Origin of the sequence: Mesorhizobium sp. M0598, assembly GCF_040320865.1 — a bacterium.
Lineage (GTDB): Bacteria > Pseudomonadota > Alphaproteobacteria > Rhizobiales > Rhizobiaceae > Mesorhizobium.
In genome coordinates this window covers 1-114,733 of record NZ_JAMYQL010000019.1, presented here as the reverse complement: position 1 = coordinate 114,733, position 114,733 = coordinate 1, and the positions used below count along the sequence as shown (strand labels likewise).

Below are 114,733 nucleotides of genomic sequence, written 5' to 3'. Positions count from 1 at the left end.
GGTGCTGACGGTCATCACCGGCAATGGCGACGTGCACCTGAAGAACTGGTCTTTGATTTATCCCGGTAAAGGCGACAAGCCGGTGCTTGCACCAATCTACGACGTTCTGTCGACCGTGCCATATAGTCCCGCCGACGCCATGGCGCTTTCGCTTGGAGGGGAGCGCTCGTTCAAGGCGCTAGCAGCACCGCGATGGAAGGCATTTGCGAACCGCGCAAGGCTTCCGGAGCGGCAGTCCTGAAGGCAGTGGTCGAGACCGTCGAACTCGTCAACGAGCACTGGTGGCATCTGCCTGAGCGCGACGTTGTCGCGGCGAAAGTGCTCGGGTGGATCGACGAGCATGTGAAGGCGATGACGCCGATACTGAACTCCTGCGCCGATAAGTGAGCCGAGTCGCCTTGGGTTGGTGAAATGGCGGAATTATCGCCCGTGGCCCCGTATAGATGGCCGTGGATCGATGGTGTGCCAGCGGAGCGCGCAGATTCCGCGCAGTGTCGATGAGGACACGCGAGACCAAGCACGTCAGCTCGCCGGAACAGAAGGGTTCGCAGCATCCCGCAATTAACGCAAAGGGTCGAGATGCTGTTCGCCCATCTCAACACAACGATGCGGCTCGAATGAATGCGGTGACTGAGGATCGCGATCCGACGCTTTGTGTCGCCATTGTCGGGTCCGCTACATGGCTTGTTCCGACGATCCTTTCTTTGGCTTCAAGCTAAATACCTGAAAAGCAACCATAAAATTATTCTTCGGTTCGACCAGCCAAATTGGCACGAGTCTTGAAATCCTTGGGTGCGAGGCGGCGACAGCTGCCCGACCGGCATTCGTGTCGCGGCAGCCGCGATGAATGGAACGAAGGAAGGAAAGCTACATGTCAGGTTTGCGTCAGATCGCCTTTTACGGCAAGGGCGGCATCGGCAAGTCCACCACCTCCCAAAATACCCTCGCCGCCCTTGTCGACCTCGGGCAGAGAATCCTCATCGTCGGCTGCGACCCCAAAGCCGACTCCACCCGCCTGATCCTGAACGCGAAGGCGCAGGATACGGTCCTGCACCTCGCGGCTCAGGAAGGTTCGGTGGAAGACCTCGAACTCCAGGATGTGCTCAAGGTCGGCTACAAAGGCATCAAATGCGTGGAGTCGGGCGGCCCCGAGCCGGGTGTCGGCTGCGCCGGTCGCGGCGTGATCACCTCGATCAACTTCCTCGAGGAGAACGGCGCCTATGACGATGTCGACTATGTCTCCTACGACGTGCTCGGGGATGTAGTGTGCGGCGGTTTCGCGATGCCGATCCGCGAGAACAAGGCTCAGGAAATCTACATCGTCATGTCCGGCGAGATGATGGCGCTCTATGCCGCCAACAACATTGCCAAGGGTATCCTGAAATACGCTCATTCGGGTGGCGTGCGGCTCGGCGGCCTGATCTGCAACGAGCGCCAAACCGACCGCGAGCTCGACCTCGCCGAAGCGCTGGCTTCCAGGCTCAATTCCAAGCTCATCCACTTCGTGCCGCGCGACAACATCGTCCAGCACGCCGAGCTCAGGAAGATGTCTGTGATCCAGTATGCGCCGGACTCCAAGCAGGCCGGGGAATACAGGGCGCTGGCCGAGAAGATCCATAACAATTCGGGCCAGGGCACCATCCCCACCCCGATCACCATGGAGGAGCTCGAGGACATGCTGCTCGACTTCGGCATCATGAAGACGGACGAGCAGATGCTTGCCGAGCTTCAGGTCAAGGAAGCGGCGAAGGCGGCCGCACGGTAACGACCGCTACTGACTGGTGGCGCGGCCTGACGTGGCGCGCCTTTCAAAGAACGGCGCCTCGTTGGTGAGGCGTCACCCTGAACCTTGAAAGGGGTCTCATGAGCCTGGAATACGAGAATGACGGCGCCCTCCATGCGAAGCTTATCGAGGAGGTGCTGTCGCAATATCCTGACAAGGCGGCGAAGCGCCGCAAAAAGCACCTCAGCGTCGCAAAGAGCGGCGACGAGGCTGGCGAGGAAAGCGAGGTCCTTTCCGAATGCGAGGTCAAATCGAATATCAAGTCCATCCCCGGAGTGATGACGATTCGCGGCTGCGCCTATGCCGGCTCGAAAGGCGTGGTCTGGGGTCCAGTCAAGGATATGGTCCATATCTCGCACGGCCCGGTCGGCTGCGGGCAATATTCCTGGTCGCAACGCCGCAACTACTACGTCGGCACGACCGGCATCGACACGTTCGTCACGATGCAGTTCACCTCCGATTTCCAGGAGAAGGACATTGTTTTCGGCGGCGACAAGAAGCTGGAACGGATCATCGACGAGATCGAGGAACTGTTTCCGCTGAACAAGGGCATGAGCGTGCAATCCGAATGTCCGATCGGCCTGATTGGGGACGACACCGAAGCTGTGTCCCGCAACAAGGCCAAGGAGCACGAAAAGACGATCGTGCCGGTGCGCTGCGAGGGCTTCCGCGGCGTCTCGCAATCACTCGGCCACCACATCGCCAACGATGCGATCCGCGACTGGGTGTTCGAGAAGAAAGACGTCGAGTTCGAGGCCAGCCCGTACGATGTCAATGTGATCGGCGACTACAACATCGGCGGCGACGCCTGGGCTTCGCGCATCCTGCTCGAGGAGATGGGCCTGCGCGTGGTCGGCAACTGGTCGGGCGACGCTACGCTGGCCGAAATAGAGCGAGCGCCAAAGGCCAAGCTCAATCTCATCCATTGCTACAGGTCGATGAACTACATCTGCCGGCATATGGAGGAAAAGTATGGCATCGCCTGGATGGAGTACAATTTCTTCGGCCCCTCCCAGACGGAAGCCTCTCTGCGCAAGATAGCCAAGCATTTCGGACCGGAAATCGAGGCCAAGGCCGAGGCGGTCATCGCCAAATACCGGCCGTTGGTAGATGCCGTCATCGCCAAGTACCGGCCGCGCCTCGAAGGCAGGACGGTGATGCTCTATGTCGGCGGGCTGCGCCCCCGTCACGTCGTAACGGCATATGAGGATCTGGGCATGGTGATCGTCGGCACTGGCTATGAATTTGGCCATAACGACGACTATCAGCGTACGGGCCATTACGTGAAGAACGGCACGCTGATCTATGACGACGTGACTGGTTACGAGCTGGAGAAGTTCATCGAGGGGATCCGTCCTGATCTCGTTGGTTCCGGCATCAAAGAAAAGTACCCGGTCCAGAAGATGGGCATACCGTTCCGTCAGATGCATTCCTGGGATTATTCCGGCCCGTATCACGGCTACGACGGCTTCGCCATCTTCGCCCGTGACATGGATCTGGCCATCAACAACCCAGTCTGGAACCTCTACGACGCCCCCTGGAAGAAAAAAGCCGAGCCGTCGGCGGCGATCGCAGCCGAATGAAAACCTGGCCTCCCGGAAGCCGGGAGGCCGTTGAACGCCTGTGGCCCTTTTGTCCGCGGGAGACTTGAAACGTTTCGACGTCCCTGTGCCGCCGTATGGCGGGCCAGATGGAGAAGAGGTAACCACCGATGCCGCAGTCGGCTGAAAAAGTTCTCGACCACGCGCCCCTGTTCCGCGAGCCGGAATACAGGCAGATGCTCGCCGAGAAGAGGCTGAATTTCGAATGTCCTCACCCGGACCAGGTCGTTACCGACCAAGGCGAATTCACCAAGACGTGGGAATACCGCGAAAAGAACCTCGCTCGCGAAGCGCTTGTCGTGAACCCCGCCAAGGCCTGCCAGCCGCTCGGCGCGGTGTTCGCGGCCGCGGGCTTCGAGCGAACCATGTCCTTCGTCCACGGCAGCCAGGGCTGCGTGGCCTATTACCGCTCGCACTTATCGCGCCATTTCAAGGAGCCTGCTTCGGCAGTTTCCTCCTCGATGACCGAGGACGCGGCAGTGTTTGGTGGCCTGAAGAACATGGTCGACGGGCTCGCCAACACGTACCAACTTTACGACCCGAAGATGATCGCCGTCTCGACCACTTGCATGGCGGAGGTCATCGGCGACGACCTGCACAGCTTCATCGAGAACGCCAAGGACGAAGGCTCGGTCCCGCGCGACTTCGACGTGCCCTTCGCCCACACGCCGGCCTTTGTCGGCAGCCATGTCGACGGCTATGACGTTGCGGTCAAGGGCATTTTGGAGCATTTCTGGAAAGGCGAGGAGCGAACGGAAGCCGAGGGAACCATCAACATCATTCCGGGCTTCGACGGCTTCTGTGTCGGCAACAACCGGGAACTCAAGCGCCTGCTCGATCTGATAGGCGTGTCCTATACCTTTATCCAAGACGCCTCTGACCAGTTCGACACGCCGTCGGACGGCGAATATCGCATGTATGACGGCGGCACGAAGATCGAAGACGTGAGGAAGGCACTCAACGCCGAGGCGACACTTTCGCTACAGCATTACAACACCCGAAAAACACTGGAGTATTGCGAGGGGGTAGGGCAGGCGACTGCCTCGTTCCATTACCCGCTCGGAGTCCAGGCGACGGACGACTTCCTGATGAAGGTCTCCGCTATTTCCGGCAAGCAAATCCCCGAGGCAATCCGCCTGGAGCGCGGCCGACTTGTTGACGCCATGGCGGACAGCCAATCCTGGCTGCACGGGAAGAAATACGCCATCTACGGCGATCCGGACTTTGTTTACGCCATGGCCCGCTTCATCATGGAAACCGGCGGCGAGCCGACCCATTGCCTCGCCACCAACGGCACCTCGGCATGGGAAGCGGAGTTGAAGGAGCTGCTTGCATCATCGCCCTTCGGCGAGGATGCTCAAGTCTGGGCGGGCAAGGACCTCTGGGCGATGCGCTCGCTGCTCTTCACCGAGCCGGTGGACCTGCTGATCGGCAACTCCTATGGCAAGTATCTGGAGCGCGACACCGGCACGCCGCTGATCCGGCTGACATTTCCGATCTTCGACCGCCACCATCACCATCGGTTTGCGCTTATGGGCTACCAAGGCGGGTTGCGCGTCCTGACGACGATCCTCGACAAGATCTTCGACAAGCTCGATCGCGAGACAAGCGAGACGGGCGTGACGGACTATTCGTATGACCTCACCCGCTAAGCGTGGCGGCCGGCTCTTCGGTGAGGCCGGTCGTTTTCTCGAGGGACTTTGGAGACCGACGCAATGTCCTCGCTCAGAGCCAAAATCCAGGATGTCTTCAACGAGCCCGCCTGCGAGCAGAACCGCGGCAAGGATGCCAAGGCGCGCAAAAAGGGCTGTTCGAAGCCACTGACCCCCGGGGCGGCGGCCGGCGGCTGTGCCTTCGATGGCGCCAAGATCGTGCTGCAGCCGATCACCGACGTTGCGCATTTGATCCATGCGCCGCTCGCCTGCGAGGGCAATTCCTGGGACAACCGCGGTGCGGCTTCGTCCGGGCCAACGCTGTGGCGCACAAGCTTCACCACCGATCTCACCGAACTCGATATTGTGATGGGGCAGGGCGAGCGGAAGCTCTTCAAAGCGATCCGCGAGATCAAGGAAGCGTATGGGCCGCCGGCTATCTTCGTTTATCCGACCTGCGTGACGGCGCTGATCGGCGACGACATCGAGGCCGTCTGCAAGCGCGCTGCGGAAAAGTTCGGCCTACCGGTGGTGCCGGTCAATGCGCCGGGCTTCGTCGGCTCCAAAAATCTCGGCAACAAGCTTGCCGGCGAGGCGTTGCTCGAGCATGTCATCGGCACGGTGGAGCCCGACGATGCCGGCCCTTACGACATCAACATTCTTGGCGAATTCAACCTCTCGGGCGAATTTTGGCTGGTGAAGCCGCTGCTGGATCGGCTCGCCATCCGGGTGCGCGCCTGCGTTCCGGGTGACGCGCGTTACTTCGACATTGCCTGCGCGCACCGCGCCCGGGCGGCCATGATAGTGTGCTCGACCGCGCTCATCAATCTCGCCCGCAAGATGGAGCAGCGCTGGGACATCCCGTTTTTCGAGGCCTCCTTCTACGGCATCACCGACACCTCGGAAGCGCTCCGACAGATCTCTCAGCTGCTCGTGAAGAAGGGTGCCGATCCGGAGATCCTCGGCCGCACCGAGGCATTGATTGCCGAGGAGGAGGCGATCGCTTGGAAGAAGCTTGCGGCCTACCGGCCGAGACTCGAAGGCAAGCGCGTGCTGCTCAACACCGGCGGTGTGAAGTCCTGGTCGGTCGTCCATGCGCTGATGGAGATCGGCATCGAGATCGTCGGCACCTCTGTCAAGAAGTCGACCGTCGAAGACAAGGAGCGCATCAAGCACATCCTCAAGGACGACAACCACATATTCGAGCAGATGGCAGCGCGCGAGCTTTACGCCATGCTCTCAGAAGACAAGGCCGATATCATGCTGTCGGGCGGGCGCACGCAATTCATCGCGCTGAAGGCCAAGACACCCTGGCTCGATATCAACCAGGAGCGCCAACACCCTTACGCCGGCTATGACGGCATGGTGGAACTCGTACGCCAGATCGAACTCGCCATTCATAACCCGATCTGGCGCCAGGTGCGGGAGCCGGCACCATGGGATTGCCAGCCTGCGGTGAGGGAGGAACTGCCGAGCACGAAAAGCGAGACCGCGACCTTGCATGCTGTCCAGGAATTCGCCGGCACGACGGCCGACGATTTCGGCGAGTGTTGAGGAAAGCCGATGGTCCGCATCCTTCCCCAGACCAAAGCGGCGGCGGTCAATCCGCTGAAGTCATCGCAGCCGCTGGGTGCCGCCTTGGCCTTTCTTGGCGTCGACGGCGCGATGCCGTTGTTCCACGGCAGCCAGGGGTGCACCAGCTTCGCCCTCGTGCTCTTCGTGCGGCATTTCAAGGAAGCCATCCCCCTTCAGACAACGGCGATGGACGAGGTGGCGACGATCCTCGGCGGGGCAGACCATCTGGAAGAGGCGATCCTCAACCTCAAGGCCCGCACAAAGCCAACGCTGATCGGGGTTTGCACGACGGCGCTGGTGGAAACCCGGGGCGAAGACTGCGCAGGAGATATCGCCAATATCAGGCTGAAGCGCACGGAAGAACTCGCGGGTACGGAGGTGGTGCTAGCCAACACACCGGATTTCGATGGCGCGATCGAAGAGGGCTGGGCCAAGGCTGTCACCGCTATGATCGAAAGGATTACGCGGCCCGGCGAGCAGGCGCGGCAGTCGAAGAAGATCGTAATCCTGCCTGGCTGGAATCTCACTGTGGCAGATATCGAGCATTTGCGTGAGATGGTTGAAAGCTTTGGACTGAAGCCCGTGATTCTGCCGGACGTCTCCGGCTCGCTCGACGGTACGGTGCCCGACCGCTGGGTCACGACCACCTATGGCGGCACCAGCGTCGAGGATATCCGCGAGCTTGGCACGGCCGAGCAATGCATCGTCATCGGTGAGCATATGCGCCGCCCGGCCGAGCTGCTGCAGAGGTTGACCGGCGTGCCTTACGTGCTGTTCCGGTCGCTGACTGGATTGAAGGACGCCGACGGGTTCGTCTCGCTGCTGTCCGCGGTTTCGGGCGCGGCGGCGCCGGCTGGGGTGCGCCGTCGCCGGGCGCAGTTGCAGGACGCGTTGCTCGACGGACATTTCCACTTTGGAGGCAAGAAAATTGCGATCGCTGCTGAACCAGACCAACTCTACCAACTCGCGAGCTTCTTCATCGGAATGGGCTCCGAAATCGCGGCGGCGGTCACCACGACCGACATGTCGAAAATTTTGGAGGAAGTACCGGCGCAGTCGGTTCAGATCGGCGATCTCAGCGATTTGGAAGCTCTTGGCGCCGGCGCTGATCTTCTCGTCACCCATTCCCACGGCCGCCAGGCGGCGCAGCGCCTCGGCATTCCGCTCATGCGGGTCGGCTTCCCGATCTTCGACCGGCTCGGCAGCCAACACAAGCTCACAATCCTCTATCAGGGGACCCGCGACCTGATCTTCGAGGTTGCCAATATCTTTGAAGCCAACCGGCATGCGCCGACGCCTGAGGCGCTTGATCCACTCCGTAAGCGAGAAACGCCAGATGAGCTCCGTTCGTCGCCTCTCGCTCGTCACTGACGAGGTTCACGCTCCGACGCCGGAACGCCAAGCCGGCGCATTGCGCGTGGCGATCGCCACGCAGGACATGAAGAACCTCAACGCCCATTTCGGTTCGGCCAGGCGCTTTGCTGTCTACGACGTGACGCGCGAGGAGTGGAATCTCGTCGAGGCCGTGGCCTTCGATGACGTTTCCGACGAGAGCGGGAAGCATCGGACTGAGGGCGACGACCGCATCACCCCGAAGGTGGAGGCGCTGAAGGGCTGTCATCTCCTGTTTTGTCTGGCGATCGGCGGACCTTCGGCAGCCAAACTTGTTTCGGCAAAAATTCATCCGATCAAAATGCCGCACACCGAAACCATCCAAGAGGTGCTGTTGCGCACGCAGATGATGCTCAGGACGTGTCCTCCCCCTTGGCTGCGCAAGGTGCTGGCGCAGGCAGGTGTCGCCGAACAGAAACCGTCCTTCGAGGACGAGGACTGAAATGAGGAGTGGACGAAATGTCTGACGCTGTCGTTAGCCCTGCTGTCGCCGAACACGAGGCGGCCCTTGCCACCCCGTTCGTGAAATGCCTCGTGCGGCTGGTCCGGGCTCATGATTCCCACGGGTCTTGGGAAGGCAAATCGGACGCCGAGCTGCTGGGCGACTTCATCATCACCAGGGAACAGCGTCGTGCGATCCCGATCATCGGCGATCCCGATCCGGACGTGCTGTGGAGGCTCGAGATGTTTTACACCGCCGTCGGGCTTGCGATCGAGGAGCGCTCCGGCCTGATCGCGTCGCCGATGATGAAGATGACTCATGAGGGCTTTGGGCGCGTGCTTCTCACGGCCGGGCAGTTGGTCGTTCTGTCGAAGACCCTGCGCGACGTCCACCGGTTCGGCTTCGAGACGTTTTGGAAACTCGCCGCGGCCGGTACCAAACTGGCCGGCGATGCGACCGCAGCCATTGAGGCTCATCCCGAGGTGGCGCGGGCGTGATGGAACCGATTTTCGATGAAGGGGATCATGTCAGGCTCGAGGACATGCGATCGCCAGCCCTCTCAATCGAGGCGGTCGAGGCCGATGTGGTTCTTGGGGTAGCGCTGATGAAGCCACTGGTCCTGATCTGTTCGCAAGATGCGGAGTTGTATCTGTACTACAGCCACATTCTGGGGGTGGATGGCTTCAGGATTGAACTGGCCAGAAGCGTGGAGGAAGCGCTGGCATTAGCCAGTGAACCGGAGCCGCAGGCCGTGGTGCTGGACTGCCAGCCGGCAAGCTCGACAGGGTCCACCATCTGTGCCCAGCTCAAGGCGGAGTTCCGGAACAGAGGCCTGCTGGTTATTGCGCTGATCGCGCCCGGCGCCGAAAACCAGCACCTCGATCTCTTGAAGGCAGGTATTGACGAGAGCTTTGTGCGGCCCTTCGCGCCGGCGATGCTGCTCGACTGTCTACGGACGAAGCTGGCGCTGCCAAAGCCGGGTTCAAACGGGATCGAAAACGGCAGCTGGCTCCGCTGCGGTAGGCTAAAGATGAACGTCGATGCCCGCCGAGTCCGTGGCAACGGCCACGACATCCACCTTGGACCGATCCAGTTCAAGCTGCTGCGGCATTTGCTCGAGACCCCCGGCATGGTGTTCAGCCGAGTCGAGTTAAAGAACGCAGCTTGGGGGGAAAAGATCCATGTCGGTGAACGCACCGTGGATGTCCATATCAGCCGGATCAGAAAGGAGCTGGAGAGGACGTCGGCCGGGAGCGTCATTCGAACCATCAGGTCCGACGGCTACTCGCTGGAGGAGGCCGACGTTGAGCCTGAAGCTGACGGCGAATAGGCATCGGTGCGCTGCCACTCGCTCGAGTGGCCGGACGGCTGAACAGCGAACTAAAGTAGTGCCACCCCCATCTCCGTCGTGCTGAGGGCAAGTCTTGCGGCTTCGAAACGCGCCTACACATACGACATACTTAGAAAGAAGCAGTCAGATGCCTTCAAAAGCGTACTCAGTGTGACGGGAGTTGACCACTCCGATCAGGATGTCAGGACAGCTGCCAGCTTGTGTGCCGAAGTCGGCGCGTATCTTTCCGTACTGGTGATGTCGCCTCCGCCGCTCATTATGCCTTCTCCGCTGCTCGGCGATGGTATCCCCGAGTGGCCTGAACAACGCGCACAGGCCATCGCCAGACGGGACAAACGGTTTAGGCAGATCGAAAGTTTTTCACAGGACATGGCCAGACTGGAAACAACATCCAGGGAAATTCACAAACTGCTGAGAGCCATGCGGCTTTGCTATGACGTCGATACCCACTACTGCGATGAGGCCAGCGTCGGTGACGCGGTGCGACAGCGGGCGCTCTGCAATGACCTGACAATCGTCGGCCCCGCACTTCTCAACGACACTAGTGTCCGACATCTTGTTATCAACGGCACCTTGTTCGATACGGGAAGGCCGGTGCTTGTCGTACCGAAGGGCGCTGACCCGATTCTGTCGCCACGGCGCGTGCTGGTTGGATGGGATTCGCGAGCCGAGGCGTCCCGTGCGGTTCGGGGAGCGCTGGATCTGCTATCCGGTGCTGAGGAAGTTCGTGTCGCCCTTGTCGATCCTGAGGCGGCCTGCACCGGAAGCGGCGCCGAGCCGAGAGCCGACATCGCTGCCTATCTCACTCGGCATGGTGCTCGGGTGTCGGTCGACCGGCTGGCGAGCGCCGGCAAACCGGTGGCCACTGTGCTCGCGCAGCACGCAATCGATACGTCTGCCAACATGATAGTCATGGGCGCTTATGGCAGCCGACGGCTGCGCGACCGGCTCTTCGGTGGCGTCACAAGATGGACGGTGGGGAAGCCGCCATTGCCGCTGTTTTTGGCTCGCTGACGCGTTCCGAAGCAGCACCGATGCTGTTCGAAGCTCTACTCCCCTGGGTCACCTATCCTGATGCCAAGTCGGAGAAAAGTCGCCGCAACGCGAAGCTCCTCGAGCAACTTGCAAGCGCCGTCGCGAAGAACATTCCCCGGACGTCTCTAACGCGCGCTCGGGGTCTGCTCGCCGAGACAATCCGTAACGCGCAGACCAACGGCCGGGCAGAGGCCCAGGCGTCCTCAATGCGCTCAAAACACCGATACTCGGGTCCGCGTCAGGTCAAAGAGAGTCGTTTCAGCGCGGCAGGCCGAGTTCGGACCCGTAGCGGCATCGCATGGGCGCTATCCCGATCTCCTCAACTTTGGCCGGGAGCTGAACAACGCGATGACCGTGCCGTGGCCGAGGCCCTCAACTTCGAGTCGGGACGCTCGGGCTCTTGCCGGAGTCGGCGGGAATTGATGGCATCAATCACGTTGTCATCGCCTGGGATGGTAGCCGGGTTAGCAGCGAGGACGGCCGCGTTTTCAGTGTTTTCAGTCGGTCCTGCCCAACCCGCGTGGCGACCGAGCGGCCTTTGAGGCTGGTCAAATTCCGACAACGCTCACATTCGCACCAGGCGGTCCCTGTAGCGCCTGAGCACAGGGAACACAGAAAATTTCGGCACAAAGCAGGAACCCCGGAGAGCTCACCGGCCGCACATTCCGGCACTCATCCTGGCCTTTTTCGCCACGATCATCATCGTCGAGCTGACGATGGCGGTATTGGTGAGCTGCAGCTGGACCGGCTTCGTCGTGAAGAACTCCTATGTCGAAAGCCAGAATTCAATCGCAAAGCGACAAGAGGGCAGGGCACAGGCGACGCTCGGATGGAGCGGCCCCTTGCGATCGCAAATGGCGAGATCCGCTACCGCCTGAGGGACCGAAACGGCAAGACGCTCAAGCCGGTGACGTGAAGCGGCGAGCCTGGCGGTAGCTAACGCAGTCATGATGTCCATCGGCCTCGTCCCTCGGCCCGAATGCATGTTGAGTCGTCCGGGCCGCGCTTTTCTGCCGACGCGAAGCGGTGATTCGTGTCCAAAAACTGACAGCGGCAGAAAACATGTCGGGTTCAATACAACCGGCCATCTTGGCAGATCGAGGCTTTTGAACGCGAAATCATGCGCTTACTGCGCGTGGAGCGCACTGGCACGGCCTTTGCAAATTGAGTTGCGGCAACACGGAGTGAAGGCTGACTGCATGCAGACGAGCAAGACGAGCGAAGCTCTCCTTTCCTTGAACCTTCTGCCCCGTCTCTAAGGGGAAACAAGCTCGCGCGTGAAGCGCGCAACCTTTGGCAATAGCTTTGGAGAGCAACATGGTATTGCAGATGGAGTCCCCGGCTCCTTCGATTAAAGTGGAGAACTGGCTGCGTGGCGAGCCCCTCACGAACTTCCAGCCCGGCAAAGTTTATATCGTCGAATTTTGGGCAACCTGGTGCGGACCATGTGTGGCGGCGATGCCCCATCTCGTGCAGCTGCAGGAGAAATACAAGGACAGCGGACTTGAGGTCATCGGAGTGGCGGCGGATGAAGACGCTCCAACGGCCGTTGAGGCCCGAACCAAGTTGGACGCGTGGTTGACCGAAAAGTGCTCGAATCTGAACTATCGGATCGCGTTCGACTACACAGGCGAAATGAACAAGCTTTGGAGGGAACCCAGCTTTTCCGCCGGGATTCCGGCCTCGTTCGTGGTCGACCGAGACGGCCACATCGCCTTTATCGCTCATCCGATGCAACTTGATGAGATTTTGCCGAAAGTGCTTAACGGCAGCTGGCGCACCAGCGATGAAGCGAAAGCTGCCGATAAGGAGCGGATTGCCAGTCACCAACGCGAAGCGCGCGAACTAACGCTCACCAAGCCGATATACGCCAAACTTCGGCCGGCGATGGAGGCCGAGTGGACGGCGGCGCTCTCGGCTGTCGAAGAAGGCCTCGCCTTGATGCCCGACAATATCGAGTTCCGGCGCACTCATGCGAATCTACTGCTTCACAAGCTGCGCGACATGCGGGCCGGCTTGCCACTCATGCGCCAGTTGGTCGAGGACGCGATCGACAAAAAAGTTCGAGGCCGTGTCTTGGATGGTCATGGTCCTGAACCAACTCTTCGATCCCGAAATGGACAACTCCCATCTCCCCCATGCTGAGTGCTTTGTGATGAGCGACAAGCTCTCGGAACAGATCCTGACACTCAATCCTCCACAAGGCGACGCCCCCCTTAAATCGGATCTTTGCCTGGTTCCGCAAAACAAGGCTGCTGAAATCAAACCGCAGTCGCCTCATGAGCAAAGATCGCAAAGGGATGACCATTGGATTGAACCCTGGCCAATTCGCCCATTGTCTGCGGCGAGCCCGCAGTAAGTATGTTCATTTTGCAGCATAGGGCGCATCGCTTGCCGCAGGTTGGAGTTCAAAATCTTGTAATAACCTCCGGCCGAATCCCTGCGGACGCGATGTTCGACGCGAATTCGGCCAGTCGTGGAAGACGTCACGGTCCAGGACGTGTTCAAGGTCGGCCACAGGGACATCACTTGCGTGGAATCGGCCCGGCCAAGCCGGACGTCGGCTGCGCAAGTGTGCTCGAAGCAGGCGTCCCCGAAAACAGAAATCGTCCATCGAGGACGAGGACTGAAATTGAGGAGAAGGCGAAATGTCTGATGCCGCGGTTAGCCCTGCTGTAAACGAGGACGAGGCGGCCCTTGCCACCCCGTTTGTCAAATGCCTCGTGCGGCTGATCCGTGCTCACGAGTCCTACTGCTTATGGGAAGGCAAATCCGACGCCACGCTGCTGGCCGACTTCATCGTCACCAGAAAAAAGCGTTATGCGATCCGTGGCATGGGCTATCCCGATCCGGACGTGCTGTGGAGGCTCGATATGTTTTACACCGCCGTCGGGCTTGCGATTGCGGAGCGTTTCCGCCCGGTGACATCGCCAATTATGGAGATGAAAACCGTAAGGCCTTCGGGCCCGTGCTTTTCACGGTCGGGCAGCTCGTCGTTCTGTCCAGACGTCCATCGGTTCGGCTTCGAGACGTTCCGGCAACTCGCGGAGGCCGGTACGAAACTGGTCGACGATGCGACCTCAGCCACTGAAGCCTATCGCGACCTGGCGCGGGCATGATGAAACCGATTTTCGAGGAAGGGTTATGTCAAAGCTAGATGAGATGGGGAAGAAAGTCCGAAAGCTTCAGCTGCGCGCGGCAGTTGCCAAGATGAAATTGCGCGACCTTGCAGAGGATCTCCCGGCAAAATGGACGGAGATAGAGGAAGTTGCCGAGGAAACGTCCGCCGTTTTTGCCGAGTTGGATGGTGCCAAGAGAGAGCTCGCTGGAATGAAGAAGTTACGATGAGGAGCACATTCACCACCCGCGACGGCTCCGGATGGATGCCGGAATATCTCACCGCTATAGACGGCACGACCTGCATCGGCTGCGGTCGCTGTTTCAAAGTCTGCTCGCGCGAGGTCATGCATCTTTACGGCGTCGATGATGGGGGTGAAATCCTCGGCGTCTGCGACGGCGACGACGACGACTTCGATGGCGAGCTCAATCGCATGATCATGGTTGTCGATCATGCCGGCCGCTGCATTGGCTGCGGAGCCTGCGTCCGCGTCTGCCCGAAGAACTGCCAGACCCATGTTGCGGCCGACCAGGCCGCAGCATGACTTGATGGGACAAACCAGGAGAACGGCGTTGCCCTTTAGAATCTTTCATCGTGTCCTGTGGTTGGTCCTGTGCAGCAACGCTCTGACTGTCTACTTCGCTTCTCATTCCATCCGTCTAGTGGTCGTCACGACGCTGGCTTGTTCGCTGCTCCTTCAGTTGGCCTATTTCGCAAGCGTGCTCTTTCTGATCTGGCGGTCTGGCTGCACTAGCAGAGCTGGCCAAATGGCTGAGCATTTCGGTAGGGGCAAGAAAACTTGGATACCAGCCGCCAGACCATGATGAGGTTAGGAATGAATCTTCAGATGTGCCTCAACTCGTTCCGATGGGCGGCATATCGCTGCTCCGTTGAGGCGCGGTGACAAAGATCAGAACTCAGATTCACGCCACTTTGGATCAACCTGGGACATCGAGCTGACCGACCAAGAATAAGTGCGCTTGAAATCAGCTGAGGTGACTGCATCCTGGGCCGTCGAACGGCGGGAGATGTAGCGGTTTGGCTTCCGTAAGCATAGGAACCGTCGCAGCACGCCATCATGCGGGTGGCTTTGTCTCGATGACGAACGCGGCGCTGGAAAGAAAAATGGGAGCCTTCTGCAACGTCCGACGATGCAGCTGGCTCCAAATAAAAGCCCATGGGTGAGGGCGGAGCTGCTTCAGCTCAATCACTGTTGCTGGAGAGGACATGGTGGAAAAGTTCGAACGCTATCCGCTCACCTTTGGACCCACACCCATCGAGAAGCTCGACCGCCTCGGCAAGCATCTAGGAGGAAAGGTGGAAATCTACGCCAAACGCGAGGACTGCAACTCCGGTCTCGCGTTTGGCGGAAACAAGCTGCGCAAGCTCGAATACATCATCCCCGACGCGATAGCGTCAAATGCCGATACGCTTGTCTCCATCGGCGGAGTGCAGTTCAAACACACGCGACGGTCGCCGCGGTCGCCGCCAAGATCGGCATGAAATGCCTCCTGGTCCAGGAGAGCTGGGTACCACACGAGGATGCCGTCTATGACCGGGTCGGCAACATTCTCTCGAGCCGCATCATGGGAGCAGAGGTGCGCCTGGTCGACGAGGGCTTCGATATCAGCATTCGCCCCAGGTGGGAACAGGCTCTCGAGGAGGTCAAGTCAAGGGGCGGCAGACCCTATGCGATACCAGCCGGAGCTTCCGTTCACAAATATGGCGGCCTCGGCTATGTGGGCTTCGCGGAGGAGGTGCGCGCCCAGGAGAAGCAGCTTGGGTTTGCCTTCGACTACATCGTGGTTTGCACGGTTACAGGCTCGACACACGCCGGCATGCTCGTCGGATTCGCCAAGGACGGCCGCCAGCGCACCGTGATCGGTATCGATGCCTCCGCCACCCCCGCCCAAACCAAGGCACAGGTGCTAACCATTGCCCAAAATACTGCGAAGCTCGTCGATCTTCGCACGGAAATCGTCGAGGAGGACGTGGTGTTGTTGGAGGAGTACGCGTACCCGAGTTATGGCATTCCGTCCGAGGAAACGAAGGCGGCCATCCGCCTGTGCGCGCGGCTCGAGGGTATGATTACTGATCCCGTCTACGAAGGCAAATCGATGCAAGCGATGGTCGACCTTGTCCAGCGAGGCTTCTTTCCAGAGGGATCGAGGGTCCTTTACGCGCATCTCGGCGGGGCGCCGGCGATCAACGGCTACAGCTACACCTTTCGCAACGGCTGACGCTCGACAGATTGCAACGTCCCTACCGGGCTGGCGATTCGCTCCAAGTTCGGGTGAGTGGATTTTTCGTGGATCGACGGTGGAAAGGACTCCAGAAGCTGCCGTCGGATATACGTCAACTCACGCTCGATTCGATCGGCGAGGTGAAGCGGTCACTTGCTCAATCAGAGGCAATTTTATCCATGTCGTATGCGGTCAAGGAGATCTTCTACACGCTTCAAGGTGAAGGCCGTAATGCTGGTCGGGCTGCCGTATTCTGTCGTTTCGCTGGATGTAACCTATGGTCGGGGCGTGAAGCTGACCGCGCTAAGGCAATCTGCAAGTTTTGCGATACCGATTTTGTTGGTATGGATGGCGCCGGCGGTGGACGGTTTGCGACGCGTGGGAGCTTGCATCTGCCGTGGGGCAGGCCTGGCGTGGGGCAGGGGCAGGGGCAGGGGCAGGGGCAGGGGCAGGGGCAGGGGCAGGGGAGCGTCTTGTCGTCCTCACTGGAGGGGAACCGCTTCTGTAGATAGACGAAGACCTCATAAAAGCTCTACACGACTTGACATTCGAAATTGCTGTGGAGACCAACGGCACCATTGATCCGCCGACAGACATCGATTGGCTATGCGTCAGTCCGAAGGCCGGCGCACCGCTGGTGGTCGCGGCAGGTGACGAACTTAAGCTTGTCTATCCTCAGCTTGGTGCGGAGCCCGAGCTTTTTGAAGGCCTCACCTTTAAGCATCTTTTACTCCAACCGATGGACGGGCCTGAGCGCGAGGCTAATACGGCGGCCGCGGTCGCTTATTGCCTTGCCAACCCACGTTGGCGGCTCACTCTTCAAACCCACAAGTTTCTCGGGATCCCATGAAAATTACACTGGCTTTCACGTTCGAGGCAGCGCACCGTCTTCCCCGGGTGGCCGAATCCCATCGCTGCCATCGAATGCATGGCCACTCATACCGTGTGGAACTTCGTCTTGAGGGGCCGGTGAATCCGGGCACGGGCTTTGTTGTCGATTTTTTCGACGTGGAGGCTAGTTTCGGCCCCCTTTTGCAGCGCCTCGACCACACTGCCTGAATGAGATCGAGGGCCTCGAAAATCCCACGGCCGAAAATTTTGCAAGGTCTGGGACCGAATCAAGCCGATCCTGCCGCAAATTGCGTCGGTGACAGTCTACGAGACCCCCCAATGCTGGGCTGAATATGAAGGGTGAGACGATGCAACAGGATTCGGAGACTGCGCTCGTCCTCTTCTCCGGCGGCCAAGATTCAACCACCTGCTTGGCTTGGGCTCTCGATAGATTCGAGCGCGTCGAGACGATCGGCTTGACTACGGGCAGCGGCATCGGATCGAACTTGAGGTCCGGCCGCGAGTGCTCGCTCGAATGCGGAGGGAATTTCCGGGTTGGAGCAGTCGACTCGGCGAGGATCACCTCATCGACATAGCGGTGCTAGGACAGGTGAGCGGAACTGCGCTTACCCGCGGCGTCGAGATCGCGATGCAGGAGAACGGACTCCCCAATACGTTCGTACCTGGCCGCAACCTTCTCTTCTTAGCCTTCGCGCCCGCCGTTGCGTATCGTCGGAGCGCGAAGCATCTGGTCGCTGGCGTTTGCGAGACGGATTACTCCGGCTACCCCGATTGCCGAGACGACACCATCAAGGCGATGCAACTCGCCCTGAATCTTGGGATGGAGACACGCTTTGTCCTCCATACTCCGTTGATGTGGATCGACAAGGCGCAGACTTGGGCGATGGCCGAGCGCCTGGGGAATGAGGCACTTGTTCACCTGATCTGCGAGGAAACCCACACCTGCTACAACGGCGACCGCAAGCACCGCCATGCCTGGGGTTTCGGTTGCGCGAACTGCCCAGCGTGCGAACTACGTGCTCAGGGGTGGGAGCGTTTCTGCTCCTCGCCGGCGGGCGCGCGCGGCAACCTATCGGCGCTGGTGCCGCCGTGCGGGCGGGCACGTTCAATCTGACTGGACGGCTGACGATCGAGGCCACTGCTGCAGCGAAGGATTCGGTGCTGGCCGAAATGGTTCGGCTGAAGGGGGCAGCCGAAGGCGGACGGCTCGCTGTCGGCGGATCGCCGATCGTGCGCCCCGCTTTATTCTCCGGTCGTCCACCTTACGGCCATTCTTGGCTGGGTAGTCGTCTCCGGAGATTGGTGCCAAGCGATCACAATCGCGCCGACCAGCGCGCTGTAACCGGCCGGGGTCGCAGTTCAGGAAGGCGAATTTCCTGAAAAACGTTGACTGCACCTGAAAATGGATGCTCCCGCAGGGCGGTCATGAAAATCGTACTTCGAAAAAATGCACATTCTGATCCGAAGCCAGGCGCTCTCGACCAGCATGTGCCGGATGCGACCGTTGCCCGCTTTAGTGATACCGCGCCTGATCGTCTCTCTCCGGTCCATCACTCACTGGGCACGAGGCAAGATATTCGTCTTCACCACGTCGCCCCGGCCTCCGCGGGATCCGCGATGGCGCAACGACTTTGCCGTTGCGGCCGAGCGAACAGATGAGCCCCGCGTCTTCGGGCCTCCGATGTCAACGCCGTAGCGGTCTCGAGCAGCGCAATTGGACATCCCGGTCGGGTTTGTCGGGTCTGCGACACGCGCCTGTTTGGCCAATCTCGTATTTTGCCTCTGGCTAAATATGTGAAAAGCAATCACAAAATTCTTCTTCGGTTCGATCAGCCAAATTGGCGCGATTTTTGAAACCTTTTGTGCGAGGCGGCGAGAGCTGCCGACCGGCATTCATGTCGCGGGCAACTGCGACGCATTGAAAGTATTCCCAACTGAAACCCGAGCCGTGTTCCGATAATCCGGGCCTCGCCTCATAGCAGCAAATCACATTTCAATGAGCCTGAGGAGGAACTGATATGGTGACCCAAAATTCTACCCCTCCTCGCGGCCCTCAAGGAAGGTGGTGAGCATGTCGACTAGAAAACTTCTTGAAGCAGCCGCCGATGAAGTTTGGAAGCCATACATATCTCACCAGAGGTTCGATGGCGCAGATGCGGCCCAGATTTTCGCCGAGGATGGGCACCAGCCAAGAATCCATTCTAGCGACGCTCTTTGTTGCGGCACATTCGGCGAGTTGCTGCAAGGCCAGTTGCCGGTCGCCTCCGTTCCCTGCGACCCTCACTTTTTGGTCACGATGCCCATCGCGCTCTTTGCGCGAGCTCACTTCATGCCAATTGCAGGCTCACGATTGGTAACCGTTTATCCGTCACATAAAGTCAAAGCGAAACGACTGGCTGAGGATCTAGTGATCGCGCTCGGCGTCTCAGGAGGAATCCTCCTTTTGGAATCTGAGCTCCCCGAAGGCAAAGGACTCGCGAGTTCGTCTGCCGATCTTGTCGCGACTGCACGGTCAATCGCAGGGTGCTTCAAGCGTACAATCCGGACGTCGTTGATCGAGAAGCTAATGGCGGACATTGAGCCATCTGACGGGGTGATGTACCCCGGTGTGGTCGCATACCAACAGCGATCATGTAGCCTTCTCTCTTTCCTTGGCCAAATGCCCCCACTTGCAATCGTTGGTATCGACGAAGGAGGGACGGTCGAAACCCTCGATTATGACCAACGGCGAGGTGAAATCTCCGCCAGTCGAAGAGCAGAATATCAAGAACTCCTGGACCGCGCACAGATAGCAATTGCGCGAGGTGATACGGCTACGATTGGGAAAATAGCCACAGCGAGCGCTCTCCTGCATCAGGAGCAGACTCCAAAGAAGCATCTGAACTCGATGTTGCAAATATCCGAGGCCGCTGGCTCTCTCGGGGTCATAGTCGCGCACAGCGGCACAATGATCGGAATCCTGCTTGATCGAATGGCGGCTGAATTCCCACGGCAGCTTCGGTCCGTGCTCGCCGATGTATCGCCGTTCGACAACTCGCCAAAAATATACCGGACCATGTCTGGCCGCCGATGAGGTAACAATATGGACGCTGTTCGCAAACGCCTGCCATTCTCCGGGTATTCTGATGCCTATGCTCTGCCAACGATTCTTAGGTGTGAGACAAACCTTTATCTTGCGCAGTTTGCATTCATGAAGCTTCTCCCTGCGAAGTACATCATTGAGCAAGCGCTGGCTCGAGGGACTTTGAAGCACGGCATGAAAGTTCTCGAGACCTCAAGCGGAACCTTCGCACTGGGTTTGGCCGTAGTTTGCCGGGAACGTGGATTCCAGCTTGAAATCTTCACAGACCCAGTGATGGACAAAGGTCTGGAAAACAGGTTGAGCTCCCTGGGAGCCGAAGTCGTCATAGTAACTGAAAAGGCCAGGCAGGGTGGCTATCAAAGAAGCCGGCTGGACGCACTACACGCGAGGATGAGACATTTGGGTCACTCCTGTTTCTGGCCCCGACAATACCAAACACCCGACAACCCTGCAGCCTATAAGGTTTTTGCCGATCAAATATCGGGGATGCTGGGCGCCGACATTACTTTGGTCGGTTCTGTGGGGTCAGGAGGCTCTACTTGCGGAACGATAGAGCGCCTCCGCCAAAAAGCCCCAGGCGCTCGCCTGATCGGAGTGGACACGTTCAATAGCGTCATTTTCGGCCAACCGGATGGCGAACGGAAACTGCGGGGGCTGGGGAACAGTCTTGTGCCCAAGAACGTGAAGCATGAACTGTACGACGATGTGCATCTCATCTCGGCTCCGCTCGCATTTGCTGCAACGCATACCCTCCACGAGCGGCACGCCGTTTTCGCCGGTCCGACCTCCGGGGCGAGCTACATCGTGGGGCGTTGGCACGCTCGGCAGTATCCAAGAGAAATCGTGGTCGTCATATGTCCTGATGAAGGCCACCGCTACGCCGAAGCTGTTTATGACCACGAGTGGCTCAAGCAGAACGGATGTTTACATGAAGGTGTTCTTCCGGACGCTCCGTCCAGCGAAGAGCATCCCTCGACCGCTCTCCCGCCATGGAACCGATATCGTTGGAATCGGAAAAGCCGGGAAGCTCTTCTAAACGCGCCTGAGGACGAATCATGATGAACCGAGGTAGCTTCCTTTTCGTGGAAAGCAATACGACGGGCACCGGCGAACTATTGATGAAACGGGCCAGAGCTCTGGGCTTTGAACCGTATCTCGCTACGCGCAATCCTGCGCGTTATGCGTTTCTTAAAGACACCGTCGCTCACGTTATCGAAGCTGAAACGCGTAGTCCGGATGAACTCGTCGGGGTCGCCGCCAAATTGAGAAGGCTGGCAGGAATATATTCGTCGTCGGAATTTTTCGTGCAAGCAGCCTCAAGTGCTGCGATGGCGATCGGGCTACCAACGGCGAATCCTGAGGCCATAGCTACCTGCCGAAACAAATGGAAACAAGCGGCCGAGCTACAGCGGCAATCAATCGCGATCCCTGAAACTCGACTGGCTACTTCCGTCAGAGACGTGGAGAACATTCTTGCCCAAGCTACTCTGCCAGTGGTCGTGAAGCCGGTCTCCGGAAGCGGTAGTAGCGGCGTGAGATTATGCGATAGCGAGGCAGCCGCCATCAAGGCGTTTGAGAGTGCAACGGGCGCATTGCTCGATCAGGTAGGTCTGCGCAGCCCTGACGTGCTCATCCAACAATATATAGAGGGCAAGGAATACTCTGCAGAGATAATTGCGTACGATGGGACGCTGCATTGCCTTGGAATTCTTGCAAAGCACAAGGGCCCCACTCCCTGCTTCGTCGAGGTAGGGCACGACTTTCCAGCCCCGTTGCCGGAGTCATCCCTCCAGGAACTGGCCTCCTTTGCCGCGGGCGCGGTGTCGGCTCTGGGCCTCAATTTCGGACCGGCTCATGTGGAGTTCGTGATAACCGAGTTGGGCCCTGTGATCATCGAGGTCAACCCCAGGCTGGCCGGAGGGATGATTCCAGTCATGCTCTCCCACGCCCTGGGAACGTCGATCCTAGATATGGTGATCAAACTTTACGCTGGGGAGGCATTCACGCCTCTCCGGACGAGCTCAAGGGCGGGAGCCATTCGTTTCTGCCTTGCTGGTAAGGCTGGCAAGCTTAAACACCTGAGCTTCTCCAAAAGTCCAAACGAGACAGTACCTGAGGCGGGCCTTCTGAAATCTGATGGGGAAGAACTGCAAATAAGTGGGGATTTTAGAGACCGAGTAGCCTACGCCATAGGGGTTGCGGATGAACTCAATGCCGCCGCCATGGCAGCTGAACGGATGATCGATTCCATTGTGATCGATATTGAGGCAGCTGCTTACGAATCGGACAACGACAAAGTCGCTGGGTTAAGCCAGAGCAAGTGGAACCTGCATCCCGAAGCGATGAAGTTGCTCGCTCCGCCAATCGAACTCTCGCGTGACGGTCGCCTCCTGCGGTACCAGGTGTCCATAGACGAAGCACATCTGGTGATGCTCGCGGACCAGGGCTTGGTCAGCCAAGCAGTGGCTGCCGATCTCCTCAAGCACATCTTGGCCCTTCAGGAGGAGGGCTTTCAGTGTTTAGAAGGCCGCGACGCTCCGCGTGGTGTCTATCTGGCCTATGAGGAAGAACTTGCCGGGAGAGCTGGCCCCGAAAAGGCCGGATGGCTGCACCTTGCAAGATCCCGCAATGACTTGAACGCGACCATTTCTCTCCTGGTGCTTCGGGAAGCTGCCTATTCGATCTTGCAACAGATAGGAAGTGCACAAGACGCGCTGCTTCACCGGGTGGAGGAAGCATCGAAACTTGTGGCTCCGTTGTACAGTCAGTACCAGATCGCACTCCCCGGATCGCCAGGGCACTACCTGCTTGGCGTCTTCTTCGCTTTGTCGCGCGAGCGCGAGCGCCTCCATTGGCTCCTGGCGGACATTAGGAACTGCCCCATGGGGGCTGGTGCCGGCGGAGGCACCAGCATCCCCATAGATCCCACAAAGACAGCAAATCTTCTGGGATTCGAACTGCCGTCATTAAACTCGCTTGATGCTGTTGCAAGCCGTGACCATCACCTACAAGCGCTTTCTCTCTTCGCTGGTGTTTCAATTTTGCTCAGCCGTGTGGCCCAGGACCTGCAGGTTTGGACGACGCAGGAGTTCGCGCTCATCGATGTTCCTGACAATCTTGCCGGCGGTTCTTCGATGCTGCCGCAAAAAAAGAACCCGTTTCTGCTTGAACATATCAAAGGGTCGGCAAGCACCGTGATTGGCGCATATGTTTCTGCAGCAACGGCAACTTGCAAAGCGCCTTTCAGCAACTCGATCGAGGTAAGCAATTACGGCTGCTCTGCGCTGAGCCTTGCAGAAGAAGCGCTAAAGCGCGCGCTAACCCTCACATCGCTAATCGTGAAGTTCATGTCTTTCAACGCTTTGTCGATGCGTGAAAATCTGGAGGATGGTTCATCGATGACGACGGTCGCCGCAGAACGGATGGCGTCGCAAGGCGTTCCTTTTAGAGAAGCCCACACAAAGGTTGCAGAGATCGCCAGGCGGTTATCTCTGTATAGCAGCGCCGCTGAATGCCGCAGCGAATTGATCAGACATCTCGGTGAGGTATTGCCAGCGAGTCCTGAAAAGTGCAGGGACGCTCTGCAGTTCGGGGGCGGCCCCGGAAAAAGATCAATAGGCGACCAGATTTCTGTAGCGAAAACGCTCATTCGGAAAATGCATTTGGAATGCGCGGACATGCGGGGACGCTGGGTGCGCGCAGAAATGCGCCGTAAACAGAAGGTGAAAGAACTTATTGACAAGCACGGGACTGGCTAAAGGGGTGTATGTTGCGACGTCCTCTGCTGGATTGCATGCAGGCTAGTGCCCGGCAGTCGGGACTTGCCTCATTCGTCATGACCCGCCAATCACTCTGGAATTTAGCGCCCGGGTCCGCAGCCGATGCCGCTCGCTGCTTCGCGCGCGGTCTGCTGCTTTGCACTTGCATGTAGTGTGGCAACATTGGCAACCTTACCCTGTCGCTATTGCAGGTCGGCAAATCACCGGTTGGTTGATGCGGCATACTGACTGGCGCTCTCATGGGGGCGCCACCTTCACGAAAACAACCGGCGACTGGCTCGGGTGGCATAGCCGTACCAATCACCCCCTCGCGTCCCCCGCGGGGGCGGACATGCTCGCTACCAGCGGCAACGCTATCGGGCGATCGACTGCCATAAGCGGCCTTATTCACCCTGTCAGTCGTCGAGGCGACGTTTGGGGGGCTGGATGGCGGCATAGCGCCTATCCGCCTCGCAAGCATGGCATGCTCGACCGCATGACCCGCACCACTGCAATCGGCCCGGCGGTCTACACGCCTGATCCGATAGCCGCGCCCAGCACGATTGACACGATCGGCCTCCGCAACGCAGTAGCCCATCACATTCTCCGCCCGGAATCTGCCGGGCTGGTGCGAGCTGCTCCGGCTCGGCACGTTCTCTTTGGTCGACGTTAAGCGTCGCGCGGTTTTCGCGTGACTCCCTATCTGCAGGAATGCGTCTCCGAGTCGGCGGCTTGATCTCGCGCGATGCTGAGATCGGGAAACTATGCCCTGCGGCATCCCGATTCAGCCCAGCACCACGACCGGGACGCTCTCCCCGATCAGCCGCCAGGGAGCCGAGTAACTTTCGTGTCCAGGTCGATTGCGCAGTCCGCCTGGACCTTGTGCGCGAGATCCCGCAGCTGCCCTAACGGCGCCCATCCGCCTGAGGGCGAAGCGCCCCGGCCTCTTCGGCAAAGCGCTCCGCAGGAGCCACGCCGGTCGTGCCATGCACACGCTGATCGGCAATCTCGCGCGTCCACCGGTCCAGATCAGCCTCGAACGCCGCCCAGTTCTCGAACCGGCGGCCAGCAATCGCATGCGCTTGACGTAGCCGACCCCGCGTTCGTCCTTCCCCTTCGTACGCGCCCGGTAGGGCGCACAAGCCCGCGGCGTAAATCCCCAGTAGCGGGCAAAGGTGTGCAGCCTCACATTGAACCGCACCTCCCGCGTCGTCGCATCGTGATGTTCGACCAGCGCCTTCGGATTGTCGAACAGTACTTCCGTTGGAACCCCGCCGAAGCGAAGGAAGGCTCCTTCCATCCCCTCGAACCAGTCCGCCTGGCGCTCCCGAAGCGAGGGACGGATATGCAGCCGACGCGAGTAACCCAGCGTTGCTACAAACAGGTGCACCCGAACACGCTCGCGGCCGACCCACGCCCGCGTGTCGCCAAAGTCGATCTGCATCTGATGTCCCGGCGCCGTCTCAAACCGAACCGTCGCGCGCTTCTGCGCCCTCAACTCCCGACGCCAACCCTGCACCCGAAGCTCCACCGACCGAAGCCCTATAACGATCCCATGTTCGCTCTCCAGTTCCTGGCGCACCACATCGGCGTTGCCACCATGGCGGAAGAAGCGCTCCCGCAGCCAATCGTCCAGCCCGTCAAACGCGGTCCGCCGCACAGGCTTGCGAAACGGAAAAGTCCGGCCCTCGCGCAGATACCGACGCACCGTGTTGCGCGCGCATCCGAATTCCTTCGCAAGTCGCTTCGCTCCCCAGCCAAGCTCATGCAGCCGCAGCATCGCTGCCACCTCTTCAGGCTGAAGCATCTCCTCTCCCTGCATCGTTCTCGACAATGCAGGTATCGCCCAAATCCCAATCGTCATCCATGCCTCCTCTCATAACCGAGGGGGCAGTTCTTCATTCGTCAGGGGGTCAGTTTCTCAATTCGGCCGACAGTATGAAGCCGGCCACCATTCCAACCAAAGACCGGCCAGTTTTCGGCACTGAAGATTACCTCCTGGGTCAGCAACTTTGGCATCAATTGCGCCGCGATGAACGGGGACATTTTGATGCGGTAAAGAGAAGGCTGACCATGCGACGTTGAGACAAATGCTTCGGCTTGCCGGAAGCGCGGGACCAGTTCCCGCGAAATTGCGGTCGCGCTGGGAATAGCACGCAGTACGGTGCAGGATAATCTGCGGCGCGCAGCGACAATGGGTTGAACTGGCCCCTGCCAGGCGAACTGACCGATGACGCGCTTGAGACCAAACTCTTCACTCGCAATGGCGTCAAACAGCGCACGCGGCTGCGCACAGAGCCGAACTGGGCCCATCTTGCCGTCGAGCTCAAGAAGCCGGGCGTCACGCTCCTCATCTGATGGGAGGAGTGTCAATGCCGCTCGAATTTCCCAAAGTGCCGAGGTAAAATTCCCCAGTTTCGCCGCTCAGGCTGTCGCGGAAGGGTGTCCATTTTTCGGCGGCCGGCCGCGCGGTCGTGATGGTGCGTTGAGCGTTGGCGGCGTGATGGAGGCTTTTGATCGCAGGTGTTCGGGCATGAGCTCGGCGTGCTGGCGGAGCCGATAGCTCGATCCTTGGATCTGGACGACGACCGCATGATGAAGCAGGCGATCGAGAAGTGCGGTTGCGACGACAGGATCGCCGAAGACCTCGCCCAATTCGGCGAAGCCGCGGTTTGAGGTGAGAATCATGGCGCCCTTCTCATAGCGGGCGTTGACGAGCTGGAAGAACAGATTGCCGCCACCGTGGATGACGGGATAGCCGATCTCGTCGACAACGAGCAGAGCAGGCCGGCAGAAGAAGCGGATGCGTTTCCTGCAGGCGGCCTTCGCGTTCGGCCCTTGCCAGTGCGGCGATGAGTTCGGCGAGCGTGCAGAAATAGACGCTCTTTCCAGCCTTCACAGCCTCGACGGCAAGTGCGATGGCCAGATGGCTCTTGCCCGTGCCGGGCGGGCCGAGGAAGTAGACGACCTCGCAGCGGGCGACGAAGCCGAGTTGGGCGAGGGTGAAGATTCGATTGCGGTCGAGCGAGGGCTGGAAAGAGAAGTCGAAGCCGGCGAGCGTCTTGATCGTGGCCAGGCGTCCCATGCGCAGTGCCGTCTTGATCTGGCTGTTCTCGCGCAGGGTCAACTCTTCCGAGAGGAGGATGTCGATGGCTTCGAGGGCGGCGATCTCGCCCTGCTCGAGCCGGCGCACGACATGATCGAGTGCTTCGAGCGCCCGCGGCATCTTCAGGCCGACGAGGTCGTGGCGGATCCGGTCGATTGTGGATGGCGTGGTATCGAGCGCGTTCGTCATGGAGGCTGCTCCTTCGCCATCACCCGGGCGACGGCATCGTAGAAGGCCAACGGGCGCTGAGCGACCCTGTCGCCCGAGCCATGAAGGATGACCTCGTCGTTCCTCAGTCTTTGTCGGCGCTTGTGGATGTGGATGTTGCGATGACCCGGCTCGACATGACGCTGATGCCGGCCTTCGAGAATGGGATGGGCGGCAATCAGCGCGCCGTCCTCGAAGATGCGAACCTCTTCGGCCAGCGTGTGTACCTCGACGACACGGCGCCTGGTGGTGTCGGGCACGCTGTAGAAATTGCCGCCGACGCTGACCATGCCCTCCCGGCTGATGCGTCGCTCGAGCTTCAGGACCGATCGGAACGGAGCCAAAGGCAGCGGCCGCAGCGCTGCCCGCTCCTCGGCGAAAGCTTCGTTGACGACACGCCTTGTGGTGGCGTGAACTCTCGGGTTTGCGACCGTGTTCAGCCAGTGACGCAACTGCACGTTCAGGTCTTCGAGAGGAAGAAGTCCTCGCGAATGTAACGGAATGGTCGCTCCACCTTGCCTTTTGTTTTGGCGCGGTAAGGCCGACACGCCTTGGGATGGAAACCATAGTGGCGGGCAAGATCGACGAGGGCACGGTTGTAGACGATGCCGCCGGTGTCGCCTTCGCCGATCACAGCCGTCTTCATACGGTCGTAAAGCACTTCGCGAGGAGCGCCGCCCAGCGCCTCGAAAGCCCCAGCATGGCAGCGCAAGACAGTCGGCAGATCCTGGTGGACGACGAAGCGTGCCCAGATAAGGCGACTGAAGCCAAGCACCATGGAGAATAGCCAGACGATTCTCGGCGTGGTCGGCTCATCGGTAAAGACGACATTGAACTGGGCGAAGTCGACCTGCGCCTGCTCGCCGGGCGGGTCTCGAAGCGAACCTCGTATCCACGCTCCGCCGCGGCAGGACGGACCTCGCGCAGGAAGTCGGTGACGGCCGTGTAGCCACCGCCATAGCCGAGGTCCTTCAGTTCCCGGAAAGGCGGCCGATGAGTCCGGGCTATCGCGTGACCCGTTCGCGAAGGGCCGTAAAGCGATCGATCACCGCCGTCCGTAGGCCGGAGTCTTGAGCCCGCGCTCGATGTATTTGCGCACCGTCTTGCGGTCGATCCCGCTCTCCCTGGGATCGCCGACACCGACAGGCCCTGCCGATGCAAATCCAGTATCATCGTCATCTCCCCGATCTTGATCACCGAAATCCCTCTCCCGACCATCAGGAGAAGCATCAACGATTACGCGCCGCCGGTCTCCCGGGGCGCGCTCTGGAAGACCGGCGGCAGCTACGGCATGATGGCATCCCATTATGGCGTCGGCGTTCTTCCGGCACGGCCGCGACGGCCGAAGGACAAATCGAAAGTCGAGAACGGGCGTGCGTTTCGCCCAGTCATGCATTCTGGGGCGGCTGGGCAACCTGATCTTCTTCTCGCTTGCCGAGGCCAATGCCGCCATTCGCCAGGCACTCGATCGCATCAATGATCACGTCATGCGCCGGCTGGGCGTCAGTCGCCGGCGGGTCGCGCTGGACACTCCCACGCGAACCGCGCCGCCGCCTCGGTCAACTGAAGACACCTCTTGGCGACATCAACGGAAGAAAAATAGAGCGCCTGATGCACTTTTAGATGAACCTAATATTAAACAAGCAAATCGTCACTTCTCACGAATGTTTCCGGCGTAACGAGAAAATACATCATAGCTATATTGTTGTAAATCCTTTTGCCGACATAGTGAAATCCTATCTTCAAGTTTTTTAAGCGCGAACGCGTGTTCGTTGGAAGAATAAAGGCTGTGACTTTCTCAAGTTTTAAATTCTCGAAAGCAAAGTTGACCACTGCCCTCCCGGCCTCGACTGCGATCCCCTGCCCGGAGGCCGCAAGGTGGAGGCGGGTTACGAGTTCTACGTTATTTGGATCTTCGGGCAGACGCCGGCCGGTGCACCTCAATCCACAATAGCCAGCGAATTTTCTGGCTTGGCCTCCATCTTTGACGAACACCATCCATAAGCCGAAACGATTGCGCTGCCAATGATTGATGAACTGAAGCAGTTCAGCTTTCGACTGCTCTATCGTCGGATAGAATCCAATCACGGCGTTTACCACGAACGGATCGCTATGAAGTCCATGTACAAGAAGCTCGTCGCTATCCGACGGCGGCCTTAGGATTAGGCGTGGCGTTTCAAGCATCTGCATGAGAAGTTTCCTCTTCTGAGCCTGCACTTTCGATTGGGCGGCACATACAACAACGATGCTATGATCCCCTAGAATGCGCGTTCCTTGGGTTAAAGTTTCTTGAATTCTCTGCAATGATCTTGTTTCGGGAATGTTGAGATCCGTCGTGAGGAAATGGGAGGTTTGCGGTCGAAGTCAGTGGGGTTGTTTTGGGACGTCTGCGCCCCGTCTGTTATATCGCGAGTTGCGGGATGCGACTGAAGACAATGCGCAGGTCCGGCGGTATGTCGGCAGGTGCAAGGCGGATTTGGGTTTTCATCGCGACCACGCGCGGCGATCTTGATGAGGGGCGGTCGCAGCGGGTCGAATTGGGCTGCTGCAGAGCTCGAGCAATTCGTCATCGGGGCGCGCAGCACACAAGCCAGTAGGCGCCGGCATGTGAACAGCCGGCACTGGTTAGCCGTCGCTCTTGTGCAGTACAGCCCACGGTCCGAAAAGCGAAAACGTCCGGTTGCGATCGATGCGTCTTCACCCTAGCGGATGCCGGTTCCGAAATACCGCGTGTGGGCTACATTGAGGATTCGATTGATCAAGTTCGAGAAACTGTGTCCAGCGGTCGTCGCGGCCAGGACATAAACGCAGGACATGCTGACGCCGGCCATCGAGTTAATCTCCAGAACAAACGGTTGGCCGGAGCGATCGATCCGGAGGTCGACGCGAGCGTAATCCCGGCAGTGGCAGGCACGGAAGGTCGCAACAGAAATATTTCGCAGTACCGTCGCAAGTTTGCTCTCGACCTGCGCCGGGCAAATCCTCCGCGGCGATGCGGCCGCGATATGCTTCGCTTCCCAAGTCACCAGACGCGTTTCACGGTCGCCGAAGTCATACTCCACCAGAGGTAACACCTCAAGCTCTCCGTTACCGAGCAGCGCGACGGTGATTTCCCGCCCCTCAATGTATTCTTCTACGAGCGCATCCTGCGCATACTGCGTGACGACCGCATCTACGGCTTGCTCCAACTGAGCAGGCTCATGCACGAGCTGCAACCCGAAGCTGGTGGTTTCATGACGCGGTTTTACTACCACCGGGAATCTCAGGTCGCCAGTGCCTTCGGTGCCGCGACGCATCACGCGAAAATTGGGGGTAGGCACGCCGGCATCGCGCATGAGCCTCTTGGTGATGGCCTTGTCCAGCGCCAGCCCATGCCCGAGAGGGCTCGATCCGGTGTACGGCACGCCGGCCATCTCGAGCATGGCCGGAACGTGAGTGTAACGGCATTCGCCTTGAATTCCGAGTGCCATGTTGAAGACCATTCCCGAGGGCCGGGCTTGTGGATCGGGTGGCATGAACCGCTCGAGTGTAGCGAGCAGTCCCTTATCACCTTCGCACAGCAGCGTCTCGTGGCCGCCCTCTCGCAGCGCCTCCGCGACACTTTCAACCGCCTCGCGGCCATATTCCTCCCAACAAGGCTGACCGAACCGGTTGATCACGCCCGTACGATCATGGTCCCAAACGACGGCTACCCGCATGAGTTACTCCTTTGCATTTTCCCTGTGTTCGCCCCGTTGGCCGAAGACAACAGCTCGTCGAGAGTGCTCGCCCGGCATTAAGGCCGGCCAAGCAGCGAGCCGGTTTGTTCTAGGCGTATCATCCGGCTGTCCGGTGTTATCGGTTGCGAGCTTCGTCACGCTTCGCAATTGAGGTTGGCCTCGGCAAGTGGAGCTCTCGTTCGTGAAATTTAGTGGATGACGTGAGCGCGTTCGGCTCGCCAGCCACCATGCGATGCCTTAGGTCTTAACGCTCACATCCGCAGGACCACGCTTGGCTGCCAATGGGATTGGGCCGCCACCAAGCAGTGAGAGCCGAAAATCAATGGCCGCGCTAAGCCCTCGAAATCGCCCCCACCTGCACGAATGAACCGCGGCTTGCCAGATCTTCGCCGGTGATGAAACCGCCCCCAATCCATACCGGCTGAGATCGGCTTGGCAATTCTCCCGAGTTAGAAGTCCTCGATGCCGATAAGGGCTTACCGGCGAAGCGTGGCGGCGAACTCCGGATCGCGAAACATCCCGCAGATGTTCGGCGACTGATCCTTGTGCAAGAACAAGTCCCTGGTTGCCGGTGAGCGCAGATAATTCATCACCCTCTGGGTTTGTTGGTGATGCAATCGCGCAACCGGGCGGCCGCCTCCCACGGCGCCGGTAGCCGATCTCATTACTTTTGTATAGCGGAGCACGCCATAATTCCTCCACACGTGGTCGAACGTCGCGGGAGTGGATGGAACCGTGCAGGCGCGATGCCCGACCCGCTGCTCGCCGGCTTTGATCGAAGTGACCGCGGGCGCACGGGAATATGCCTGCGTTCAACTGTCCGCGGAACGGACAAGCAATACGATCTGCCCGTTCAGCCCCGATGCACTGGACTCTGAGACGCAAAGGTTCGAGGCCGCGGTAGCCGCGGCGATTGCATTTGCGCAGGAATGAAGGATGTTTCCGCCCGGCTTCGGTGCGGATCGGGAAAGCCGTCACCACCGCCTGATGGCGCTGCCCCACAGACGCGGCTAGGCCCTGGTGTACGGTGGTCAGCATTCCACGCCTTTCGGTCTCATGCTTCGGGCAAATCGTCCAACCAGCATGCACCCTCAAGGTGCGGCCGGGAAAAGATCCTTCCGATCTTTTCGGGAGTCTTGTTTTGATGGTATCGCATATACACCCGGTCGTCGGCTCCAAGGTCGATGATCTCGATCTTTCCTGTATAATGAGACATGATGTATTTGAATGTTTTTTCATTGCCGCTGAGACGTTGGTTGATGCCACGCGCAATCTCTATTCCGCGGCGCAGCGAAAGCTGGAAATGCGATGCCCCTCTCACCGGCCTGCTCTGAAAGAGGTAATAAGGGCGGACGCCCATTTGATGACACTTGGCAAAGGTCGCAGCCAAGATCTTGGGATCATCATTGACCTTCGCAAGGAGAACGGACTGGTTGAGGAACTGTACTTCCTGTGCACGCAAAAATCGAATGTTACACTCTGCATCAACCGAGATTTCGCCGATGTGATCGAAGTGTGTGACGATGACAGCGGTCTTCCCCGCTTTGTGGATCCGTTGGAACAAAGCCGGTAGAGCGGGATCCTCGAACCGCTTGGGCTCATAAGCCAATGTTTTTGTGCCGAATCGGATCGTTTCCAAGTGTGAGATCGGCAGCAAATAGTCGAGAATTTTGTCGAGCTTAGCGGTGCTCAGCACGAATGGGTCGCCTCCCGACAACAGCACGTTAGTCATCTCAGGGTGATCGCGGATATATCCAGCAACTTGAGCGAAATCATGTACAATCTCATCCGAGTCCTTGCCGACAAGGCGTTTCCGGAAGCAAAAGCGGCAATATGAAACGCAGCGGTCTGTTACCAGTAACAACCCAGTCGGAGGGTACTTATGCTGAAGTCCAGGTACTACTGTGTTGTCCTGCTCGCCGCTCGTATCCAGACTGCCGCGATTTTCGAACTCTTGTAATGACGGTTCCACAATGTATTTTAGCTGGTCATAATAACCGCTGTTGATGATCTGCTCACGATAGAATTCTGTGACATGATAACGCGTGATACTGTTGGCTTGTAGCTCATTCTCTGCGACAATGCGCCCTTCGATGAGATTCATCCCCTAGCCTCCGAACTGCGGGTGCGAGTTGGCGGACGATAATCCCAGCAAGCAGGCCCGAGGCGCCGACGTCGCCCGCATGTTTGATTCATGATCGCTTGGCGGTACTGAGCTCAGCGAGGTAGCTTCTCTCGCGTGGTTTTGGATCATTCGAACCAGTTTCATTTAGAATCCTCGGCCGAGACTGCTAATGGCTAGGGTTCTAACGGAACCCTCGCCCTGTCAGAGGCAATACGCATGCCAGGACTGTAGAAGCAGGTTTCGCGCCGTGCCGACGGAATAGTTGCGCCTCAGTGTGTAGGGTTCCGAACATAGATGTGTTGAACTGGCCACACCTGAACACAGAGCAACAGGACCTTTCAATGAACAGGATCGCTTCCGTAGATCAGCCGCATGGGTGACATTGCGTCGCGACCCACCTTTTGAAGGCAACCGAGCCGCGGCAGCCGCCTCAAACAATCAAGGGTCAGCGCGGCATAAATGGACACGCGACCGAAACCTGGTTCAAAAGATGGCGCTTTGATCTTTGAAGAGGCCCGGGGCATGCGGATCTCCATCTTGGCGATGGCAATCCGCCGCACGCCGCCTGATGCAGACCAGCCAGTAAACCTATTGCTGGCGGACCGGCCATACGTTTTTGAACGTCCAGCCGCGCCTGCCAAGCTATCGCTCAACGCCGCTTCGACCGATATGTCCCGACCGAGCGGTCGTAAGCCGCTGGATCATGTCGCTCAGTGTGATGTCCCTTGCGCTCCTCGGCGGCCCAACGATGAAGGCTTCATGGGGGACTGGAGGCTGCGTCACTTCAAACCGCGCCGGTTTCTGCCTCCAAGATCTCAGCGGCTGGGTGCCATTTTGGCGCAAAAGAGTCGTCCCTAGATGAATTTGAAGACATGACCGCCACAGAGTGGATGCCGGTTCGACGGTGGAGCGATTACCTCAGATGCCGGCGCCTTGCTTGTGCGCCTCGTTGGCAACGCCGTCGGCCAGTTTCCCCGGAATAGCTGCCTGCTTCATCGCCGACGTGATTCGGACTGCACGGTGCACAGCGTACACACGATGGTGGCACAGCGCACCGCGGCGATGGCGCTGGGATAGGAGGACGTCGACGAGACCTGCGGCACGATCAGGCCAAGCTGCTGAACATCGGTGCGCAGATCGGCGTCTCGGTGCGTCGGACAATGTTGCAATGGCTCAGCCGGTCGACACGCAGACGAATTGCCTTGGCCCACGCTCGAATATGCGCCAGGGCCGCTGACGCCGCCGGCCCTGAACCTTTCCCACAAACGACAGAGGAAAATTGCGGAGCCCAGGCGTGTTCAAACCGGAATGCGACGCAGACCCGCGGCAGTCGATATCCGGCTCGAGCCTGGGCGCAGTGAGAGAAGCGGGCTAGATGTTCGGTCCGCCGTGTGATGGCTGCATCAATGCTACCATCACACCCTGGACTGATCTAATTCGTTATCTGGTTTCGGAAAGAGGGTCGAGAAAATCTCGGCGCGTGGTGGCCGACGTTTGTCGCGCGCTGGCTTTGACTGGCTACTTAGTTAAGGCTTGCGACGCAGCGTGAATTAAGGCCATCCGCCCCGAAGACGGCCGACCGGTCAAGATTGACTTAATTCTTTCAATTTCCATAGCTAACTGCAATGACTGCTGCACACCTTTTGGCGACATTGAAGCTCAGATAACAGCAGAGTTATTCCATGGATCACCTAGATCGAAGAATCCTTACGGCTCTACAAAAGAACAACCGGCTCTCTTTTGCCGAGCTGGCGGAATTGGTCGGTTCTTCGGCTGCGTCATGCATGCGCCGAGTTAACAAGCTGCGTTCGGACGGAGTGATCCTTGCGGACATATCGTTGGTGGATCCGAGGGCTTTCGGCAAATTACTTACTGTTGTCGTCACGGTAGAGCTCGACCGTGAGCGTCTTGACCTTGTCGATGAGTTCAAGCGCGCGATGCGCGCGGCCAAAGAGGTTACCCAATGCTACATGGTTACAGGCGACGCCGATTTCGTGCTGCTTGTCTCCGTCGAGGATGTTGAGGCCTTCGACGTCTTCGTCAAGACGAAGCTTTATACCAACCCCAACGTGCGAAAATTCCGGAGCATGATTTCGCTTGATCGTGTCAAGTTCGAGCCACGTGTTGCAGTGTAACGCTGGGCAGGTTGCGCTGAAGTCATCACTCCGGCCGCTTTTTGAAACCGCCGTTGCGCGTCCTGCAGCAGATTGAGCTTTTTCACCGAATCAACTGTGCGATGTAGAGGGCGCAGTTGATCGGGCGCGGTGCGAGTTGCGCGACCCTTTCTCGCGGGAAGCAACCGTCTAGGTGTAAGGAACAACGAATGGCGACCCCGATAACACAGATCTTGCCTGTCTTACCAACTATAGACGAGCATCACGTTGATCGACGGCGCTATCCGGATGGGGTAGCTTTCATGGATGGCCAATACTTGCCGATGTCCCAAGCCAAAATCTCGGTGCTCGATTGGGGTTTCCTCCACTCCGACGCAACCTACGACACTGTGCATGTCTGGAACGCCAAGTTCTTTCGGCTGGATTTGCACCTGGACCGCTTCTTCGGGGGTATTGAACGGCTGCGACTGAAGCTGCCCTATGATAGGAAGAAGATAGCATCCATCCTCAACAATTGCGTGGCCTTGTCGAGCCATAGATCGGCATATGTGGAGATGATCTGTACTCGCGGTTCATCGCCGACCTTCAGCCGGGATCCCCGTCAGGCGGAGAATCGCTTCATGGCGTTTGCCGTCCCTTTTGGTTCGGTTGCTAACAAGGAACAACTGGAAAGAGGTCTGCACATCGCGATTAGCGACACTGTCCGCATTCCGCCAAAATCGATCGATCCATCAATCAAGAACTATCATTGGCTCGATCTCGTTAAGGGCCTTTTTGAGGCTTATGACGCGGGAGCGGAGACTGCGCTTGTCGTTGACACCAACGGCTACATTGCGGAGGGACCTGGCTTCAATGTGTTCTTTGTGAAAGACGGATCCCTGTGGACACCCGCCTTTGGGGTATTGCCGGGCATCACGCGCCGAACTGTATTCGATCTTTGCACCGAGATTGGGCTATCAGCCACGGCTGGTGATATCAGTCGTGCCGACATCAAGGCAGCTGATGAGGTGTTCATTACCTCGACTGCCGGTGGCATTATGCCCGTGACCCGTATCGACCACGCCGCGATCGCTAATGGGCGCGTCGGGCCAGTCACCCGCCGCCTGATGGATCTCTACTGGCAAAAGCACGATGATCCTGAATGGTCGACTGCTGTCATCTATGCGTGAGCGGGATCAGTGGAGAGCGGCTTCGCGGCAGATGCCCGCAATCCGAGCATGCCGCGCTTCGCGGACGCCGCTATTTGGTGGATGGCGTCGACAGCCGCATCGACATCACTGCGACGCTTGGTGAGGCGGTTCGAGGCGCCTCGGGGGGGCTACACATCAGGCAATCGCGAGGTCGTCGACTGGCTTCGCCAACGCTCGCGGCCATACCTCTTCTTCAATACGCTGATGCCCGCTATTGCAGGCGCATCGCTAAGGTCTTCGACTTGACGAGCATGGCGACGTGCTGCGCGAAAAGCTCTACGGCAATGCCAATCGCTTCCGCTCGAAGATGTAGAGGGCCGGCCTCAGACTACTTGGAGCCGATCATCCGATTGTCCCTGTGATGTTGGGTGACGCGCGCCTCGCGCAGCAGATGGACAAGAAGATGCCATGCGACCCGGCGGAACCGCCCGATCAGTTCAGCCGATGCATTTCAAACTATGCGGCCTTTTGCGGCTCGCATTTCAGCAGTCACTACATTTTGACGCAAGGTCTTCCTCCCAAGTAATAGCATTCCCTCAATGCCAGCGCGCAATCACGCGACAAGCGAATACCTGGATCGTTGTGTCGACGAGACCAAGTAAGCGGGTAACCGCACCAACTGCGAAAAGGGAACTGAAATATGGGAATCTCTCGGCGCGATATCATCAAGGCGGGTTTTGCCGCCGGAACAGTTTTGTCGATCCCCACGGTCCTACGGGCACAAGCGGCGCCAGCTCCTGCAGGGATGGTGCGGATGGTGAAGGGCCTGGACCTGCGCATCTTCGATCCGATCTATACAGCAACGAACATCACCGCCGACCACGCCACGGCAATTTACGACACGCTGTTCTCATTCGACTCGAAGTTCAAGCCTCAGCCGCAAATGATTGAAAAGTGGGGCATCTCAGACGACAAGAGAACTTACACGTTCGAACTGCGAGACGGGTTAGGTTGGCACGACGGGACTCCCGTCACTGCAGCAGACTGTATCGCCTCCCTAGTTCGCTGGGGCCAGGTGGCACCCGGTGGGCAGCTAATCATGGCGCTCACCAGTGCCATCTCGAAGAAGGACGATAAGACTTTCACCATCTCGCTAAAGGAGCCCTTGGGATGTCTGGTGGACCTGCTGGCTGATCTTACGCCGCCGTGCCTGTTTGTCATGCGCGAGAAGGACGCGAATCGGCCGGCGACTGAGCAGGTGACTACGACTGTCGGATCGGGTCCGTTTAGGTTCAACGAAGCCCTAGCCAAGCCAGGTGCAAGCTACACCTATGATCGCAATGTAAAATACGTGCCGCGCAAGGAGGCATCGGATGGATTAGCTGGCGGGAAGACCGTCAACGTTGATCGCGTCATCTGGGATGTTATCGCCGACCAGCAGACGGCAATGGCGGCCTTGCAAGCGGGTGAGATTGATTATTTCGAGACCCCGCCTGCCGACCTGTACTCCTTGATCGAGAGCGATCCCAACCTGGAACTTCAGGTTCTGGACATGGCGGGCCAGGATGCGCTCGTGCGCATGAATTTCCTTCAGCCGCCCTTTGACAACGTTAAGGCGCGCCAGGCGGTTCTTCACCTGATTGATCAAGAGGCGTTTATGCGCGTCATGGCCCCTGACTCAAAATATTCGGGTACCCTGACATCAATCTTTGGAAACACTACGCCCGCATCCAACGACGAGAACACAGGATGGTATAAGAAGGGCGGCGATCCGGAGAAGGCAAAGCAACTCTTCAAGGAGGCCGGATATGCCGGCGAGAGGGTGCTTATACTCGATCCGACCGACTGGCACGAGGGAGACAGTGCTTCTCAGCTGCTGGGGTCTGCGCTGCAAAACATTGGGGTCAACGTGGAGCTCGCGTCGATGGATTGGGGTGCACTCTCCACGCGTCGGGCGAACAAAGGCCCCATTGAGAATGGCGGCTGGAACATGTTCATTACCACGGAAATGGATTATTCCCTCGGCAATCCTCTAACAGACCCGCTCCTAGCTGCAAATGGCGACGAGGCTTGGTACGGATGGCCGAAGAGCGATCAGTATGAGGCGCTAAGGGCCAAATGGGCTGACGTCGCAACACTCGAGGAGCGCAAGGCACTGGGCCGCAACATGCAAAGCATTTGGTGGGACTTCGTCGGCGACGTGAGGTTGGGAAAATACGTCGCGCCGATCGCGCGCCGGAAAACTCTCACTGGCCTCATCGGCATGCCGGCGATCATCCCGATGTGGAACATGCAGACGTCGTCGGCCTAATAGCTGTTGCGGAGGATTGTTTCGACCATCGCGATTATTGCGATGGTCGGGGTTCTTCCAAGATTGGCGTCGGGGAGCGACACAGGGATCATCGTCGGCATCCGCGACAAACTGGGATTAGCGATCCCCTGCCAAAAGTACTCACGTTGGTTATCAGGCATGCATGGCGGCGATCTCGGCACCTCGATCTTGGCTGAGCAACCGTTCTCGAGCTCATTCCGCAGCGGCTATACCGACCCTTTCCTGTCGATCCTTACGGAGTGGGTCGTTCTTCCGGTTTCCTTGCCGCGTGGTGAACTGGCGATCGCCGATCGTCTCCTCTAGGCTTTTCGGGGCTTGGCTATTCGACGGCTAGAAAGCGGTCCAGATCATTGTCTCGGTCGATCGCGCGGCGGGCTCACGACCAAGATCCACGTCGTCGACGCGCAGGGGCTCCCGATGCGGCTCGGCTCGACCACAGGGCAGGCGCTCGACCGGCAGATCTTGACCGCCTACTCGGTCAGATCGGCCCACGCGCCATTGTGCTGGCCGACAAGGCCTAAATGACGGGCTTCCGGGGGTTAATCCAGGAGAAAGGCGCCACGCCAAAGATCCCAAGAGCAACCGCAAACGGAAGCCGTGCCTCAGAAACTGCGGCGAGTGCACCTGATTGAGCGCTTCCAAGTCAAAGCTCCGCCGGGTCGCTACTCGCTATGACAAGCTCGCCGCCAACGTCCTCGCAATGGTCCAACGCGCGACGTTGCGCCCGTGACTGCACGTTAATGAGTCTCACTAGTGAAACGTAACATCGGAGTTGGTACCGAATTGTGGTGCAAACGCTTCGATAGCTCCGGGACTTTGACAGAAATGCTGCGTACTCATGACTATAATTTCTACAAAGGGAATGATCTAATTGTGATCTACATGGCGGTACGGCCGCGGCATTACCTCGATATGCGGAGTCTAAATGTTGAGCATTGAAAAAGCTGGCTGTGGCGGAGCCGTCGCGACTGGCGCACCCGCCGCGACAGAGGCTGGGGCCGAGATGCTGAGGCGGGGCGGCACAGCTGCGGACGCTGCAGTAGCGGCTGCATTGGCGATGTGTGTTGCGGACCCTGCGAATGCTAGTCTATTGGGCAGGTGTCAAATTGTGCTGCGGACGCAGGGCGGGCGTTTTGCCGCCATTGATGGAGCGAGCGCAATTCCTTCTTGTCTTCCCGAAAGCCTCGGCGCTGGGCCATTGGCCTTCGCTGGGATTCCGTGCTTACCTCAGGCGCTTGAGAAATTGCACGCAGAGCATGGTCGGCTGCCACTTGCTGTAGTAACAGCACCAGCGGCGCGGCTGGCTGACGAGGGTTTTATTCCGCCACGTCACCTTGCCGCTGCTTGGGCTCAGAATGCCGACGCACTGGCGAAAGGCGGTGCCGGGCCTTATCTAGATGGTATGCAACCACCGGCTCATTTCCGTCATGGCCGTCTTGCAATGTTGCTCCGCGCTTTCGGGGAAAAAGGCGCTGCAGCAATCACTGGCGGAGAGACCGCTCGAGATTTAGCAGAAGCGGTTCGTGCCAGGGGCGGATATTGGTCCGCGGAAGACCTTTCGGCAAACGCAGCTCTTGCTGGCGAGATTCTCCATTCCAGTTTTCGCGACTGTCGGGTTACTACGATTGGACGCCAGGGCTGGGGCCACACCCTTGTTGAAATGCTGTCCATCCTTGATCGCTTGCCCAGATTTTCCGATAGCTTGACGCCTGCGGAGGCCTGCCGATTGGTCACGGTCATTGAAGCCTGCTTCGCAGACCGACCTCAGCGCCTTGGTTCCCTTCAACCCAAGCCAGGTGGGCTCGCGTTCGAAACCTTAATTAACTCAGACTTCATTGCTGCCCGCGCAGTAGAGATTGCAGAGTGCATAAACGAGAATTCGGTCCGCGTGGCTCGGGCAGTACCTCCGACTGTGAAGGCGACGGAGCAGAAAGATACTACGCACCTTTCAACTCTCGATGCGCAGGGAGCGACGGTGGCGCTGACCATGTCAATAGGTCCTCATTTCGGGCTCCGCGCAACGGATCCGGCATTCGGGCTTCTTCCGGCAAAAAGCTATCGGATGGGCAGTGATCCAGTTCCAAACGCCCGTGACGTAACAGAGATGTCGCCGGTAATTGTCACTCGGGGTGAACGTGTGATCCTCTCCGTCGGTGCTGCTGGCAGCGAACTTATTCCAGGCGCAGTGGTTCAGGCGATCATAAACGTAGTCGATCGCGGCGCCAGCTTATCTGAGGCGCTTCGAATGCCGAGGGTGAATGTGGCGGAAAGTGCAGTGTGCACTCATGACGAGGTAGGACCTGAGGTGATCGCTTTGCTTCGCGGGCGCTGGCCTGGCTTGAGCGTGATCAGCGGCGGAGGCGATCACCTCGGTGTCGTTCAAGCGGTCGGACATGATGCGGACGGTCATCCATACGGAGCTGCCGATCCTGCGTGGGATGGCACGTGCGCCGTGGTGCCGGTATCAACCTGAATCTTTTGAGCTGGCGCCTTCACCTAGTAAAAAGGCCAAGGAGCCGTGTGGCCAAACACGCTGGGACCTCAATGACTAAAATTCTCCATCGAACGATCGGTACACATCTGCCGCGAGCTGTAGCTGGAGAGGGAATCTATATCACTGACAGTAGTGGTCGATGTTACATTGATGGTTCAGGGGGCGCAGCGGTAAGTTGCCTTGGCCATAATCATCCAGAAGTCATTGAGGCAATGAAGGCGCAGATGGGAAGCATCAGTTATGCGCACACGTCCTTCTTCACTACCGATATCGCTGAACAGCTTGCTGAGCAACTTGTTGAGCTCGCGCCGGAGGGGCTTGATTATGTCTACCTGGTTTCGGGCGGTTCGGAAGCTGTGGAGGCTGCCCTCAAGATGGCGCGCCAGTATTATGTGGAGATCGGCCAGCCTCAACGACGCCACATTATCGCACGCCGTCAGAGCTATCATGGGAACACGATCGGTGCTCTAGCAACCGGTGGAAATGCGTGGCGCCGCGAGCAGTTCAAGCCGATCTTGCCCGAAACCCATCATGTCTCGCCCTGCTATGCCTATCGAGACATGCAACCGGCCGAAGCAGCTGAGGCATACGCCAAACGACTTGCCGCTGAGCTTGAGGCAACGATCGTCGAGTTGGGCGGTGACAAGGTCATGGCATTTGTTGCGGAGCCGATTGTCGGCGCGACGCTGGGTGCCGTAGGGCCTGTGGCAGATTACTTCAAGCAGATCAGACAGATTTGCGATAAGTACGGGATCCTCCTCATCCTCGACGAAGTGATGTGCGGTATGGGGCGCACCGGAACAATATTTGCTCTGGAACAGGAAGGGATCGTTCCCGACCTCGTTACCATTGCAAAGGGCCTGGGCGGAGGCTTCCAGCCGATTGGCGCGGTACTGTTGTCGGAAAGGATCTATCGCGCCTTTGCCGAAGGTTCGGGTCTGTTCCAGCACGGACACACCTATATCGGTCATCCGATAGCTGCGGCGGCAGCCAGCAAAGTCGTGGAGATCATCAATCGGCCGGAAATGATGGCCAACGTCATCAAGATGGGCGACCGGCTTCAGGCCGGACTCCATGCAACACTCCGTGATTCTCCCTACGTCGGCGACATCCGTGGTCGCGGTCTATTTCGAGGTGTGGAAATCGTAGCGGATAAGGACACGAAGCAGCCGTTCGATCCATCCCGCAAGATCCACACGAAAATTAAAAGGGAGGCGATGGAGCGGGGCCTGATGTGCTATCCAACGGGTGGCACCATCGATGGGATATATGGCGACCACTTGCTTCTGGCGCCGCCGTTCATCATTCAACCCGAACAAATAGATCTATTGGTTGATCGGCTGGCTTCCGCCATAAGTGCAGCCGTCGAAAGTTGACCTAGTCAGAGTGGTGAGGCTTTCCCGATGGCAACATCTCCTTGTCCGCCCCTGGCCGACGAACAGTGGCCGGCAGAACTTGAGGATATGAAAAGTGGCTTTGCCGGTGCACTGAACGTCTATCGCACGATGGCTCATCACCCGGCCCTGCTGAAAGCTTGGGCTCCCCTGCGCCAACACATCGTTAACGACAGTGCGCTTGGCCCTGTTCGGTCGGAGCTCGTTATCCTTCGGGCTGCGAAACGAATAGGTTCGGCATATGAATGGGTCCACCACGTAAGCCGCGCTCGTGCCCTTGGCATTTCGGATCTCCGAATTCGAGCCATGTGGGACTCGCCCAACGGCGAGGATGGTCTCATCGCCAGAGCTGTCGACGCTCTTTTTGATGGGACACACTTGCCTCCAGATCTCGACGCCCAACTTTCCGCAACAATGGGAAGACAAGCGATATTCGACCTCATAGCAACGGTCGGATTCTATTCAATATTGGGTTACATCCTTTTGACATACAATACCCCTTTAGATGAAAAAGTTGCAAGGGAAATGGAATTGCGACCGCTATAAGGAAGAGCCGCCGCGAGCCCGCTTCTTCGTAGGGCGCGGCGCATGATGGGAACGAGTACTTACTTATTTTGTACCCAGGGAAGGAACGTATCGCAATCGGCCGACCGTGTGGTAGTGGTCGAGAGTCATTCATGCAGCTCCGGTGTCCACCGATGGCGCGCCAATCTGGAAGATCCTGCTCAGTTGCAATCAGCACCTTCTAACTGGGATCCGAGGGAACCGACCGTCAGCCGTGCTCGTAAACTTCGATCACAAATCGCGCCAAGTGCGGTCATTCGACCAACCAACCGCGACGGATCGGCCGAATTTGGGTCTTGATCAGCCTGAAGCAAGTGTCTGGTAGCCTATAGGGCCACGGCCGACTATCATCCGACATCGATGTCTCGGCGGCCGCATCATGTCTTGTTTCGCTGGTCCAATCGCTCTCCAAGGCGTTGTTGCTGTGCCGGCTGGTCGGTTGGTGATCTCGGGTGTTGTGGAAGCGAACGGGCGCAAGACGATACGTTTCACATTACGCCGTCTTGTGCGCTTCATATTTCAAACGCCCAACCCTTTTGAGTGAAGAGCTTACTTTCAATAAGCTATCATTCAGCCTTACGGGGTCGGGTCAGGCATTTTCATCTTGGCTGCCGCTTCGACACCCCCCCCAACAAGCAGATCAGCTGCGCAACTAACCTGAGAGGGAGTTAGAACATGACGATTTCTCGACGAGACCTCATCAAACTTGGCGTGGTCGCAGGAACAGCTTTATCAATTCCGTCGGTCCTGCGGGCCCAGACGACGGATGCGCGGACGGTCCGCATGGTAAAAAATGGTGATCTGAGCGTCTTCGACCCAACCCTTACGACGGCTAACATAACTGCCGACCACGGCGCGGCGATTTACGACACGCTCTTCGCCCCAGATTCGAAGTTCATGCCTCAGCCGCAAATGGTCGGTAAATGGGGGGTGTCGGAGGACAAGAAGACGTATACATTCGAGTTGCGGGATGGTCTAGGATGGCACGATGGCACGCCCGTCGCGGCAGCGGACTGCGTTGCATCGATCCGTCGCTGGGCCCAGCTGACCCCTGGTGGAAAACTGATAATGGACCGCGCCAGCGACATTTCGAAGAAGGACGACAGAACCTTCACGATTTCGCTTAAGGAGCCTCTTGGCCTTTTGGTCAACATCCTCGCGGACATCGCAACGCCATGCTTGTTCATGATGCGCGAGAAGGACGCCGATCGCCCTGCGACGGAGCAGGTAACTGCGAACATCGGATCGGGACCGTTTACCTTTAACCAGGCTTCCGCCAAGCCAGGGGCGAGCTTTACTTACGACCGAAATGAAAAGTACATTCCCCGCGATGAGCCCTCGGACGGGTTGGCGGGTGGGAAGATCGCGAAGGTCGATCACGTTATCTGGGAGGTTATCGCCGACCAGCAGACTGCGTTGGCGGCGGTGCAAGCCGGCGAGATCGATTACGTTCAATCTCCGCCGATGGACTTTCTTTCTGTAATCGAAAGTGATCCGAACCTTCAACTCACGATTTTGGACAGATCGGGCAGCGACTACGTTCTGCGCATGAACCACCTACAAAAGCCTTTCGACAACGTTAAGGCACGCCAGGCACTGCTTCATCTTATTGATCAGGACTCGTTTTTACGGATAGTCTCACCTGACTCGAAATATACCAAGACTGTCACGTCCATCTTTGGAAATACAAACACGGTGTCAAACGACGAAAATACGGGATGGTACAAGAAGGGTGGCGACCCAGAAAAAGCTAAGGAACTCTTCAAGGAGGCCGGATATGCTGGCGAGAAGGTTGTCATTCTCCAAGCCACGAACGTGCCAGAATACAACAATATCTCTCAGCTCCTTTCAGCGACATTGCGGAAGATTGGGATCAATGCCGAGCTTGTCCCAAGTGACTGGGGCGGTATCGTCGCTCGCCGCGCGAACAAGGATTCCGTTGAAAACGGAGGCTGGAGCATCTTCGTCACGGACGAGGCGGATTATTCCCTTGGCAATCCGCTTACCACATCCTTCCTCCTCGCGAATGGAGATGATGGCTGGTTCGGTTGGCCAAAGAGCGATGAATACGAGGCGCTGCGGGCCAAATGGGCCGACGTCGCAACGCTCGAAGAGCGTAGGGTGCTGGCCCGCAAGATGCAACGAATCTGGTGGGACTTCGTCGGCGATGTGAGGCTAGGTCAGACGGTCTCGCCAATTTTGCACCGGAAGGCGCTCTCGGGGCTCATTGGTATTCCGAATATCAGGCCGATGTGGAACATGCAGAAAGCCTCGGCGTGATGGGGGTCTACATCCTACGCAGATTGGTTTCGACTATCGCGGTCATGGTGATGGTCGGGATTTTTGTATTCCTGTTGCTGAGGCTAGCACCGGGGGATCCAGCGGCTATCATTGTTGGCAAGTCGGGCACGGCGGAGATGATTGCCGGCATCCGAGAAAAGCTGGGCATGAACGATCCTATGCCGGTTCAGTTCATTCGTTGGGTGCGCGACATGCTCGGCGGCGATTTCGGCATCTCGATTTTTTCCGGACGACCCGTTCTCGAGCTCATCTCGCAGAGGCTTGAGCCGACCCTTTCCCTGTCAATCCTGACCATGATCTTTTCGGTGTCAGTCGGGGTCTGCTTCGGCATCCTTGCCGCATGGCGAACTGGCGGGTTCATCGACCGCCTCCTCGCTGCCTTTTCGGCACTTGGCTATTCCGTCCCGATCTTTGTCATCGGCTATTTTTTTATATATTTCTTCGCAATCAGGGCGCACTGGCTCCCGGTCCAGGGTTATGTACCGATTGCTGGCGGCCTAAGGCCTTGGTTCGTGCACCTGATCCTTCCCACCCTGGCGCTAGGTCTTGGCTACATCGCATTTATCGCCCGGGTCACCCGGGCGAGTATGCTCGAGGTCCTGTCGGAAGACTATATGCGAACCGCCGCGGCCAAGGGCGCTTCGTCCTATGCCATGCTTTTCCACCATGCCTTAAAGAATGCCGGCGTGCCGATCCTAACCGTCATCGGCATAAGCTTTGCCTATCTGATCGGCGGGGTCGTTCTTACGGAAACGGTGTTCAACATACCCGGTATCGGTCGTCTGGTCGTGGATGGAATCAACAATCGCGACTATCCCATCATTCAGAGCGTTCTCATCCTGACTTCGGGTCTTTACGTCCTTATCAACCTCACGGTCGATCTGGCCTACACGCTGATCGATCCCCGGATCCGGTACTGATATGACGCTCATCTCCGCACCAGTTGAACTTGTGCCGATGGGTCGGCTGCAGCTATCCGATCTTCCCCGTCTGGCAAGACGACACCCGCTGGTCCTGGTAGGTGGCGGCCTCCTCGCACTTCTAATTATTCTGGCGCTCGTTGCACCCCTTTACGCCGGAGATCCGGTGACCATGGACCCGTTCAAGCGTCTCCAGCCGCCATCTGCTGAGATCTGGTTCGGGACAGATAATCTGGGCCGCGACGTATTTGCCAGAACGATCTTTGGTGCACGCATCTCCCTCATAGTCGGATTGCTGTCGGCGGCATGCGCGGCTCTTGCCGGGCTTCTGATCGGTATCATCGCCGGCTACAGCCGCAGCTTCGACAACGTCGTCATGCGGGTCATGGATGGCCTGATGTCGATACCAACAATTCTGCTCGCCATTGCGCTGATTTCTCTGACAGGCCCCGGGATCGGCATCCTCATCGTCGCCATCACGATCCCGGAGACCCCGGCCGTCGCGCGGTTGGTTCGTTCGGTGGTTCTGGGTGTTCGCGAGCGTCCCTATGTGGAGGCCGCTCTCTGCGGCGGGGCGCGACTGCCAAAGGTGCTTTGGCGGCATATTCTGCCGAGCACTATCCCGGCGCTCATGGTCCAGGGTGCCACTGTCTGCGCCAGCGCGATCCTGACGGAGGCGGGGCTGAGTTTCCTCGGAGTGGGCGTGCCACCTGAGATTCCGAGCTGGGGCAACATGATCGCCAGTTCGCGCCTGTATCTCGCCATCGCTCCATTGACGATCTTCGCCCCCGGTATCTGCCTTGCCGTCACGGTCCTCGCCGTTAACCTGCTGGGGGATGGCCTGCGCGACCTGTTCGATCCCCGCGCCAAGCGGAGACGTTAAGATGCTAATGCGAGAATCCGCAGAGGACGACGTGCTTCTCGACGTTAGAGACCTCGAGACGCACTTTTATGGCCAAGGGAGCATCACCCGTGCCTTGGGTGGCATCAGCTTCCAGGTCAAGAAAGGCGAAACGCTCGGCGTCGTGGGCGAATCCGGCTGCGGTAAGAGCGTCACTGCCCTCTCCATCCTTCGCCTGCTGCCGAAGCTGTCCGCCAGGACGGTCGGCGGCGAGATCCGCTTTCACGGACGCGACCTCCTTGGGCTGAACGATCGGGAGATGCGACATATCAGGGGCGACCAGATCGCCATGATCTTCCAGGAGCCGATGACGAGCCTGAACCCGGTCTATACGGTCGGCCACCAGGTCGCCGAAGCGGTGCAGATCCACACGAAGGCGTCCCGCTCGGTGGCCATGAAGAAAGCAGAAGAGATGCTTCGTCTCGTCCGAATCGCGGATGCCGAGCGTCGCGTCAACAACTATCCGCATGAAATGTCGGGCGGCATGCGCCAGCGCGCCATGATCGCCATGGCTCTTGCCTGCTCACCGGAATTGTTGATCGCCGACGAGCCAACCACTGCGCTTGACGTTACTATCCAGGCGCAGATCCTGCGGCTGATCGTCGACCTGAAAGAGCGCACAGGAACGGCCGTCATGTTCATCACTCATGACCTGGGGGTCGTCGCCGAGACGTGCCAGCGCGTGATCGTGATGTATGCTGGGAGGATTGTTGAACAAGCGGACGTGGTAGATCTGTTTGCGCGCCCCGCGCACCCCTACACTCACGGCCTCATGCGATCGGTGCCGGACCGGCGGCGCGGCCGACAGCGCCGCCTTCCCGAAATCCCCGGCATCGTGCCAAGTCTGCGCGAGCCCATTGTGGGCTGCAGCTTCGCGCCTCGCTGCCCCCTCGCGATAGATATTTGCCGCGACAAGACGCCCGCAGTGCGTGATGTCGGGTCGAGCCACGCCGCAGCTTGCTGGCGCGCCGAAGAGGTGATGGGCGCATGAACGGTCCGTTGCTGAAAGTCGAAAGCCTGACCAAGCATTATCCGCTCGGTGCGGGAATCTTCAAGAAAAGCGTCGCGGTGATTCGGGCGGTGGAGGATGTATCCTTTTCCGTCGAGGCGGGCGAGACGCTCTGTATCGTCGGTGAGTCCGGTTGTGGCAAGTCTACCGTGGCGCGGCTCCTGATGCGGCTCGTGGAGCCGACGGGTGGACGCGTGTTGATCGACGGGACTGACATTGCCGGTCTCAAGAAGGACGCGCTTCGCGCGTGGCGTCGTCGGATGCAGATGGTCTTTCAGGATCCCTATTCGTCACTCAACCCGCGCCTCACCGCCGGGCAAATCATCACCGAACCCGTCGAGAACTTTGAGCGACTCAGTCGCAAGCAGCGTCAGGCGCTTGCCGCTGACCTTCTCCGAAAAGTTGGAATGTCGGCCGAGATGATGCACAGGCTGCCGTCCGAATTGTCGGGCGGTCAGCGCCAGCGGCTCGGCATTGCACGCGCCCTCTCGCTCAACCCCTCTCTCATCATCGCTGACGAAGCAATCTCAGCCCTTGACGTATCCGTGCAGGCACAGATCTTGAATCTGCTTCTGGATCTCCAGCAGCAGATGGGCATCGCCTTCGTCTTCATCTCGCATGATCTTAGCGTCGTGGAGCACATCGCGCATCGCGTCGCGGTCATGTATCTGGGCCGGATCGTCGAGCTTGCGCCGTGCGACGCGCTCTTCGCCAAGCCTGTTCATCCTTATACCGAGGCGCTGATCGCGGCAGCTCCGGTTCCGGATCCGACGCGGGTTCGGCTGGAGTCACCGGTGGAGGGCGAAGTGCCTAGCCCGATCAATCCGCCGAGTGGGTGCGCGTTTCATCCGCGCTGTCCGCTCGCGGTCGAGCGTTGCCGCATCGACGTGCCGCCTTTAGTGCTGATGGCCGACGGACGGGTCGTAGCCTGTCATGTGCGCGCTCCAGCCACAGATATCCCCGCACAGCTGGCTGAAGCGAGCGATTATCCGTCTGCTAGTGTGGCTCGGTTCTGATCCGTCATAGGATGCCGGAAGGCACAAACATTGCGACAGGTGCGACGACATTCAAGCAAAGCAGGAGATGATATGGTTACTCACGAACATGGCAACCCTGCCATCCTGCGGGATGGGGGCTTTGATTCGGTAGGTTCAATCTGCACGAACGTTGCAGATGGTTTCACGATGGCCGCAGTAGGGGACCTTCTTTACGCGCGGCCCGTAACCAAAGGCTATTATCCGGGCTTTGCCGATGTTCTAGAGCTTTTCGACGGAGCTGACGTAAAGTTCGGCAACTTGGAAACAAATATCTTGGATGTTCAGTCTAAGGGATGTCCGCAGGCCGAGTACGGCGGTGCGTATTTGATCGGTGCTCCGGAATTAGGACCTGACTTAAAGGCCATGGGCTTCAACATGGTCAGTCGGGCGAACAATCATACGCTTGACTGGGGCGTCGAAGGTATGCGCGAGACGACTCGGGCGCTTGAAGAGAACGGGATCGTTCATGCAGGTGCGGGCGAGAATCTCGCGCAGGCCCGCGCCGCTCGTTTTTTGGAGACCCCTCGGGGTCGAGTATCGTTGGTGTCGTTTGCCACCACATTCGAGCCTATGGCTCGTGCCTGCGACCCGGCCGGCGAGGCGCCAGGTAGACCAGGACTCAACCCCCTTCGCTTAGCAAGAAGCATAGTAGTTCCGCCGGAGATGCTTGAGAACTTGAGGCAGGTGCGCGAGATGGTTCCTTGGCATGAACCTCCCCCGAAAGATGCATCCCGTGTAGTAATCGGCGAGATAGTCTTTGAAGTCGGGGAGAGACCAGGATACAGCTTTAAACCCAATCCGCGCGACGTTGACGGTATTCTGCACAACGTGCGTCGCGGTAAGCAGCTGTCTGATTTCTGTATCGCCACGAATCACGGGCACGAGCCGGAGGAATTCACCAACCAACCACCGGATTATGAACAAGCTTTTGCGCGGAAGGCCATCGATGCCGGAGCAGATGCATATATAAATCACGGACCGCACCATGTGAGGGGCATCGAAATCTACAAAGGACGGCCCATCTTTTACGGCTTGGGGAATTTCTTCAACCAGGACCTGAGAACGCCGGTCGGGGCTGACATGTTCGATGCACACGGCAAGGATCCGCAGGTTGATACGGATGCGGATGTAACAGCTCATGAAATGGCAATAGGCTATCCATATCCAGAAGGATTTATACCACTTTCCGCCTCGGTTTACTATGAGAGCATCATCGGCGTGGGCCGTTTCGATCAAAACCAGCTTACTGAATTGAGGCTCCATCCAATCGAGCTTCGCCGCTCGGAAAGGTTAGCTAATCGGGGAGTGCCGCGCTTGGCACCCGCGCAGCAAGCAAAGGCCATTCTGGAGCGACTACAGAAGCTCTCCAAGCCATTTGGCACCTATGTCGAGATCGAAAACGAGGTTGGAGTAATCCGAGTGCGGGCCAACTCGGCGCAGACCCGCATAACCGAGTCACGTTGATCCGCGCGGTACATGTCGTGGTTGTGGCATGGCAAGCTATTTCAAGCTGGGTCGCTGTGCGATCGGCGGTCGTGGCGCGGTTTCGGCCGATTGTGGACAAGACGCCGGCCAAGCCTGAGCGACGTTGACAGCTGCATTCCCGATGAGGTGGCCTGAGGCAAATCGGTGCTCTGAAAGAATCGCTACAGTTGTCGATCGCAGGAGCGCGGCGATCGCTGAAATGCGTGACGGAGCTGATATTTCAATCTGCTCTGCATTGTGTGCATAGCCTTTCAACAGCCAGCGAACTTTGGCTCTAATCCATCATTCCCACGCGTTATCTTGGAACAAATAACGTTCTTGAGACCTATGGGCGTATCGATAGCGGCGGGAGAAGTACCTGTTGGCGAGCTCCAACAGTAGTGGCGGCCAGCTTCAAGCGGGAAAATCCGTTGTACAACAAGGGGCGGGCACATGTGGCATTCCCCAAGATGGATGGCTGACGATGAAAATTGAACTTGGATGAAGCCCGTGAAACTAGTGGCGTGTGGGTAGCCCTTCCCGAATGGAACTCGCTTGGCGCGTCATCTCCGAGATGGCCTTCAGCAACCGCAACCAGGCCTTTTCAATGGCTCGAAACTCGTCGCCCGCTAAAGCAAAGTTTATCTCGCTCTAAGGCCGCACCAATTGATATAACTGTATGCGGGCGAACCATGACGCGTTCTCGCTCGGTACGGCCGCTGCGGATCTCGCGATAGTTCCAATTTAAGTGGAGTGGAATGATGGACCCCAAGAGTCTGAAGGCCCTCAAATGGCGCTGCATTGGACCCTTCAGAGGCGGCCGCGTTGTGGCGGTCGCTGGCGACCCTAACGATCCGACGGTGTTCTATTTTGGCGCCTGCGCAGGCGGGGTGTGGAAGACCATTGACGGGGGCGTTTATTGGCGCTGCATATCCGACGGTTACTTCGCGAGCGCAAGTGTCGGTGCGCTGGAGGTTGCCCGCTCCGACTCCAACGTCATCTATGCCGGCATGGGCGAAACGACGATCCGGGGCGACGTCTCTTACGGCGACGGCGTTTACAGGTCGAGTGATGCAGGTCGCAGTTGGACCCATCTCGGTCTGAAAGAGACCCGGCACATCGGCAAGATTTGCATTCATCCAAAGGATCCCGACCTTGTCTTTGTCGCGGCGCTTGGGGATGCGTTTGGGCCGAACGAAGAACGCGGCTTATTTCGCTCCAAGGACGGAGGTACGAATTGGCAGAAAATCCTTTATCGCGGCCCTGACGCCGGCGCAGTTGACATCTCGATGGATCCCAACAATCCGCGCATCCTTTTTGCCACGACCTGGCAGACACGGCGGAACTTTTGGAGCCTGAGCAGCGGTGGGCCGGGAAGCGGATTGTTCCGGTCGCTCGACGGGGGCGATAGCTGGGAGGAGTTGTCCGGGCGAAACGGGCTACCAAATGGTCTGCTAGGTAAGATCGGTGTCTCAGTTTCCGAGGCTCAATCCGGGAGAGTCTACGCACTCATTGAGGCAGAAGGCGACAGGCTTGGGCTTTATCGCACCGACGATTATGGCGACCACTGGATCCAGGTCTCGCAGAACCGCGATCTGATGCATCGCCCTTTTTATTACACCCATGTTTTCGCCGACCCGGGCCACGCCGAAACGGTTTATGTCAACAATTTACAAATGTGGAGGTCGACTGACGGTGGGTTGAGCTTCACCGAAGTGACCACCCCCCACGACGACAACCACGCTCTTTGGATCGACCCGGCTGATCCCAACCGCATGATCCAGGGCAATGATGGCGGCGCCTGCGTAACCTTTAATGGGGGCAAGACATGGTCGTCGATCTACAACCAGGCGACGGCGCAGTTCTATCGCATTGATATCGATGACCAATATCCGTACCGCATCTACGCCACCCAGCAGGACAATACCGCGATCTCGGTCCCAAGCGCTTCGGAGTGGGGTGTCATCCCATTGAGCGACTGCACCTATCCTGGGACCGGCGAGAGTGGGTTCATCGCTGTCGATCCCAAGAATCCTAACATCGTGTATTGCGGTGCGGTCGGCTCAAGTCCCGGCAGCACGTCATCTCTACAACGATATGACCATCGCACCCGTCAGATTCGCGTGGTCAATGTCTGGCCGGAATACACCGTCAGTATGGCGCCGAAGGACATGCGCTACCGGTTTGGCTGGACTTTTCCGATCTCTTTCTCACCCCACGATCTGAAGACGATCTACGTTGGCGGCAATCGCGTCTTCCGAAGCGTCAACGAAGGATCGAGTTGGACGGTGATCTCGCCCGATCTGAGCCTCAACGACCCGGCTCGACAGGACTATTCGGGGGGTGCCTTGACCCGCGACAACTCCGGCGCGGAGGTGCATGCGACATGCGCCTCGCTCGTGGAGTCTCGGCACCGTAAGGGCGAGATCTGGGCGTCCACGGATGACGGTCTGGTTCAAGTGACAAGGGACGAGGGAGTGCAATGGAGCAACGTCACACCCGAGGGCATGCCCGCACTCGCCTATGTTGGGTGCCTCGAAATCTCCCCGCATGATGCAGAAACCGTTTACGTTGCGGCCACAAGATACAAACTTTCCGATTACCGGCCCTACCTTTTCCGCACCAAGGACGGTGGCAAAACTTGGCAACCGATCAGCGGCGACCTCCCGATGGGCGAGATCACCCGGGTGTTGCGCGCCGACCCGGTGCGACCGGGGCTACTCTTTGTCGGCACTGAAACCGGAGTTTTCTTCAGCCTCGATGACGGTGCCCATTGGTCGCGCATGGTCGGCGGCTTGCCCGTGGTCCCGATCTACGATCTCAAGATAAAAGGAAGCGATCTTATTGCCGGCACCCATGGCCGGTCCTTCTGGATCCTCGATGACGTGACGCCGTTGCGTGAACTGGACTCAGATCAGAAAGATGTGAAGTTGATCAACCCACGCGCTACAGTCCGGACCAAGCTCGCGTGGGTCGCTGGGCAGGGTTTTTCCAAGGTCGGCGTCTCGAAGGCTGGAATAGGGTACCAGACTTGGGGAATCGGCGCCGCGACAGAGGTCGTGGAGTTGGAGGATGGACAGATCGCTCGCCGCCATCTGGACTGCGGTGAGAACCCGCCGGACGGAGCGATCGTCAATTACTGGTTGCCCAGCGATGCCGAACACCCGATCAAACTTACTTTTCAGGACGCGGCTGGCACCGTCATCGCCAACGTCTCAAGCGATGATAAAGACTCGCCTCTTCACGCTAAGCCAGGCACGAAGGCTGGGCTCAACCGCTTCGTCTGGGATCTCAGGTATCCGGGACCGGCCAAGCTGGACCGATCCCTAGAGATCCGGAAGTACAAGCCTCTCGCGGCGGACAGCGATGACCCGAGCGGCCCTGCCATCGTTCCAGGTAGCTACAAAGTCCAGCTTCAAACTAGCGGCGCGGATCAAACGGTCAGCTTCTCCGTCGTCAAGGACCCACGCATAACTGCGACTGAGAAGGAGTTCACCGAGCAATCGGCACTCCTGCATGAGCTGTTCGGCATGCTTTCGGCACTCAACCAAACCGTCAATCACATTCGGTCAATCAAGCGACAGACGACGGATGTGCACAAGCGGCTCGATGATAACACGCCACTTAGGGAGCGTGCACAAGCGCTGGTCGGACAGCTTGAGGCAATCGAAGGAGCACTGATCGACATCAAGCAGGAGACCCCGCGCGACCAAGAGCGGAACCCGCCTGGCCTAAAGGATAAGCTTGTCGATCTCATCAGCGTAGTGGCCGTTGCCGACGAGGCGCCGACGCTCCCAGCCCGCCAGGTTGCTCACGAAATCATGTCGAAGGTCGAAGAGGAGATTCAAAAGTTTGGCGTGCTTATGGACGATACGGCCGCAGCGCTCAACGTCGCTCTCGGAACTGCCGGCGTCGAGCCAATTGGTTTCCAGCAGGCCGTAGCGCGGTGAAAAACTACTGATAGTCTATTTAACTCAGGAAGGTCAAATACATGGATTTTATTGAGCGGATTTTCGGCGTGGCTCCAGACGGGGGCGACGGCACGACCGAGTTGATATACATCGCGGTTGCGTTCGCGATTGGTGCAATGTTGGTCGCTCGCAGCTGGCTTCGCCGACGAGCCGCGGAGCGGCGCCGTTAGGCTTTACTTCTAGGATCGAGATCGTGGCCGGCCGCGCCGGCTGGCGGGCCGATCGTTGACTGATAGCAAAAACAGGAGCACGAACATGTTTTCATTGACCCAGGCGATCGGAATGAGCGGCATGGCGAAGCGCGAGCTGGTGCCTTCATGATCGCGTTCGTTATCGCTGAGATGTTCTACAAGCTCGGTAGCTTCACCTTAGAATGCTTGGCGTTCCTCGCCACTTGGTATTTGCTGAGCTACGTTTTCGACGGACTGGTTCGTCGCAGCCGCAGCTGATGGTTAAGTTGGGTAGCGCCTTCTTCGCTCCCAGCCACGCGATCACTTCTTCGGATCCTTACATGGCCGGCGCCTTTAATGGTGGGTCGTCCTGCGCACTACATTCCTGAAGGCCCAAATTCAGTCTGGCCGTGAGCCAGTGGAGAGCTGGCTTGGTTTGTCTGAACAGGCGGGGTTTTGTAAGTGGGTTTCAGCCTTGTGCGCGAGGCCATGATGATGGAAAGGAGAGAATCATCGCATGGCTATTGAGAAGGAACTTCTGGACCAACTGCTTGCCGGCCGCGATCCGAATGAGGTGTTTGCCAAGGACGGATTGCTCGACGACCTGAAGAAGGCGCTTTCGGAACGGATTCTGAACGCTGAACTCGACGAGCACCTTGAGGACGAACGCACCGACGGCAGCGTCAATCGCAGGAAGCACCAGCGCAGGGTCCGAGCACGTGGCTGCAGATGGTCAATCTCACGCCGGCTGTCATCTCGGACAGCGCCGGCGCGCAGAAATGCCCTGCCGGTGGGAGGAACACGGCAGGGCGCGCCGCGCTCGGGCCGCTGCCCGACAAAGGCGGCAGGCTAGGCTTTGCGAATGAGTTTGCCTCTGGATTCCGTAAGGGGTTTGCTTCTGTTACATCGTCGTGCCCGTTGATCCGCTCGGTATGCTGCTCTGTAATGGGGTCGGAGTTTGGCTTTGCTTCCCGAATCTTTGTATGAATTTTGCAAAACGGAAGACCGAAGATCTTTCGTTTGGCTGAAGGATTGTGCGCCATCGGGTGCGTGGCTTCGACCCTCATGGTGGAACTTTCCGCCATCGCGTTCTCGCCTGGGATTGTCCCGAACCTCAAGAACAGCTTGGCGCAAAAGAGAAACAGTAACTTCAATCACAACATCACCAAAACATACGCGAAAGGCGGGTCAGTACTCAGTGACAGTCCGGGGCAGTTCACCGTGGAGATCAACACACGCGATCTGATTGCGCTCGCAATGCGGCCATTTGCTAATCCAAGCTCCATCTCCACGGGCAGCAATCGCATAGCTCGTCGCATGCGGAGGTGCAAAAGGTAAACTGTCGAGTGACTTTATTTCAGCTGCCCGGCCAGGTCTCCTCGAATATAACGACAGGCGTCTAAGTCGAACTGAGGCCGCGCGCAGGTCGTCCGGAGGGCGGGCTTTGTTCCGCCCGTCAGCGTGCCCTTTACGATTGCGACGCGTTGAGGCGCAGAAACGCCTTTTACGAAGGTTGCGCTAGTGGGAACAGGGCTGCGCTGAACGGGAAGTCGCTTACGGGGGGCGAAATGTGGAAGTTTGCCAACTTAGGTGGCCAGCAATGAAGATTGGTCTCGGACCACTAGCAGTTACGACAATAGAAAACATGTGGATTCCGCTTTCTGACGGAACACGTTTGGCTGCAAAAATCTGGCTGCCGGAGGACGCGGCTTCCAATCCGGTACCAGCAATTATTGACTATATTCCATACCGCAAAAGCGATGGCACTGCAGTGGGGGACGAACTGATGTTCCCCTATTTTGCCACACACGGCTACGCGAGCATCCGTATTGACATCCGGGGCACTGGCGATTCCGACGGTCTATTCGAGGATGAATACGTCAAGCAAGAGCAGGACGATGCTGTAGAGGCCATTGAATGGATCACGCGACAGGCCTGGTGCAGTGGCAGCGTGGGAATGATCGGCATCTCGTGGGGTGGGTTCAGCGCCTTGCAAGTCGCCGCGCGCCGGCCCAAGGGCCTAAAGGCGATCATCACACACTGCTCGACTGATGATCGCTACGCCGACGATGCGCACTACAAGGGCGGATGCATCCTCAACGATACATTGGTTTGGGGTACATCGTGTTTCGCGAGCATGGCACAGTCCCCCGATCCCAACATCGTCGGCGAGGAGCGCTGGCGCACTATGTGGGTGGATCGGCTGGAAAATTCGCGTCCGACGTTGATTGATTGGCTCACTCATCAGCGCAGAGATGATTTCTGGAAGCATGGCTCGGTCTGCGAGGAGTACGGCGCAATCGATTGCGCGGTCTTCGCGGTCGGCGGATGGGCAGATGGCTATTCCAACGCCATATTCCGGCTTCTCTCGAAGCTAGAGGGGCCACGGAGAGGCCTGATCGGGCCTTGGGGTCATAAGTACCCTCATCAGGGTGTGCCCGGTCCCGCCATTGGTTTCCTGCAGGAATGCCTCCGCTGGTGGGATCATTGGCTGAAGGGCAACGATAGCGGCATCATGCAGGAACCAATGCTGCGTAGCTGGATGCTGGACTGGGCGGAACCCGCGGCGCATTATGATGAGCGGCCTGGGCATTGGGTTGCCGACCCCAGCTGGCCGTCTCCACATGTGGAGTCGCGGGTTCTCCATTTGGGGCCAGGGAGGTTATCCGAGCAGGCGCTGCCGGATGTTGCCCTTGAAATCAGCTCACCCGAGACCGTCGGGATCGCAGGCGGCGACTGGTGCCCTTATTCGCTGGGCGGACTTGGTCCACTTCCGCTGGATCAGCGGTGGGACGATGGCGGCTCCTTGGTCTTTGATAGCGAACGCCTGACGGGAGCCACCCCAATCCTGGGCGCGCCGGTTCTTGAATTGGAGATCACGTGCGACAAGCCGACAGCCACCCTCGCGGTGCGTCTTTCTGATGTCAGCCCGTCAGGTGAGGTCACCCAGGTCACCTACGGGCTTCTAAATCTGTCGCACCGTGACGGCCACGACGACCTGCAGCCAATGGAAGCTGGAAAGTCGTACCGCATCCAGCTCGCGATGAACGAGATCGGATGTACCTTTCCTTCCGGTCACCGGATACGGCTGTCTGTTTCCACTGCATACTGGCCGATCGCATTTCCCGCGCCGGAGCGCGCCACTTTGACGATACAGGCGTGGGCAAGCCGTCTGCGTCTGCCGATCAGAATGCATCAACCCGGTGACGACGAGCTGCCATCGTTTGGCGCGCCGGAGGGTTCTGGGCCCATGCCGACGACGATGCTGACGCCCGGCAACCTCGAGCGGTTCGTTCGCATTGATCCAATCTCGAGGCAGGTGACCGTTACAGTCAAGCGAGATGACGGGTCTATGCGTCTCGACCCCATCGGCACGGTCGTTGGATCCAAAAAGCACTTGATCTATTCGGTCGCCGAAAACGATCCGAGGACAGCCCGCACGGAAGTCTGCTTTAGGTCTGAGCTGGGCCGCGGAGCCTGGCAGACGGCGGTGGAGGCGCGGACGGTTATGACCGCTACCAAGTCGGCCTTTCAACTGCAGATTGATTTCGACGCTTTCGAAACCGGCGAGCGAATCTTCTGCAAGTCGTGGTCGAAGACGATCCCGCGCGACCTCGTCTGAACCGGAAAGGCAATTGTAATCAGAGACAATCACAACGAGAGGCCACGATAGGCAGCCTAAAAAACAAGTTGTCATTCAGGGAGGAAAGAATGGACGAGTTGTCGTTTAATCGTCGTGCCGTCATGAAGGGGATGCTTATGGGATCGGCGGCGCCTTGGGTCCTGACATCAAGGGCCTTTGCTGGGTCGTGTGGTGATCACATCGTGCGCATTGCCGCGACCGCTTCACCCGATACGCTGAACCCCTTTGCGACCTGGGGCTCGTTCTGGCCGACGGCGTTCTCCTATGATTTCCTGGTCGCCGTGGACGCCCAGCGCCACGCTGATCGGCAGGGATTTGCCAAGGCGTGGTCCGTTGCGGACGACAACGTCACATGGACCTTCAAGATGTGGCCAGACATGAAGTGGTCGGATGGCCAGCCTGCTACTGCCCGGGATGCCGCATTCACCTATAATTACCTGCGTGGTTCCATCGGCAAGCCCGACGAGTTGAACATCGGCTGGAACAACACTGACGGCTTGCAAAATGTTGAGTCGATCACAGCGATTGATGACGAGACTTTGCAAATCGTGACCAAGGTCCCCACCCGCTGGCCAATAGACAACTGGATCATGATTGTCCCCGAGCACATCTGGAAAAACATCAGCTACGCCGATGCGCGGAGCACCTTCCGCAACGACCCGCCGCTCGTGGGCACGGGGCCTATGATCGTAGAAGAATTCCAGCAGGGTCAATTCGCCCGTTTCACGCCGAACAAGTATTTCCGGGCGGGGCAGCCGAAGACGGCCGGCATGGTCTTCCACTTCTTCAACTCGGCCGATCTTATCGCGCAGGGTCTAAAGAGTGGTAGCCTTAATTATGGCTTCTACCTGACAGCTGCCCAGTGGGCCGACCTCTCGAAGGATCCCGACATCGTGGTCGGTGAATCGCGCATCGAGCAGCGGGACTTTTTGGCCTTCAACACTCTCTCCGGGAAGGGGGCAGGCAGCACCAAGGCGCTGCAGGATCCGTTGTTTCGCGATGCGATCGGTCACGCGATCGACCAGAAGGCCATCGTCGATCGCGCCCTGCGCGGGCACGGCGACCCCGGCGTTGGACTGGTCATGCCGGCGGCGACCGATTACTACTCGGACCTAAGTGATATCAGGCGCCACTTTGATCTCGCCGAGGCGGGTCGCCGGCTCGATGCTGCCGGCTATCAGGACGCGAACGGCGACGGCGTCCGGGAGGATAAGGAGGGTAAGAGCTTCCAGCTTGAGCTGATAACCGGGCCTTCGGCCAACATCGAGCTGCCGATCGCGGCCGTGGAGCTGATCGCTGACTGGCTCGGACAAATTGGCATCCCGGTATCGGTGACCCGGCTCGACGGCGGTGCGTTAGGTGCCCGTTGGGCAGCTCCGGAGAATGGCGGCGGAGGCTGGGATCTGCTCATTGACAACAACTGGCTATCTCCCTTCCCTCACGACCTGCTCATCCTCGGCAGCGGCAAGGCCATCGGGACCAATAACAGATCGTTCTGGGCAAATGAGAAATTCGACAAGCTCCTGTCAGAGGTCGAGGTCACCGTCGACGTCAAGAAAAGCCAAGAGCTGGTCGATCAGGCTGTGCGGCTGATTTACACCGAGGCGCCCTACATCATGCTATGCTACCCCACCCTGCTCGAAGCTCGTCGCAAGGATTGCTTCGAGGGCTGGGGGGCACAGGGCATGATGTCGATGGTGGGGTTCTTTCCGTTCGATCGCCTGAGGCCCGTCTAAGATGGTTTCTAATAAGCCGGGAGGCCGGACGAGCCAGCACATCGGGCGCATCCTCTTTCGGGCGGCCATGACGCTTCTGATGGTGGCGACCCTGAACTTCATCCTGTTCAGGGTTATTCCAGGCGACCCTGCCGCGCTTCTGCTTGCCGGGGCGCGTACCAGCGTGACCGCTGAGCAGATCGAGGCGCAGCGTCAGAACTGGGGCCTCAATCAGCCGCTTTTTCCGGACCAGGTGGTCGACTACTTGTCGGCTACTCTGCGTGGCGATTTCGGCTACAGCTTCAAGTTCAGGGGCAGGCATGTCTCTGACCTGATTTTGGAGCGCTTGCCGGCCACCATCGCCCTGGTCGGTCTAGCCCAATTCATCGCCATCCTGTGCGGGGTTATGCTCGGCATATATGCTGGTTGGCGCCGGGGAGGAGCCGTCGACCATATCGTCACGGGAGCCTCTTTGGCGCTCTATTCTACGCCGTCTTTCTGGCTCGGCATGCTCCTGGTGGTGATCTTCAGTACGGCATTGGGCTGGCTTCCGGGCTATGGTCGATATTCACCTGGCACTATCAGCGGTTCCCTTGATTGGTTTCTCGATTACCTGCTGCATCTCGTGCTTCCGGTCACGGCAATGGCCCTTGGACTAATCGGCCAATACGTCGTGGTCGCTCGTGCCGCGATGAGCGACGTTGTTACCGAGGACTACATGGTGACCGCGCGCGCCAAGGGGCTGACCGGCGGACAGATGCTGATGCGGCATGCATTTCGAAATGCAATGCTGCCGGTTGTGACCTTGATTAGCCTTAACCTTGGCTATGTAGTGGCAGGTGCCATTACGGTCGAAGCTGTTTTCGCCTGGCCGGGGATCGGCGGCCTCACCGTCGAGGCGCTCAACGCGCGAGACTACCCAGTCCTTCAAGGAATTTTTCTGTTGCTCGGTGCATCGATCGTTGTCGCGAACCTCGTAGCAGATCTGGCTTACGGCATGCTTGATCCGAGAGTCCGGCGATGAGTGGGAGTACAGTTCGGTATTCCCCGCTTAGCCGAGGGCGAGCGATCAAGGAGTTCCTGCGTAAATTTCTTGGCTATCGTGGGGCTCAGCTCGGCCTATTGTGTCTCGTGTTCTTCCTTGTGCAGGCGGCGGTACCCCATTTCCTCGTGGGCCCACTTGAGACGGTAGCCACCGCAACTGGTGACTTCCTCGCTCCGCCGTCAAGCCTACATCTGCTGGGGACGGACGAAGTGGGGCGCGACGTGCTCAATCTTGTCGCCCATGGTGCCCGGATCTCGCTTATGATTGCGCTGCTGGCGACTGTGATCAGCCTGGTGGTCGGGACTACGATCGGTATGACGGCTGGCTACTATGGTGGAAACGTTGACGTCTGGCTGATGCGCTTGACGGACTTCTTTTTCGTCATGCCGTCCTTCGTGCTGGCGCTGGTCATCACACCCGTGGTTCTCGAAGTGATGGGGCGCGGCGGAGATATCCTGGGCTTTCGTCCTTCTCTTTTCGTGATCATTGTCGTTATCGGCATGACAAGCTGGTCGTTCGTCGCCCGTGTTGTACGCAGCCAGACACTGTCGCTTAAGGAGCGAACATTCATTGATCGTGCGCGCGTTGGGGGCAGCAGCAATCTGAGCATCATGGCAAGGCACATCCTCCCCAATCTCGTGCCGCAAATCGCGGCCAACGGGGCTCTGGTCGTCGCTGGCGCGATTTATGTCGAGACGTCGCTCTCGTTCCTCGGGCTTGGCGACCCGCTGCAGCCTTCATGGGGCACTTTGCTTTCACAGGCTCAGCGCGCCGGCGCGGCCAGTGCCGGAGCCTGGTGGTATCTTGGTGCCCCCGGAGTGTGCGTCCTCACGGTTTCCCTGAGCTTCGTCCTGATCGGCAATGCCCTCGACGACACGTTCAATCCACGGCGAAGGGTTATTCCATGACAGACTCCTCCCATGAAAAGCCGCCGCTTTTGGACGTCAAAGATCTCTCTGTTGACTATGGGCTAAAGGGCGTTTCTTCGCGAGCCCTCGACCACGTAAGCTTCGCCCTTCGAGCCGGAGAGGCCGTCGGTCTCGTCGGAGAATCGGGCAGTGGCAAGACCACGACTGCCATGGCGATCGCGGGTCTGCTGTCACCCAACGCAAGGGTCAGCGAGGGCGAGGTGCGTTATCGCGGTAGCCGACTGCCGATCGACGATGATGCCGCGATGCGGCCACATCGCTGGAGCGAAACGTCCGTAGTCTTCCAGGGCGCAATGAATGCGCTCAACCCCGTTCACCGCATCATCAAGCAGATCGCTGAGCCGTGCATGCTGAAGCTCGGCATGTCGCGCGGTGAGGCGACCGCTCGGGGAAAGGAGCTGCTCGAGCTCGTCGGCATTCCGGCGGATCGCGGCGCCGCCTATCCGCACGAGTTGTCGGGTGGTATGCGTCAGAGGGTGATGATTGCCATGGCGCTCGCATGTCGCCCCTCGATCGTCATCGGCGATGAGCCCACCACGGCGCTGGACGTCATAACACAGGCTCAGATCCTGAAGCTGCTGGGTGAGTTGCGATCGAGGCTTGGCCTTGCCCTCATTTTGATCACCCACGACCTTTCTGTCGTGGCTGAGTGTTGTGATCGCGTCATGATCATGTACGCGGGCCGGATCGTTGAGGATGGCACTGTCGCCGAGATCTTCGCCAGACCTAAGCACCCCTACACTAGACTGCTGATCGACTCGATCCCGAACCCAGAGAGCGGCAAAAAGATGATCCGGCCAATACCGGGCGATCCTCCCAACCTGGTGAATCGGCCCTTAGGCTGCGCGTTCCATCCACGTTGCCCGTCGGCCCTGGGGATTTGCACGACCAAAGTCCCTAGCCTCGATAAATTGGGGCGGGGACGCGTTGCCTGTCATCTTCACCGGTCCTCGCAGGAAGACAAGGTCGCAGCTCATGCCTGACACCGCCGATATCCTGCGTCTCGAGAGCCTGCAGGTCCATTTTCCTATCCAGGGCGGGCTGTTCGACCGTGTCCTGGGCCGACCTGCCGGCGCCGTACGCGCGGTGGACGGGATCGACCTCAACGTCCGACGCGGTGAGATCGTCGCCCTGGTCGGGGAATCGGGAAGTGGCAAGACGACCGTGGGCCGCGTCATCACCAAACTTGCCCAGCCAACAGGCGGCAAGTTGCTGTTCGAAGGCCGCGACATGACGTCGGTTCATGGCGCCTCGGCGCTGCGTCCTTACCGCCATCGCGTGCAAATGATTTTCCAGGACGCCTATCAGGCGCTCAATCCGCGACATACCGTGTTCGATATCGTGGCGGAGCCGCTGCGGTCGCTTCGGCTGGTCGATAACCGGACACAGCTCACCGACCGTGTGAGCGAAGCGCTTGCATCCGCCGGGCTCAATCCCCCGGGTGATTTCTTCTCCCGGTTCCCCCATGAATTGTCTGGAGGGCAACGCCAGCGGGTGGTGATTGCCGGAGCACTTGCCGTGAAGCCGGAGCTCATCGTCGCTGACGAACCTGTCTCGATGCTCGATGTCTCGATACGAGCACAGATTCTTCAAGTCCTAGTTGACTTGCGCCACAAGCACAATATGGCGCTGCTATTCATCACCCACGACTTGCCGCTTGCCTGGTTGATCGCCGACCGGATTGCAGTCTTGTATCTAGGAAAATTAGTCGAGATCGGCAGTGCCGACGAGGTCACATTCAGCCCCCGCCATCCGTATACCGTCGCCTTGCGTAACGCCACCCCGCAGATTGGCGGCGATGCAGGTCGCGCCGAGCTGCCGACCCTGCAAGGTGAGGTTCCAAGTGCCGCGCGCGTGCCGAAGGGCTGTCGGTTCCATCCGCGTTGCCCACTGGCCTTCGATCGTTGTCGGGAAGAGGAGCCGCTGGCCATCGACGTGGGGCCGCAGCACATGTCCGCGTGCTGGCTTGGGGCAATCTGCCCGTCGTCCGGAGACCTGGCGTGACCGGAGAGTGACCATTCTCTCGAGCCAGAAGCTAGGAGCGATGTTGCGCCGGCATTGGCCAAGTGTCAGGCGAAGTGAGAAACTGACCCCCTAACGAAACGAAGAACTGACCCCTCATTTTTGAGAGGATCAGTGGATGCAAGAAGAATTTCCATCGAAGCTCGCCTTGTCGACAACAATGCGGGTTGAGGAGATGCGGTCGGGGGAAGAAGTTTCAGCGATGGTTCGGCTGCATGAGGTCGGCTGGGGTGCGAAGCGCATTGCGCAAGAGTTCGGTTGCGCGCGCAATACGGTTCGCCGCTATCTGCGTGAAGGTGGTGTCGTGGCGTATCGCCAGCCTGCTCGTCGAACTGCATTCGACGGTCTGGACGATTGGCTTAGAGAGCGTTTCTTTCGTCATGATGGAAACGCGGATGTCATTCGCCAGGAATTGGCGAGCGAACATGGTATCGTGATCGGGCTTCGCTCGGTGGAGCTGAGAGTGAAGCGCTGGCGGCGGGAATTGAAGGCGCAGAAGCGCGCGACGGTTCGCTTTGAGACGGCGCCAGGTCATCAGATGCAGATCGACTTTGGCGATACGCGCGTGTGGATCGGCGGGGAGCGGTTGCGCGTTCACCTGTTCGTGGGGACGCTGGGCTATTCGCGACGGGTGCATATCCGCCCCTCTTTACGGGAGCGCCAGGCGGACTGGTTTGATGGGATGGAAGGAGCCTTCCTGCGCTTCAGCGGGGTTCCAGCGGAGGTTCTGCTGGATAATGCGAAGGCTCTGGTCGAGCACCATGACGCGGTGACGCGCGAGGTGAGGTTCAATGCCCGACTGCATGCCTTTGCCCGCTACTGGGGCTTTACGCCACGAGCTTGCGCGCCATATCGGGCCCGCACGAAGGGCAAGGACGAGCGTGGGGTCGCCTACGTCAAGAAGAACGCGATCGCCGGCCGCCGTTTCGAGAGCTGGGCGGCGTTCGAGGCGCATCTGGATCGGTGGACGCGCGAGATTGCCGACCAGCGTGAGCATGGCACGACCGGCGTCGCGCCTGCGGAACGTTTTGCCGCTGAGGCCGGTGCGCTTCGGCCGCTTGCAGGCCGGGCGCCGTTCGGACAACTACGTGATCTGGTGCGCAAGGTTCAGGCGGACTGCGCGATCGACCTCGATACGAACAGCTACTCAGTGCCCTGGCGCCTGATCGGAGAGAGCGTTCAGGTAGTGGTTCTGGCCGGTCGCGTCATCATCCGTCATGCGGGCCGGGTGGTGGCTGATCATTCCCAATGCCAAGGCCGCCGACAACGGATCGTGGACCGGGCGCATTTTGTCGGCGTGGCTGGCGCCGAGGGACCAGTGCGCGCAGCAGCCCCTATAGAGATTGCTCCTTGCGCCTTGCTGCGGCCGCTGGCCGAATACGAGGCGGTTGTCGGGGGAGGCTGGTGATGACGACCGTGGATCACGACATGCTGGTCGCGACACTCGACCGGTTGAAGCTGACGGCAATCCGCGATCAACTCGACACGCTGCTGGATGAGGCTGCACGCTCGAAGATGACCTTGCGCGAGGCTTTGGCTTTCCTTGTGTCGCGCGAGATCGCGCGGCGTGACGAGCGGCGGATATTGATGTCGAGCAAACTGGCGCAGTTCCCGTTCGTGCGCGAACTCGACGGCTTCGACTTCGACGCGCAGCCATCGCTGGATCAGGGACAGATCAGGGGGCTTGCGACCTGCCGCTGGATCGCCCACGGCGACACAGTCCTGTTCCTTGGCCCTCCGGGCACGGGCAAGACCCATCTTGCAGTGAGCCTTGGCCGCGAGGCAATCCGCCAGAATTACAACGTGCAGTTCGTCACGGCAGCCACGTTGGTGGCGATGTTGGCCAAGGCCCACAGCGACGGCTCGCTCGACAAGCAGTTGACGATCCTGTCACGGCCGAAATTGCTGATCATCGACGAGCTCGGATATCTTCCCTTCGAGGCCAATGCCGCCCACCTCTTCTTCCAACTGGTGTCGCGCCGCTACGAGAAGGGATCGATCCTGATTACCTCCAACCGTTCGGTGGGTGAATGGGGGAGCGTTTTTGGAGATCCCGTGGTGGCCACGGCAATCTTGGATCGCCTGCTTCACCATTCAACTGTGATCACCATCAGGGGGGACAGCTACAGGCTGCGCGAAAAGCGACGGTCCGGCCTTCTGCAGAAGGTCGGCTCGGTGCCCGAAACAAACGAAACAGCAAACCAATGAAGGGGTCAGTTCTTCAGTTCGCCAAAGGGGTCAATTCCTGGATTCGTTTGACACCAAGTCCGGCGGGATTTCACCGAAGTCGATTGGACGACGGGTGAGGGGGTTCCCTCATCCAACGAGCCGAGCGAAATCGCTCGGCTGTTGATCCGGAGTCCACCGAGCCTCCCATACGCCGCAATACAGCTCTTTGCAGCACAAACTGGCAAGAACCGGACATTGTTCCTATTCGTCAAGGGTCGGAACTGTTGTGATCGAGCATTCGATTAAGTCGACGGCACGCTGAAGAATCGCCTTGGTCCGAGCAGGATCGGATGAAGCGGCGATGACATGTCCGATCCAATCTCGGGAGTCGCCTTTCCTGACGACCGGCGTCTTGGGTTCAACATAGAATTGGACCTCGGCTACACCTGCTATCGCAGCGGCCCGAGTGTCGCCAGCGATCGATTCGAGGATGCCATCGCAATCAGGAACGAAGATCCGCGCGGCTGCAGTCTGCGAATGCCTTCTGCACAAATCCCATTCCTCGCCGATGGCAAGCTGAATGTGCTCGGTGATGAGATCGACACCGTACGCTAACTGAATCATTTGGGGATCCGGCGTGCCAGGAAGACGCGGATTGACCTCGATGACGACTGGGCCACGTTTCGTCCATCGGAGTTCAATGTTCGTTGGCCCCCAGCCAAGACCGAGAGCTCGCAAACAGCTCAGCGAAACATCGGTGATACGCTCATGCTCGTCATCAGTCAGCGGGGCCGGAAAGGTGTATTCACGAAAGACGAAATGCGGCGGGGGGCCGAACTCAGCGGCGACAATCCCGATGACCTCATTGCCCATTATCTCAGCGCCGTAATATGGGCCTTGTGCGAATTCTTCGACCAGTATCTTCGGTGAAGAATGCCATGTGTGCTTCCCGCCCAGCAGATAAGCTGTATGTTCGGCTAACTCATCAACGTCGCGGCACAATCGGACACCCCTGCTGCCGCCGCTGCCTAGGGCTGGCTTAAGAACTACCGGCAGGCCGACGTCTGCCGCAGAGTTTTGTACATCCATTTCATTCGCGGCCAAGTGATAAGCAGGTACGGGAACGCCGGCGTCCGCAAGGAGCTGACGTTGAGTGAATTTGTCGCAGCATCGTTCAATCGATGCGGGGTTCGGTCCCGGTAGATCGAAATGCCGGCAGAGCTTGCCGACTGCCGCATAGACATTCTCTTCGGTGCTCGCAATACCAGCGATCTCATAGCTCGCACGCAGCTGAGAACATTCCCGGATCAGCGCCTCGAGATTGTCTGTATCGACCCGGATTGCCTCAACCCTTTCCGCCGCAATGTAGTCGTACTGAGACGGATCGGCCGACAGGGTAATTGGATGAAGACCCAGACGCTTGGCCGCTTGGACGTAGAGCAGACCAGTACACCTTCTATGGCCTTCAACCAGGATGAGCGCTCTACTTACCATTGGGGTTGACCCTCCGATGCGTGCTGTGCCGCGATCTGAGCGTGAGAAGGCATCATCTTTTTAGCGGTGCCGGAACCTCAGATTCGTACTGAACGTATCAACGCCAGCGGCCTGCGGTCGCAAAGATTCTGTAAAATTACTTGAAGGACCTGTTGCAACGCTTGGTTTGCCGGCGGTGTGGCACGGAGCGTCTGGACGGCGCCGAGCGCCATAATTCGGCTAACTTCATCGAAGTCGTCGTGGCGCTGGTATTTGCGTCATCTCGGCGCCAGCGCCAAGCGCCCATCCCCTTGATCATGCCCGCTCGGCGCCGCTGGCCCTGCCTTAGCGGTGCCACACCGGAAGAGCGGATCATGCGCGAGCCGGGCAAACTTGAGGCAGGTACCACCCAGCAGGTAGTGTCGGATGAGCCGCGGCCGATCTCGACTCTCACCGGCTGTCGAACAGGATTTCGGCACACCCTCAGGAAACCCCCTCTAAAGATCACCCTATTATGTTGACGAATTTTTCGATTATGACACAAAGAAGTAAATAAAACTCAATGGAGTTTCATATTATAAAATATGTTTTCGAAATAAAATCTGCATTTTTCCTGCTATAATACAAATGAATATGAATTGCGATGCTTGAACCTCGCTGTAAGCCGCACCGAATGGTTGTGAAAGGAAGCCCTATGTCTGCTGTAGAGGCTGGAGAAGACGCCGTGCGCGCCACTCGTTTCCACAATGAATCGGATTCATGGATACCGGGAGCGATAGGCCGTCCGTTCGCCAAGCTCCTGGACGACGGCTGTCTTGGCAAACAAGAACCCAATTCCGCGGCCGCGAACGACTTGCTCGAAAGGCACCCCCCGGTGACAAGACGCACCGCGACGCGGCCCGCGATTGCGGCATTTGTCGTCACCTGCTTGCCACTGCCACGCGATGTCTTCGACAAGTTGAAAGGCGAACAGGGCGCCTTGGCCGGAATGCCGGACCGTTCAAGGCGATACATCCCCATTGATTCCCGGAATAGGTTTGAGATCCCCCGTCCGGCGGCAGCAGTTTGCGTGCATTTCGCTGCAAGCGCCTGGGACAGCCATGCTCAGCAATATACGACAACAGCTCATGGGTGAGCCGCGGCCATTGCCGCCGATGAGGACTCTACTGCATCGAACCTGCCCCTATACGGAGGAATTGGCATGAATACCCTGGATCAACGGACGGCACTGGAGCAAGCCGCACGAGAGCGCATCAAGGATTCCCACACTCTCGATGGCGACGCCGGTCGCTTGGCCCACTTCTATCGCGGATGGGCCAGTTCTTACGAGTTGGATGTCGGCCGCGACGGGTACTGCGGGCCGATGATCGTGGCGGAACTGGCGGGCGCCGTGCAGACAGCCTATTTGGCCAGGCAGCGAACTGCCATCGCAATCCTGGACGCCGGTTGCGGAACGGGCCTCGTCGGCGTGGAACTGGAACGCCTCGGCTTCCGGTGGATCGACGGGTTCGATCTTTCCGAGGAGATGGCCGAACAGGCTCGGCAAACCCGCGTCTACCGCCACGTACAAGGCAATGTCGATCTCAACGGGCCACTCTCCGACTATCCCAGCGCGAGCTATGACATCACGGTCTGCTGTGGCGTCTTCACGCTCGGGCATGTGCGACCGGATGGGCTACGCGAACTGGCCCGCGTCACGCGCCCGAACGGATTCATCATCGCAAGCACCCGCAAGAGCTATGCGGAGACCACATCCTTTGAAGACGAGGTGCGGCGTCTGCAGGATGCGGGCGTCCTTGTGCTGGCACAGTGTCTAAAAGACAGCAGATACGTGGCCGAGGAGGACGCGCATTACTGGGTTTTCCAGGTGCCCGAGAAGGCCAACGCACCAACGGAGGAGCGGCCATGACGATGCGACACGAAGAGCGCGAGGGCTTGTCCTGCCAGGACGTCGGGCTCTTCTACGACTTGCAGCCTATTCGAGGCGCGAAAGAACGCATCGCGAAGGTACCATCCTTCTCGACAATTCTTTACTGCCAGTCAAAAAACACCAAATTCGTTGTTCCTGCTCAATCGTCAAACAAAGGTGACCAATGCGCAAAGATCTCGTAGCAAAGCTGGACGACAAGCTGCGCGCGAAACGCGAAAGCTTTGACAAGCTGCCGGTGGTTGACATCGCGCCACTTCTCGATGGCAGCAATAAGCAGAGCGTGGCTAAGGAGATACGTTGGGCGTTGTCGAACACCGGGTTCATGTATGTGAAGAACCATGGTATTCGGCCGGATTTTCTGGATTCGGTGTTCGATGTGAGCCGCCGGTTCTTTGATCTGCCCATCTCGCAGAAGATGGCATTGCATGTTAGCAAATCCGATGTGGCGCTCCGCGGATACATCGAGCCGTTCGGGGAGAACACCGATCCGGGCAAGACGAAAGACCTGAAGGAGTGCTTTGACATCGGACCTGAACGTTCGACGCTGGAAGGTCCGTTTCTTGGCCCCAACCAATGGCCCTCAAGTTTGCCCGAGTTCCAGAAATTGACGTACGGATACCATAATAAAATGGTGGATCTCGCGAAAATACTCTTGAAGGGCATCGCGCTCAGTCTGGACCAGTCGGAAACCTATTTCGAGAACCTCATGCGCAACCCGATAAGCATTCAGCGCTTGCTTCATTATCCGCCGCAGAGTGGCTATATCAGCGAAGACGTCATCGGGATTGGTGCCCATACGGACTACGGCAATCTGACCATCCTGGCGCAGGACGACGTGGGTGGTCTTCAGGTCATGAACCGAGATGGCAACTGGGTAGAGGGCACGCCGATCCACGGCACATTCGTAATTAACATTGGCGACCTGATTCAGCGGCTCACCAATGATGTCTACCTGGCGAACATGCACCGCGTGGTGAATACCTCGGGGCGCGAGCGATACTCAATCCCTTTCTTTATCGACGCTGATTTCAACGCGGTCATCGAACCATTGCCCTCATGTATCACGGACAGCAACCCGCTTCGATACAACCCCGTGATGTGCGGCGAGCACAAATTCGCGCGTTTCGCAGCAAGTTATGCCCACTTGGCCAAAGCGTGATGAGAGCAGACAGGCAATTATTCAAGTGACACTGCCCGCCGCACCTTAAGGGCCAGACGGGCGCAGCTTCGTGAGGACGTGACCGAGAAATGAAGGTCATCCCCCAACCAGTGGAAAGTGATCCAGACCGAGCGCGAGAAGTTCACCTGTCGAGAATGCGAGATGATCACGCAGCCGCCAGCACCCGTCCAGCGTCGCGGGGCTTGGCCGGGCCGAACCTGTTGGCGATGATCCTTTTTGAGAAGTTCCCCAGCATTAGCCGTTGGACCGGCGGAGCGCTTGTCACCGCATGTGGCATCGATCTAAGCCTCTCCAAAGTGGCGGACCAGGTAGGCGCCAATGCCCCGGTGCTGAAGCCGGTGCACGCGCTGATCGAGGCGCATGTGCTTGCTGCCAAGCGTCTGCATGATGACCGCATTACCGTGCCGATCCTAGCGAGTGGCAAAGCCCACACCCGAACTTCCGTTATGGGGAACCGTGTCGTGGCTGCCCCCAACGCTGACCACATCGGTACGGAAACGGTGGCCTCTTCACACTCCTCACACGCTGGCTGGATCTCATCTCAATGTGACGGTCCCGTGCATGTCTATCCACAAACCTTGTGTCGGGAGCTGGACAAGAACGTCGGAAACCCGACGAAAAGGTCGCCAGGGCGTGGGCCATCGGTATGGGGAACTGGTGCAACTAAACGGCACGCAACTTGCTCGGGTCAGGGCGGACGGTCCCCGTTAAGGAGGTTGGTGATTGATCAAAATGGCGGCGGGCCGTTATGGGCCAGAGGCCGAGCGGATACCCTGTTTTTCGGTTCGCGACTCCCGATCTGATTGGATTCTTCAATGGTTCCTTGTTATTACGATCTCCCGTCCTTGACTGCCCTCACGGCATTCGAGGCCTTGGCACGCCATCTCTCATTCAAGCTTGCGGCTTCCGAGCTGGGCGTGACACCGGCAGAAATCAGTCAGCAGATCAAAGCTATAGAGGACGACCTTGGTGTTGCGCTGTTTGTAACGCGAGGAACCGGCGTGATGCTTACCAGCCCTGGCAACGACATCTACAGCGTGCTGGCAAGCAGCCTTTCCAAGGCATCCGATGTCGTCAGGGCCATTAAACGCGATGTTCCCGGAAAGTCACGATGCCTCAAGTGATGCGTTCGCGTCCCTGTGTTGATGCCGCACATGCCGCGCGTGGACTGGTACCGGCTAGTGAGAACGTTGGTCCTCAAGGTAGCTATCGACGTCGATAATCCGGCCGACGACGAGCGCCTGTTGCCGATGCTGAGCGTCACGTCGCTGCCTTCCGGGCTTTCCGCCTTCCACGCGATGATCCTGGCGGAACATGCTGCGCGCATTGCGGCCTAGCTAAGCTAGGCGGCGCTCCGCCGCCCTGGTGGCCCACCTCAGCGGAAATAGAAAAGCTCCGCCGCGAGCTCTATAGCAGCCGAGGAACCCGAGGCGCGGCTGATCGACCAACTGGAACTCCAGCTGGAGGAATTGGAGAGGGCGGCGAGCGAGGACGAACTGGTGGCCGGAGAGCGGCGGCCCCAACCAGAAGGTGCGCACCTTCGAGCGCAGGTGGGCGTCGCTCGACCCATCCCTGACCACCTGCGGCGTGAGCGGATCGTGATTGCCGCCCCCGAGAGCCGCCCATGCTGGGGCTCTCCAATGTTGTTGGAGCTGGGCGAGGATGTCACCGAGACACTGGAGCTGATCCCGCAGCGGCCGACGGTCATTCAGACCGGGGTGAGTAGTTCTCATTTTGACAATGCGAGAGGATAATACTGTCGCGGGCCCCCCCTTGCACGTGACGCGCCCGGTTTGCCGACACGAGGCATCGATCTAAGTGTCTCGACATTGGCCGACCAGGTCGGGGCCGAGCATCGGCCCTGAGCCGCTCCATGATCTGATCGCGGCCCACCTTCTGCCCGCCAAGCGCCTGCGGCGACGACTACACCGGGGCAATCACCTCGCACCTGGCGCGATCTCCGGCGGCATAGGGAGGTGATGAGCCGCAGATTGCCCCTCGCTACCAAAGGTCGCAAACGGTGTTATCGACCAATTGATCAAGCCGACGGCTCGCTCAAGTATCGCCTCGGTCCGAGCACGGCTGGGTGAAGTGGCGGTGACATAGCCGATGCGGTCTCGGTAATCGCCTTTCCTGACGATCGGCGTCTTGGGGTGAACAGTAAATTTGACCTCGACGACACCTGGTACGGCAGCCGCCCGGGTGCTGCCCTCGATCCAGTCCAGGATGCCATCGCGATCAGGAAGTAAGGACCGCGAGATCACAGTCTGCGAATGCCTTTTGCGCAAATCCCATTCCTCGCCAATGACAAGCTTAAGATGCTCGGTGATGAGATCTACACCGTAACACAGCTGAATCAGTCTAGGATCCCCACCCGCCATACGCGGATTGACTTCAATGACGACCGGGCCTCGCTTCGTCCACCGGAATTCAATGTTCGTTGGCCCCCAGCCAAGGTCGAGAGCTCGCAAACAGCTCAGAGAAACATCGACGATACATTTATGCTCGTTATCATTCAGCGAGGCCGGAAAGATGTATTCACGAAAGACGAAATGCGGTGGGAGGCCAAACTCAGCGGCGGCAATCGCAATGACCTCATTTCCCATTATGCTAGCGCAGTAGTATGGGCCTTGTACGAATTCTTCGACCACTATCCTCGGCGAGGACCGCCATATGTGCTTCCCGCCCAACAGAAAGTTGGTATGTGCAGATAATTCATCGATATTGCGGCACAATCGGACGCCGATGCTTCCGCTACCTACCGCAGGCTTCAGAATTACAGGCAAGCCGATCTCCGCAGCATAGCTTCCCACCTCCGCCGCATTCGCTGCCAAGCGATAAGCAGGTACTGGAACGCCGGCGTCCGCGAGGAGCTGACGTTGAACGAATTTATCGCAGCACCGTTCAGTCGATTTAGGGTTCGGTCCCGGTAGATCGAACTGCCCGCAGAGCTTCCCAACAGTCGCAGAGACCGACTCGTCGTCGCCCGCAAAACCAGTAATGCCAGCAATGTCATACCTAACACGCAGCCGGGAACATTCGCGGATCAGCGCATCGAGGTTGTCTGTGTCAACACGAACAGCCTCAATGCTTTCCGCCGAAAGATATTCGTACTGAGCCGGATTAGCCGACAGGGTAATTGGATGAAGGCCAAGATGCTGAGCCGCTTGGACGTAGAGCGGACCATTAACTCCATGACCTTCAAGCAGGATGAGTGCCTTTCTTGCCATATGCTTTTGACTCTAACCTTGCGTGCTGTGCGGCGGTCCGAGCGTAAACAGGCATGAGCTTCTTATCCGTGCCTGACCTTAGACCTTGCGGTGAACGTATCATCGTCGCCGATCTTTGGTTGCAAAGATCCGTGAATTTAGTTGAAGGTTGTGTTGCCTCCTTGATTCCCTAGCGGTGCTCACGAAGCCGCTGGCTCAATTCCGGCGATTTTCAATCCTCAAGGGACGCCTGGCTGGCGCGCTGCACGCGCGCGGCATCCAGGCCAAAGCCATCCACACCGCCGACATTTCGGTCCCGCGAGCACCGGCGCGTCAGAGACCAATCGCCTCGACATCGAGCTTTTATGCGCGTTCTCGGCTGGCAGAGCAGCGAAGACCCAATTGCATCATGGCGGCAATCCTGCCCATCGGAACGAAGGACGCCCGGCGAGCGCGAGACCCTGGTCGGCGAGCGGACGCGGGCTCATCAACCGCGTCAAGGCGGTCCGCCTCAAACGCGCTTACGGCCTGGCGGGCTGCACTTGGCGCGGCCTTGATCACTTTAAAACCTACGTCTGGTCCTCGGTCGTCGCCAACAACCTCGTCCTCTTCACCCGCCTCAGGCCGACCTGATACCAGCTCGGCATCGCAGCCGTCCCGCCGGCGAGCCGCCGGCAATGGCGTGCGTCCGATCGTTGCCAAGCACAGCATTTTGTCGATCATCAACTATTCCTGACCTGTTCATGCCCGTCAAAGGCGCTTCAGGTCGGATCCAAATCATTATAAATGCCCGAAATACCGGCGTTTATGGACGGAAACTAGACTTAGACTAGGGGCCTAGCGCGCACAACGGACCGACCACAAAACCACGCGACGGCTGCAGGCCAATCTAAAGTGGTGGTAGCGAGAGTGAGCCCGCGCCCTGAGGCGCGACGGGAACGACGACGCCCTGGCCGCCGCTGGATAACAACTCAGTGGCAGCTCAACCCTGCGAACAATCGAGGGATGCCGTGCGCTTGCGACAATGTGGCGCGACAATCCTGATCGACGCAACGCTCGCAGCTTCATTGTCGCGCCGCACGACAATCGATTTCAACCTGACCTGAACGTCCCGGGTCGAGTGGCGGACGAGCCCTTGCCGTGCACGGGCGCAACGCCTTTTTCCATTGCTTCGAAAATAGGTAAGCCCGCGCTTGAGATTATTTCGACTTCTGGGCGCGCAAACGGTCATTATAGTCGAAAAACATAAGAGCATCTCGCTTCTAAGGGGGAGTTCGGACAGTAAGGGAGAAATCGATCGTGGCTAATATCAGGATGAAACGGCTAAGTCTGCGGACATCTATTATCTGGCTATCGATTGTCCGTACCGGATTGAGTGCAGCCATAGGATCTTGGAAAATCACTGAAAGTCTATACGAGCAAATCGGCCGCGGGCGGAACTCTCGGTGGAGGGGGCTAAACCCTTTTGAGGCGTCTGCAGGACGAACTCGGGATCGCGACCCTCGTCATCACGCACAATCTCAATGTGGTGCGCCGCATGACCGACCGAATGGCGTCTATCTATGCCACTTGTTCGAGGTGCGCTCGACTGAACGCTGATCACCCGCGTCACCCCTCCACCGAAGCGCTGCTTTCGGCCCATCCGGAGCCTGACCCGGATGCCGTTCTCAATCGCATCGAGATCAGGGGCGAAGGGCCGAGCCTGATGAGGCGGCCATCCGGCTGCGAGTTTCCACGCACTGTCGGCACGCACAGGACATCAGTAGCCGCGTGTTCCCCGGACCTCCAGCAAGCGGAGACGATCCGGACCACAGCATTCAAACGCCTTTTCCTATTGAACGCCGAAGCTCCTGCCGTAAGCGCGAGCGCATAGAAGGATCGCATCATGGACGATATCCGCGTCGTTACTGAGTTCCCCCGCAAAGTGCGCGAGATCGAGAATCTCTGGATTCCGATGCCGGACGGCGTGAAGCTCGCTGCCCGCATCTGGCTACCGGAGGATGCGGATGCAGACCCGGTACCTGCGATCCTCGAATACCTGCCCTACCGCAAGCGGGACGGGACGGTGGAGCGCGACGCGCTCACCCATCCCTATTTCGCCGGCCATGGCTATGCCGGGGTCCGCGTCGACATGCGCGGCTCAGGCGACAGCGAAGGCGTCTGCCAGGGCGAATACCTCAAGCAGGAGCAGGATGACTGCCTGGCGGTGATCGAGTGGCTGGTACTGCAATCCTGGTGCTCGGGCAGCGTAGGCATGATCGGCATCTCCTGGGGCGGCTTCAACGGCCTGCAGGTTGCCGCCCGTCGCCCGCCGGCACTCAAGGCTGTGATCTCGCTTTGTTCAACCGACGATCGCTACAATGATGACTGCCACTATCTCGGCGGCGCGCAGATGTGCGATAATTTGAGGTGGGGCGCGACAGCGTGGGCAATCGCCATGACGCCGCCCGACCCGGCGCTCGTTGGGGAGCGCTGGCGCCAGATGTGGAAGCAGCGGCTCAACGGCAACGGCATCTGGCTACAGGATTGGATTGAACACCAGCGCCGGGACGATTTCTACAAGCACGGCTCCATCTGCGAGGACTATTCCGAGGTCGAGATTCCTGTCTATGCCGTGAGCGGCTGGGCGGACACTTATCCTAACCCGGTCTTTCGCATGATTGAGAACCTGCTCGGACCTCGTAAGGGCTTGATCGGTCCCTGGGGTCATAAGTATCCGCACTTCGCCACACCGGGACCACGCATCGGGTACCTCCAGGAATGCCTCCGCTGGTGGGACCAGTATCTTAAAGACATCGACACCGGCATTGCCGACGAGCCGATGTTGCGCGCCTGGATCCAGGATCCGGCACATCCCGCGCCGATCTACGAAGAGCGATCTGGCCGCTGGGTGGCGGAGCCCTCCTGGCCCGCACCGGGCATTGTGGAACGCCGATTAGCGCTTTCACCGGGCCGTCTTGCAGAAGGGGATGGCAGCGACGCAGTCCTCACAATTTGTTCGCCGACCACCGCTGGGCTGTCATCCGGTGCCTGGTGCAGCGAGGGCATGACGCCGACACTGCCGATCGATCAGCGCATGGAAGCCGACAGCGCCTTGGTATTCGAAACCGAGCCTCTTTCGGAGGCAGTGGAAATTCTTGGCTTCCCTGAGTTCGAGGTGACACTCGCCTCTGACAAGCCGGTAGCACTTCTGTCAGCCACGCTGTCGATCGGGCTTGAAGACGGTCAAGCCGCGTTGGTCAGTTATGGAATCCTGAACCTGACCCATCGAAACGACGATTTTGAAGTTGCACCGATGACGCCGGGCAAGCCCGAAGCGATACGCATGAAGCTACGGTGCTGCGGACAACGCTTCGAAAAAGGACAACGTATCCGGCTCGCCATCGCCACCGGTATGTGGCCTATTGTATTTCCTGGCCCGGAGAAGGCTACTATCTCGCTTCATTGTGCCGCTAGCAAGCTGATCTTGCCGATACGGAAGCCGAATGATCTCGATTCCAAACTGGCGCCGTTCGCTGAACCCCAAGGCGCACAGCCAATGGGGCGGGAGGTTATCAAGCCTGGTGAACCTTCGCGTCAAGAGATCACCACGGATCAGGTGACTGGCGAAACCACGTGCCACCTTTCGAGCGACACGGGTGCCGTACTGCACCCGCATACCGGCATGATCGTTTCGGCCAAGCACACTGACAGGTTCACCGTGCACCCCGACGATCCGAACACGGCGCGCGGCACCTGCGCTTGGGAAAAGTCCTACGCCCGCGACGACTGGAAGGTTCGCATCGCAGTATCGGCCACCGTGCGCGCGTTGCGCGACGTATGGCGCATCGAGACAAGCATCGTCGCCCATGACGGTGAGGAAGTGGTCCTGGAACGCGACGAGGTCAAGGAGTTCGCGCGGGATCTCAATTGACGGCGCACCGAAGTTATTCCCGCTCGGGTCGGCGCGGGCGGGAGGGGCGGCAGCGCGAGACCGCCAATGCGGCGCCCAACGCGCATCGAGCAATGCGGTTTGTTTATATCGCTAATGATTCTGAATAAATTCCGGATTTGTGTAGGGTGCAACGATCAAATTATTAACCTCTACGGCAGTCAAAGGAGAAACCTCTAAATATCGCATTGTCATCTTATTGTAAATTCGGTCCCCGATGTAGAAAAGACCGACTTTAGGAGCCGCACGAAGCGCTCGCTTGTTCGTTGTGCGAATGAATGCGGTGACCTTCTCAAGCCCCAAGTACTCGAAAGCAAATTGGATTGCTGCTCTGCCGGCCTCGGGGGCCATTCCCTTCCCGGAGGCCTCAAGGTGGAGGTAGTATTCGAGTTCCACGTTATTCGGATTTTCGGGCAGGTTTGGGCCGCTGCACATCAATCCACAACAGCCAGCGAATTTTCTGGACTGGCCTTCGATTTTGATGAAGACCATCCATAAGCCGAAACGATTGTGCTGCCAATGATTGATGAGCCGAAGCAGTGCGACTTTCGACTGTTCGATCGTCGGATAGACTCCATCCCGAACGGCGTTTACCACGAGCGGATCGCTATAAAGTCCATGTAGAAGGAGTTCGTCGCTATGCGACGGCGGCCTTAGGATTAGGCGCGGCGTTTCTAGGGTGTGCATAGGAATCCCCCTTTTCCGGGCCGGCAGTTGTAACTGAGCGGCACCCACATGACCTCCTAGTCTTAATCTAGAATGCGCGTTCCTTGGGTTAAAGTTCTAGGAAATCTCTGTAATAATCTTGTCCCCGGCGTGCCGAAGGTTCTTCAAATTCGCTGCGACGGGCGGCCATTCTACGCTGATGATGTTCCCCCGGCGCGAGAAGTCGTGGATGAGACCTTGAGGTAGGTCCATGGTCAGGTCTCGGGAGACGAACTCGCTGCCCTGATCCACCCGGATGGTCTCGGAACAACCGGTCGCGCTCCATACCCCGCTCAAGCACGCCGCAACATCTTCACGGCGGTAGCTGAGCCGCGGTTCGAGCACCGGCACGTAACCGGAATAGGTTGTGGGGATGCGCAGTTCCTTGCCTGTTTCATTATCGATTGCAGGATCGAGGCGGTCATTCCACTATCGCTCAGAGGGTACAATCACAATTGTCACAGATCGGCATTGTTCGCTATGGAGTCCGAGGGTGAGCGCTGGAAGCACTTGCAGCTCGTCGTCAATGGGTTCCTTAGTTTGCCGGATCCGCGTTACGAGGTGTCCTGGTTCCTGCAAGATGAAGTCGGCATCTAGAACTGGGAGAGCTTCCACAGCGATCGGTTTGATGAACTGGTCGCAAAAGCGATCACGATTGACGACCGGATGCGGGCGAAGCTCTACGACGCGATGCAGGACCTCATGAAGGATTCGGGCGTCTGCGGTTCTTGACCCATGGGCGCAGTCCAGTCCGCCTCCTGGCAAGGCGCGGTCACCAAGTGGCCGCAGTCGCCATGGCGCGCAAGACGCAGTGCTTATCTGGCACATGCTGAGGAAGGAAAAGACTATTTTGTGACCCGGACCAGGCCAGGGCTCACAAAGTGCGTGGCTGGAACTTCAGACCGGGAAACCACAGACGAAGGGTAACTCTCGGGGCTCACCTGTGAGTACCAACTTATATTAGGGATCTGCGGCATCAAGATGAACATCACCCGAAAGGCCGAGGAGGGTTACGGGCGCTTTGTGGTATTCTGGCGCCAAAGCAAGGGCGCGCAACGCACCAATCCGGCCACGATACGGAGCACAGCGCTTGTCAATCTCATTCGTCGAGTGGAGCTTGGCGCGATGCTCCTTCGGGAAGGTCATTTAGGCGAGCACATCAGGCTCGATATCGTCATGATCTGCGACCAGATGTGTGCCGAGAAGTGGTCGCGGTTGGCTGGGTGCGGGGCGGGCAAGGCTCGCCACTCAGATATGCGGCTTCGTTTCCGAGCGCGGCATCGCCATCTCGTCGGGATGATCAAGCGTGCGCAAGGGAGGCCACCCGCGCAAGCGACTCGTCAAAAATTGCCAAGGCTTCGTCGATGATCTCGTTCGATACTGTAAGCGGCACAAGGACGCGTATGACGTTATGCGCGGGTCCGGCCGAAGCGAGCAGAAGACCGTGCATCGCGGCGTCTTCCACGAGTCTAGCCGTCAGCGCAGTCGCCGGGCGCCGGGACATTGCATCGTCGACGAATTCAATGCCGATCATCGCGCCCAATCCGCGCACCTCACCGATAATTGGGCGATTGCTCCCCAGGTTGAGAGTGCGGAAGCCGGTGGTTAGGCGCTCGCCGATTTCCATGCTGCGGGCAGTCAGGTTATCCTCATCCAGCACGTTGAGGGCGGCAAGTGCCGCTGCGCATGCGAGGGGATTCCCCGCGTAGGTGCCGCCGATTCCGCCAGATGGTACAGCGTCCATGATAACCGCCTTGCCGATGACAGCGGCGATTGGGAGCCCGCCGCCGAAACTCTTTCCCAGCGCTACAAGATCCGGCTCTACCCCCGAATGCTCTATGGCGAAAACCCGGCCGGTGCGAGCGAAGCCGGACTGGACCTCATCCGCGATCAGGACGATGCCGTGGGCGTCGCACAAAGCGCGCAGACCGCGTATGAACTCCGGCGGCGCCGGCAGGAAACCACCTTCACCCTGGACCGGTTCGATCACCATGGCTGCAACTTGGTCGGGCTCGATCTGCGTCTCGAACAGGTCTCGAAGCGCTTGAAGGGCCTCGTCTGCGCTCGGGCCTCGATAAGCCGAAGGAAAGGGCGCGTGGTAAATATCGGTGGGGAAGGGGCCGAAACCGCGTTTGTATGGGTCGAGCTGTGAAGTCATCGCAAGGGTCAGTAACGTGCGTCCGTGAAAGCCTCCTCTGAAGACTACGACACCCCTTCGACCCGAGTGGACACGAGCGATCTTCACCGCATTCTCCACCGCTTCTGCGCCAGTGGTGACAAGAAGGGTTTTCGCCGGCGTGGGGAACGGAGCTATCGCGTTGAGGCGCTCCGCGAGACGCACGTAGCCGTCATAGGGAATGCTGCCGAAGAAGGTATGGGTGAAGCGCTGCAACTGCGTTCTGACTGCATCAACCACCTGCGGATGCGAATGTCCGACCGCAAGCGCGCCCATGCCGCCGATGAAATCGATATACCGGCGCCCCTCCGTGTCCCAAATCTCCGCGCCTTGGGCGCGCTCCGCGCATACCGGAAACGCACATCCAACGCCGCGCGGCAGCGCGCGCTCACGTCTCGCGTGGAGTTCTGCGCTCGATCGTGCCATCATGCTGCAATACACTCCCTTGTACAAACACGCGTTAGATCGGCTGCCAGCTTCGCCAGCTTGTTTTGCGGTAGCGTCGTCATGGCCGCTCCTCCGTTGGTGCGTTGGCCTTCTCCGCCACCTGGAAGACCCAGTAATGCGCGTTCTCTTCGGCGACGTATCTGCTGTCTTTTAGACACTGTGCCAGCACAAGGACGCCCGCATCCTGCAGACGCCGCACCTCGTCTTCAAAGGATGTGGTCTCCGCATAGCTCTTGCGGGTGCTTGCGATGATGAATCCGTTCGGGCGCGTGACGCGAGCCAGTTCGCGCAGCCCATCCGGTCGGACATGCCCGAGCGTGAAGACGCCACAGCAGACCGTGATGTCATAGCTCGCGCTGGGATAGTCGGAGAGTGGCCCGTTGAGATCGACATTGCCTTGTACGTGGCGGTAGACGCGGGTTTGCCGAGCCTGTTCGGCCATCTCCTCGGAGAGATCGAACCCGTCGATCCACCGGAAGCCGAGGCGTTCCAGTTCCACGCCGACGAGGCCCGTTCCGCAACCGGCGTCCAGGATTGCGATGGCAGTTCGCTGCCTGGCCAAATAGGCTGTCTGCACGGCGCCCGCCAGTTCCGCCACGATCATCGGCCCGCAGTACCCGTCGCGGCCGACATCCAACTCGTAAGAACTGGCCCATCCGCGATAGAAGTGGGCCAAGCGACCGGCGTCGCCATCGAGAGTGTGGGAATCCTTAATGCGCTCTCGTGCGGCTTGCTCCAGTGCCGTCCGTTGATCCAGGGTATTCATGCCAATTCCTCCGTATAGGGCAGATGGTCATCGGCGGCGCGCGGGTCGCTTCCTGCTGCCGTCTCGCAGCTACGGTGTCAAAACTCGTGCCAATTGGGCCGAACGAGGCGAAGAAACATTTTTCGTGGCTGTTTCAGCAATTTGGCTTGAGGCGAAATTAGAAATTGGCCAAACAATCCTGCGTCGCAGACCCGACAAAGCTGACAGGATGTCGAATGGCCTCACTTCAGACCGCTAGTCTAGGTTGACGTCGCCGGAAAGCCACAACGGCAGGCGACCCCCTTCTCCCGCATACGGCAGGGCCGTCCAGAGATCTGGCTGGGAATGGAAAAGGCGCGGGGGTGTGCCTCATACGACGGCGGCTCTGGTTTTCGAGACTTACAAGGAAGGAGACGGCGCAATGTGCTGGAATGACGGGCGATTCCGCTTCCCCTCGCGTAGGAAGCTTGCCCCTTAATTTCGGGAAACGCCCGGCCGCTGACGCACTGTCGGCTTTGTCGAGTCTTTGACGATGGCATTCGGCGTCGTTGCTGATGCGCTCTCGTTTAAACCTCTGAATCGTATGCAGAACATTCTTTTCAACGCGCCTTCTGCTCCGTTGGCACGACTTTTGAATTCCTTGTAGCTAGGCAGCAGGAACTGCCACGGCGGGTGGCAGAAAGCGCCCCGCGCATTTTCCAGCAACCGGTTGGTACGCTGCCTGTTCGCCGAGGGTGTTCATGAACGAGATTGATTATTGTGGCGTGCGAAGGCCATCAAGGCTGGCTCCCCTTTTGGGTGTCACGCCACCTCCTGTATTTCACCACCTGCGGCGTGCACCTGCCGGAACATTGCAAAACCGGGGTCCCATCGAAGTGCTGGACGAAACCGGCGCCCGGTACCAGATTGATCACCCCTCCGGTCTCTTGAGGCAGATTGCGCCTGCCCTGACGATTTCCCCTATATCGGACGGACTGGAGAACTTTTGCGCGGCGCCTTTGAACCGGGGCCAGTTGTCCTGGGATAGAGCGGAGGCTCGGGCACCCAACAGAGAAAGAGGCTTCAGTGCAGATGCTCACATCACGATTCAGATTGAAACTTCGGACAGCGAGTAGCGCGCTGGGCGCAGCCCGGGCGGCGGCCGCCAGCGATGTTGCGCATGGCCGTCAGATCAGGCCCACAGCGCCGTCCACCCTGGTCGAGAAATTTGTCCTCAGAGTCGCGTACCGCACACTCGAGGCGGTCGGCTACAAGGTGTCGGAGCCTTCCGCAGCGGAAGCGCAACTATCCATCTTGCGGTCGCAGTGGGCGACGCCGACTTCACCACCCAAGACAGCACTCGCGTCGCTAACGCAGTGGACGGGCCGCGACCACGCGGCACAAGATGTCCGGGGCAGGGCGGTCTGCCGCAACGAATTCGACACGCCGATCCTGCGCACCGGTTTCGCCATACGCGGGCTGGACCCGGATAGGGCGATGCCCGACCTGGACGACTCGGTGCCGCTTGGTCGCAACGCGCGGCTGGAAGACATCGCTGATATTGTCCTGTTCTTGGCGTCCGATGCCGCGCGTTGCATGTGCGGCGCGCTTGTCCAGGTGAACGGCGGAAAGGCTGTAGCATGACTCGCTTCGCCGGGAAGATCGCTCTGGTAACCGGCGCCAGCAGCGGCATTGGGGCGGCAATCGCCGATAGGCTAGCCGGCGAGGGAGCCAGGGTCTTTGCAGTTCAGCTTGAGGAGGCTGGCCGTATAGAAACGATAGTCGCTGACCTTTGCGACCCCGACGTTCCGGCCGTGGTCGTTGACGACGTCATTCAACAGGCCGGCCGCCTCGATGTCCTCGTAAACAACGCTGGGCGCATGATTGAAGCGAAGGTAGATGAGACAGGGCTGGACGAGTGGCGACGCACAATGGCGCTCAACCTTGATGCTCCATTCCTGCTGATCCGTCGTGCCATGCCTCATCTTTGCAGAAGCCGCGGCGCCATCGTCAACATCGGCTCGATAGAGGGATTGGCGTCCAACCCCGGGCATGCGGCCTATTGTGCCTCGAAGGCAGGGTTGCATGGCCTGACGCGTGCCGTAGCGGTCGATGGCGGGCCAGACGGGGTACGTTGCAACGGCGTGGCTCCTGGCTGGATCGATACGGATCTCAACGTCAATTTCGTCGCCGCTTTGCCCGAGCAGGCGCGGGGGCGGCTGGGTGCCATTCATCCGTTAAATCGAACCGGCCGTGTTGAGGAAGTCGCGGCTATGGTCGCATGGATTGCCTCCGACGAGGCTTCATTCGTCACCGGCCAGATATTTGTCGTGGATGGTGGCCGCACTGCCAAGCTAAGTCTTCCATGAATGTAAGATAGCCTTCCGAAGGACCTCGAACAGGCGGTGTGGACGCCATTCTCCTGTCGGAGCAGGATCGCCGGGCTTTTGAAGACAGGCTCGGCTGCGATTGGCCGATCATCGGTAGCGGCTGCGCGGGACTAGCGGCTGCGCGTTGCCTTATCTTGTCAACTGCGACCTAGCGGCATTGTCGTCGTGCTGAACGCGTGGGGCCACGAAGAGACCCGCGCGACGCAATTCAGGCTTCTCGGCGAACCTGCCGCACAATTTAGCCCCGCAACACCGACCTTAAGGCCGAAGTTGCATAGAAGGCGGATGTCGTTCTCCATGGCGGCTGCCACTCCTTGCAGCAGCTTGTGTTTCAGATGCACCCGACGCGTACAGGGATCGATTGGGGACGGCTCAATCTCGGCTTGGCGCCGCAGGCCTAACCAGTACGGTGCCGATTAGCAAAAAAATCGCCTGCCGGTTGATTTTAATTCGTGTGCCCAGATACGCCCTTTTCTGTAGCCTATGGCCTGCGTCAATCGAACATTCCGGCGGAATCCCAGCTCTTCCGTCTAATCGTGCAGAAGATCCCGCGCTTTCCGCGCAGGTACAAAGCCGCTGTCCTTAGCCAATTTGGGAGGTTCAAATGGGGTATTTTACTAGGTATGGCAAGCCTATGCCTAAGGTCTTCGATAGTCTCGCCGCGGAAGCAAAAAAGGACGGGATGGACCGGCGCGAGTTCCTGGCCCTCGCTTCCGTCTTCGGTGCGTCGACAGCCATGGCGTACTCGATGCTGGATGTAATGCCGCCGGCGCATGCCGAAGAAGTACCTAAGAAAGGCGGAACTCTGCGAGTTGCTATGCAGGTTTATGGTCAGAAGGACCCTCGCATAAATGACCTTCCGGTATTAGCGAACATTTACCGCCAATTCCTCGAACCTTTGGTGAAGTATACTAGCGAATACACGTTTGAACCCAGGCTTCTTGAAGGTTGGGACACGAATGACGACGCGACGGAATATGTTCTGCAACTGCGGAAGGGCGTCAAGTGGAACAATGGCGACGACTTCACTGCCGATGACGTGGTGTTTAACCTGCTGCGCTGGTGTGAAAGGGACGTGCCTGGGAACTCAATGGCTGCGCGCATGGCCACGCTCGTTGATGAAAAGACGGGCAAAGCACTAGAAGGCGCCATCACAAAAATTGACGACCACGCGATTAAACTCAACCTGCCTAAACCCGATATTACGATCATTCCCGGGCTTGCCGATTATCCCGCGCTGATCGTTCACCGTGACTACGAAAAGAACGGGTCGGACCTTGTTGCACATGCCGTAGGCACGGGGCCGTTTGAACTAGTGTCATGGGACGTGAGCCAAAAGGCCGTCCTGAAGCGTCGAACAAACGGAAGCTGGTGGGGCGGTGAAGCCTACCTGGACGAAGTGCAATTCATTGACTATGGCACCGACCCGTCCGCTCTTCTGAGCTCCTTCGAATCAGGCGAAGTAGATGCGAACTATCAGACATTCGCAGATTATGTCACAATATTTGATGACCTCGGCTTGGTAAAATCTGAAGCGAGAACGTCAACAACGCTAGTGTGCCGCGCCCACGTCACTATTAAGCCGTACGACGACCAGCGGGTGCGCAATGCACTGCAGTTAGCAGTCGACAATGGTGCTGTGCTGCAACTTGCCGCCCATGGCTACGGCACCGTTGCCGCGAATTATCATGTCGCGCCAATACATCCCGAGTTTTACCCGGTTCCGGAAAAGAAACGGGATGTTGAGGCTGCCAAGCGGCTTATGGCCGAAGCTAACCAGATGGAATTCGAACACGACATCATCAGTAATGACGAGGATTGGCATAAGGACACGGGCGATGCGATTGCCGCGCAGTTGCGCGAGGCCGGATTCAAGGTGAAGCGTACGGTTCTACCCAGTAGCACTTTTTGGAACGACTGGTTGAAATTCCCCCTTTCGACAACAAACTGGAACATGCGGCCGTTGGGCGTACAAATCTTGGTGCTTGCCTATCGCAGTGGCGCAGCATGGAATGAGGCGGCGTGGTCAAACCCGGAATTCGATAAGAAACTCGACGCGGCGTTGACGGTCCCGGATCCACAGAAGCGCAAGGCGCTCATGCAGGATATTGAAACGCTCCTGCAGGAATCTGGCATCATCATACAACCTTATTGGCTTACCTTGTTCAATCATTCGACGAAGCAAGTTAGGGGCTACGCGATGCACCCGACATTTGAGATCGACCTCGGTAAGGTTTGGCTTGACCGAGTCACATGAGGCAACTGCTGGTCTGATTATGGGCTTCGTCGGGCACTTCGAAACCCCGCATCTCGCTATCAGCGGAGGTGCCATCGCTCGAGGGGTTACAATGCACGGGTCAAAGGATTGGCACGCTATGCCGAGAGGGCCGCTATGACGACCGACCGTTCGAGTGCGGAGTTCGGGAAGTTTCAATCGGAGTACTCGCCAGAGAGTGCCGGTACCGCCGCGGCCCGCTCTAACTTGGCGGTGTTTGCCGGTCGTTCTGACCTAGTCCGCGAGTTCCTGGTCGCACCTTTCGGCCGCCACAGCGCCGAACTGGGCCTTATTCTCGACGTGATGCGCTCACAACCGGTAGCTGGCAAATGGATCGCCATTATGACCCGGCCGTATAGCGAATGGTGTGCTGCACGCTGGTCGCTGGATTTGCCCATGCGGGTGGTCGAAGTGGCGCCGGCACGTTTCCAATCGCGCGAGGAAGTTGAGCGCTGGGTGTTCAAGCAGCGTTGGCAGCACCTCATCGGTCCTCTCCCAATGCAGGAGGGTGGCGATGATGTCTGATCGCCCAGCGATTCTTGCTTATGCCGACCGCGACAGCGTTATACCTGGCGAAAGCATTGCCTTCGCTGTGAGCTGTCTGAAGCTCGACAGCTTCGAATGCGACTTCGTCCGGCTGCTCGGCTGCGACGCCGGGCCGGAGATGCCACCATTCCGCCCGCCCGTCATGGCGGCGCCGGAGACTCGGCGTTATCCCGGACGTGAGCAGCCCATTCGTGCCGGCTCCTGCATCAAGGTCGAGGGATCGCAGCGCTTATCGGATCTTAGGTTGGTAACGGTTTGTGCCAATGTCATGCCGACTCTCATTGCTGGCCAACCGCGCTGCCTGCTCAGTACTCTGACCGCCGGAGGACATGGGGGAGTGGCCTTGCGCCTGGAGGCAGACGGCTGTCTGGCGGCGATTCTCGGAGGTCCCGCTGAGCCGCGCACCTACCGCCTAGATAACCCTTTGCCTCTCTGGCTCTGGAGCTTCGTTGCGTTGAGCTATGATGCTGAACGCCGTCAGCTGCTGGTTGTGACGCGTGGTCTGAAATCTGGGACACATGATCATATTGGAGCAAACTGCGTAACTGTGGACGACGTGGAGCCGCCCGCCCCAAGCGATGGTCGCCTTTTGATAGCGGCCGAGCGGGATCACAGTGGAATTCCCCATCACCACTTCAATGGCAAGATCGAGCGTCCCCGCATACTGGCTGCGGCGCTGTCGCTCGAACTTCTTAACGATTTGGCTTTGCGCAAGCCGACGGAACCTTTGAGCTGGCCCTGTCTGGCCGATTGGGATTTGCTGAGCGATCCAGCGTCAGAAATTGTTCCAGATCAATCCGGTTGTGGCCATGACGGCGTTTGCATCAATCAGCCCACCCGCGCCGTCCAGGGTTCGAACTGGGAAAGCCCAACCATGGACTGGCGCAGCGCGCCTGAACAGTACGGCGCGGCTCATTTCCACCATGACGATATTGAGAACCCCGGTTGGCAGGAAGACCTTACGCTCACCGTGCCCATCGACTGGCCAAGCGGCTGCTACGCTGCGCGCCTGCGCGGCGCGGATGCTGAGTTTTATGTTCCGTTCGTTGTGCGGAAGCCTGCCGATGTTACCAGCGATGTTGCCTTTCTGGCACCGACTGCAACTTACGCGGCCTATACGAACTTGACCATGCAGCGGCAAACCAACGAGTATAATCTCGGTTGCGTCGCCTCCTCGTACACGCCGCTCGATCTTCTGGCCTTTGAACATCCAGGCCTAGGTAAATCGCTCTATGATCCTCATGATGATGGCAGCGAGCGTAGCATTGGATCGCTGCGACGGCCGGCCGTAAATCTCCAGCCCGGAGGATGGCTTTGGAACTTCCAGATTGATCTTTGTTTACTCGGATGGCTTGCCCACGTGGCTCCGGATCACCAGACACTGACGGACGAAGACCTCGACCGTGAGGGCTTGGCGGCTCTGGATGCCTGTCAGGTACTTGTTACCGGAAGTCATCCTGAATACTGGTCCCTCCCGATGTTGCAGGCTCTTGACGGCTTTCTCGCGAGAGGTGGACGGCTTATGTACCTCGGTGCCAACGGGTTTTACTGGGCAATCGATTTCCATCCTCAACGAAAAGGCTTGATTGAGATCAGGCGACGGCGTCCCGGAAACGGTCGCTTTGGTGCTGGCGAAGCATACAGTAGTTTTATTGGCCGCCCGTGCGGGTCGTGGGCGGATCTAGGCAGACCCGAACAATCCTTGGTAGGTATTGGGTATCTGACCGAGGCATTCGACCGCAGCAGCTATTATCGTCGCCTCGAAGCGAGTGAAGACCCCCGAGCTCGCTTCATTTTCGAGGGTATAACAGAAGATATCGTTGGCGATTTCGGCGTCACCGGCGGAGCCGCCGGACTTGAGATTGATGTAGCTGATGTAGAGCTAGGTACGCCGCGTCACGCACTCGTGGTAGCGTCCTCCGAGCAGTATGGAAGTTCATACGCGCGCACACTGGGAGGGCTTAACTATTTCACCAGACTGTGGAACGATGCCCCAAGGGAGCCCATTCGTGCCGATATGACGTTCTTTGAGACACCGGCAGGCGGCGCGGTCTTTTCTGTCGGCTCGATAGCTTGGGGCAGTTGCCTCCCGCACGCCGGCTATGTCAACAATGTCGCACGTATATCTGAGAACGTGCTACGCCGCTTTCGCGATAGGACACCCTTCCAAATCCCTGAGTAATCGCGGCAGTCGGTTGAGGTAGAGAACTGATCTGATAGCTTAACGGTCAACCTCTCGGACCCTCCGGTCTGCCAGATCCGTTCAATGGCAGGTCTCTGACACTAAAACTCACGCAGGAAGCAGGCACCGATCCCCTATTCTGGGCCACTTCGAACCGCTGCTCGACGGGTACTTTCACGTCGACGCGATCACCGGTTCGAACAGGAACGTCCTGACGCGGATTTCTAGCCACGTCCCGGCGCGAGCTTTCGCCAGGAGGGCATGGTTAGTGCACGGAAGCCCTTGTCCGAAGGGAACACTGGCCCTTAGTCGGCCCGCGCGGCACCGGGAAAAATATGCTACTGAGTCTCGCAAGACCCACTCGCCAGTGACGAATGGCTATTGCTCTTGGTTGAGATCGTTGTCGTTCGGTTTATATCGCTGTCATCTGGCATTCGAAGATCTGCCGAGCTTCATTCAAGGTGCGCCAAGCTGCGGGTAGATGAAGTCAATGAAGAATCGGTCGAGGCGGCGTTCCGCGAAAATACCAACTCATTGACGGAAGATTTGTCGCACACAGAAACATACATTCCGTCCGGAATTGGGTTCCTGCCTATGATCACCATGATGAAGCCATTCAGCGCGTGATGGGAGCGGCGCACGCAATCGGCGATGTTTCGGCAGTCGATATCCGAAGGCGATGCGATATCCTCCGGGTGCGTATGCCAGCACCCTACGAAATGCAGCCCGCGCGAAAACATGTCATTGATCTCACGCTGTTCGGCCCGCTCGTGGGGCCGATAAGAATAGCGGGTCCGGCGATCTCCGCGCCGCGGGCCGGTAGCAACGTCGATGTCGATCACCGGAAGCTGAAATCGTGCAAATAGCAGTCCACCGGCCTCCTTGTGCCAAAAGCGGGTTTGACGGTGTTGGTTGAAGTGCTCCAGAACGCTGTCACTGAACGCGAGCGATTGTTCCGATTGTCCGATGTCGAAGGAGATCACGCAGCCAGCTCCTTCACGGCCGGGCTCCATCGTCTTTCGATCATGGTCGCGCCGTCGAGCGCTTGCGGAGCGATGGCTCGCAGTTCCTCGCTCCATGTGCCGCCCGCAGCTTCCACGAAGGCGCGGCGCGCGAGCCAGATGCGATGTGTGGCCGATGCCACCTCACCGAGAAGGGCGTCGAGTGCGGTCTGCGCCACCATCGAGGTGATGAAGCCTAACTCGACAGGGCCGTAGGGGTCGAATGCCGCCCCGCAGGCAGGCTCGTACCGCCGGGTTTCCTGTGCCCAGCGCGTGGCGACGAGGTGCGGCGATCCAGTGGCATCCAGTCCGTCGCGCAGGCGGTCGCCGCCGCCGGAGACGATGATCGCGTGCCCGGCAGCGGCATGCGGTTCCGCCCAACCGTAAACGATCGGAAAGCGTCGCGTTTGGACAGCCTGCCATTCGTCGAGAAGGGATTCGCTCGGCCAATCGCCGAGTGCCGAGACGATGAGGTCGACACCGGCGAGGGGACCATCGCCGCCAAGCAGAACGTTCTGCACGAGTGCGTTATGAAACCCCACCTCGACGTGCGGCAGGTCCGAGCGGATGCGCTTCGCGAGTTCGATTGTCTTGGCTGCGCCGATCGAGCCGACTCCGAGAGGGTGTCTGCCAACATTTGCCCCCGTGAAGGTCTGCTTGTCGACGAGGATGAGCTTCCCGACGCCGGCTCGAGCCAGCGTCATCGCAACCGGTCCGCCGACTGATCCGCATCCGAGAACGGCGACGGTCGCCCCACGCAGCGTGAGAATCCGCGGATCGCGGTCGCGCCCATGGACCCATGTGGGATCGACGCGTTCGACCGACGTGCGGTCGGCGGCATTTCCTCCGAACACTCGGGCGTGTAGCACGTTCTCGGGCACACGCGAAGGGCGAAACCCGGCGATCAGCGGATCCGATCCACGAACGAGCTTCGGTCGATTGACGACCGTAGTTGCGAGCGCGGGTCCGTTCTCAGTACTCGCGCCCAGCATCACGATCAGCCGTTGACGCATCTCGCGGGCGAGTTCGTCGAGATGGGCGGCGACGCCGGCGCGGGCAGCGATATCGTAGACGTCCTTCGCCGAGGAGGGGTATTCCGGCGGCAGCGGGACGACGTCCATCCAGACCAGCAAGCCGCTATTGAAGCGGAGCTCGGCTGCGGGGATTGCCGGAGCAAAATTGCGAAGCCAATCGCGCAACGTGCCGTCATTGTCGGCGATGATAGTTCTTCTTGCTCCTTCCCAGATACTGACGGTCCGCGATGGCGGCGCGGGTTCGATCAGCGACAGGATGGTCCGGGCCCGTCCGCGTCCTGCATGATGCCAATATGTGAGAAACTCGCTTTGGAAGTCGGCATCGCGTTCGCCGCGGATCAGCGCTTCGATCAGATCGAACGTCATCTCAAGCAGTTCGGCGATGCCAGCATATGGATCGTCGATGGGAAACGTGGCGTGATCCGGCACCAGACAGAGCGCGCCGTCGCTTTCGACATGGGGCCAAGTCAAAAAGGAAGGACGATCGACCAGCGCGATCCGCGCGGGCGCAAAAGGAAAGGCCGCGGTCACCAAAACGTCGAGCCGGCGTCGGCGATCGGAAAAGTCGCAGTCGAATCGCCAGCCGATTTCGGGGAAGCGCCCCCTGTAGCTAGCGAGTTGTCTGGCGTCGAGCCTTAGCGGGCGCAAGCCAGCTTGCTGCCAGCATGATTCAACCACGCTGACAGCTGAGTTGAAGCGCTGAGCGAGAGGGTCGACACCCTCAGGCATTCCGGCGATCTCCCTCCATACGTACGGCCGAATTCCGCGCCTGCGCCTCGCTGCGGACGAGACCGGCGGTCAGCAGGGCCGGTGTACTGAGCCGAGCGGCCGAACGTCGCCGCGTCTGGTCCGCAATGCCGGCACCAACGCCCTTGGCAAGTTGCTCGGTGATCAGTTCCTTGTTCGACAACTGCGCCAACGCCGTGAAGTCGGCGCGGGCCTTTCGCAGCCAGTTGTGGAATTCTTTCTCCCGCTCTGGATGCTCCTTCCACTTGTCGGCGAAGTTCTCCAGCGGATCGCTGGGATTGGCGATGAGACGGCTGCCGTCCGGCGCGATACCAATGAAGCTGTCCATCTTCGTCAGGATCACGAACAGCGCCTCGGCGATCTTCTCCTCTCCGTCGTAAGAGTGGGCGGCGAGCGTCGTCAGGATGATCGAGATCGGCTTGTCGTCGCTGTGGTCGGTGTACATGATGTCGCGATGGCGCTTCAGGATCATGATTGCGTACTGCAGCGGGGTGCGGATCCGGTAGTCCGGAATCGGTTCGGTGCCGGCCCTCACGCCTTTCTGAAGAAGCTCTTGCTTGCGCTTATCGTAGGCTTTCGCCATGCGTGTCAGAAACCATTTCAGATAGCCGCGTGGATTTGACCGCTGCCAGTCGGCCGCGATAATCTGGTAGTGTGGGTGCCGGTTGTCGGTGATCGAGATCGCGGTCTCGGCGAGCGAAGCATCGAAGCCGCGCGTTTTCAGGAGTTGGGTCAGTTCGCCGCCGCTCGGAATTCCGGGCGTGACGTCCATATGGAATTGAGCTTCATCCGCGTACGGCTGCCTCCAGCAGCGGCGATGCTCCTCCAGTGGCTTGATCATGTTTTTGCTGCGCGCGTATAGTCTCATTTCGGTTTCGAGCAGGCGCTTCAGATTGGCCTGCGTGGTTTCGTTCTTCGTCAGACGGTGAAACTCACAGACGGCATCGATGTCGTAGTGTTCGTCCGCGGTGAGTGGCGGCGTGACGGTACCGAGACCGAACGACCCCTGGACGTGGACTTGGGGCCCGTATTGCCGAATTGTCGACTCCGGTCGATTGAGCCAGTCGCCCAACGACTTGTAGCTCGTCGCCGCCTGTTCGTATCGACGCTCGGGGATCTCAAGTTCTTTGCCGAGGTCTTCGAGAACTTCGTGGGCCTCTTGAGTGATCGTCTGGCTCATATGCACGTTCATGAAAAACTCCTCGTTAGCTGCCGTGTTCAAGTTCATGGGCGAAAATGAAGCCGCCCAGCTTCTTGTTTTGGTCGTAGATCTTGAGAGTGGGGTGCGCCTTCGGCTGCCAGGAGCGACCGGACTCGACGGCGACGGAAACCGGAATGGCGGGAAACACGTGCACGATCGTGTTCTCGCCATGGGCTACCTTGATGGTGTCCAGCGTTGTTCTAAAAAGACGCGCGAACTCGACGATGTCGGCCTGGCTGCGCATGATGTCGTTATGGGCTCCGTCGGCCGCGATGGACCAGATCGCTACATCGGTGCCAAGCACCGCGTGGATCCGCTCGTCTGCGACGCGTGCGCTGATCTCCAGCTTCAACGCGACCTGGCCGGCCAGACCGGATGGTCGCAGGACCTTGAAGCGGAGCGGCGGAGCCTCAGGATCCCACTTCCAGCCCTTGGGGCTGCGCAGCAACTGCCGGACGTCTGCAGTCGCGATGTCGGAGATCAGACGGCCCAACTCGAACAGGAGCGGGATCGGCGCCAATCCGAATACTGTCAAGCGACGGATTTCCTGCCGTTCCATTCGCCCGCGAACTTTCTCGGCGAAGCCGGTCCGCAGGTTGCGGACCTGGATGCGCCAGAAATCCGTTTCGTGATCGGAGAGATCGAGCGTCGCGAGATCGAGATCTATCCAACCGTCGTCAAGCGGATAGCGATCTGGGATCATCGACCATTTGAGGTCGCCTTTGGCCACGGGAGATTCGTTGGTCCCGATCCTCGCAGCGTATCGAATGACATGACTGCTCAGATCCTCGTCGATGGCTGTGACCGTCCGGATGCGGACTTCATGGCGGCGCTTCATCGCCATCAAGACATCGGCGGGATGCTCAGCAACCATCTCCCGATCGAAAACGCGGTGGTGACGGTCGCAGACGAGCATCAGGTTATCCGGCTCCTGGGCAAGTTTGGGTGATAGAATCGGATCGCCTCGCGGCCCCTCCTTGGAGTCCGCAATGATGTGCCCGATATAGGCCGCGTTAGCATCCCCTGCTCCCGACACCTCGTCGCCTATCAGCAGGGCATTGCATCCCGCATACTGACACCGTCCCGCAGCGCGGCCCCATACGATGTTCTTGACCTTGTCCGGTAGCGGCCGCCGGCGTCCGCGACGCGGCTCTGCTGGCACCTGATCTTCCATTTCGGGTTTTGCAACCATACTCATGTTTTTTCGTATCACGCTTGATGTGCGATTCGTTTGATTTTTGCGGCAAGCCTGAGCCAGCCGCGAAACCTCTTAATTGTCGCTCGGCGCCGACGGCGCCGAGTAGCAAACTTACGTTGCCCCAAATAGGGACGTACTTTCAGGAGACGTACCTTGGCTCGAGGCCAAAGGAGCTCAACATTGGCCTTCAAGTACACAACTTTGGGTGTCCGATCAGCAAGGTGTGCTTCCCCACGACAGGGACGCTCCGAAATCGGCGCAGCAGCTTTAACTGTATCTGCCGAAAGACGGCCGTCGGAACCCTACCGCCAGATCAAAGTTTCCCAGGCGGCCAGCAGTTCCCTTGGCTTACCCTCCGAGTGCTCCGCCTTCCGTGCTAGGCTTGGAGTTTAGACACATTTTCCATTGATCGACTAAGGATGGAAATGGCTTCGTCCAGAATCTCGTTCGAAGTTGTGAGTGGCACAAGGAAGCGGATCACGTTGTGAAAGCGTCCTGCCGAGGCCAGCAGCAGGCCGTTTTGAGCGGCTTCTTGCATGATTCTCGTGGTGACATCTATCGCGGGCTCGCGGCTGACGCTATCCGTAACCAATTCTATGCCAATCATTGCGCCGAGCCTACGGATCTCGCCGATCTCTGCATGGTTGCTTCTAATTCGGAGGCGCTCAAATCCCGCTTGTAGGCGCGCACCGATTTCTTCCGCCCGAGTGAGCAATCCTTCGTTCTCAAGAACGTCTAGGACTGCCAGTGCGGCTGCGCATGCCAATGGATTACCCGCGTAAGTGCCCCCAAGCCCCCCGCGGTGAACCGAGTCCATGATCTCGGCCTTGCCGATCACGGCTGCAAGTGGCAGGCCGCCCGCAAGGCTCTTGGCGGCAGCTATCAAATCCGGCTGAACGTCGAAGTTTTCTATGGCGAAAAGTCTGCCCGTCCGTCCGAAACCCGACTGGACCTCATCAGCGACCAACACTATGCCGTGAGTGTCGCAGATCTGTCTAAGGGCTTTAAGGAATTCAGAGGACGCCGGCAGGAAACCACCTTCGCCCTGCACCGGCTCAATAACAATTGCGGCTACTTCTGATGCATTGAGTTCTGTTTCAAACAGAGCATGGAGGGCTGACAGGGCGTCTTGCGTGCTGATTCCGCGATAAGCGTATGGGAACGGAACACGATAAATGTCTCCTGGAAATGGGCCAAAACCCACTTTGTAAGGGTTTACCTGAGCTGTCATTCCTAGTGTCAGGAGCGTTCGGCCATGAAAGCTTCCGCTAAAGACAATAATTCCCCGGCGGCCCGTATGGTAACGAGCGATCTTAACTGCGTTCTCGACTGCTTCCGCGCCGGTTGTGACGAGCAGGGTCTTGGCTGGAGCCATCGGTGCAAGAGCATTTAGTCGCTCGGCCAAGGCAACATAGCCTTCATAAGGGGCAGTTCCAAAAAAGGTGTGAGTGAAGCGATTCAACTGATCGCGAACCGCTGCTACGATTCCAGGATGCGAATGACCAACAGCGAGGGCACCCATTCCACCCACGAAGTCGATGTAACGTCGTCCGTCAACGTCCCAAAGCTCTGCGTTAAGAGCTCGATCAGCGAAAATTGGGAACGCGCAGGCTACACCACTGGGAACCGCCGCTATGCGCCTGCTCTCAAGTTCGAGGTTTGTGACGCTCATTTTTGTTCCTCTGCCAATAGGCAAATTACTTGGCTGCGGCCCTTTTAGTCGCCAGCTTTTTGGACTTGCCGATTAGCAACGCACGATCAAAGGGTTAGGGACGATTAGCACGTATCGAAGCCTTGCAGAGATGCAAAAAAATAGCCTGCCGATTGACTTTAGTTCGAGTGGCTCCCCGAGGTGCATTGGTAGATACGTGAACGGCCGTCGGATACGCTCGCGCATGTGCGGGGAGGTGGCCGATCGGGTGGAAATGCCAGTGGCGCTCGCCAATTTGCCCGAGCCTTCGAAAAACTTGCCCGGTCACCATGCTGATCCCGCTCGACGGCACGCAAAGGGCAACCGGACCGGTAGACGAAAGGCAAAGGCATAGAGATGAGCGAAGTGGCTGGCGCAGATGCGGATGTAATTTCGCCAGCGACGTTTGCGCCGCTCAACAATCGAACCTTTCGTTCCATCTGGCTCGCCACGCAGTTCTCAAGTCTTGGTTGGCTGATGCAGACTGTTGCCATCAGCTGGCTGATGGCAACGATCTCGACGTCCGATCTGATGGTTGCACTGGTGCAGGCTTCATCCACGCTACCTGCGTTTATTCTATCTGTCTTCGTCGGGGCCATTGCCGACAATTTCAGCCGTCGCAGGGTCATGTTCGCCGGCTGGTGCCTTATGGCGGCGGCGTCTGCGATGCTGACCGCTGTTGTGACGCTGGGCTTTGTCGACCCATGGATGATCCTCGGCTTTAGCTTCTTGATCGCATGCGGCGGCGCTCTCAACGATCCCGCTTGGCAGGCCTCGGTTGGCGACATTGTGGACCGACGCGATGTTCCTGCTGCCGTTACCCTCCTCTCGGTCGGCTTCAACACTGTACGGACCGTTGGCCCGGCGCTCGGCGGCATCGTGGTTGCCTCATTCGGGCTTCTGACGGCTTTCGCCGTAACCACGCTCACCTATCCGGTCCCTCTGGCCACCATATGGCGATGCAAGTGGAAGGTTCGCTCCTCACCGCTCCCGCGTGAATCCATGAGGACGGCGATCTATGACGGGCTGCGCTTCACGGCGATGTCATCGGAAATCAAGGCGGCGATCACCCGTGGAACCCTCTTTGGCCTGGCAAGCATCGCCATACTCGCGCTGCTGCCCCTGATTGTCCGCGATCAGCTGGGAGGAGGGCCCGTCGCCTACGGCGCGCTCATGGCCGGCTTCGGGACAGGCGCTGTGTTCGCCGGCATCTCCAATAACCTCTTCAGACGGATCTTGTCACAAGAACGGCTGATGACCCTCTCCTGTGTCGCGTGCGCGGCGTGCTCCCTCTCCCTTGCGCTGACCTCTTCGCTTGCAGTGGCGGCAATTGCACTCGCCCTGGGCGGCGCTGGTTGGGTCACCGCCTGGTCGGGGCTTGGCGTGAGCGTGCAGCTGGCGAGCCCGCGCTGGGTCGTGGGGCGCACGGTCTCGATCTATTATGCGTTGGTAGATGGCGGCATAGCGGCCGGCAGTTGGGTGTGGGGCACGGTGGCGCAGAACCATTCACTGACCTTGGCGCTGGAGGGTTCCGCCGGTGCTCTGTTTGCTCGTCGCCGCGACAGGGGCCTTGTTTCCTCTTCGCGAGCGCCGCGAATCCGAGCCCGATCGTTCGGAGGAATTCAACCCCCCGGCAGTCGCGCTTGATCTCAAGCCACGAAGCGGTCCCATCGTTGTTAAGATTGAGTATCTGGTAGCCGCGGAAAATGTCGAGTCCTTCCTGGACCTCATGCGCGAGCGCCGGCATGTAAACAGCCACGTCGGTGCTCGGCACTGGACGCTGCAGCGCAACCTGCAGGAGCCCATGCAATGGACGGAGACGTTCCGCACGCCGACCTGGACGGACTATCTTCGCCTGAACCATCGTCTCACGGAAGCAGACAAGGAACTGGATAAAAGGGTCCTCCTCCTGCACGCAGGAGAGTTTCCACCTCAGATCACACTTTCGATCGAGCGGCCGACGGGGCCCAATCGCAAATCCGAGCAATCCGCCGTTGACCCTCTCACAAGGCTGAGAGCACGTGACGACATGCGGAATTGTGGCTTTCACCGTTCGCCGTAGTCGACGAACGGCTAAGCGCTCGCGGAGTGGGTACCCCATCTAATTGGTCGGTATTTCAATGAAATGTTATGAGCTCGCGCTTCGCCGCGGCATGGGACTGGAGCTTCAACGGGCTCCGGTCCGTACTTCGGCCGCGGCGTTAGGCAATCCGAATGATACGAAGTGCTCCTGACCAGATATCAGCCAGAAACCCTAGCTTTAAGCTGCGGATGCGACCTTCTGGAGTTTCTCAACAGTCTCGACACCAAAGCGATGTACCCTCATAACCCCCGATTAGGTAAGGGATAGCAACGACTATTAGCCGTCAGATGCGCGACTTGCTCGTGTCAGGCGGCGCGGCGATACGCCGATTCTCCTAGGTATGCTCGATCATAGCCCGAACCGCAAAAAAGTTGCGTGCCAAGTGACTTTATTTCGACTGCTCCCGCTCCTCAGCTTGCATATAACACTGACCTGTAGCCCGAATTGGAGACAGGCAGATGTCGTTCAAAGGCGTTATTCCGCCCGTCACAACGCCCTTTCATGCGGACGGATCGATCGACCGTGACGGCTTCTGCGTCATGGTCGAGCACCTGGTCGCAGCTGGCGTCCACGGTATCATTGTCGGTGGCACGACAGGCGAGTACTACGCCGCGTCGCGCGACGAGCGCGTCAGCTTGCTTAAGCTTGCCAGGAGCGTGGTGAAGGGGAAGATGCCCCTGATCGCCGGCGTCGGCGCCATTCGTACCGAGGATTGCATCGAATATGCGCTAGTTGCAAAGGACCTGAAGTACAACGGCATCCTGATCGGGTCGCCGTACTACGCTGTTCCCACGCAGCTCGAACTTGCCAATCATGCGCTTGCGATCGACAAGGCAGCCAATCTACCGGTGATGCTCTACAACTATCCCGGACGCACAGGCACGATGATGGACCTCGAGTTCCTGGACCGGGTCGGTCGCAGCTCCAATTTCTGCGCCATCAAGGAATCCAGCGGCAGCATGAATCAGCTGCACGCTTTGGCTCGTGACTATCCGCACATCGATCTGTTTTGCGGCATGGATGATCAGGCCCTCGAATTCTTCGCCTGGGGCGCAAAAGGGTGGGTGTGCGGCGCCGGCAACTGCCTACCGGCAGAGCACCTCGCGCTCTACGAAGCCTGCGTGATCGAGAAGGACTTCACCAAGGGCCGGCAGATCATGTCGGCGCTTCTGCCTCTGATGAGACTTCTCGAACAGGGCGGCAAATTCGTCCAGAGCATCAAGTTCGGGTGCGAATTGGCTGGATTGCCGGCTGGGCCCGTGCGCCTGCCGATGCGGGCACTCGGCGACGAACAGAAGCGGGAATTCGAGTCGACGATCCGCACCCTTAAGGCAGTCATCGCGTCAATCACTGCAAAATCCCAGAAGAGGGCTTCCGAGAATGTCATCGCTATTAACGCGTGATGAGTACCAGAACCTGGCCGACAGCCTGCCACTGCCGACCAGCGCAGTAATTGACGGCAAGGCGCGGGCGGCACAATCCGGGGATACTTTCGAGACCATCAATCCCGCGACAGGGCAGGTCATCGCCAGGATCGCTTCCTGCGGCCAGGCCGATGTCGATCTCGCCGTCGAGAAGGCGCGACTGGCGTTTGAATCGGGCGCCTGGTCGCGTGCGCATCCGAGCGAGCGCAAGCGCGTTCTGCGGCGGCTCGTGAAACTCATGAAGCGAAACGCCCATGAGCTTGCGGTGCTTGAGACGCTCGAAAGCGGCAAGCCGATCTACGACGTCGAAACCATAGACATCCCCGAGGCTCTGCATTGCCTGGAATGGCATGCGGAAGCCACCGATAAGCTCTACGGCCAGACGTCACCTTCGGGCGACGATGTCGTGTCGATGATCGTGCGCCAGCCGCTGGGCGTGGTCGCCTGCGTTCTGCCCTGGAATTTCCCGATCCTCATGCTGGCCTGGAAGATCGGTCCGGCACTTGCGACGGGCAACTCCGTCATTGTGAAGCCGGCCGAGCAGACCAACATGTCGACGTTGCGGATCGCCGAACTGGCGCATGAGGCCGGGCTGCCGTCGGGCGTCCTGCAAATCGTCACCGGTCCGGGCGAAGTGACCGGCAAGGCACTCGGCGTGCATCCCGATATCGAGATGGTCGCCTTCACCGGGTCGACTGACGTCGGCCGGAAATTCTTGGAATATTCCGCCGAGTCCAATCTCAAGCGCATCGTGCTCGAATGCGGCGGAAAGAACCCATGCATCGTGCTGGAAGACGCCGAGAACCTCGACGTTGTTGCACAGCATGTCACCCAAGCTGGTTTCTGGAACATGGGCGAGAACTGCTCGTCAAATTCCCGCCTGATCGTGCACGAGAAGATCAAGGATCGCTTGGTGGAAACCATCCTCCACAAGCTAAAGGAATGGCCTTTGGGCGAGCCGCTGGATCCGGGCAATCGGCTCGGCGCCATTGTGTCGAAGGAGCAGTTCGACCGCATCATGGGCTACATCAAGAAGGGGCGGGAGGAAGGCGCCAAGATCGTCACGGGCGGCAACGCCCACAAGCACGGCAAAGGCTATTTCATTGAGCCGACCGTATTCGACGATGTCACGCCCGAAATGACGATTGCGCGAGAGGAGATTTTCGGTCCAGTGCTGTCGGTAATCAAAGTGGCCAACGCTGACGAGGCGCTCCGGGTCGCCAACGGTACGCAATACGGGCTTGCAGCTTCAATCTTTAGCGCCAATCTCGGCAAGGCGCATCGCATCGCAAGGGACATTCGCGCCGGGACGGTGACCATCAACTGCTACGGCGAAGGGGATGTCTCGACTCCCTTCGGCGGCTTCAAGCTTTCGGGCTTCGGGGGACGAGACAAGTCATTGCATGCCCACGACCAATATACTGAACTCAAGACCATCTGGGCGGACATCTCCGATCCTAAAGTCTCGCGTTCGGTAGATTAGCCTGGTCGCATCGATGAGAGATTATGAGGCTGGCCGCACGCCTGCGGACACATCCATGCCCGGTTGGTACGGTATTCTGCCGCCTCCCAAGGCACCTGAGGTGCTGCGCGGCCGTCATAAGGCGGACTGGCTCATTGTAGGAGCTGGGTTTGCTGGCTTGGCGGCCGCGCGGCGCCTCTCACAACTGGTGCCGAACGAGCGCATAGTGGTGGTCGACGCTCAGCGCGTCGGCTGGGGTGCTGCCGGGCGCAACTCCGGCTTCATGATCGACCTTCCGCACGAGCTCGGTCGGCAGCATTACGGCGGAAGCCAGGATCACGATCGCAAACGCATCCGGATGAACCGGGCCGCGATTGAATTCTCTGCTTCGGCGGCGGACGAATACGGGCTGCAGAAATTCTTCGTTCGGGCCGGCAAGTACCATGGAGCTGCAACCGATCACGGTGTTGCCGTCCTGGGCGAATTCGAAACGCACCTGACGGGCTTAGGCGAGCCATTCGAGCGGCTCGACGGGCCGCAGTTGAAGGAAATCACCGGAACCGAGTTCTTCGTCGGCGGTACGTTTACGCCGGGAACGGTAATGGCACAGCCGGCCGGCTTCATTCGTGGACTCGCCGAAGGTTTGTCGAGGCGTGTGCAGCTATTCGAGAATTCACCGGTCACAACATTGCGGACCGGCAAACTGCACACTGCCAAAACGGCTGAGGGCGAGATCAAAGCGCCGCGGTTGATACTGACAGTCAACGGTCATCTCGAAAGCTTTGGTTACTTCAAGAAACGCCTGCTGCATGTGTTCACCTATGCCAGCATGACGAGGCCGCTCTCCAAGAGCGAGCAGGCAGCGCTGGGCGGTGAGCCGCATTGGGGCTTGATCCCGGCCGATCCGATGGGATCAACCATCCGCAGGATCGGGGATCGGATCGTCGTCCGCAACACCTTCACCTATAATCCGGACATGTCCACCAGTGAGAAGCAGATCCGTCGGATCGGCGCCGTGCACGATCGATCATTCCACGCGCGCTTCCCAATGCTGGGTGAAATACCGATGGAATTTCGCTGGGGAGGCCACTTGTGTCTCTCTCTCAATTCCGCTCCTGCGTTCGGCGAAGTCGATGAGAGGGTGTTCGTAGCTGGATGCTGCAATGGTCTCGGAACGGTGCGGGGCACCCTCTACGGGATGTTGGCTGCCGATCTTGCCGTTGGCAGCAACGAGCCAATGGTTGCAGACGCCCTGAACGAGCCAGCCCCGGCTCGGCTTTATCCAGAACCGCTGATGTCGATCGGCGCGCCACTGAAGCTGTGGGCGATGCAGAAGCGCGCCGGCAGAGAGCTCTAGCTTTCTCGTTCTTGCGCGGCCGCTTCCCGGATCCAGCTACGGAGGCTCTGGGCGGCAGGGGAAAGCGTGCGATTTTGATACCAGGTGAGATAGTAGCTGCCAGGGGCTCGGAGCTCGAGATCCGTCAGTCTGACGAGTTTCCCTTCGTCAATCTGCGCTTTGACAAGGCGGTGCCAGCCAACGGCCACACCTTGATCGGCTTGAGCGGCCTGAAGCGCCACGAAGAACTTGCCGAAGCGCCGACCGCGGGTCGGCCCATGCGAGACTCCCGCGCGCCGTAAGACCTCGTCCCAGCCAGCCCAGTCGGGATCCACCCAATCAACATGCAGCAAGGGGAGGTCGGCCAACGACTCCGCCGTTGCATCGCGATGCTTGCTTGCAAACCCAGGCCCGCATACCGGGTAGATTGTTTCATCGAAAAGGAGCTCAGCATCTTCATTCGACCACGATCCGAACCCGTAGCGGATGCGCAGTTCGACCTCGGCGCGGCGGTAATCGCGGGGATTGTCCGAGATAAGGTGGTCAACGGCAATATCTTGGTACCGGGTCCAAAAGTCCGGCATCCGCGGGATCAGCCACGTCGACGCGAAGGCATCCGTGCACGCCAGCGTGACGTTCTTGGAACGGTCACCGCGTTTCACATTTCGGACAATGTCTGCGGCCCGCGAAAACCCACTGGCCAACACGCCATAAAGGTCTTCGCCGGCGCTTGTCAGCGCCACACCGGTTCCCAATCGGGTAAACAGCGGAACCCCCAGTTCGTCCTCGATCGCTTTGATCTGTCGGCTAACGGCGCCAGGAGTGACGTTCAGTTCCGCAGCAGCCAATTTGAATGACAGGTGCCGGGCAGAAGCCTCAAAAACAGCCAAAGCAGTCAGGGACGGCAGGTCGTAATAGCGGCGAACCATCTCAAGCTCCAAACACTCCGGCAATCGCGCCGCGCGACAAACATAGCAAGCGATGCTCAAGATGTCGGGAAACGCATTTGCAAGGCGGCGCGATAGCCCGCGTTCGACCTACTATGGCCGGATCCCAACCTATTTGCGGCGCAATATAGGAAAACTGTACGAACCATGCTTCGCGATCTGCGACGCTGCCCAATCCATGTCCGACGCAGCTACACCGTAGCATGTCCCGGCGATGTCTGGGCTCAACAACTCAACAAGGGGGTGAGACTTTTGCAGGGCTGCCCCACTGGTCTTCGGCCTCCGTTCAGAGATTATGAGCTGGACTTTCCCTCTTAAAGATGGCTTGAGCTATGACTGGCATTGAAAAGAAAACTGCGGTCATAACAGGCGCGGCGGGAGGTATCGGGCAAGCGATCTCCAGACAGTTCGTTGCGAACGGCTTTCGTGTGGTTGCCGGCGACGCCGACCAAGCTGGCCTGGACAGGCTCGAGGCCGAACTCAACCGAACCGGACAGAACGTCTGGAGCAAGGCCGGCGACCTCCGGAACAAGGCTTATTGCGAAGATTTGATTGAGTATTCCGCACAGGCCACAGGGCGGCTGGACGTGCTCGTCAACAACGCCGGAATAATCACGCGAGGAAACATTCTCGAGACGACCGACGACGATTGGGAGCGGACGTTCGAGATTAACCTGACATCGATTTTTCCATACCTGCCGGAAAGCCATTCGTCACATGAAAGGCCACGGCGGCGGCGCGATTGTGAACATCGCATCCTGCTGGGGACTTTATCCGGGGCCTGGTCACGTAGCGTATTGCACCAGCAAAGCAGCCGTGGCGGCGTTTCCAAGTGTCTTGGCCGCGACCATGCAGGTGATGGGATACGGGTCAACGCGGTGTGCCCGAATGAAGTCAACACCCCGATGCTGCGTACCGGTTTTGCCCGGCGTGGCTTCAATACGGACACAGCCATAGCGGAGCTCAACAATACGGTGCCGCTGGGCCGGATCGCTGAGCCGGAAGACATAGCCGACGTGGTATTCTTCCTATGTTCCGACGCCGCCCGCTACATCGCCGGCACGGCGGTCGAAGTGAACGGCGCAAAACCTGTCTATTGAGGGCGTCCATGGCTGAGAGACTGGCAGGCAAGATTGCAATCATCACCGGCGGTGGACGGGGTATCGGCGCCGGTATTACACAGCGCTTTGTGGAGGAGGGGGCGAGGGTTGCCATTGTGCAGAGACATCCGGCGCCTGACGCATTGCTTGGCGATCGAACCATCTATGTGAAGGCGGATCTCGCGAATTCCGGCGACATTCGATCAGCCGTCGAGACTGTTGTCGAAGGCTTTGGTGGCCTGGACATCCTGGTGAACAACGCCGGGATCATGTTCGAGAAAACCGTCGAGGAAATGACTGAGGCCGACTGGGATCAGATGATGGACATCAACCTCAAGGCCCCATTCTTGCTGGCGAAGGCAGCAATGCCGCACCTTCGGAAGCGGGGTGGGGGAAACATCATCAACATCGGCTCAATCGAAGGCCTGGCGTCCAACCCGGGACATCCTGCATATTCCGCCTCGAAAGCGGGCATTCACGGCTTCACAGCGGCGGTCGCGGTCGATCATGGGCACGAGGGAATCCGGTGCAATGCCATTGCACCGGGCTGGATCAATTCTGATCTCAGTGAGGTCTACATCGACAGCATGGCCGACACTTCCCGCGTCCGCAGAGAACTGCTCGCCATGCATCCGGTTGGGCGTCTTGGCGAGCCTGCCGATGTCGGAAATCTTGCAGTCTGGCTTGCCTCGGTAGAGAGCGCCTTCGTGACCGGTCAGGTCTACGTCATCGACGGCGGCCGTACCAAAAAGCTCCCGCTACCCATTTCATAAAGAGGTGAGTCCGGCCGATGACTGGCTCCGCTTTTCTCAGGCTGTTGGATCAACTTTCTCGCTAATTCGCCGGGTAATGCGATCGATCAGGATTGCCAGAAACACGACGGCGAGACCAGCTTCGACGCCTCTCCCAACCTGCAGGCGAGAGATCGACGAATGATTTCGTCGCCCAATCCACCGGCGCCGATCATGGACGCGATGATGACCATCGACAACGACATCATCACGCACTGATTGACGCCCGCCATAATCGAACGAAACGCCAGCGGCAATTTAATCAGGAACAGCACGGCTAGGCGGCTCGCGCCGAAGGCCTCGTCGGCCTCGACCATTTCCTGCTCGACCATATTGAGGCCATGGGCGGTTAGCCTGATCGGAAGCGGCATGGCGAAGAAGATCGTGGCAACAATGCCAGGGACGGTGCCGACACTGAAGAAAAACACGGCTGGGACGAGGAGTACGAACGGGGGGCATCGTCTGCATGAAGTCTAGGATTGGCTCGACAACAGCATTCAGGCGTTTGGATTCGGCCATCAAGGTTCCGATCGGTATGCCGATGGCCAGGGCGAGAGTTGCCGCTGTAAGGACAAGCGAAAGTGTCACCATCGCAGGAGCCCAAAGATTCATGACGACGATGAAGGCCAGTCCAGACCCGCTCAGAATGGCCAGCGAGAGCCGGCCGAGAAAGCCGCTTCCGATCACAACGATCGTGATGATCAACCAGGCCGGTGCGCTCGTCAGGATCGTTGCCAAGGGCTGCTGAATGCCCAGGATGACGGTCGAGATAAAGTCGAAAACAAATCCGAAATGCGCTGAGAGGTAGGTCGTGAAGTCGTCCATTGACGCGGCAACCGTGCCTGCAAACTCCGAAAAATCCATCCTCATGAATCCTCAGCTAGAGTCGTTTGAGATTGAGGTTCGTTATTGTGTCGCCCGTTCTGCCGCGGCGTTTGCCTTCGTCGTGTCGGCAGCTTTCGGTTTCTCGATCTTCGGCGTCGCGCCGGCTAACGAGGAATGGGCCGCGAGCGCTCTGAGAACGGACTTAGGGGTGACCGTCCCGACGGGCGTTCCGTCGTTCTGAACCACGATCAAAGCGCGCTGCTCTTTCGCCAGCTCATCGAGATAGGGGGCGATCAGCTCGTCGGGCGCGAGCTTTACGAAGTCTTTCGACAGATGTTTCGTCCATTCCGAGATCGGCCCGTTCGCCAGTTCCACCGGCGGGCAGAGTCCATAACTTGGCCAGCCGACAGCACCTTGAAGACATCGATGCCCCGCACGAAGTCCCTGACGTAGTCGCTGGCAGGGGAGAGCACGATATCGATCGGCTGGCCTTCCTGGACGACCTCTCCCTTGAGGAGAATAGCGATGCGGTCACCGATCGTTGCCGCTTCGTTTGGGTCGTGTGTCACAAAGACAATCGTCTTGTTCAGAGTGCTCTGAAGCCGAAGCAACTCCTGTTGCATCTCCTCGCGAATGAGCGGGTCGAGCGCGCTGAACGGCTCATCCATCAGCAGCATCGGCGTGTCCATCACCAGGGCACGCGCCAGGCCAACGCGCTGGCGCATGCCGCCGCTAAGGTTGGACGGCTTGCGGTCGCCCCATCCGCTGAGCCCTACGACCTCGAGTGTCTTGCCTGCGCGCTCGCGTCGCTCCTTGCGTCCGACCCCGGCGACACGGAGCCCAAACGCAACATTATCGATGACGGACATGTGCGGCAGGAGCGCAAAATGTTGAAACACCATTCCGATCATGCTGGAGCGGATCTGGCGGAGTTCCTTTTTGCCGGCTTTCGTGACGTCCTGCCCATTGACCACGATCTGGCCGGCAGTGGGATCGATAAGTCGGTTGATGCAGCAAAGAAGGGTCGATTTTCCGCTGCCTGAGAGACCCATTACGACGAAGATTTTCCCGGTCTCAATGGTCATGTTGATGTTGTTGAGCGCGACGAAACCGCTGCCCTCGTCGGGGCCGCAGGCGCCGAACGCAATCTGTCCAGCTTCAGTCCGGGATTGCCGCCGTAGATCTTGTAGAGATCCTTGATCACTATGGCTGGCTTTCGTGTGCTCATGCAAGGCTCCCGCGCACAAGAACAGATGGCGGTTCAGGGTTCCGCGCCAACCCCTGCACTCCGGCAGGATGCGTGCTATAGGATCAGGCGAGCCACGGCTCGATTATACCCTTGCCTTTCACTTCGCCGATCCACTTGGCAGCGGCATCTTCAGGCCTCATGCCGCCGTCGTTCCAGCTCATGATCTTCGCCAATTCATCATTCGGAATATGGAACTTCGTCAGAAATGCCTGGGCCTTCGCGAAGTTGGATTCGAAGTCGTTTGTCGTGACGTGAAAGCAATAGTATGGTTCCGCCATCATCGTCCTTTTCGGGTCGTCGAGGTATCTCATCTTGAATTTGCTCCACATCGGGAGCGGTTCCCAGGTGGTAACCACGATCGGCTCGTTTTTGGAGTAGGCGCGCTGGAAGGCCGCTTCCATGGCAGCTTGGCTGCCCGGGACCAGGTTGAGCTTGAGACCGTAAGCCTTCACCGTCGCGTCCGCAGCCTGCATCAGGCCGGAGCCGGCGTCGATGCCGATGATACCGCCCGGAAACTTGTCGGCGCGATCGTTGAGCTCGGCGATGCTCTTGATGTCGACATATTCCGGAACGGCAAGGCCTTGCGTCATCGGACCTTCCGAAACGCCGACGACTTTGATGGAATCGACGACTTTCGTTACATAGTCGGCCTGGCCGCCGTGATAATCGCCCTTCAGCGGGCCCATCCCCTCTATATAGGAGTTCGAATAGAGGTCGGCCTTCCCGGTTTGAAGCGAGGCATAGATCACGCCCGGCTCCGCCTGCAGCGGCTGGACCTTGTAGCCGAAATTGTCGTCGATGAGCTTCGCGCCGACATAGGTGATTGCCAGCGCGTCGGACCATGCCGCGAAGGCATAGACCCGCGGCCGGGATGCGTCGGCCCTGGCGCCCGTCGTCAGGCCGCTCATGGCCAGCGCGGCGGCGCCGCCCGCCTTCAGCAAGGTTCTGCGCGACGTGCTCGCGCCGAGTATATTATTCACTAGATTTGACCTTGGCAATCAAATCCTCCTGTCGATACCCATCGGATGCGTAGATGAGTCCGAGGTTGTCGTTTCTGTTCACCTCGCCTGATCCGGGAATGGGCTGTTCTGTTCTTGCCCCGCACCAAGCAAGAAACGTGCTACCACGGAACCGCGGAAGCCAGCCGACGCAAAAAAGTCGCCTCCCGATTGACTTTATTTCGCTCGCTTGCCGCAATGCATCATCGTCTCTGCCTGTCGATGTGCCTACGGTCTTGGGCGATTCCGTCCAAGTTTGCGCGATATCCGTAAAGGCTGGGCTGCGACGTGGAACGGCTCCGCCGCTGCTCGACCCGAACCATCTCGGGTGTCCGGGTGAGCGAGCCGGCGGTGCAGCCCTTTAGTCAACACGCGCGTGAGACTTTTGCAGTAGGTCAATACTCAAAGCTCCGGCAATAGTTGAGCGCGGTCCGGTTTCGGTGTCGCGACTTATTTGTCTGGAGGCCGGGATGACTGCTCAACTACAGCTCTCTCGTAGAGGAGGGCGGGAAGCGCGGCGGACGATCCGCACCGCGCCAAAGGTCGACATGTTGCCGACGCTGAAGCGCGGCCTGCCGGTGGTAGAGCCGATGGATGCCGAGCAGGTTGAACGCATTCACGAGGCTTCTCTCGCGATCCTGGAAGAAGTAGGCGTGGTCTTTCGCGATCCGATCGCGATTGAGGACTGGAAGAGAGCCGGAGCGGACGTGCGCGCGGATGACCGCGTTCATCTCGACCGCGGCCTGGTCATGGAGCTCATCAAGACCATTCCCCCCAACGTCGAATATTTCGCGCGCGACCCAGCGAAGAATGTCGAGCTCGGAGGCGACAAATCCATCTTCGTGCCGATGACCGGCGCACCGTACATGCGCGATCTCGATGATGTGAGGCGTGGACCGACAATTGCGGACCTGGGGACGTTTCATAAACTCGCCCACATGATGCCGGCGCTACATTCGTCGGCTCACCACATCGTCGAGCCGATGGACATTGTCGTCGCGCATCGGCACCTGCACATCACCTACTCGTCAATAAAGCATTCGGACAAGATTTTCATGGGCATGACCACCTCGCCCAAGAATGCCGAGGACGTGCTCGACATGTGCGAGATCCTTTTCGGTGAAGGCTTCCTCGACAAGCATGCAGTCACCACCGGAAACTGCAATGGCAATTCGCCGCTGGTATGGGACCAGGTCATGCTGGGCGGCATGCGTGCTTTCTGCCGGCGCAACCAGCCCGTCTTGTGCTCGCCCTTCGTTCTCGGCGGCGCGAACACGCCAGCCTCCACCGCGGCGGCGGTGGCGCAGCTCAATGCGGAGGCGCTTTCGGCACTTGCCTACACGCAGGTGGTGCGCAAGGGCTGCCCTGCGATTTATGGGCATTACCTGTCGACCGTGTCGATGCAATCGGGAGCGCCGATGGCGGGAACGCCAGAGATATCGCTCATGAATTTCATGATCGGCCAGATGGCTCGTCGCTATAACGTGCCCTGGCGCACTTCGAACTTGCTTGGCGGCGCCAAGATCTTCGATGCGCAAGCTGGCTATGAAAGTGCGATGACGATGATGGCCGTGCTGCTGTCAGGCGCAAACTACATTTGGCATTCGGCTGGCTGGAATGAAGCCGGTATGCACTGCTCGATCGCAAAGTTCGTCGTCGACGCCGAAGTCTGCGCCATGGGCTATCGCATGACGCAAGGCATCCAGTGGGACGATTTCGATGAAGCCCTGGCTGCGATCCGCGATGTCGGGCCGGGCGGCCATTACTTTGGACATCCCCATACACAGGCCAACTTCGAGAAGGCCTTCTTTATTCCGAAACTCTTCGACAATAACTCGGTCGAGCAGTGGTACGCTGATGGCTCCAAGGACATCAAGCAGCGTGCCCTGGAGCATGCGCGCCGCCTTCTGGCCGAATATGAAGAACCAAAGCTCGACATCGCGAAGGACGAGGAATTGCGCGCGTATATCGATCGGCGCTCGCGGGAAATCCCCGCTGTCGACGCGCTCAACGAGGAATACTGAGCATCCTCATGCGCATTGACCAGATCAACGTCTATAAGGTCAAGCTGCCTGTTAAAGGTAGCACCTATCGAATGGCCAGCGACGACGTAGACGCGCTTGACAGCACCATTGTCGAGATTGTGACCGATGACGGACTGACTGGCTGGGGCGAAACCTGCCCGGTAGGGCCGGTTTATCAGCCGCATCATGCACTCGGCGCACGCGCGGCGATTGCAGAAATCGCGCCGGGTCTTATCGGCGCTGAGATTGCCTCGATCCGGCTTCTCGCCAAACGCATGGGCGAGCGCTTGAACGGGCATGACTATGCCAAGGCAGCGTTCGACATAGCGTTTCTCGATCTCCTTGGGCAACGGCTGGGAGTGCCGGTTTCAACGCTGTTGGGCGGCGCCCTGACCGATCGCGTCCCGTCCTACTACTCGCTGATTGTTGGCTCACCGGACGAAACGGCCAGGATTGCCAAGGACAAGGTGAAGTCAGGTTATCCACGCCTGCAGGTCAAAATCTCGGGCCGAAATCTCGAAAAGGATGTCGCCACGGTTCACAAGGTTTGGGAGGTGGTCGGCCATAATGCGCGTATCGCAGTGGATGGCAACAGGGGCCTCACTGTCGCTGCAGCGATCCATCTCGATCGGCTTTGCCAGGCGATCCCCTTTGTTTTCGAACAGCCCTGCAACACTATGGATGAGGTCGCCACTCTAAAGGGCAGGGTCACCCATCCGATCTATCTGGATGAGAACACCGAAGATCAGAATGCAGTGCTCCGGGCGATCTCCCTCGGCATCGCAGATGGCTTCGGCTTCAAGGTCACCCGTCTTGGCGGCCTCACCAAAATGGCGACGATGCGTGACCTTTGCGCCATCCGCTCGTTACCGCACAGCTGTGATGACGCATGGGGTGGCGACATAATCGCGGCGGCTTGCGTGCATTTAGCTTCCACTGTGGAGCCGCGCCGTTTCGAGGGCGCCTGGATCGCGCAGGAATATATCGAAGGACATTTCGACGCGAAGAATCCCATCGTCATCGAAAATGGTCACATCGCCGTACCCCAGCTGCCAGGCCTCGGTGTCAAACCGGAACCCGGCATCTTCGGTGAGCCGGTAGTCACGTACGGATCCTAGTGAACGCGCCCGCCAACATCAGCGCAATGACGTCATTGGCCACGCCGAATATTTCGGCGGCGCCCGATCGACCGTTTGACTTGGTGGTTCTTTTGTTACCCGGGTTCTCGCACCTGGCGCTTCACGCCTATATCGAACCTTTTCGCATCGCCAACACGGTATCGAGGCTGCCACTGTTCCGGTGGCGAATCGCGGGGCTTGATCCTCGGCCAATCGAGGGCGCCAACGGCCTTTCGGTTGCCGTTGATGTCGCGATAGACGAGCTGGTTTCCGGTTCGGGCGATCGCAGACCGAACCAGCTCGCTATCGTGACGGGCGAGCTGGTAGAACAGCAACTGACGCCTGAACTCAACGGATTTCTGCGAACGATGGCGCGTCGCGGGCTGCCGATATCTGCGGTTGGCACAGCGACATGGCTGCTTGCTCGGACGGGTCTTCTGGCAGGCACACGCTGCACGATACACTGGTCGCGGCTCGCTGCTTTCGCCGAAGTGTTCAACCAGCCCCGCATAAGCGATTCCTTGTTTGTCAAGGACGGCCAGTATTCAACCTGCGCGGGAGAACTGGCAGCTTTCGACCTGGCGATCGATCTGATCGGCAGCCATGCCGGCGGGTATATTGCACAGGAGGTCTGCCGCCACGCGACTGTCCAAGGTCAGCGCTCAGGATCAAACCGCCAGACCGGGCCGTCGGGTCTAGCCTTTGCCGGTGTGAGCGACAAGCTCCTGATGGCAATGCGGATCATGGAAGAAAATGTGGAGTTCCCGCTGACAATGGAGGAGGTCGCGCAACGGGCCGGAGTATCGCGGCGCCAGCTGGAACGCTTGTTCGCTTCCCATATCGGACTTCCGCCAGTGCGTCACTATCTCCGGATTCGCACAGACCATGCGAAGCGCCTGATCGAAGGCACACGGATGCCCATCATCGACATTGCCATGGCCTGCGGGTTTACGTCTGCCTCGCACTTCGCGAAGTGCTTCAGAGCCTTCAATGGAATGTCGCCGCAGCAGTGTCGAGCGATAGTGCCGGCCTGGGTTGGGTCCGGCTTAAGATGATAGCTTGGTGTTGAATTTAGCGGAGAATAGCGGCACCCCTATCCATGCCAACGTTTGGAGTCGATCTGCCCACCAACAATCGGAAAGCGGCGCAACGATACGTCCGGATCATAGCGCTCAAAGCGGCGAGATGCACCTATCGTTGTGCTCTTCCCTGTCGACCGACGTTAACCGCGGCAACCATTGGATTGATCACGGCTTTGATGCCGCCCCGACCGTAGTGGCGCAGGATGACTTCTCACGATTGCATGATGCGGGGGCGCCGAGGATTTCGTTTCGTCCCAAGAAGCTCTCTGATTGCACTATTGCGTCGGGAAGATGCTGTAGCTTCTCCGAGATGGCCGTTCGAACAGTCAGTCAAGCGCAGCTGCGGTTGGCGGTGACCGGTGCGAGGATCATGCAAGCGTCGCGGCATTCTGTAAATACGGTCAGCCCGGCCAATGCCCGCGAAGCCGGCCGCGGCCGGCCGCGGTTATGCGGGCCTGCTTTATGGTGGGGTCTCAAGGGTCAAGGTGGCGCGCAGCAGACAGACGGAGGGGTCGAGCCAGGACAATGACGAAGGACATGCCGCTTGTCTTCGAGACATTCCTGGAAAAGTTGTCGGTAAGTATCGATGAGGGCGATTTCCGGGAAGCCATGGCCGATGTCGCCACAGGTCTCGATATACTCGCCTTTGCCTACCTCTCGTTGCCGCCGGGGTCTGATGGCAAGCCCATGCTGATCTCCAATTATCCGGCGCTCTGGACAGCGCGCTATCTTGAGAACCGGTATCAGAATGTCGACCCGGTCATTGTACGTGCAAGCTATCGCAAACCCCCATTTCGATGGGGATTTGACCTAAAGAGTTTTTGATCTATCGGGGCCTCAGCTTAGGTTTTTCGAGGAAGCAGCCCAGTTTGGCATCTGCTGCGGCGTAACGATCCCGATTATCGATCTTCGAGGAAATTTTGCGGCGATGACTTTGCCGCCGACAAGCCCGATCCTGTATTTATCCGCGTGGCGGAACGCCACAACAAGGTCTTCCGTTCATCGCGTCCGGTTTTCATATGTTCGTCCGCCGCAAACTTTCGGGCGCGCGAATGGTGGACGGTATCTCGCTGACGCCGCGCGAATACGAGTGCCTGCAATGGGCAGCAAGAGCAAGTCCGAATGGGAGATCGGCTGCATCGTGGGGATCACGCGGCGCACGGCCACGTTTCATCTCGGCAATGCCCGCAAGAAGCTCGGCGTCAGCACCACCAAACAGGCAATTGCGCGTCTCGCCGCTTCAAGTCTTTCGGTTCACTAACAAGTCAGCTCACCTGTGCAACTGCACAGGCTGCCATTGCGTGAATGTTCGCCTCCAATGGCGGGGAAATTTTCCCGGCGAGGAGGCCCTTGATGATCCAGCTTATTGCGCCTGACTGCTACGACGAATTTGCTGACGAACTGCATGTCGCCCACAGGCGATGCATCGAAAGTGCTGCGCCAGATCGCCTAGGCACGCAGGTAAACAGTTGCAGGATATCCGCTCCCGAGACGGCGAGTTGGAAGCTGCGCTCCGCATGGCGAAGAAGAACATGCTGGCTCTTCTCGGGCATCAGCAGGACTGCAGCACGACATGGCAATGCCGCCAGCTCGAACGGCGATATCGTCGACGATGCTGACTGCTGTTCCGCAAAAAACTGCAATACGTTTGCGCACCGGCGCGGACACCAGAACACGGCCGCACTGTGCCCGTAAGACGCAGCGAAACAAAAACACCCCAGCGCGACAGGTCGCCGGTCGACGCGATCACGTCGCCTGCTGGCGCGCAGCAAGCAGATCATGCTGGGCACCTCGCGCCCCCCAACTGCACGCTTTCGCAGCTCGTCGTCTGAACCCGCCGGGCTGTCAGATTCTCCTTATTGAAATCCCTGACGATCATGATTCACCTCT

The 114,733-nt window shown here is 58.8% G+C and carries 82 protein-coding genes and 19 pseudogenes; 76 read left to right on the top strand and 25 right to left on the bottom strand.

The features are described from left to right. The 24 genes and pseudogenes from NKI59_RS22295 to NKI59_RS22180 form a co-directional block, all read left to right on the top strand. A pseudogene (locus NKI59_RS22295) lies at positions 1-387 on the top strand (HipA domain-containing protein); the annotation flags it as partial. A gap of 484 nt (positions 388-871) precedes the next feature. After that, positions 872-1,765 (top strand): nitrogenase iron protein, encoded by an 894-nt coding sequence (gene nifH / locus NKI59_RS22290; protein WP_352706870.1) that lies wholly within the window; start codon positions 872-874, stop codon positions 1,763-1,765. A 98-nt stretch (positions 1,766-1,863) separates the two neighbouring features. Then, positions 1,864-3,366 carry a nitrogenase molybdenum-iron protein alpha chain gene (nifD, locus tag NKI59_RS22285; protein ID WP_352706868.1) on the top strand — a complete coding sequence of 501 codons (1,503 nt, stop codon included), beginning with the start codon at positions 1,864-1,866 and terminating at the stop codon, positions 3,364-3,366. Positions 3,367-3,494: 128 nt separating this feature from the next. Beyond that, the gene (nifK, locus tag NKI59_RS22280; protein ID WP_352706865.1) at positions 3,495-5,036 is read left to right on the top strand and encodes a nitrogenase molybdenum-iron protein subunit beta; all 1,542 of its coding nucleotides are present in this window, start codon (positions 3,495-3,497) and stop codon (positions 5,034-5,036) included. Between the two features lie 63 nt (positions 5,037-5,099). Further along, the gene (gene nifE / locus NKI59_RS22275; protein WP_352706863.1) at positions 5,100-6,590 is read left to right on the top strand and encodes a nitrogenase iron-molybdenum cofactor biosynthesis protein NifE; all 1,491 of its coding nucleotides are present in this window, start codon (positions 5,100-5,102) and stop codon (positions 6,588-6,590) included. A gap of 9 nt (positions 6,591-6,599) precedes the next feature. Continuing rightward, positions 6,600-7,982: a nitrogenase iron-molybdenum cofactor biosynthesis protein NifN gene (nifN, locus tag NKI59_RS22270; protein ID WP_352706861.1), complete on the top strand. Its 1,383-nt coding sequence runs from the start codon at positions 6,600-6,602 to the stop codon at positions 7,980-7,982. Next, complete coding sequence (gene nifX, locus NKI59_RS22265; RefSeq protein WP_352706859.1) at positions 7,948-8,445, top strand: nitrogen fixation protein NifX; 498 nt, start codon at positions 7,948-7,950, stop codon at positions 8,443-8,445. The genes nifN and nifX overlap by 35 nt, the downstream gene beginning before the upstream one ends. A gap of 17 nt (positions 8,446-8,462) precedes the next feature. Next, positions 8,463-8,942, top strand: coding sequence for a NifX-associated nitrogen fixation protein (locus NKI59_RS22260; RefSeq protein ID WP_352706856.1), 480 nt, complete (start codon positions 8,463-8,465; stop codon positions 8,940-8,942). Beyond that, positions 8,942-9,775 (top strand): response regulator transcription factor, encoded by an 834-nt coding sequence (locus tag NKI59_RS22255; protein ID WP_352706887.1) that lies wholly within the window; start codon positions 8,942-8,944, stop codon positions 9,773-9,775. The genes NKI59_RS22260 and NKI59_RS22255 overlap by 1 nt, the downstream gene beginning before the upstream one ends. Before the next feature lie 78 nt (positions 9,776-9,853). Beyond that, a complete protein-coding gene (locus NKI59_RS22250; protein ID WP_352706854.1) occupies positions 9,854-10,810 on the top strand; it encodes a universal stress protein in 957 nt (318 codons plus the stop codon). A 737-nt stretch (positions 10,811-11,547) separates the two neighbouring features. Next, a complete protein-coding gene (locus tag NKI59_RS22245) occupies positions 11,548-11,709 on the top strand; it encodes a hypothetical protein (RefSeq protein WP_352706852.1) in 162 nt (53 codons plus the stop codon). A gap of 439 nt (positions 11,710-12,148) precedes the next feature. Continuing rightward, positions 12,149-13,052, top strand: a pseudogene (locus NKI59_RS22240) (TlpA disulfide reductase family protein); the annotation flags it as partial. A 427-nt stretch (positions 13,053-13,479) separates the two neighbouring features. Continuing rightward, the gene (locus tag NKI59_RS22235; protein WP_352706850.1) at positions 13,480-13,950 is read left to right on the top strand and encodes a DUF269 domain-containing protein; all 471 of its coding nucleotides are present in this window, start codon (positions 13,480-13,482) and stop codon (positions 13,948-13,950) included. A 25-nt stretch (positions 13,951-13,975) separates the two neighbouring features. Continuing rightward, entirely contained in the window at positions 13,976-14,179 is a 204-nt protein-coding gene (locus NKI59_RS22230) for a CCE_0567 family metalloprotein (protein WP_352706848.1), read from the top strand. Next, a complete protein-coding gene (gene fdxB, locus NKI59_RS22225) occupies positions 14,176-14,493 on the top strand; it encodes a ferredoxin III, nif-specific (protein WP_352706845.1) in 318 nt (105 codons plus the stop codon). Before NKI59_RS22230 ends, fdxB begins: the two co-directional genes overlap by 4 nt. After that, positions 14,402-14,773 (top strand): exopolysaccharide production repressor protein, encoded by a 372-nt coding sequence (locus tag NKI59_RS22220; protein ID WP_352706842.1) that lies wholly within the window; start codon positions 14,402-14,404, stop codon positions 14,771-14,773. Before fdxB ends, NKI59_RS22220 begins: the two co-directional genes overlap by 92 nt. Positions 14,774-15,176: 403 nt before the next feature. Continuing rightward, a pseudogene (locus NKI59_RS22215) lies at positions 15,177-16,189 on the top strand (1-aminocyclopropane-1-carboxylate deaminase). Between the two features lie 182 nt (positions 16,190-16,371). After that, positions 16,372-17,042 (top strand): annotated as a pseudogene (gene queE, locus NKI59_RS22210) (7-carboxy-7-deazaguanine synthase). After that, positions 17,039-17,387 (top strand): annotated as a pseudogene (queD, locus tag NKI59_RS22205) (6-carboxytetrahydropterin synthase QueD). The pseudogenes queE and queD overlap by 4 nt, the downstream one beginning before the upstream one ends. A gap of 4 nt (positions 17,388-17,391) precedes the next feature. After that, positions 17,392-18,158 (top strand): annotated as a pseudogene (queC, locus tag NKI59_RS22200) (7-cyano-7-deazaguanine synthase QueC). Then, positions 18,131-18,368: pseudogene (locus NKI59_RS22195) on the top strand (nitrogen fixation protein FixI); the annotation flags it as partial. The pseudogenes queC and NKI59_RS22195, both read left to right, overlap by 28 nt. 747 nt (positions 18,369-19,115) lie before the next feature. After that, positions 19,116-20,117, top strand: coding sequence for a GHMP family kinase ATP-binding protein (locus NKI59_RS22190; RefSeq protein ID WP_352706840.1), 1,002 nt, complete (start codon positions 19,116-19,118; stop codon positions 20,115-20,117). A gap of 9 nt (positions 20,118-20,126) precedes the next feature. Then, positions 20,127-21,185: a cysteine synthase family protein gene (locus tag NKI59_RS22185; protein WP_352706839.1), complete on the top strand. Its 1,059-nt coding sequence runs from the start codon at positions 20,127-20,129 to the stop codon at positions 21,183-21,185. After that, positions 21,182-23,884 (top strand): lyase family protein, encoded by a 2,703-nt coding sequence (locus NKI59_RS22180; protein ID WP_352706836.1) that lies wholly within the window; start codon positions 21,182-21,184, stop codon positions 23,882-23,884. Before NKI59_RS22185 ends, NKI59_RS22180 begins: the two co-directional genes overlap by 4 nt. 790 nt (positions 23,885-24,674) lie before the next feature. Here the strand turns inward: NKI59_RS22180 and istA (NKI59_RS22175) are convergent. From istA (NKI59_RS22175) to istA (NKI59_RS22160), 4 genes and pseudogenes are all read right to left on the bottom strand, one after another. Further along, positions 24,675-25,748: pseudogene (gene istA, locus NKI59_RS22175) on the bottom strand (IS21 family transposase); the annotation flags it as partial. A gap of 41 nt (positions 25,749-25,789) precedes the next feature. Beyond that, positions 25,790-26,257: a hypothetical protein gene (locus tag NKI59_RS35145; RefSeq protein WP_502901089.1), complete on the bottom strand. Its 468-nt coding sequence runs from the start codon at positions 26,255-26,257 to the stop codon at positions 25,790-25,792. A gap of 51 nt (positions 26,258-26,308) precedes the next feature. Further along, positions 26,309-27,179, bottom strand: a pseudogene (istB, locus tag NKI59_RS22165) (IS21-like element helper ATPase IstB). Then, positions 27,176-28,394: pseudogene (istA, locus tag NKI59_RS22160) on the bottom strand (IS21 family transposase). Before istA (NKI59_RS22160) ends, istB (NKI59_RS22165) begins: the two co-directional pseudogenes overlap by 4 nt. Positions 28,395-28,570: 176 nt before the next feature. Between istA (NKI59_RS22160) and NKI59_RS35140 the strand changes: the two are divergent. Next, positions 28,571-28,876 carry a hypothetical protein gene (locus tag NKI59_RS35140; protein ID WP_502901088.1) on the top strand — a complete coding sequence of 102 codons (306 nt, stop codon included), beginning with the start codon at positions 28,571-28,573 and terminating at the stop codon, positions 28,874-28,876. On the opposite strand, the gene NKI59_RS22150 is transcribed toward NKI59_RS35140, so the two are convergent. The 5 genes from NKI59_RS22150 to NKI59_RS22130 all read right to left on the bottom strand — a co-directional run bounded on the left by NKI59_RS22150 (position 28,833) and on the right by NKI59_RS22130 (position 33,694). Continuing rightward, positions 28,833-29,387 (bottom strand): GNAT family N-acetyltransferase, encoded by a 555-nt coding sequence (locus tag NKI59_RS22150; protein ID WP_352706834.1) that lies wholly within the window; start codon positions 29,385-29,387, stop codon positions 28,833-28,835. The two genes, NKI59_RS35140 and NKI59_RS22150, sit on opposite strands and share 44 nt — an antisense overlap. Positions 29,388-29,899: 512 nt before the next feature. Continuing rightward, positions 29,900-30,895: a D-alanine--D-alanine ligase family protein gene (locus NKI59_RS22145; protein ID WP_352706832.1), complete on the bottom strand. Its 996-nt coding sequence runs from the start codon at positions 30,893-30,895 to the stop codon at positions 29,900-29,902. 497 nt (positions 30,896-31,392) lie between these two features. Further along, positions 31,393-31,692 carry a gamma-glutamyltransferase gene (locus NKI59_RS22140; RefSeq protein ID WP_352706882.1) on the bottom strand — a complete coding sequence of 100 codons (300 nt, stop codon included), beginning with the start codon at positions 31,690-31,692 and terminating at the stop codon, positions 31,393-31,395. A 278-nt stretch (positions 31,693-31,970) separates the two neighbouring features. Further along, on the bottom strand, positions 31,971-33,020 hold the full coding sequence (locus tag NKI59_RS22135; RefSeq protein WP_352706829.1) for a KamA family radical SAM protein: 1,050 nt from the start codon (positions 33,018-33,020) through the stop codon (positions 31,971-31,973). 359 nt (positions 33,021-33,379) lie between these two features. Next, positions 33,380-33,694: a hypothetical protein gene (locus NKI59_RS22130; protein WP_352706828.1), complete on the bottom strand. Its 315-nt coding sequence runs from the start codon at positions 33,692-33,694 to the stop codon at positions 33,380-33,382. A gap of 244 nt (positions 33,695-33,938) precedes the next feature. Between NKI59_RS22130 and NKI59_RS22125 the strand changes: the two are divergent. From NKI59_RS22125 to istB (NKI59_RS22000), 26 genes and pseudogenes are all read left to right on the top strand, one after another. Beyond that, positions 33,939-34,115: pseudogene (locus NKI59_RS22125) on the top strand (transposase); the annotation flags it as partial. 608 nt (positions 34,116-34,723) lie between these two features. Then, positions 34,724-35,176, top strand: coding sequence for an Lrp/AsnC family transcriptional regulator (locus NKI59_RS22120; RefSeq protein ID WP_352706826.1), 453 nt, complete (start codon positions 34,724-34,726; stop codon positions 35,174-35,176). 188 nt (positions 35,177-35,364) lie between these two features. Then, positions 35,365-36,324 carry an aminotransferase class IV gene (locus tag NKI59_RS22115; RefSeq protein ID WP_352706825.1) on the top strand — a complete coding sequence of 320 codons (960 nt, stop codon included), beginning with the start codon at positions 35,365-35,367 and terminating at the stop codon, positions 36,322-36,324. 83 nt (positions 36,325-36,407) lie between these two features. After that, a pseudogene (locus NKI59_RS22110) lies at positions 36,408-36,751 on the top strand (aminotransferase class I/II-fold pyridoxal phosphate-dependent enzyme); the annotation flags it as partial. Between the two features lie 234 nt (positions 36,752-36,985). After that, positions 36,986-38,596, top strand: a complete 1,611-nt coding sequence (locus NKI59_RS22105; protein ID WP_352706823.1) for an ABC transporter substrate-binding protein — start codon at positions 36,986-36,988, stop codon at positions 38,594-38,596. Between the two features lie 42 nt (positions 38,597-38,638). Next, a complete protein-coding gene (locus tag NKI59_RS22100; protein ID WP_352706821.1) occupies positions 38,639-38,920 on the top strand; it encodes a hypothetical protein in 282 nt (93 codons plus the stop codon). Between the two features lie 42 nt (positions 38,921-38,962). Beyond that, positions 38,963-39,347: pseudogene (locus NKI59_RS35135) on the top strand (transposase family protein); the annotation flags it as partial. Between the two features lie 195 nt (positions 39,348-39,542). Further along, positions 39,543-41,090: a gamma-glutamyltransferase gene (locus tag NKI59_RS22090; RefSeq protein ID WP_352706819.1), complete on the top strand. Its 1,548-nt coding sequence runs from the start codon at positions 39,543-39,545 to the stop codon at positions 41,088-41,090. 71 nt (positions 41,091-41,161) lie between these two features. Continuing rightward, entirely contained in the window at positions 41,162-42,487 is a 1,326-nt protein-coding gene (locus tag NKI59_RS22085) for an aspartate aminotransferase family protein (protein ID WP_352706816.1), read from the top strand. A 27-nt stretch (positions 42,488-42,514) separates the two neighbouring features. Next, positions 42,515-43,051: a carboxymuconolactone decarboxylase family protein gene (locus tag NKI59_RS22080; protein WP_352706814.1), complete on the top strand. Its 537-nt coding sequence runs from the start codon at positions 42,515-42,517 to the stop codon at positions 43,049-43,051. 693 nt (positions 43,052-43,744) lie between these two features. Next, positions 43,745-45,349, top strand: coding sequence for an ABC transporter substrate-binding protein (locus NKI59_RS22075; RefSeq protein ID WP_352706811.1), 1,605 nt, complete (start codon positions 43,745-43,747; stop codon positions 45,347-45,349). Then, entirely contained in the window at positions 45,349-46,290 is a 942-nt protein-coding gene (locus NKI59_RS22070) for an ABC transporter permease (RefSeq protein WP_352706879.1), read from the top strand. Before NKI59_RS22075 ends, NKI59_RS22070 begins: the two co-directional genes overlap by 1 nt. 1 nt (position 46,291) lies before the next feature. Continuing rightward, positions 46,292-47,173: an ABC transporter permease gene (locus NKI59_RS22065; RefSeq protein WP_352706809.1), complete on the top strand. Its 882-nt coding sequence runs from the start codon at positions 46,292-46,294 to the stop codon at positions 47,171-47,173. Between the two features lie 7 nt (positions 47,174-47,180). Next, positions 47,181-48,182, top strand: a complete 1,002-nt coding sequence (locus NKI59_RS22060; protein ID WP_502901090.1) for an ABC transporter ATP-binding protein — start codon at positions 47,181-47,183, stop codon at positions 48,180-48,182. After that, positions 48,179-49,216: an ABC transporter ATP-binding protein gene (locus NKI59_RS22055; protein ID WP_352706805.1), complete on the top strand. Its 1,038-nt coding sequence runs from the start codon at positions 48,179-48,181 to the stop codon at positions 49,214-49,216. The genes NKI59_RS22060 and NKI59_RS22055 overlap by 4 nt, the downstream gene beginning before the upstream one ends. Before the next feature lie 72 nt (positions 49,217-49,288). Then, the gene (locus tag NKI59_RS22050; RefSeq protein WP_352706802.1) at positions 49,289-50,701 is read left to right on the top strand and encodes a CapA family protein; all 1,413 of its coding nucleotides are present in this window, start codon (positions 49,289-49,291) and stop codon (positions 50,699-50,701) included. Between the two features lie 761 nt (positions 50,702-51,462). After that, positions 51,463-54,651, top strand: a complete 3,189-nt coding sequence (locus NKI59_RS22045) for a WD40/YVTN/BNR-like repeat-containing protein (RefSeq protein ID WP_352706800.1) — start codon at positions 51,463-51,465, stop codon at positions 54,649-54,651. Positions 54,652-55,359: 708 nt separating this feature from the next. Then, positions 55,360-55,536 (top strand): annotated as a pseudogene (locus NKI59_RS22040) (transposase); the annotation flags it as partial. A 906-nt stretch (positions 55,537-56,442) separates the two neighbouring features. Beyond that, positions 56,443-58,464 (top strand): CocE/NonD family hydrolase, encoded by a 2,022-nt coding sequence (locus NKI59_RS22035; RefSeq protein ID WP_352706797.1) that lies wholly within the window; start codon positions 56,443-56,445, stop codon positions 58,462-58,464. Between the two features lie 89 nt (positions 58,465-58,553). Beyond that, a complete protein-coding gene (locus tag NKI59_RS22030; protein ID WP_352706795.1) occupies positions 58,554-60,221 on the top strand; it encodes an ABC transporter substrate-binding protein in 1,668 nt (555 codons plus the stop codon). Position 60,222: 1 nt separating this feature from the next. Beyond that, a complete protein-coding gene (locus tag NKI59_RS22025) occupies positions 60,223-61,224 on the top strand; it encodes an ABC transporter permease (protein ID WP_352706793.1) in 1,002 nt (333 codons plus the stop codon). Positions 61,225-61,505: 281 nt separating this feature from the next. Next, positions 61,506-62,153: an ABC transporter permease gene (locus NKI59_RS22020; protein ID WP_352706790.1), complete on the top strand. Its 648-nt coding sequence runs from the start codon at positions 61,506-61,508 to the stop codon at positions 62,151-62,153. Beyond that, positions 62,150-63,157, top strand: a complete 1,008-nt coding sequence (locus tag NKI59_RS22015) for an ABC transporter ATP-binding protein (RefSeq protein ID WP_352706788.1) — start codon at positions 62,150-62,152, stop codon at positions 63,155-63,157. Before NKI59_RS22020 ends, NKI59_RS22015 begins: the two co-directional genes overlap by 4 nt. Next, positions 63,150-64,178, top strand: coding sequence for an ABC transporter ATP-binding protein (locus tag NKI59_RS22010; RefSeq protein ID WP_352706786.1), 1,029 nt, complete (start codon positions 63,150-63,152; stop codon positions 64,176-64,178). Before NKI59_RS22015 ends, NKI59_RS22010 begins: the two co-directional genes overlap by 8 nt. A gap of 136 nt (positions 64,179-64,314) precedes the next feature. Then, positions 64,315-65,604 (top strand): IS21 family transposase, encoded by a 1,290-nt coding sequence (istA, locus tag NKI59_RS22005; RefSeq protein WP_352618700.1) that lies wholly within the window; start codon positions 64,315-64,317, stop codon positions 65,602-65,604. Then, positions 65,604-66,404: an IS21-like element ISSme2 family helper ATPase IstB gene (istB, locus tag NKI59_RS22000; RefSeq protein WP_352706784.1), complete on the top strand. Its 801-nt coding sequence runs from the start codon at positions 65,604-65,606 to the stop codon at positions 66,402-66,404. The genes istA (NKI59_RS22005) and istB (NKI59_RS22000) overlap by 1 nt, the downstream gene beginning before the upstream one ends. A gap of 222 nt (positions 66,405-66,626) precedes the next feature. Here istB (NKI59_RS22000) and NKI59_RS21995 read toward each other — a convergent pair whose 3' ends face one another. After that, entirely contained in the window at positions 66,627-67,859 is a 1,233-nt protein-coding gene (locus NKI59_RS21995; protein ID WP_352706782.1) for an ATP-grasp domain-containing protein, read from the bottom strand. A gap of 673 nt (positions 67,860-68,532) precedes the next feature. On the opposite strand from NKI59_RS21995, the gene NKI59_RS21990 reads away from it, so the two are divergent. From NKI59_RS21990 to NKI59_RS21965, 6 genes and pseudogenes are all read left to right on the top strand, one after another. Next, positions 68,533-68,973, top strand: a complete 441-nt coding sequence (locus tag NKI59_RS21990) for a hypothetical protein (RefSeq protein ID WP_352706779.1) — start codon at positions 68,533-68,535, stop codon at positions 68,971-68,973. 66 nt (positions 68,974-69,039) lie between these two features. After that, a complete protein-coding gene (locus NKI59_RS21985; RefSeq protein WP_352706777.1) occupies positions 69,040-69,747 on the top strand; it encodes a class I SAM-dependent DNA methyltransferase in 708 nt (235 codons plus the stop codon). Positions 69,748-69,931: 184 nt separating this feature from the next. Further along, positions 69,932-70,927, top strand: coding sequence for an isopenicillin N synthase family dioxygenase (locus tag NKI59_RS21980; RefSeq protein ID WP_352706774.1), 996 nt, complete (start codon positions 69,932-69,934; stop codon positions 70,925-70,927). Positions 70,928-71,029: 102 nt separating this feature from the next. After that, a pseudogene (locus NKI59_RS21975) lies at positions 71,030-71,382 on the top strand (IS66 family transposase); the annotation flags it as partial. A 411-nt stretch (positions 71,383-71,793) separates the two neighbouring features. Further along, positions 71,794-72,072, top strand: coding sequence for a LysR family transcriptional regulator (locus tag NKI59_RS21970; protein WP_352706772.1), 279 nt, complete (start codon positions 71,794-71,796; stop codon positions 72,070-72,072). Positions 72,073-72,102: 30 nt separating this feature from the next. Beyond that, positions 72,103-72,285 (top strand): hypothetical protein, encoded by a 183-nt coding sequence (locus NKI59_RS21965; protein WP_352706770.1) that lies wholly within the window; start codon positions 72,103-72,105, stop codon positions 72,283-72,285. A gap of 600 nt (positions 72,286-72,885) precedes the next feature. On the opposite strand, the gene NKI59_RS21960 is transcribed toward NKI59_RS21965, so the two are convergent. Next, positions 72,886-74,178, bottom strand: coding sequence for an ATP-grasp domain-containing protein (locus tag NKI59_RS21960; RefSeq protein WP_352706767.1), 1,293 nt, complete (start codon positions 74,176-74,178; stop codon positions 72,886-72,888). A gap of 1,516 nt (positions 74,179-75,694) precedes the next feature. Between NKI59_RS21960 and NKI59_RS21955 the strand changes: the two genes are divergently transcribed. Continuing rightward, positions 75,695-76,030, top strand: coding sequence for an ABC transporter ATP-binding protein (locus tag NKI59_RS21955; protein WP_352706765.1), 336 nt, complete (start codon positions 75,695-75,697; stop codon positions 76,028-76,030). A 12-nt stretch (positions 76,031-76,042) separates the two neighbouring features. Next, on the top strand, positions 76,043-78,070 hold the full coding sequence (locus NKI59_RS21950; protein WP_352706763.1) for a CocE/NonD family hydrolase: 2,028 nt from the start codon (positions 76,043-76,045) through the stop codon (positions 78,068-78,070). Positions 78,071-78,181: 111 nt separating this feature from the next. Here NKI59_RS21950 and NKI59_RS21945 read toward each other — a convergent pair whose 3' ends face one another. The 3 genes from NKI59_RS21945 to NKI59_RS21930 all read right to left on the bottom strand — a co-directional run bounded on the left by NKI59_RS21945 (position 78,182) and on the right by NKI59_RS21930 (position 82,182). After that, a complete protein-coding gene (locus NKI59_RS21945; RefSeq protein ID WP_352706761.1) occupies positions 78,182-78,823 on the bottom strand; it encodes a GNAT family N-acetyltransferase in 642 nt (213 codons plus the stop codon). Positions 78,824-80,093: 1,270 nt separating this feature from the next. Next, on the bottom strand, positions 80,094-81,398 hold the full coding sequence (gene gabT, locus NKI59_RS21935) for a 4-aminobutyrate--2-oxoglutarate transaminase (protein WP_352706758.1): 1,305 nt from the start codon (positions 81,396-81,398) through the stop codon (positions 80,094-80,096). A gap of 76 nt (positions 81,399-81,474) precedes the next feature. Next, on the bottom strand, positions 81,475-82,182 hold the full coding sequence (locus tag NKI59_RS21930) for a class I SAM-dependent DNA methyltransferase (RefSeq protein ID WP_352706754.1): 708 nt from the start codon (positions 82,180-82,182) through the stop codon (positions 81,475-81,477). Between the two features lie 1,050 nt (positions 82,183-83,232). On the opposite strand from NKI59_RS21930, the gene NKI59_RS21925 reads away from it, so the two are divergent. The 5 genes from NKI59_RS21925 (at position 83,233) to NKI59_RS21905 (ending at position 89,533) form a co-directional block, all read left to right on the top strand. Continuing rightward, positions 83,233-83,784, top strand: coding sequence for an SDR family oxidoreductase (locus NKI59_RS21925; RefSeq protein ID WP_352706877.1), 552 nt, complete (start codon positions 83,233-83,235; stop codon positions 83,782-83,784). After that, complete coding sequence (locus tag NKI59_RS21920) at positions 83,781-84,509, top strand: SDR family NAD(P)-dependent oxidoreductase (protein ID WP_352706752.1); 729 nt, start codon at positions 83,781-83,783, stop codon at positions 84,507-84,509. Before NKI59_RS21925 ends, NKI59_RS21920 begins: the two co-directional genes overlap by 4 nt. A gap of 625 nt (positions 84,510-85,134) precedes the next feature. Beyond that, positions 85,135-86,787, top strand: coding sequence for an ABC transporter substrate-binding protein (locus tag NKI59_RS21915; RefSeq protein ID WP_352706749.1), 1,653 nt, complete (start codon positions 85,135-85,137; stop codon positions 86,785-86,787). Positions 86,788-86,922: 135 nt separating this feature from the next. Then, positions 86,923-87,330: a N,N-dimethylformamidase alpha subunit family protein gene (locus NKI59_RS21910; RefSeq protein WP_352706746.1), complete on the top strand. Its 408-nt coding sequence runs from the start codon at positions 86,923-86,925 to the stop codon at positions 87,328-87,330. Next, positions 87,320-89,533 carry a N,N-dimethylformamidase beta subunit family domain-containing protein gene (locus tag NKI59_RS21905; protein ID WP_352706744.1) on the top strand — a complete coding sequence of 738 codons (2,214 nt, stop codon included), beginning with the start codon at positions 87,320-87,322 and terminating at the stop codon, positions 89,531-89,533. Before NKI59_RS21910 ends, NKI59_RS21905 begins: the two co-directional genes overlap by 11 nt. A 452-nt stretch (positions 89,534-89,985) precedes the next feature. On the opposite strand, the gene NKI59_RS21900 is transcribed toward NKI59_RS21905, so the two are convergent. The 6 genes and pseudogenes from NKI59_RS21900 to gabT (NKI59_RS21875) all read right to left on the bottom strand — a co-directional run bounded on the left by NKI59_RS21900 (position 89,986) and on the right by gabT (NKI59_RS21875) (position 96,386). Then, positions 89,986-90,516, bottom strand: coding sequence for a Mov34/MPN/PAD-1 family protein (locus NKI59_RS21900; protein ID WP_352706742.1), 531 nt, complete (start codon positions 90,514-90,516; stop codon positions 89,986-89,988). Beyond that, positions 90,513-91,733, bottom strand: coding sequence for a HesA/MoeB/ThiF family protein (locus NKI59_RS21895; RefSeq protein WP_352706875.1), 1,221 nt, complete (start codon positions 91,731-91,733; stop codon positions 90,513-90,515). The genes NKI59_RS21900 and NKI59_RS21895 overlap by 4 nt, the downstream gene beginning before the upstream one ends. A 177-nt stretch (positions 91,734-91,910) precedes the next feature. Continuing rightward, positions 91,911-92,297, bottom strand: a pseudogene (locus tag NKI59_RS21890) (E2/UBC family protein); the annotation flags it as partial. Then, positions 92,290-93,507 (bottom strand): nucleotidyltransferase domain-containing protein, encoded by a 1,218-nt coding sequence (locus NKI59_RS21885; protein WP_352706739.1) that lies wholly within the window; start codon positions 93,505-93,507, stop codon positions 92,290-92,292. The gene NKI59_RS21885 and the pseudogene NKI59_RS21890, both read right to left, overlap by 8 nt. 13 nt (positions 93,508-93,520) lie before the next feature. Continuing rightward, positions 93,521-94,714, bottom strand: coding sequence for an SAVED domain-containing protein (locus NKI59_RS21880; RefSeq protein ID WP_352706737.1), 1,194 nt, complete (start codon positions 94,712-94,714; stop codon positions 93,521-93,523). Positions 94,715-95,090: 376 nt separating this feature from the next. Beyond that, the gene (gabT, locus tag NKI59_RS21875) at positions 95,091-96,386 is read right to left on the bottom strand and encodes a 4-aminobutyrate--2-oxoglutarate transaminase (protein WP_352706734.1); all 1,296 of its coding nucleotides are present in this window, start codon (positions 96,384-96,386) and stop codon (positions 95,091-95,093) included. Positions 96,387-96,761: 375 nt separating this feature from the next. On the opposite strand from gabT (NKI59_RS21875), the pseudogene NKI59_RS21870 reads away from it, so the two are divergent. The 4 genes and pseudogenes from NKI59_RS21870 (at position 96,762) to NKI59_RS21855 (ending at position 102,730) form a co-directional block, all read left to right on the top strand. Next, positions 96,762-98,466: pseudogene (locus NKI59_RS21870) on the top strand (MFS transporter). 479 nt (positions 98,467-98,945) lie between these two features. Then, on the top strand, positions 98,946-99,890 hold the full coding sequence (locus tag NKI59_RS21865; protein WP_352706732.1) for a dihydrodipicolinate synthase family protein: 945 nt from the start codon (positions 98,946-98,948) through the stop codon (positions 99,888-99,890). Next, a complete protein-coding gene (locus NKI59_RS21860) occupies positions 99,868-101,394 on the top strand; it encodes an aldehyde dehydrogenase (protein WP_352706730.1) in 1,527 nt (508 codons plus the stop codon). The genes NKI59_RS21865 and NKI59_RS21860 overlap by 23 nt, the downstream gene beginning before the upstream one ends. Positions 101,395-101,449: 55 nt before the next feature. Beyond that, positions 101,450-102,730 (top strand): NAD(P)/FAD-dependent oxidoreductase, encoded by a 1,281-nt coding sequence (locus NKI59_RS21855; RefSeq protein WP_352706728.1) that lies wholly within the window; start codon positions 101,450-101,452, stop codon positions 102,728-102,730. Here the strand turns inward: NKI59_RS21855 and NKI59_RS21850 are convergent. Next, the gene (locus NKI59_RS21850; protein WP_352706726.1) at positions 102,727-103,638 is read right to left on the bottom strand and encodes a LysR substrate-binding domain-containing protein; all 912 of its coding nucleotides are present in this window, start codon (positions 103,636-103,638) and stop codon (positions 102,727-102,729) included. The two genes, NKI59_RS21855 and NKI59_RS21850, sit on opposite strands and share 4 nt — an antisense overlap. Before the next feature lie 350 nt (positions 103,639-103,988). On the opposite strand from NKI59_RS21850, the gene NKI59_RS35130 reads away from it, so the two are divergent. Beyond that, positions 103,989-104,756: an SDR family NAD(P)-dependent oxidoreductase gene (locus NKI59_RS35130; RefSeq protein WP_502901087.1), complete on the top strand. Its 768-nt coding sequence runs from the start codon at positions 103,989-103,991 to the stop codon at positions 104,754-104,756. Between the two features lie 8 nt (positions 104,757-104,764). After that, positions 104,765-105,529 carry an SDR family NAD(P)-dependent oxidoreductase gene (locus tag NKI59_RS21835; protein ID WP_352706724.1) on the top strand — a complete coding sequence of 255 codons (765 nt, stop codon included), beginning with the start codon at positions 104,765-104,767 and terminating at the stop codon, positions 105,527-105,529. 86 nt (positions 105,530-105,615) lie between these two features. On the opposite strand, the pseudogene NKI59_RS21830 reads toward NKI59_RS21835, so the two are convergent. Further along, positions 105,616-105,990, bottom strand: a pseudogene (locus tag NKI59_RS21830) (ABC transporter permease subunit); the annotation flags it as partial. A gap of 167 nt (positions 105,991-106,157) precedes the next feature. On the opposite strand from NKI59_RS21830, the gene NKI59_RS21825 reads away from it, so the two are divergent. After that, complete coding sequence (locus NKI59_RS21825; RefSeq protein ID WP_352706722.1) at positions 106,158-106,295, top strand: hypothetical protein; 138 nt, start codon at positions 106,158-106,160, stop codon at positions 106,293-106,295. A gap of 158 nt (positions 106,296-106,453) precedes the next feature. On the opposite strand, the gene NKI59_RS21820 is transcribed toward NKI59_RS21825, so the two are convergent. The 3 genes from NKI59_RS21820 to NKI59_RS21810 all read right to left on the bottom strand — a co-directional run bounded on the left by NKI59_RS21820 (position 106,454) and on the right by NKI59_RS21810 (position 108,601). After that, the gene (locus NKI59_RS21820) at positions 106,454-106,747 is read right to left on the bottom strand and encodes a CBS domain-containing protein (RefSeq protein WP_352706719.1); all 294 of its coding nucleotides are present in this window, start codon (positions 106,745-106,747) and stop codon (positions 106,454-106,456) included. Beyond that, a complete protein-coding gene (locus tag NKI59_RS21815) occupies positions 106,687-107,604 on the bottom strand; it encodes a betaine/proline/choline family ABC transporter ATP-binding protein (protein WP_352706717.1) in 918 nt (305 codons plus the stop codon). The genes NKI59_RS21820 and NKI59_RS21815 overlap by 61 nt, the downstream gene beginning before the upstream one ends. A gap of 79 nt (positions 107,605-107,683) precedes the next feature. Next, the gene (locus NKI59_RS21810; RefSeq protein ID WP_352706715.1) at positions 107,684-108,601 is read right to left on the bottom strand and encodes a glycine betaine ABC transporter substrate-binding protein; all 918 of its coding nucleotides are present in this window, start codon (positions 108,599-108,601) and stop codon (positions 107,684-107,686) included. A 488-nt stretch (positions 108,602-109,089) separates the two neighbouring features. Between NKI59_RS21810 and NKI59_RS21805 the strand changes: the two genes are divergently transcribed. The 5 genes and pseudogenes from NKI59_RS21805 to NKI59_RS21780 all read left to right on the top strand — a co-directional run bounded on the left by NKI59_RS21805 (position 109,090) and on the right by NKI59_RS21780 (position 114,538). Then, on the top strand, positions 109,090-110,643 hold the full coding sequence (locus tag NKI59_RS21805; RefSeq protein WP_352706713.1) for a trimethylamine methyltransferase family protein: 1,554 nt from the start codon (positions 109,090-109,092) through the stop codon (positions 110,641-110,643). An 8-nt stretch (positions 110,644-110,651) separates the two neighbouring features. Next, a complete protein-coding gene (locus NKI59_RS21800) occupies positions 110,652-111,761 on the top strand; it encodes a mandelate racemase/muconate lactonizing enzyme family protein (RefSeq protein ID WP_352706710.1) in 1,110 nt (369 codons plus the stop codon). Continuing rightward, positions 111,761-112,816, top strand: coding sequence for a GlxA family transcriptional regulator (locus NKI59_RS21795; protein WP_352706707.1), 1,056 nt, complete (start codon positions 111,761-111,763; stop codon positions 112,814-112,816). The genes NKI59_RS21800 and NKI59_RS21795 overlap by 1 nt, the downstream gene beginning before the upstream one ends. 564 nt (positions 112,817-113,380) lie before the next feature. After that, positions 113,381-114,104: pseudogene (locus NKI59_RS35125) on the top strand (LuxR family transcriptional regulator). Positions 114,105-114,196: 92 nt separating this feature from the next. Continuing rightward, positions 114,197-114,538 carry a hypothetical protein gene (locus NKI59_RS21780; RefSeq protein WP_352706700.1) on the top strand — a complete coding sequence of 114 codons (342 nt, stop codon included), beginning with the start codon at positions 114,197-114,199 and terminating at the stop codon, positions 114,536-114,538. Positions 114,539-114,733 lie beyond the last annotated feature (195 nt).

Excerpts from the sequence above, each read along its gene's own strand:
- nifK (WP_352706865.1), top strand. The coding sequence starts at position 3,495 with ATGCCGCAGTCGGCTGAAAAAGTTCTCGACCACGCGCCCCTGTTCCGC.
- NKI59_RS22075 (WP_352706811.1), top strand. The coding sequence starts at position 43,745 with ATGACGATTTCTCGACGAGACCTCATCAAACTTGGCGTGGTCGCAGGA.
- NKI59_RS21930 (WP_352706754.1), bottom strand. The coding sequence starts at position 82,182 with ATGAATACCCTGGATCAACGGACGGCACTGGAGCAAGCCGCACGAGAG.
- NKI59_RS21920 (WP_352706752.1), top strand. The coding sequence starts at position 83,781 with ATGACTCGCTTCGCCGGGAAGATCGCTCTGGTAACCGGCGCCAGCAGC.
- NKI59_RS22255 (WP_352706887.1), top strand. The coding sequence starts at position 8,942 with ATGGAACCGATTTTCGATGAAGGGGATCATGTCAGGCTCGAGGACATG.
- NKI59_RS22135 (WP_352706829.1), bottom strand. The coding sequence starts at position 33,020 with ATGAATCTCATCGAAGGGCGCATTGTCGCAGAGAATGAGCTACAAGCC.
- NKI59_RS22230 (WP_352706848.1), top strand. The coding sequence starts at position 13,976 with ATGTCAAAGCTAGATGAGATGGGGAAGAAAGTCCGAAAGCTTCAGCTG.
- NKI59_RS22015 (WP_352706788.1), top strand. The coding sequence starts at position 62,150 with ATGACAGACTCCTCCCATGAAAAGCCGCCGCTTTTGGACGTCAAAGAT.
- NKI59_RS21825 (WP_352706722.1), top strand. The coding sequence starts at position 106,158 with ATGACGACGATGAAGGCCAGTCCAGACCCGCTCAGAATGGCCAGCGAG.
- NKI59_RS21880 (WP_352706737.1), bottom strand. The coding sequence starts at position 94,714 with ATGAGTATGGTTGCAAAACCCGAAATGGAAGATCAGGTGCCAGCAGAG.
- NKI59_RS22145 (WP_352706832.1), bottom strand. The coding sequence starts at position 30,895 with ATGCGGGTAGCCGTCGTTTGGGACCATGATCGTACGGGCGTGATCAAC.
- NKI59_RS22055 (WP_352706805.1), top strand. The coding sequence starts at position 48,179 with ATGAACGGTCCGTTGCTGAAAGTCGAAAGCCTGACCAAGCATTATCCG.
- NKI59_RS21885 (WP_352706739.1), bottom strand. The coding sequence starts at position 93,507 with ATGAACGTGCATATGAGCCAGACGATCACTCAAGAGGCCCACGAAGTT.
- nifX (WP_352706859.1), top strand. The coding sequence starts at position 7,948 with ATGAGCTCCGTTCGTCGCCTCTCGCTCGTCACTGACGAGGTTCACGCT.
- NKI59_RS22070 (WP_352706879.1), top strand. The coding sequence starts at position 45,349 with ATGGGGGTCTACATCCTACGCAGATTGGTTTCGACTATCGCGGTCATG.
- NKI59_RS21905 (WP_352706744.1), top strand. The coding sequence starts at position 87,320 with ATGATGTCTGATCGCCCAGCGATTCTTGCTTATGCCGACCGCGACAGC.
- NKI59_RS22100 (WP_352706821.1), top strand. The coding sequence starts at position 38,639 with ATGGTCGGGGTTCTTCCAAGATTGGCGTCGGGGAGCGACACAGGGATC.
- NKI59_RS22245 (WP_352706852.1), top strand. The coding sequence starts at position 11,548 with ATGGCGGTATTGGTGAGCTGCAGCTGGACCGGCTTCGTCGTGAAGAAC.
- NKI59_RS21835 (WP_352706724.1), top strand. The coding sequence starts at position 104,765 with ATGGCTGAGAGACTGGCAGGCAAGATTGCAATCATCACCGGCGGTGGA.
- NKI59_RS21850 (WP_352706726.1), bottom strand. The coding sequence starts at position 103,638 with ATGGTTCGCCGCTATTACGACCTGCCGTCCCTGACTGCTTTGGCTGTT.
- NKI59_RS22010 (WP_352706786.1), top strand. The coding sequence starts at position 63,150 with ATGCCTGACACCGCCGATATCCTGCGTCTCGAGAGCCTGCAGGTCCAT.
- NKI59_RS21995 (WP_352706782.1), bottom strand. The coding sequence starts at position 67,859 with ATGGTAAGTAGAGCGCTCATCCTGGTTGAAGGCCATAGAAGGTGTACT.
- NKI59_RS35130 (WP_502901087.1), top strand. The coding sequence starts at position 103,989 with ATGACTGGCATTGAAAAGAAAACTGCGGTCATAACAGGCGCGGCGGGA.
- NKI59_RS21980 (WP_352706774.1), top strand. The coding sequence starts at position 69,932 with ATGCGCAAAGATCTCGTAGCAAAGCTGGACGACAAGCTGCGCGCGAAA.
- NKI59_RS22050 (WP_352706802.1), top strand. The coding sequence starts at position 49,289 with ATGGTTACTCACGAACATGGCAACCCTGCCATCCTGCGGGATGGGGGC.
- gabT (WP_352706758.1), bottom strand. The coding sequence starts at position 81,398 with ATGATGGCACGATCGAGCGCAGAACTCCACGCGAGACGTGAGCGCGCG.
- istA (WP_352618700.1), top strand. The coding sequence starts at position 64,315 with ATGCAAGAAGAATTTCCATCGAAGCTCGCCTTGTCGACAACAATGCGG.
- NKI59_RS22035 (WP_352706797.1), top strand. The coding sequence starts at position 56,443 with ATGAAGATTGGTCTCGGACCACTAGCAGTTACGACAATAGAAAACATG.
- NKI59_RS22025 (WP_352706793.1), top strand. The coding sequence starts at position 60,223 with ATGGTTTCTAATAAGCCGGGAGGCCGGACGAGCCAGCACATCGGGCGC.
- NKI59_RS22260 (WP_352706856.1), top strand. The coding sequence starts at position 8,463 with ATGTCTGACGCTGTCGTTAGCCCTGCTGTCGCCGAACACGAGGCGGCC.
- NKI59_RS21960 (WP_352706767.1), bottom strand. The coding sequence starts at position 74,178 with ATGGCAAGAAAGGCACTCATCCTGCTTGAAGGTCATGGAGTTAATGGT.
- NKI59_RS21780 (WP_352706700.1), top strand. The coding sequence starts at position 114,197 with ATGATCCAGCTTATTGCGCCTGACTGCTACGACGAATTTGCTGACGAA.
- gabT (WP_352706734.1), bottom strand. The coding sequence starts at position 96,386 with ATGAGCGTCACAAACCTCGAACTTGAGAGCAGGCGCATAGCGGCGGTT.
- NKI59_RS21965 (WP_352706770.1), top strand. The coding sequence starts at position 72,103 with ATGCCGCGCGTGGACTGGTACCGGCTAGTGAGAACGTTGGTCCTCAAG.
- nifH (WP_352706870.1), top strand. The coding sequence starts at position 872 with ATGTCAGGTTTGCGTCAGATCGCCTTTTACGGCAAGGGCGGCATCGGC.
- NKI59_RS22045 (WP_352706800.1), top strand. The coding sequence starts at position 51,463 with ATGGACCCCAAGAGTCTGAAGGCCCTCAAATGGCGCTGCATTGGACCC.
- nifD (WP_352706868.1), top strand. The coding sequence starts at position 1,864 with ATGAGCCTGGAATACGAGAATGACGGCGCCCTCCATGCGAAGCTTATC.
- nifN (WP_352706861.1), top strand. The coding sequence starts at position 6,600 with ATGGTCCGCATCCTTCCCCAGACCAAAGCGGCGGCGGTCAATCCGCTG.
- NKI59_RS22115 (WP_352706825.1), top strand. The coding sequence starts at position 35,365 with ATGGCGACCCCGATAACACAGATCTTGCCTGTCTTACCAACTATAGAC.
- NKI59_RS21925 (WP_352706877.1), top strand. The coding sequence starts at position 83,233 with ATGCTCACATCACGATTCAGATTGAAACTTCGGACAGCGAGTAGCGCG.
- NKI59_RS21955 (WP_352706765.1), top strand. The coding sequence starts at position 75,695 with ATGACCGACCGAATGGCGTCTATCTATGCCACTTGTTCGAGGTGCGCT.
- nifE (WP_352706863.1), top strand. The coding sequence starts at position 5,100 with ATGTCCTCGCTCAGAGCCAAAATCCAGGATGTCTTCAACGAGCCCGCC.
- NKI59_RS21865 (WP_352706732.1), top strand. The coding sequence starts at position 98,946 with ATGTCGTTCAAAGGCGTTATTCCGCCCGTCACAACGCCCTTTCATGCG.
- NKI59_RS22085 (WP_352706816.1), top strand. The coding sequence starts at position 41,162 with ATGACTAAAATTCTCCATCGAACGATCGGTACACATCTGCCGCGAGCT.
- NKI59_RS22065 (WP_352706809.1), top strand. The coding sequence starts at position 46,292 with ATGACGCTCATCTCCGCACCAGTTGAACTTGTGCCGATGGGTCGGCTG.
- NKI59_RS22190 (WP_352706840.1), top strand. The coding sequence starts at position 19,116 with ATGTCGACTAGAAAACTTCTTGAAGCAGCCGCCGATGAAGTTTGGAAG.
- istB (WP_352706784.1), top strand. The coding sequence starts at position 65,604 with ATGACGACCGTGGATCACGACATGCTGGTCGCGACACTCGACCGGTTG.
- NKI59_RS22150 (WP_352706834.1), bottom strand. The coding sequence starts at position 29,387 with ATGCAGATGCTTGAAACGCCACGCCTAATCCTAAGGCCGCCGTCGGAT.
- NKI59_RS21915 (WP_352706749.1), top strand. The coding sequence starts at position 85,135 with ATGGGGTATTTTACTAGGTATGGCAAGCCTATGCCTAAGGTCTTCGAT.
- NKI59_RS21950 (WP_352706763.1), top strand. The coding sequence starts at position 76,043 with ATGGACGATATCCGCGTCGTTACTGAGTTCCCCCGCAAAGTGCGCGAG.
- NKI59_RS21805 (WP_352706713.1), top strand. The coding sequence starts at position 109,090 with ATGACTGCTCAACTACAGCTCTCTCGTAGAGGAGGGCGGGAAGCGCGG.
- NKI59_RS22185 (WP_352706839.1), top strand. The coding sequence starts at position 20,127 with ATGGACGCTGTTCGCAAACGCCTGCCATTCTCCGGGTATTCTGATGCC.
- NKI59_RS21990 (WP_352706779.1), top strand. The coding sequence starts at position 68,533 with ATGTCTGCTGTAGAGGCTGGAGAAGACGCCGTGCGCGCCACTCGTTTC.
- NKI59_RS21860 (WP_352706730.1), top strand. The coding sequence starts at position 99,868 with ATGTCATCGCTATTAACGCGTGATGAGTACCAGAACCTGGCCGACAGC.
- NKI59_RS22120 (WP_352706826.1), top strand. The coding sequence starts at position 34,724 with ATGGATCACCTAGATCGAAGAATCCTTACGGCTCTACAAAAGAACAAC.
- NKI59_RS22105 (WP_352706823.1), top strand. The coding sequence starts at position 36,986 with ATGGGAATCTCTCGGCGCGATATCATCAAGGCGGGTTTTGCCGCCGGA.
- NKI59_RS21985 (WP_352706777.1), top strand. The coding sequence starts at position 69,040 with ATGAATACCCTGGATCAACGGACGGCACTGGAGCAAGCCGCACGAGAG.
- NKI59_RS22090 (WP_352706819.1), top strand. The coding sequence starts at position 39,543 with ATGTTGAGCATTGAAAAAGCTGGCTGTGGCGGAGCCGTCGCGACTGGC.
- NKI59_RS22180 (WP_352706836.1), top strand. The coding sequence starts at position 21,182 with ATGATGAACCGAGGTAGCTTCCTTTTCGTGGAAAGCAATACGACGGGC.
- NKI59_RS22060 (WP_502901090.1), top strand. The coding sequence starts at position 47,181 with ATGCGAGAATCCGCAGAGGACGACGTGCTTCTCGACGTTAGAGACCTC.
- NKI59_RS21910 (WP_352706746.1), top strand. The coding sequence starts at position 86,923 with ATGACGACCGACCGTTCGAGTGCGGAGTTCGGGAAGTTTCAATCGGAG.
- NKI59_RS22235 (WP_352706850.1), top strand. The coding sequence starts at position 13,480 with ATGTCTGATGCCGCGGTTAGCCCTGCTGTAAACGAGGACGAGGCGGCC.
- fdxB (WP_352706845.1), top strand. The coding sequence starts at position 14,176 with ATGAGGAGCACATTCACCACCCGCGACGGCTCCGGATGGATGCCGGAA.
- NKI59_RS21800 (WP_352706710.1), top strand. The coding sequence starts at position 110,652 with ATGCGCATTGACCAGATCAACGTCTATAAGGTCAAGCTGCCTGTTAAA.
- NKI59_RS21855 (WP_352706728.1), top strand. The coding sequence starts at position 101,450 with ATGCCCGGTTGGTACGGTATTCTGCCGCCTCCCAAGGCACCTGAGGTG.
- NKI59_RS22080 (WP_352706814.1), top strand. The coding sequence starts at position 42,515 with ATGGCAACATCTCCTTGTCCGCCCCTGGCCGACGAACAGTGGCCGGCA.
- NKI59_RS22020 (WP_352706790.1), top strand. The coding sequence starts at position 61,506 with ATGATTGCGCTGCTGGCGACTGTGATCAGCCTGGTGGTCGGGACTACG.
- NKI59_RS22030 (WP_352706795.1), top strand. The coding sequence starts at position 58,554 with ATGGACGAGTTGTCGTTTAATCGTCGTGCCGTCATGAAGGGGATGCTT.
- NKI59_RS22220 (WP_352706842.1), top strand. The coding sequence starts at position 14,402 with ATGCCGGCCGCTGCATTGGCTGCGGAGCCTGCGTCCGCGTCTGCCCGA.